This window comes from Kocuria sp. WN036 (genome assembly GCF_002287015.1).
Lineage (GTDB): Bacteria > Actinomycetota > Actinomycetes > Actinomycetales > Micrococcaceae > Kocuria > Kocuria rosea.
This window is the reverse complement of the sequence record NZ_NSKF01000004.1, coordinates 55,933-154,133: the sequence shown is the minus strand read 5'-3', so window position 1 is coordinate 154,133 and position 98,201 is coordinate 55,933. Positions and strand designations below refer to the sequence as shown.

Sequence of the window (98,201 nt, the reverse complement as noted above, 5' to 3'; positions counted from 1 at the left end):
GTCAGCTGCGGGGAGAGGATCGCCCCGATGGGCCCCGGGTAGGTGGAGCCGTAGGCGTGACCGCCGGCCTGCTCGTAGACCGGGCAGACGTTCAGGCACGCCGAGCAGCGGATGCAGTGCAGCGCCGAGCGCCCGGCGGGGTCGTCGAGCACCGCGGTGCGGCCGTTGTCCAGGAGCACCACGTGCACGTTCTGGGGGCCGTCCCCCGGTGTCACACCGGTCCACATCGAGGTGTAGGGGTTCATCCGCTCCCCGGTGGAGGAGCGCGGGAGCAGCTGCAGGAACACCTCGAGGTCCTGGAAGGTGGGCACGATCTTCTCGATGCCCATCACGGTGATCAGGGTCTCGGGCAGGGTCAGGCACATGCGGCCGTTGCCCTCGGACTCCACCACGGTCAGCGTCCCGGTGGAGGCCACGCCGAAGTTCGCCCCGGAGACCGCCACGGAGGTGGAGAGGAACTTCTCCCGCAGGTGGGTGCGGGCGGCCTCGGCGAGGTCCCGGGGCTCGGACGTGAGCGTCTCGTCGGTCTCGGCCATCTCGGCCAGGAAGATGTCGCGGATCTCGTGCCGGTTCTTGTGGATCGCCGGGACCAGGATGTGGGACGGCTTGTCGTGGCCCAGCTGGACGATCAGCTCGGCCAGGTCCGTCTCCGTGGCGGTGATCCCGTGGCCGGCCAGGTGCTCCTCGAGGCCGATCTCCTGGGTGGCCATGGACTTGATCTTGATGACGTCGGTGGACCCGGTGGCCTGCACGAGCTCGGTGACGATCCGGTTGGCCTCCTCGGCGTCGCGCGCCCAGTGCACGGTGCCGCCGCGGGCCGTGAGGTTGCGCTCGAACTCCTCGAGCAGGTGCGGCAGGTTCGCCATGACCTGCTCCTTGATCGCGGAGCCGGCGGAGCGCAGCTCCTCCCAGTCGGGCAGCTCGCCCGTCACCGCGGCGCGCTTGCCGCGGATCGTGTGGGTGGCGTGGCGGATGTTGGCGCGCATCTGCGTGTTGCCCATCTCGGCCTTCGCCGCGGCGGGGAACGCGGTCTGCGCGTGCAGGTTCCCCTGGCCGTGGACGGGGCGGACGGCGGGCATGCCCAGGGCCGTGCGGCTCATCGAGCTCCTCCGGTCGTGCGGGGGGCCGAGGACGACGCCGTGCGGCGCGCCCCCGGCCCCGGGATGGACAGCTCGACCGGCCCGGAGACCTCGAGCGGGTTCTCGCGGGTGGACGCGAGGATCTCGGCGAAGTGGACGGTGCCCGCACCCGTTCCCCGGCGGGCCATGGCCCCGCCCAGATGCATCAGGCAGGAGGCGTCCCCCCCGGTGCACAGCTCGGCCCCGGTCGAGACGATGTTGTCGATCTTCTCCTCGGCCATCGCGGCGGAGACGTCCGGGTTCTTGAACGAGAAGGTCCCGCCGAAGCCGCAGCACTCCTCGGCGTCGGGCAGCTCCACGAAGTCGATGTCCCCGACCGAGGCGACCAGGTCCTTCTGCCGGTCCCCCAGGCGCAGCAGCCGCATCCCGTGGCAGGACGGATGGTAGGTCACCCGGTGGGGGAACCAGGAGCCGAGCTGCGCGGCCGCGTCGCGGACGCCGAGCACGTCGGTCAGCAGCTGCGAGAGCTCGTAGGTGGTGGCGGCGACGGCCGCGGCCTCCTGGGCGAGGGCCTCGTCCCCGCCGGCGCGGGCGATCATCGGCTGCTGGTGGCCCAGGGAGGCGACGCAGGAGCCCGACGGCGCCACGGCGACGTCGTAGTCCGCGGCGGAGAAGGCCTGCACGTGGTTGCGGACCACGGGCAGGGCGTCGTCGAAGTAGCCGCTGTTGACGTGCATCTGGGAGCAGCAGCCCTGGCCGGGCGGGAACACCACCTCGTGGCCGAGCCGCTCGAGCACCCGCACGGTGGCCAGCGCGACCCGCGGATACATCGCGTCCACGATGCACGTGGCGAACAGGGCGATTCTCATGCGACCTCCGGAGTCGGGAGCGGGAAGACGGGACGACGACGCCGGGCCGCCTGTGGTCTGACCATGCTAGACCGGTGAACCCCGTCACACAATCGACCGGCGCAACGATCGCGCCACCTCGGGAGAGCGGTTGGCCGTGTGACGTGGCTCATGTACTCTTCGTGGTCAGACCATTGTGGTCCGACCATAGCCGTGACGCGCTCCCGGCCGGTCACGCACCGTTCCGTCCGTCCCCGTCCCTGGGAGTCCGAGTGACCACCTTTACCGCGATGACCGATGCCGTCGGCGGGAGCGTCGCGCTCTCCGCCCTCGTCGGCACCATCCCGCTGCTCACGTTCTTCGTCATGCTGCTGGGCGTCAAGGCCCGCGCCCACGTCTCGGGCGCCACCGCGCTGCTGGCGGCGATCGTCGTCGCCGTCCTGGCCTTCGGCATGCCGCTCTCCCTCACGCTGCTCTCCGCCACCCAGGGCGCGGTCTACGGCCTGTTCCCCATCGTGTGGATCGTGGTCATGGCGCTGTGGTTCTACCAGGTGACCGTCCTCAGCGGCCGCTTCGAGGACCTGCGGACCATCTTCGACACCATCGGCGGCGGGGACCTGCGCATCCAGGCCGTGCTCATCGCGTTCTGCTTCGGCGGCCTCCTCGAGGCCCTCGCCGGCTTCGGCGCGCCCGTCGCGATCACCGCGACCATGATCCTGGCGCTGGGGCTCAAGCCCCTGAAGACGGCCACCGTGGTGCTCATCGCCAACACCGCGCCCGTGGCGTTCGGCGCGATCGCCATCCCGATCACCACCGCCGGCGTGCTGACCGGCCTGGATCCCGCGCGGATCGGCGCGGTCGTCGGCCACCAGGCGCCGTTCTTCGCAGTCATGGTGCCGTTCATCCTGCTGTTCATCATCGACGGCGTGCGCGGGCTCAAGGAGGCGTGGCTGGCCGCGCTGGTCATCGGCGTCTCCTTCGCGGTCGCCCAGTGGTGGTGCGCCACGTACTTCTCCTACGAGCTCACCGACGTGGTTGCCTCCCTCACCGGCCTGGCCGCCGCAGTGATCCTCCTGCGCTTCTGGCGCCCCAAGGGCGCCGACGCCGTCCGCACCCGCCTCGGCGTGGAGAAGCCTCCCGCGCCCGAAGGGCTGACCCCGGCACGCGTGTGGATGGCCGTGCTGCCCTACGTCCTGGTGGTCGCGGTCTTCGGTCTGGCCAAGCTGTGGACCCTCGGCGTGAGCATCCCGGGGGCCCTGGCCGCCACCGACATCTCCATCCCCTGGCCGGGCCTGCACGGACACCTCCTCAACGCAGCCGGCGAGCCCGTCACGAGCACCATCTACAAGTTCCAGTGGCTCTCCAGCCCGGGCACGCTGCTGCTGATCACAGGCCTGCTCGTCGCCGTCATCTACTCGGTGTTCCACGGCAACGGCCGCTTCAGGCTCTCGGTGGGCAACGCCGTGGCGGAGATCGGGCGCTCGTTCTGGAAGATGCGCTTCTCCGCCCTGACCATCATGAGCGTGCTCTCCCTGGCCTACGTCATGAACACGTCCGGCCAGACCATCTCGATCGGCACCTGGGTGGCCGGTCTCGGCGCGGCCTTCGCGTTCCTCTCCCCCGTGCTCGGCTGGCTGGGCACCGCGGTCACCGGCTCCGACACCTCCGCCAACGCACTGTTCTCCAACCTCCAGAAGACCGCCGCCGAGGGCACCGGCCTCGATCCGCACCTCATGACGGCGGCGAACACCTCCGGCGGCGTGGTGGGCAAGATGATCTCGCCGCAGTCCCTGGCCATCGCCGCGACCGCGGTGGGCATGGAGGGCAAGGAGTCCGCCATCTTCCGCTCGGTCATCTGGTGGTCCCTCGGCCTGCTCCTGCTGCTGTGCACCCTGGTGTTCCTGCAGTCCAACGTGCTGGCCTGGATGCTCCCGACCTCCTGAGCACAACGCCCCGGGGCCCCGCTGGACCGATCGGTCCGGCGGGGCCCCGCCGCCTCCCTAGACTGGTCCGCGTCCCGCCCACCCTCTGAGGAGCCCCCCGTGCCCGCAGCCGCACGCATGTACACCGTCGTCCTCGACTGGCTCGAGGAGCGCCTGCGCACGGGCGAGATCTCGGTGGGCGACAAGCTGCCCGGGGAACGCCACCTGGCCGAGGAGTTCGGCATCTCCCGCGCCTCGGTGCGGGAGGCGATCCGGATCCTCGACGCCATGGGACTGGTCCGCTCGTCGACCGGGTCCGGGCCGAACGCGGGGGCGATCGTCATCGCGGAGCCCTCGGCCGCGCTCGGGTGGGCGCTGCGGATGCACGTGGCCAACCGGTCGCTGCCGGTGCGGGACCTCGTGCAGACCCGGCTGCTGCTCGAGACCCAGTCCGCCCGCGAGGCGGCCGCCGCGGCGGAGACCCCGTGGCGGGCGGCGGTGCTCGGGCGCGCCGCGGAGCTCGTGGCCGCCATGGAGGACCCGGACCTGCCGGACGAGCACTTCCACGCCCACGACGCGCAGTTCCACATCCTGCTCGCCTCCCTGGCCGGCAACGTGGTGGTCGAGACGATCATGACCTCACTGCGCCAGGCCACCATCGGGTACGTGCAGGAGACCGTCGCCGGTCTGGACGACTGGCCGCAGGTGCGCCGCACCCTGCAGGAGCAGCACCGAGAAATCCTGCGCGCCTTCCAGGAGCGCCGGGGCGAGGACGCCGCCGCCGCACTGCGGGAGCACATCACCTGGTTCTTCGGCCACAGCGTCGCCGCTCAGGAGGGGCAGGACCGGCGGGCGTGACCGGACGACCCTGAGGGCTCCGACCCCCGGGCCCGGCGGAACGACCCGGCAGAGGCCCCGGACGCACGAGAACGGCCCCACCGGTTCCGGTGGGGCCGTTCTCGTCTGCCAGGTATGCGGAGCAGATGTTGCACGGTAGGGGGCCATCGGCCGAGGGGGGGGTGCAAGGTGATCCAGGCCTTGCGCGGCCACATCCCGGGTCCAGGGGGGACTGTCCCGGGGCGGCCCCCTACCGTGAGCAGGTCGGTGGACCATCCGGTCCGGGGCTCGGCCTCATGGGGGGTTGGGCCGTGCGCCGTAGGGATGTCTCTCACTCATCCACCGACTTTTCTTCTCTGCTCGCACTGATCACTATGCCGGGTTTGCTAATGCAGATGAATGCACTTTCGTCTACAACTTTCCTGGACTTCCGTCCGGACCGGGACTGCAGACGGGGCCCCAGACTCAGAGATCGCGCAGCTGCGGATCGACGAGCCCGCTCTGGTACGCCTTGATCAGCGCCTGCACCCGGTCGCGGACGCCGAACTTCTCACAGACCCGCCCGAGGTAGGCCTTCACGCTGCCCTCGGAGACGTGCATCTGCTCGGCGATCTCCCGGTTGCTGAGACCCTGGGCCAGGAGCGTCACGGTCTCCATCTCCCGGTCGGTCAGCAGGGAGCGCAGGCCGCTGTCCGCCGACCGCGCCGGCTGCTGCTGGTCCGGCACGGAGATGACATTGTCCGCGAGCGCGCGGGCGATCGCCGGGGAGAGTGCAATCTCGTTGTTGCGCACCTGGTTCACGGCGTCGATGATCTCGTCGGGCCGGGCGTCCTTGACGAGATATCCGGCCGCGCCGGCCCGGAGGGCCGGCACCACGAACTCCAGCGTGGAGAACGTCGTGAGCGCCAGCACCTTGGAGCGGGGACTGCGCGAGGTGATCTCCCGGGTGGCCTCGATCCCGTCCATCACGGGCATCTTCATGTCCATCAGCACCACGTCCGGGTCGATCGCCAGACATCGGTCCACGGCCTCGCGTCCGTTGGCGGCGGTCCCGATCACCTCGAAACCGGGCTCGGCCGAGAAGAAGGACTTCAGGGCCTCCAGCATCAACGGCTGGTCGTCCACGACAAGCACTCTGCAATCAGTCACTTGCACAGTCTATTTTTTCCTGTCCCCCAAAGTGCAACACGTCATATTCGACAAAAGTCACAAATGGTCTGGACAAAGGTCGATAGGCTCGTCCAGTTAACGTTGGCAAAATGGGAGTTACCAGGGCAGCACACCCCCCTCGCGACTGGGAGATCTCTCCCCCCACCCCGGCCGCAACCCCCCGATCCGGTGCTGTCCTCGTGATCCAAGGAGCCTCCCGTGAAGAAGAAGATCACCAGCGCCCTCGCTGCAGCCCTCGTCGCGACCACCCTGGTGGCCGTCCCCCTCGCTCCGGCGAACGCCGCGCCGCGTTACGTCGTGTGCGGATGGTGGCCCGCCATCTGCTGATGCTGTATCACTGTCCTTGTGACTGATGTAGCTGCATTGATAGAGCGCGCACCGCGAACAGCCCGGAAGACATCGTTCTTCTACGCCGAGCCAGTCGCTTGGTGGCTGTCCGCGGTGCTCGTCGTCTATGCGATCGGCTCGCTGTTCGACGATATGGGCCACCTGAGGACGACCTTCACCGGCTCGGCCCCGAGCGAGATGATCTATGCGCTGGACGGCGTCCTGGCCTACGCCGTCATGGGCCTCGTGGCCTGGCGGGCCACCTGGGCCAGCGTCGCATCGATGAGCTGTCTGATCACGTCCGTCCTCATCGACAACTTCGGTGCGGTGATCATCACCGCGCTGGTGGTGACGGCCGCCGTGGTCGCCACGGCCACGGCACGGTTCATTGCGGCGCATTTCGTCGTCTACATTGTCTGGATCGTCATGGCCACGGCCCTCCGAGAAGACGGCGCCAGTGGCGCCGTATTCTGGAATCTGTTTATCCCCATCCTTGTTGCCGCGCTGGCCGGAGCTGGGATCCGCCATTTCCGGCTGCAGCGCCGCAAGAGCGAACAGCGTGTCCGGGACCTCGAGATCCTCAATGTGCGGCTCCGGGAGGACGAGCGACAGGCACTGGCCCGCGACCTGCACGACGTCGTCGCCCACGAGCTCACCCTCATCACGATGCAGACCATGAGCCGGCGCCGCTCCGGGGACGTCGGCGAGCTGCACCAGGTCCTCGAGACCGTGGAGGGCGCCGCGCGCTCGGCCCTGCACGAGCTGCGGGTCATGCTCCGTCTGCTGCGCAACGAGAACGAGGGCGAGCACCCGCGGGACGTCACGGGCGCCGGCCTGTCCATCGGCAGCCTGGAGCACGTGGTCACGTCCCTCGCGGCGAGCCTGCGGGACCTGCGCTTCGAGCCGGAGGTGGTCATCACGGGCGACCTCGAGGCCATGCCCACCACCGTGCGCGGTACGGCCGCCCGCATCCTGCAGGAGGCGGTCACCAACATCATCAAGTACGCCCCGGCCGGGTCCCGCTGCCGGATCGAGGTGACGGCGGACGAGCACGAGCTGTGCCTGCGCGTGGCGAACCCCATGCCGCGCAGCACCCAGCACACGGGCGACCACTCCTCGGAGATGTCCTCGGGACTCGGCCTGCGGGGCATCACGGAACGCGTCTCCCTGCTGGGCGGCCACGCCGAGAGCGGTGCCGCGGACGGCCAGTGGGTCCTCGACGTGTGCCTGCCGGTGGACCGCAGGGAAGCCCTGTGACCGAGCGCGCCGAGCCGGACCCCGGCCTGGCACGGCGCGTGGGGGACGTCGTGGCCGCCATCCCCCCGGGCCGGGTGCTGTCCTACCGGGACGTCGCGGAGCTCGCGGAGTGCCGCTCCGCACGCCTCGTGGGCACGCTCATGGCGCGCAACCCCACCGGCGCGGACCTCCCGTGGTGGCGGGTGGTCACCGTGCAGGGCACCCTCGCCGACCACCTGCAGGCCGAGGCCCGGGACCGGTACCGCGAGGAGGGCACTCCCCTGCGGGAGGACGACCGGCACCTCGTGCGCGTGGACATGGGCCGCGCCCTGTGGACGCCCGACTCCCCCGGCGCCTGACGCCGCCCGGCGCCGGCGTCAGTACTCGAGCGGACCGGCCACCTCGAAGAAGTTGCCGTCCGGGTCGAAGGTGCGGCCGGTGAGCCGCTCGAACGCCTCGACGTAGCGCGCGCGGGTCCGCTCCACCACCTGCTCCGGCAGCGGGGGCACGGGGCCGGTCCCGTTCCAGCCGGACTCGTCCGAGCGCAGCCAGTCCCGCACGTACTGCTTGTCGAACGAGGGCTGGGCCTTGCCGGGCTCGTAGGTCTCGGCGTCCCAGAAGCGGGAGGAGTCCGGGGTGAGGACCTCGTCCCCGAGGGTGATCGCCCCGCGGTAGGAGTCCAGGCCGAACTCCACCTTGGTGTCCGCCACGATGATCCCCCGCTCGCGGGCGATCCGCTCGGCGGCGGTGTAGATCTCCAGGGTCAGCTCGCGCAGCCGGTCCGCCACCGCGTGGCCCACGCCGTCGGCCATCTCCTGGAAGGTGATGGGGAGGTCGTGCTCGCCCACCTCCGCCTTGCCGGTCGGGGTGAAGATCGGCTCGGCGAGCCGGGAGCCGTCCACGAGCCCCGGGGGCAGCTCGATCCCGCAGACCTCGCCGGTCTCCCGGTAGTCCTTGAGGCCGGAACCGGTCAGGTAGCCGCGCGCGATGCACTCGACGGGGAACATCGACAGGTTCTTGCAGACGACGGCCCGCCCCCGGACGGACTCGTGCACGTCGGTCGACAGGACGTGGTTGGGCACGGCCGCGAGCTGCTCGAACCACCACAGGGACAGCTGCGTCAGGATCTTGCCCTTGTCCGGGATCTCCGTGGGGAGGATCTCGTCGAAGGCGCTGATCCGGTCGGTGGCCAGCACCAGGACCGAGCCGGCCCGGTACTCGGCGTCGTCGTAGATGGCCACGCCCGTGGCCCGCAGCCGCGACTCGTCGGGGACGTAGAGCTCCCGGACCTTGCCCGAGTAGATGTGCCTCCACCCGGGGATCTCGGGTGGGGTGGTGACGGTGCCCTGCTCGCTCATGCCTGCTCCTGACGGGGACGGGGGGCGGAGGCGCCGGGAACGGTGACCAGCCCCCGGGCGGCCTTCAGCGCGATGTCGGTGCGGTGCTGCGAGCCCTCGAGCGCCACGAGCGCCACGCCCCGGTAGGCGCGCTCGCGGGCGTCGTCGAGGTCCGCGCCGAGGGCGACGACGGCGAGCACCCGCCCGCCGGCGGAGACGATCCGGCCGGCGTGCTCGCCCTCCGGGGCCACCGCGGTGCCGGCGTGGACCACGTGCACGCCCTCGAGCGCCTCGGCGTCCTCCAGCCCGCCGATCGGGTCGCCCTTCCGGGGGCTGTCCGGGTAGTCCTGGGCGGCGACGACCACCGCGACGGCCGTCTCGGGCCGCCAGCGCAGCCGCTCGGCCTCGTCGAGGCGCCCGGCGGCGGCGTCGTGCAGCAGCCGCCCGAGCGGGGTGGTGAGCCGGGCCAGCACGGCCTGGGTCTCGGGGTCCCCGAACCGGGCGTTGAACTCGATGACCCGCAGACCGCGGGTCGTCACGGCCAGCCCGCAGTACAGCACGCCCACGAACGGGGTGCCGCGGCGGCGCATCTCGTCGACCGTGGGGCGGGCCACGCGCTCCACGACCTCCTCCACGAAGCCCTGCGGCAGCCACGGCAGCGGCGTGTAGGCGCCCATCCCGCCGGTGTTGGGGCCCTCGTCGTCGTCGTGGATCCGCTTGAAGTCCTGCGCGGGGCTCAGGGGGATCACGCGGGAGCCGTCGGTCAGCACGAACAGGGACACCTCGGGCCCGTCGAGGAACTCCTCGATCACCACGCTCCCGCCCGCGGCGAAGCAGGCGGCGGCGTGCTCGAGCGCCTCCGCGCGGTCGGCGGTGACGACCACGCCCTTGCCGGCGGCGAGCCCGTCGTCCTTGACCACGTAGGGGGCGCCGAAGGTGTCGAGGGCGTCGGCGGCCTCCTCCTCCGTGGTCGCGACCCGCGCCATCGCGGTGGGCACCCCCGCGGAGGCCATGACCTCCTTGGCGAACGCCTTGGAGCCCTCGAGCCGTGCCGCGGCCCGCGAGGGACCGAAGACGAGGAAGCCGGCCTCGCGCAGGGCGTCGGCCACCCCGGCCACCAGTGGGGCCTCGGGGCCGACGACGACGAGGTCCACCGCGAGCTCGCGCGCCAGCGCGGTGGCCGCGGCGGGGTCGTCGGCGTCCACGGCGTGCACCGGGACGAGCTGCGCGATCCCGGCGTTGCCCGGCGCGCAGTGCACCTGCTCGACCTCGGGATCTGCCAGCAGTGCGCGGATGATTGCGTGTTCGCGGCCTCCGGGGCCCAGTACCAGAACCTTCACGCCCTCAGGCTAGTTGGCGGCACCGGGAAGTGGCACATCGTTCCCGGCATGCGGGCACGGCCTCGGACCCGCCGGGAATTCCCGTCCCCGCTGACATACTGGGGCGATGCAGACCTTCACCTCGGACCGTGCCGTGGACCTCGCCGTGCTCGAGCGCAGCGGCTTCGTCGAGTCCCGCCACCGCGGCTCCGCCGTGGTCCTGGAACCGGACGGGGCCGTGGCCGTCGAACTGGGCGACATCGGCACCCCGATCTTCCCCCGCTCCACGCTCAAGCCGTTCCAGACCATCGCCGCCATGAAGGCCGGCGTCCCCCTGCGCGGGGCCCAGGTGGCCATCGCCTCCGCGTCCCACATCGGCTCCTTCGAGCAGCTCGACGCCGTGAGCTCGATCCTGACGGCCGCCGGCCTGACCGAGGACGCGCTCCAGTGCCCGCCCGACTGGCCCGAGGACGAGGAGGTCCGCACGGAGCTCGTGCGGGCCGGCCGCGGCAAGAGCCGGATCTGCATGAACTGCTCCGGCAAGCACGCCGCGTTCCTGTGGGCCTGCACCGAGAACGACTGGCCCACGGACAGCTACCTGGACCCCGAGCACCCCCTGCAGCGGACCGTGCTGGAGACCGTCGAGGAGTTCTCCGGCGAGCGCGTGGCCCACGTGGGCGTGGACGGGTGCGGCGCCCCCCTCGCGGCGATCTCCCTGACCGGCCTCGCCCGGGCGTACTCGACGCTGGGCCGGGCCGCGGGCAACCTCGACGCCGACGCCCGCGCCGCCACGGTCTCCCAGTGCATGCTCGACTACCCGGAGCTCGTGCACGGGCGGGGCAGGTACAACACCGTGGTCATGGAGGAGCTGGACGTCGTGGCGAAGCTCGGCGCGGAGGGCGTGCTCGCGCTCGGCACCCGCACCGGGTGGTCCGTGGCGCTCAAGGTCCTCGACGGCGGATCCCGCGCCAACGCCCTCATCGGCCTCGCCCTGCTCGCCCACGCCGGGGCCGTGCCCGCCGCGGCGGCCGCCGCGGTGATCGGGCAGGTGGTGCGCCCGGTCATGGGCGGGTCCCGCCCCGTGGGCCGGCTGCGCCTGGCGGACCCCCTCCTGGAGCTGCTCGGCCCGGAGCTGGTCCGGGCGCTCGGGCAGGACTAGGCCGTGGCCCGCCGCCGCGTCGACCCCGCGGACGGGACCCTGGCCCTGAGCGCCTGGCGCGCGGACCCGGACGGCACCCCGCGCCGGACCGTGGCCACCGCCGTGCGCTACACCCTCGAGGAGCTCGCCGAGCGGGTGCCCGGCAACAGCGTGGAGGTGCGCGTCCCGCCCTTCGGCGTGACCCAGTGCGTGGCCGGTCCCCGGCACACCCGCGGGACCCCGCCCAACGTCGTCGAGACCGACGCCCGCACGTGGCTCGGCCTGGTGACGGGGGCCGTGACCTGGCCGGAGGCCGTCGCCTCGGGCGCCGCTGTGGCCTCGGGCACAAGGACCGATCTCGCGGACACCCTCCCCCTGTTTCCCCGGTAGCCTTGAGGGCATGAGCTCCACTCCCTCCTCCCCCTCCGCGCGCCCGTCCCCGCGGAAGCTCCCGCGCCGGCGCCGCCGGGTGCGGACGGCCGTGCCGCTGGCCGCCTCCGGCAGCCAGCAGATGACCCTGCGCCGCGCCCCGAACATCTGGGCGTTCGTCCTGCTCGGCGGCGTGCTCGGCGCCGTGGTGGGCGTGCTCGTGGGGCTGTCCGGCGGAGGGAGCGCCGAGTTCACCCAGGGGGCCGTGACCCTGTTCATGGTCTCCGTCTGCACGGTCCTGGGCCTGGCGGCCGGCGCCGTCCTGGCCCTCGTGCTGGACCGGGTCTCCGTGGCCCGGGCGCGGGCCGTCACCACCGAGGTCGTGGACGGGGACGACGACGCCCCGTCCGGGGCGCCGGGCGACGCGCCCCGGCCCACCGACCCCCGAAGCTCGAGAGAAGGCTGATCGACGTGGTTCGCCCTGATGGACAACTCAGCCACGACCTGCTCCCCGGAGAGAAGGGCCCCCAGGACGCGTGCGGCGTGTTCGGCGTGTGGGCCCCCGGCGAGGAGGTCGCGAAACTGGCCTACTACGGCCTCTACGCCCTGCAGCACCGCGGCCAGGAGTCGGCCGGCATCGCCGCGAGCGACGGCAACCGCATCGCGGTGTACAAGGACATGGGCCTCGTCTCGCAGGTCTTCGACGAGGCAACCCTCACCACCCTGACCGGTCACCTGGCCGTGGGCCACTGCCGGTACTCCACCACGGGCGGGTCCCACTGGGCCAACGCCCAGCCCACGCTGGGCGCCACCCCGCACGGGACCGTGGCGCTCGCGCACAACGGCAACCTCACCAACTCGGCGGAGCTCTACGAGAAGCTGATCGACAAGTCCGGCTTCCCCTCCCAGGGGGAGATGGCGCAGGGCAACACCACGGACACCGCGCTGGTCACCGCGCTGCTGGCCGAGCACCCGCACGGCTCCCTGGAGGACGCGGCCATGCACCTGCTCCCCCAGCTCGTGGGCTCCTTCTGCCTGGCGTTCATGGACGAGAACGCCCTCTACGCCGCCCGGGACCCGCAGGGCATCCGGCCGCTGGTCCTCGGCCGGCTCGAGCGCGGCTGGGTGGTGGCCTCCGAGACCGCGGCGCTGGACATCGTGGGCGCGTCCCTGGTCCGGGAGATCGAGCCCGGCGAGTTCGTGGTGATCGACGAGCACGGCCTGCGCTCCCAGCGCTTCGCCGAGACCCGCCGCGCCGCGTGCGTGTTCGAATACGTCTACCTGGCCCGCCCGGACACCACCATCAACGGCCGCTCCGTGTACGAGTCCCGCGTGGAGATGGGCCGCCGGCTGGCCCGGGAGCACCGCATCGACGCGGACCTGGTCATGCCCACCCCGGAGTCCGGGACCCCCGCGGCCATCGGCTACGCCGAGGAGTCCGGCATCCCGTTCGGCAACGGCCTGGTCAAGAACGCCTATGTGGGACGAACGTTCATCCAGCCCTCGGACACCATCCGCCAGCTGGGCATCCGGCTCAAGCTCAACCCCCTGAAGTCCGTGGTGGCGGGCAAGCGGCTCGTGGTCATCGACGACTCGATCGTGCGCGGGAACACCCAGCGGGCCCTCATCCGGATGCTGCGGGAGGCCGGGGCCGCCGAGATCCACGTGCGGATCTCCTCCCCGCCCATCAAGTGGCCGTGCTTCTACGGCATCGACTTCGCCTCCCGCGCGGAGCTGATCGCCAACGGGCTCGGGGTCGAGGAGATCAGGGCGTCCCTGGGCGCGGACTCCCTCGGCTACATCTCCGAGGACGGGATGATCGCGGCCACCCTGCAGGAGCGCGGGGAGCTGTGCACCGCGTGCTTCTCCGGGACGTACCCCACCCGGCTGCCGGACGCCGACAAGCTGGGCAAGAACGTCTTCGAGGCCCGCACGCCCGTGGACTCCTCGCCCCGCCGCGCCCCGGGCGGATCCGCCGTGGCGCAGCGGCCGGAGCATGCCTCCGCCGTGTCCATCGACACCCGCCCCTCGGCCACGGACGGCCTCTCTCGCCGGCCCGCCGAGCGCACCAGCATCTCCGACGAGGACCCCGGCGTCCAGGAGACCTCCACCGGGTGCGACCCCGGGCCCGACGCCGACCTCGAGGACCTCATCCTGCCGGAGGACCGGGTCCCCGCCGCCCGCACGACCACGGGGCCCGCCGGGCCCGGATCCCAGCACGCCGCCCAGCCCGAGACCGCGAAGGACGCCTGACATGGCCCAGCCCCCCTCCTCCACGAACCGCACCGTCACCTACGCCAGCGCGGGCGTGGACGTCGAGGCGGGAGACCGCGCCGTCGAGCTCATGAAGAGCGCGGTCAAGGCCACGCACACCCCCAACGTGATCGGCGGGGTCGGCGGGTTCGCGGGACTGTTCGACGTCTCGGAGCTGCTCACCTACCGCAAGCCCTACCTCGCCACCTCGACCGACGGGGTGGGCACCAAGGTGGCGATCGCCCAGACCCTCGACGTGCACGACACGATCGGCTTCGACCTCGTGGGCATGGTCGTGGACGACATCGTGGTGGTGGGCGCCAAGCCCCTGTTCATGACCGACTACATCGCCACGGGCCGCGTGGTGCCCGAGCGGATCGCGGACATCGTGCGCGGCATCGCCGCGGCCTGCGAGCAGGCCGGCACCGCCCTGGTCGGCGGCGAGACCGCGGAGCACCCGGGCCTGCTGGCCCCGGACGAGTACGACGTGGCGGGGGCCGCCACCGGTGTGGTCGAGGCCGACGAGCTGCTGGGCCCGGACCGCGTGCGCGCCGGCGACGTGGTCATCGGCATGGCCTCCTCCGGCCTGCACTCCAACGGGTACTCCCTGGTCCGCAAGGTCATCAACGTGGCCGGGTGGTCGCTGGACCGGCAGGTCTCGGAGCTCGGCCGCACCCTGGGCGAGGAGCTTCTGGAGCCCACCCGCGTCTACGCCGCCGACGTCCTCGACCTCGCCGCCGCCTTCCCCGTGAACGGCGCGGACCGGACCACGGGCCGCGGTGTCCGCGGCTTCAGCCACGTGACCGGCGGCGGCCTCGCCGCGAACCTCGCCCGGGTGCTCCCCGCCGGGCTCGAGGCCACGGTGGACCGCAGCACCTGGGAGCTGCCCGCGATCTTCCAGCTGATCAGCCAGCTCGGCAACGTCCCCCTCCCCGACCTCGAGCGGACCCTCAACCTCGGCGTGGGCATGGTCGCGATCGTCGACCCGTCGGCGGCCGACGCCGCCGTGGCCCACCTCACGGCCCGGGGCCTGCCCTCGTGGGTCATGGGCACCGTGGACGGGATCGACCCGGACGCGGACCACGGCGGGCCCGACTGGGTGCAGGGCGCCAAGGGCGTGGACGGCGGCGCGGTGCGCATGGTCAACGCCTACACGGGCTGATCCGGCCCGCAGAGCCCCGGAGGAACAGCGAACGCCCCGCCGGCCGGCGGGGCGTTCGCTGTTCGCGGGGACGCGAAGAAGGTGCTCGTCCTGGACGGGCACCTTGTTGCGTCGTGCGGTGGAGACGAGCGGAGTTCCCGGTGGCTACCGGCGGAAGTCCTCGTCGTAGTCGTCGGCGTACTTGTCGACGTAGGCCGAGTAGTCGTCCTCGTCCTCCTCGACGGTCTCCTGGACCGGCTCCCGCAGCGGGGGCATCTGCTCGCTGCCGCGCAGTTCCCGCTGGAGTGCCGTGAGGTCGGTCTGCGGGCTGAAGTACTTCATCTCCCGCGCCTGCCGTGTCGCCTTCGCCTTTTGACGGCCGCGCCCCATGGCGTGACCCCCTCTGTCTCTTGGTCCGGACGGCGGCACTCTGGCACAGAGTACGGCCCCGGAAATGTCGTATGAATGGTTCGTGAGACCAGGGTACATGGTTTGTCAGCCCGTTGCGCCCGGCCCGGGACCGGCGCGGTGGACTGTCGGCAACCTCACGGGAGGCGGGTGGAACGCGGTCCGGGAGCCCCGGCGGCGGGCCGTCGCCGGGACTCCCCGACGGCGACCCGCCGGCCGGCGGCGCGCCCCGCAGCTCAGTCCGCGGCGTGCGCCCGCTCGGACACGGCGGTGACGGTGAGCCCGTCCGCCACGACGTCGGCGTCGACGTCCACCCGGACCGCGTCCCCGTCCACGACCGCCCCGGAGAGGATCGCCCTGGCGAGCTTGTCCCCGATCTCCCGCTGCACCAGCCGGCGCAGCGGCCGGGCACCGTAGGCCGGGTCGTAGCCGGTGAGGCCCAGCCACTCGGTGGCCGCGGGCGTGACCTCCAGGCGCAGGCGGCGCTGGCCCAGGCGCTCGGCGAGCTGGGCGACCTGGATGTCCACGATCTTCGACAGGTCGGACGTGGACAGCGGGTCGAACAGGATCACGTCGTCGAGCCGGTTCAGGAACTCGGGCTTGAACGAGGCGTTGACCACGTTCATCACCGCCTGCTTCTTCGCCTCCGGCTCGATGGTCTGGTCCACCAGGAACTGGCTGCCCAGGTTGGAGGTGAGGATCAGGATCACGTTGCGGAAGTCCACCGTGCGTCCCTGCCCGTCGGTGAGCCGGCCGTCGTCGAGCACCTGCAGCAGGATGTCGAAGACGTCCGGGTGGGCCTTCTCGATCTCGTCCAGCAGGACCACCGAGTACGGGCGGCGCCGCACGGACTCGGTGAGCTGGCCGCCCTCCTCGTAGCCGACGTAGCCCGGAGGGGCGCCGACCAGCCGGGAGACCGTGTGCTTCTCCCCGTACTCGGACATGTCGATCCGCACCAGCGCGCGCTCGTCGTCGAACTGGAACTCCGCGAGGGACTTCGCGAGCTCGGTCTTGCCCACGCCGGTGGGACCCAGGAACAGGAAGGAGCCGATCGGCCGGTTCGGGTCGGAGATGCCGGCGCGCGAGCGGCGCACGGCGTCGGCGACGGCCTGCACGGCCCGGTGCTGTCCGATGAGCCGCTTCCCGAGCACCTCCTCCATGTGCAGCAGCTTCTCGGTCTCGCCCTGGAGCATGCGCCCGGCGGGGATGCCGGTCCAGGCCGAGATCACCTCGGCGACGTCGTCGGCCGTGACCTCCTCGGAGACCATGGTGTCGTGCGGGGCGGAGGTGTCCTCCTGCTCCTGGGCGGCGTCGAGCTCCTTCTGCAGCGCCGGGATCTCGCCGTAGAGCAGCCGGGAGGCCTCCGCGAGGTCGCCCTGGCGCTGGGCCATCTCCGCCTGCGAGCGCAGGTTGTCGATCCGCTCCTTGAGGTCGCCGACGCGGTTCAGGCCGGCCTTCTCGGCCTCCCACCGGGCGTTGAGGGCGTCCAGGTCCGCCTTCTTGTCGGCCAGCTCCTGGCGCAGCGCGGCGAGGCGCTCGACGGACGCGGGGTCGGTCTCGCGCTCCAGCGCGAGCTCCTCCATGGTCAGGCGGTCGACGGCGCGGCGCAGCTGGTCGATCTCCTCCGGCGCGGAGTCGATCTCCATGCGCAGCCGCGAGGCGGCCTCGTCGACCAGGTCGATGGCCTTGTCCGGCAGCTGCCGGCCCGGGATGTACCGGTTGGACAGCGTGGCCGCCGCGACGAGCGCGGCGTCCGCGATCTGCACCTTGTGGTGGGCCTCGTAGCGCTCCTTGAGCCCGCGCAGGATCGCCACGGTGTCCTCCACGGAGGGCTCGCCGACGTAGACCTGCTGGAAGCGGCGCTCCAGGGCGGCGTCCTTCTCGATGTTCTCGCGGTACTCGTCCAGGGTGGTCGCGCCGATCAGGCGCAGCTCGCCGCGGGCCAGCATGGGCTTGAGCATGTTCCCGGCGTCCATCGAGCCCTCGGCGGCGCCGGCGCCGACCACGGTGTGGATCTCGTCGATGAAGGTGACGATCTGCCCCTCCGAGTCCTTGATCTCCTCGAGCACGGCCTTGAGCCGCTCCTCGAACTCGCCGCGGTACTTGGCGCCGGCCACCATGGACCCGAGGTCCAGGGAGATCAGCGTCTTGCCGCGCAGCGACTCGGGGACGTCCCCGGCGACCATGCGCTGGGCGAGGCCCTCGACGACGGCGGTCTTGCCGACGCCGGGCTCGCCGATCAGAACGGGGTTGTTCTTGGTGCGGCGGGACAGCACCTGCACCACGCGCCGGATCTCGGAGTCCCGCCCGATGACGGGGTCCAGCTTGCCCTCGCGGGCCATGGCGGTCAGGTCGGCGCCGAACTTCTCGAGCGCCTGGAAGGTGCCCTCGGGGTTGGGTGTGGTCACGCGGCGGTCTCCTCTCACGGACGGGACGGCGGTCCTCAGCTGGTCGGGTCCGGCGCCCGCGCCCCGCAGGATCTCCCCGACCTTCCCCTCCTGCTGGGCGAGGCCGTACAGGAGGTGCTCGGTGGAGATGTACTCGTCGCCGAGGGACTGGGCGAACTGCTCCGCGGCCTGGATGACCTGCAGCGCGCCCCGGTTGAACTGGGCCTGGGCCGTGGAGGAGCCGGACGCGGAGGGCAGGGCCTTGATGGCGGCGCTGGCCTGCGCGGAGACGGCGTCGACGTCGGCCCCGGTGGCCTTCAGGACGGCGACGGCCACGCCCTCCCGCTGGTCCATGAGGGCCTTGAGGAGGTGGGCGGGCTCGACCTGCGGATTGCCCGCGGTCGAGGCGTTGGTGGAGGCGGCGGAGAGCGCCTCCTGGGACTTGGTGGTGAACTTGGTCTCCACTGCGGCTCCTTGGCGAGGGACGTTCTGGAACGGATGGGGGACGAACCGGCCCGGCGCCGATCACCAGTAGATGCGGCCGGGCAGTTCAGCTAACTTGAGTCTAGCGCACTCAACTCCCGGGCAACAGGGGTCTGTGCCCGCTCGGTGCCGGCGACCCGCCGCGGTCCCGTGGAACAGCACGGACCCCCGCCGGGCGAGCCTCGCGAGGCGCTCGTCCAGCAGGGGTCCGTGCCGTGCTGTCCGCGGGGGACCATCGCCCGGCTAGCCGGTGCTCCGGCCCGTCAGCCGGTCCCGGAGCCGGTCGACCATGCCGACGCCGGGCCCGACGGTCTTGTGGAACAGCTCCGAGTGCGGCGCGGAGGGGTGCGGCCGGGTCGGCGCCACCTTCTTGGCGTTCTGCACCTTCCGGCCCAGTTCCACGAGGTCCTCGGCCGGGATGTGCGCCCGCAGCTTCGGGAACTGGTCGGACTCCTCGTCCTCGATGTGGTGGCGCAGCTGCGACTGCATCTCGCGGATCAGCTCCATGAACGCCGGCTCGGAGGCGTCGACGCCCTCCACCTGCTTCATGACCCGGACGAGATCGTCGTGCTCCTTCTTGTCGTGCTCGACCTCCTCGGCGCCGCCGGGCAGGTGCTTCTCCATCACCGGGTAGACGTGCATCTCCTCCGCGACGGCGTGGCGCATGACCTCCGCGATCACGGTGTCGGCCAGGTCCCTGCGCCGGGCGGCGTCCGGGGAGCCCTCGATCTGGCCGAGCAGTTCGAGCATCTCCCGGTGGTCGGTGGTGAGGATGTCGATGACATCGGTGTCCGGACCCGCAGCGTGGGTGTCGGTCATGGGACGCGCCTCCTTGAAGTCGTGGTTCCCGGTTCCGTGGGCGGCATGACGAGGCCCTGGAACCCGAGCGCGACACATATCACACGGATGCCCGATTTGTCCAAGATCACAGGCCCGAACCGTTGGATGCCCTCGACATCCTCCGTAGCATCGAGGTTTCCACCCGTTCGGCCCGACGACGCGCCTTCCACCCGCACCCCCATGCTCCGCACGGAAGGATCCGCCATGTCCGCACCTCGCACTGCCGTGCTCCAGGTGATCAACGCCCCGGACCGCACCGGCACCCGCTTCGCCCTCTTCGCCCTCGCCCTCGGCGGCTTCGGCGTGGGCACCACCGAGTTCGCCTCGATGGGCCTGCTCCCCTTCATCGCCGAGGACCTCGACGCCTCGATCCCCTCCCTCGGGCACGCCATCTCCCTCTACGCCCTGGGCGTGGTCGTCGGCGCACCCCTCATCACGTCCCTGACCGCCCGGGTGGAGCGCAAGAGGCTCCTGCTCGGGCTGATGGTCGCCTTCACCGCCGGCAACGTCCTGTCCGCGGCCGCGCCGTCCCTCGAGTGGCTGTACGTGGCGCGCTTCCTCTCCGGCCTGCCCCACGGCGCCTACTTCGGGGTCGCCGCGGTGGTGGCCTCCTCCCTGGTGCCGCGCGAGCGGCGCGGCACCGCCGTGGCCCGCGTGGCGCTCGGCCTGACGGTCGCCAACATCGTGGGCGTCCCCCTGGCCGCCGTGCTCGGCGGGAGCCTGGGCTGGCGGGCCGGGTACGGGCTCGTGGTGGTCATCGGCCTGCTCACCGTCGCGGCCCTCGCCCTCTGGATCCCCCGCACCCGCAAGGGCGGCGGCGTCTCCGTGGCCCAGGAGGTCCGTGCCCTGGGCCGGCCCCAGGTGGCCCTGACCCTGCTGGCCGGGGCGGTCGGCTTCGGCGGCATGTTCGCGGTCTACACGTTCGTCTCCCCGATCCTGACCGAGCTCAGCGGCCTCGACATCTCCATGGTGCCGTGGGTGCTGGCCGTGTACGGCGTGGGCATGACCGCGGGCTCCCTGCTGGCGGGCCCGCTGCTGGACCGGTCCATCGAGAAGACCGCCCTGGGCGCGGGGGCCGTCTCCGGCGTGGCCCTGGCCTTCTTCGGCCTGTTCGCCCACTCCGCGGTCGCGGCCGTGCTCGGCGTGCTGTGGATCGGCGCCATGGGCGCCCTCTTCAGCACCGCGCTGCAGATGCGCCTGCTGCGCGAGGCCAAGGACGCCCCGTCCCTGACCGCCGCCATGAACCACGCGGCGTTCAACCTGGCCAACGCCATGGGCGCGTTCCTCGGCGGCGCCGTCATCACCGCCGGCTGGGGCTACCGCTCCCCCGCCTGGGTGGGCGTCGGCCTGGCCGTGGCCGGCCTGCTCATCCTGGGCTACGCGACCCGCCTGCACCGCACGGGGGGCGTCCCCGCCTCCTCGCCCGTGCGCACCGGGCCCTCCTGGGCCTACCAGGCCGTCTCCGACCTGTCCGTGCTCCTGCCGGAGCCGGCGCAGCTGCGCCCGGCCGTGGCGAACAGCGCCCGGATGACCGACTGGGCCGATCTGGGCCGGTGACCGGTGGCCGCCGGCGCCTCCTGCCTCCCGGGCGGGCGGCGCCGGCGGAGCTGCGTGGTCCCCGTGACCGGGACGGCCACCACCGGCCGCTCTTGTCCGCCCGCGGGCCAGGGGTCACGATGGGAGCGTCCGGACAGGAGGCGGCTCATGCGGATCGCACTCGTCGGCGATGTCATGCTCGGCCGGCTGGTCGACGAGCGGCTGCGCCACGAGGGCCCGGCCCATCCGTGGGGGGACGTCCTCCCCCTGCTCGCGCAGGCGGACCTGCGGTTCGCGAACCTCGAGTGCGTGCTCGCCGACGACGGCCCGCCCCGGCCCGGCAAGAGGTTCCACTTCCGCTCGGACCGCAAGAACGTCGCGAGCCTGGAGGCCGCCGGTGTCGACGTCGTCTCGCTGGCGAACAACCACGTGCTCGACCACGGCGTGGAGGCCATGCGGGAGATGCTCCCCCTGCTGGACGAGCACGGCATCCTGCACACCGGGGCGGGCCCGGACGCGGAGGCGGCACGACGCCCCGCGGTCTGCACCCGGGCCGGGACCGCGGTGGGCTTCCTCGCCTTCACGGACAACGAGCCGGGCTGGGCTGCGGGCCCCGCGTCCCCCGGCGTCCACCACGTGCCCGTCGACCTCGCCGACGACCGCGCGCAGGACCTCCTGCAGCTCGTCCGGCGGACCCGGGAGCGCACCGGCCTCCTCGTCGTCTCCGCCCACTGGGGGCCCAACTGGGGCGCGCAGGTGCCGCCGGAGCACCGCGCGTTCGCCCACGCGCTGGTGGAGGCCGGGGCGGACGTGGTCTTCGGCCACTCCCCGCACGTCTTCCGCGGCGTCGAGGTGCACCGCGGCCGGCCGGTGGTCTACGGCGCCGGGGACTTCGTCGACGACTACGCCGTCCGTCCCGACGAGCGCAACGACCAGTCCTTCGTCTTCCTGCTCGACGTCCGGGACGGCCTGCCCCGCCGCCTGCGCCTGCACCCCACGGTGATCGAGGCCCTCCGGGCGAGGACGGCCACCGCCGAGGCCCGGGGCATCGCACGGCGGATGGAGCGGCTCAGCGCCGCGCTCGGCACGCGGTGCACGTGGCGCGACGACGAGCAGTGCCTCGACGTCCCGCTGGACTGAGGCCCTCCCGCTGTCCCGCCGCGAGCGCGCGGAAGACCCGCGCCGAGCCCCTTCCCGCCCGGCCGGTGACCGGTCACCGCCTCCTGCGGGCCCCCGCCGGGGCGGTCCGTTCCCCGTCCGCGCCGCCCGGCGGTCCGCCGCGACCCTGACCCGACGTTAGAGTTGTCCCAGACTTCTCGGGGCCGTCAGGTCCCGGACGCGGCCCCGGCTCGACGCGAGCCGCCCGCACGACCTTGCTCCACCCCACGTTGAACCCACGATGAAAGCGGAATCCTTTGACCATTTCCTCCCGCAAGCTCAAGTCCCCGCCCCCGCTGCCCTCCGGGGGCCTGCGGATCACCCCGCTGGGCGGTCTGGGCGAGATCGGACGCAACATGACCGTCTTCGAGCACGCCGGCAAGCTGCTCGTCGTCGACTGCGGGGTGCTGTTCCCCGAGGAGCACCAGCCGGGCATCGACGTGATCCTGCCCGACTTCACCTCCATCCGGCACCGGTTGGGCGACATCGTCGGCATCGTGCTCACCCACGGCCACGAGGACCACATCGGGGGCGTGCCGTACCTGCTCAAGGAGCGCCCGGACATCCCGGTCATCGGCTCCGAGCTGACCCTGGCGTTCATCACGTCCAAGCTCAAGGAGCACCGGATCACCCCGAAGGCGGTCCACGTCGAGGCCGGGGACACCCACAAGGCGGGCCCGTTCGAGTGCGAGTTCGTCGCGGTCAACCACTCGATCCCGGACAGCCTGGCCGTGGCGATCCGCACGGACGCCGGGCTGGTGCTGCACACCGGGGACTTCCGGATGGACCAGTTCCCGCTGGACGACCGGATCACCGACCTGCGCCACTTCGCCCGCCTGGGCGACGAGGGCGTGGACCTGTTCCTCACCGACTCCACCAACGCCGAGGTCCCCGGTTTCACCACCTCGGAGCAGGAGCTGACGCCGGCGATCAACCAGGTCTTCGCCACCGCCCCGAAGCGGATCATCGTCTCCAGCTTCGCCAGCCACGTCCACCGCATCCAGCAGGTCCTCGACGCCGCCCACGCCCACGGGCGCAAGGTGGCCTTCGTGGGCCGGTCCATGGTCAAGAACATGGGCATCGCCCGCGACCTGGGCTACCTGAAGATCCCCCGCGGGCTGGTGGTCGACTTCAAGAAGCTCCAGTCCATGCCGGACGCCAAGGTCACCCTGGTGTGCACCGGCTCCCAGGGCGAGCCCCTGGCCGCGCTCTCGCGCATGGCCAACGAGACGCACCAGATCCAGCTCAACGCCGGGGACACGGTGCTCATGGCGAGCTCGCTGATCCCGGGCAACGAGAACGCGATCTACGGCATCATCAACAAGCTCACCGACCTCGGCGTGAAGGTCGTGCACAAGGGCAACGCCAAGGTCCACGTCTCCGGCCACGCCTCGGCCGGGGAGCTGGTCTACTGCTACAACATCGTCAAGCCCACCCACGTGCTGCCCGTGCACGGGGAGTCCAAGCACCTGCACGCCAACGCCGAGCTGGCGGTCCGCACCGGTGTCGACCCGGAGAACGTGCTGATCGGCCGGGACGGCACCGTCATCGACCTCGTCGACGGCCGGGCGCGGATCTCCGGGCAGGTGGAGGCCGGTCTGGTCTACGTCGACGGCCACACCGTGGGCAAGGTCACCGAGGAGACCCTGGTGGAGCGCCGGCTGCTGCAGGAGGGCGGAGTGGTCACGGTCGTGGCCATCGTCGACGCCGACACCAACGCGCTCGCCGAGCCGCTGGAGTTCCTGGCGAAGGGCTTCGTCCACGACGAGCACGTCTTCGACGGGGCCGCCGACAAGGTGAAGAACGCCCTGGCGCGCCCGGCCACGTCCAAGGTCGCCGACCTGGAGAAGCTCGAGTCGATCATCGCCGAGACCGTCTCCCGCCACCTGGAGCGCGCCTACCGGCGGGCCCCGCTGGTGACGGTCGTCGTCGTCGACGCCTGAGCCGCACGACCGCCCGGCCCCGGCCCCGGGGCCGGGACCGGGACCGGGCGGTTGGTAGACTCGGGGTCCCCTGATTCCTGGAGGTCGTTCGATGCCGCAGCGCGTCCGCGGAGGCACCATGCAGATCGGCGAGCTCGCCGATCGGACCGAGCTGTCCCTGCGCACCATCCGCCACTACGACGAGGTGGGCCTGCTGCCGGCCTCGCGCACCGAGGGCGGGTTCCGCGTGTACACGGAGCGGGACGTGGAGCGGCTCACCCACATCAAGCGGATGAAGCCGCTCGGCTTCTCCCTGGAGGAGATGGCCGAGCTGCTCGAGCTGCTCGGCGCCGACGAGCCCGCAGAGGCCCGGCTCGCCGACTACCTCGAGCGGGCCCACCCCGAGCGGGACCGGCTGGCCAGGAAGCTGGCCCAGGCGGACGAGTTCATCGCGATGCTGGAGCAGCGGCTCCGGCGATGACCGAGCGCTCGACGAGCTGCGCCGCCGAGCCCGTGGTGGCCCTCCGCAGCCCGTCCCCGCGGACCGCTCACCGTCCGGATCTGCAGGGTCTGCGCGGGGTGGCTGTGCTGCTGGTGGTGGTCTTCCACGTGTGGACCGAGAAGGTCTCCGGCGGGGTGGACGTGTTCTTCGTGCTCTCCGCGTTCCTGCTCACCGGCTCCTTCGCCCGCCGGATCGAGCACGGCCGGCCCCTGGCACTGCCGGCCTACTGGGCCCGGACCTTCGCCCGGCTGCTGGGCCCGGTGGCGGTGCTGCTGCTGGCCGTGCTCGCCGCGGTGTTCCTCTGGTTCCCGCCCAGCCGGTGGGCCGAGCTGCTGGCCCAGGCCTGGGGGTCGCTGTTCTACGTCGTGAACTGGGTGCTGGCGGACCAGGCCGTGGACTACTACGCCGGCAACTCCGCGGCCACGACCCCGCTGCAGCACATGTGGTCGCTGTCGGTGCAGGGCCAGGTGTTCCTGGTGTGGCCGCTGCTGCTGTCCGGGGCCGCCGTGACGGCCCGGCGGGCCGGGATCGGGTTCCGCCCTGTGGCCTGGGTCGTGTTCGCCGCCGTGTTCGCCGGCTCGCTGGCCTGGTCGGTGGTGGCCACCGCGGCCGGGCCCGAGGCGGCCTACTTCAGCACCCTGACCCGGCTGTGGGAGTTCGCCCTGGGCTCGATGGCAGCCCTGGCCCTGGCCGGCTCCGGCGCCGCGGGGACGGCCTCCCGGCGCCGGAGCGCCCCGGCCCGGGTGACCGGGGTGGTCCTGGGCTGGGCCGGGCTGGCCGCGATCCTCGCCACCCCCTTCCTCATCGGCCCCGACACCCGCTTCCCCGGCACCGTGGCCCTGGCCCCCACCCTGGGGGCCGCGGCGATCCTGCTCGGCGGTGCGCTGGCACCCGACGCCCGGACCGGCGCTGCCCGGCTCCTGTCGGCGCGTCCGCTGCAGTGGTTCGGGGACCGGGCCTACGGGATCTACCTGTGGCACTGGCCTTTGCTGATCACCTACCTGCTGCTCACGGCCCGGGACACCGTGCCGGTGCCGGCCGGGCTCGGGATCCTGGCCGCCTCGGTGGTCCTCACCCGGGTCACCGCGCTGCTGCTGACCGGCTGGCGGGCCCTGCCCGGGATCCGGGCCCGCAGCGGGATCCGGCTGATCGCCACCGCCCTGCTCGTGGCGGTACCGCTCACCGGCGCTCACCAGTACACGGTGCTGCGCGACCCCACCGCCGGGGTGGAGCGCACCGCGCAGAACTACCCCGGCGCCGCGGTGCTGCGCGAGGACATCGGCGAGGTCCCGGACGTGCCGATCATCCCCACCGAGGACGAGCGCGACCAGGAGTGGGGCGACACCGGAGACCTCTGTCCCCCCGAGCGGACCCCGGCGGGCATCGCCGAGCTGGGCGAGTGCAGGATCATCACCCCCGACCCCGCCGGTGACACCGATCCCCGCGGCACCGACCCCGGGCTGACCCTGGTGGTCCTCGGGGACTCCCACGCCCGGCAGCTGCTCACACCGATCCACCGGGTCGCCGACGCCCAGGGCTGGACGGTGGTCTCCTATCTGCGCAACGCCTGCCGCTACACGAGCGAGTCGGAGAACTACCAGGCCGAGTGCAACGACTTCAACACCGCGGCCCGGGAGGCGGTCCTGGAGACGGAGCCCGACGCGGTGCTGACCATCGGCACCCTCAGTCTGCCCGAGGCCCCGCACGAGAAGCTCGTCGAGGGCTACGAGGCCGGCGTGCGGCCCTTCCTGGACGCCGGCATCCCGGTGCTGGCCTTCCGCGACAACCCGCGCTTCCCCTACGACATGTTCGAGTGCGTGGAGACCTACGGGCCCGACCGCGACCGCTGCAACGTCCCCCGCTCCGAGTCGCTGCTCCCCGTCAACCCGCTGGAGGAGCTGGCCGCCCGGCACGAGGACCTGCACAGCATCGACCTCACCGACCGGCTGTGCACCGGGACCACCTGCCCCGGGGTGGTCGGCAACATCATGGTCTACCGCGACCTCGACCACGTCACCTCCAGCTACGGCGAGACGCTGGTGCCCGACGTCGAGGAGCGCCTGCTGGCCGCCCTCGACCGGACGTGAGCCACCTCTCCCCCGCCCCGCGGCCGAGGACCCTACCCTCACGTTAGGATAGGGTGACGACGCGGTCCCCGCCGGAGCGCCTCCGCACCCGGACGCCGCACCGCCCGCGCAACGCCGTGTCCACCCGCATGCGCAGCACCCGGGACGACCCCAGCCCTTCCGCCCAGCCTTTCCCCGCCCTCCTCTCCTGCGAACGGAGCCTCCTTGGCCACCACGACAGCCGGTCCCGCGGCCGATCTCACGCCCGAGCAGCGCCAGTCGGTGCGCCTGACCCTCCGGTCCCCCCGTCACCTCAAGACCGAGGTCCTGGCCGGGCTCGTGGTGGCCCTGGCGCTCATCCCGGAGGCGATCGCCTTCTCGATCATCGCCGGGGTGGACCCCCGCCTGGGCCTGTTCGCGTCCTTCACCATGGCCGTGACCACCGCCGTGCTGGGCGGCCGGCCCGCGATGATCTCCGCTGCCACCGGCGCGGTGGCGCTGGTGATCGCCCCGCTGGTGGCCTCCCACGGCATCGACCACTTCATCGCCGCGGTGATCCTGGCCGGGGTCTTCCAGGTGGTCCTGGCCCTGATCGGCGCGGCGCGGCTGATGCGCTTCATCCCGCGCTCGGTCATGGTGGGCTTCGTCAACGCCCTGGCCATCCTGATCTTCAGCTCCCAGATCCCCGAGCTGATCGGGGTGCCCTGGGCCGTCTACCCACTGACGGCCCTGGGCCTGGCCATCGTGTTCCTGTTCCCCCGGCTGACCGGCGCGGTCCCCGCCCCGCTGGTGGCCATCGTGGTGATCACCGCGATCGTGGTGCCGATGGGCATGGACGTGCCGAGCGTCGGCGACAAGGGCGAGCTGCCCGAGTCCCTGCCGTCGCTGTTCTTCCCCGACGTCCCGCTGGACCTGGAGACCTTCCGGATCATCGCCCCGTTCGCCCTGACCATGGCGCTGGTGGGCCTGCTCGAGTCGCTGATGACGGCCAAGCTCGTCGACGACATCACCGACACGCGCTCGAACAAGACCCGAGAGTCCTGGGCGCAGGGCGCGGCCAACATCGTGACCGGCTTCTTCGGCGGGATGGGCGGGTGCGCGATGATCGGCCAGACGATGATCAACGTGCGCGCCTCGGGGGCCCGCACCCGCATCTCCACCTTCCTGGCCGGGATCTTCCTGCTGCTCCTCGTCGTGACCCTCGGCGAGGTCGTGGCGGTCATCCCGATGGCGGCCCTGGTGGCCATCATGATCTTCGTGTCGTGGGCGACGTTCGACTGGCACTCGGTCCGCCCCTCGACCCTGGCGCGGATGCCCCTCCCGGAGACCCTGGTGATGCTCTCCACCGTGGCCGTGACCGTGTGGACGCACAACCTCGCCCTCGGCGTGATCGTGGGGGTGCTCGTGGCGATGGTCGCCTTCGCCCGCCGGGTGGCCCACTTCGTCACCGTCGACCGTGCGCTCGAGCGGCGCGACGGCCGGGAGACGGCGGTCTACACCGTGCACGGGGAGCTGTTCTTCGCCTCCTCCAACGACCTGTACACGATGTTCGACTACGCCGGGGACCCGCAGCAGATCGTCATCGACTTCTCCGACTCCCATCTCTGGGACGCCTCCACCGTCGCCGCCCTGGACTCCGTGACGGACAAGTACGCCCACTACGGCAAGGACGTGGCGATCGTCGGGCTCAACCAGGCCAGCCGCCGGATGCGGGTGCGCCTGGGCGGAATGCTCAACTCCGAGCACTGACCCGGCACACCCGCCCGGCGCCGCGGCACGGCGCCCGAGCACACTCTGCCGGGCTGTGCATTTGCGATCACAACCCTTTGTGTCTGCATGTGAACTGGGTCACACTGAGGGGTCTTGCCGTACGCCGCGGGATCGAGCATTGTTGCTTCTCACCAGGGGATTCTGTGGTCCGCCAAGGATCATCCCCCGGCTCCCGCACCGTCGACCGACAGCGCGCCGCCTCCGGACTCCGGGGGGCGTCACCCGCATCGGGTCCGGGCGCGGGAGCAGTAGGGAGCGGGGCCGGCTGGGGGGCCGCCCCGCTCCCCTTCTGTGTGCCGGCCTCGTCCGCTTCTGTGTGCCGGCCTCGTCCGCCGGCACCCCCGCACCCCGCTCCGCCCGGCCCTGTCGGTGGTGCCGTCCGGCCCCGGGCGTCCGGAGGAAGCACCGACGGTCCGGAAAACGCACGCACCCGGGCTCCGTGTGGTGCCCCGAGGGCCCACCCGGAACCATGATGGGGGCGGCGGCGCCACCGCGCCGCCACGGACGGTCCCGGACCGCTGCGCAGCGTCGCGCCCGGTCCGGGACCGTCCTCGGAGCGACGCACCGCAGTGAGGGGGGACCGTGGACGACGACAGGATCGGAGCCGTGCAGGCACGCCTCGCCCGGCACGCCGTCGAGCGCGCCGGTCTCGACGCGGCCCGGGTCTGGTGGCACTGCTTCCAGCTCGGCGGCGAGGCCGGGATGCTGGAGGTCGACGCGTACCTGCACGGGTGCCTGAGGCTGCCGGCCGCCCACCGCGACCTGCTCGCCCGCGCGGTCAACGGACTCGTCCGGGACGCGCCCGTCGCCCGGGTCCCGTTCTCGTGGGAGATCGACGCGGGCTCCCGGGACGACGCCGGCCCGCAGGACCGCGGCATCGCGCCGGGCCTCTGGCCGCGCGCCTGAGCCGGCACCTCCACCGCGGCGGATCCTCCTCGGAGCCCCCCGAGCCGTGCCTCGCGCGCGGCGCCACCTCCACGGCCCCGGCGGCCGCGGTGGCAGAATGGTCCGGGGTGCCGGCCCCGACGACGGCCCGCACCCGGTCGGGCGCAGCAAGCCGGACGCAGCGCGCCCGTCGTCGTCCCCGTGCCCCCACCTCGACCCTAGGATGTCGGATGGCCCATCTCTCGCCCCGCCCCGTCCCAGCCCCCGCGCCGACCGGCTGGTCGACCCTGCACCGGCACCACATCGGGGTGGACGTCGGCGGCACCCTGATCAAGTACGCGGCCGTGGACATGGCCGACGGCGAGCTGACCACCCCGGTCCTCCAGCGCCCCACCCCCGTCCCCGCCACGCCGGATGCCCTGGCGGAGCAGCTCGTGCTCATCGTGCAGGAGCTCGCCGCGAGCCCCCAGGCCCCGCACCCGGAGGCCAGCGTGGGAGTGGCGCTCCCCGCGATCATCCGCCACGGCGTGGCCCGCTCCGCCGCGAACATCGACGACGCGTGGATCGGCCTGGACGTCCACCGGTTCCTCACGGAGCGGCTGGGACGCACCGTCCACGTCCTCAACGACGCCGACGCCGCGGGCCTGGCCGAGCTCCGCTACGGCGCCGGACGCGGGACCACCGGCACCGTCCTGGTCATCACCCTGGGCACCGGTATCGGCTCGGCGCTGTTCGTGGACGGGAAGCTCGTGCCCAACGTCGAACTGGGCCACCTGGAGCTCGGCGGGGTCGACGCCGAGGTGCGGGCCTCGGCGGTGGCCCGGGAACGGGAGGGACTGGACTGGCCGGACTACGCCGAGCGTCTCCAGCAGTACTTCGCGCACCTGGAGTTCCTCTTCTCACCGGACCTGATCGTGGTCGGCGGCGGGATCTCCGCCCGGCACGAGGACTTCCTGCCCCGTCTGCGCCTGGACACGCGCGTCGTCCCGGCCGAGCTGCGCAACGCGGCGGGCATCATCGGCGCCGCCCGGCACGCCTACCTCGCCGTGCCGCCGGCGTCGGCCTGACCTCGGAGGGCCTGGCGGAAGTACTGCACGCCCGCCAGGACGTGCAGGACGGCCGCCACCTGGACCATGACCCGGCCGACGTCCGTCACCTCGGGGGTGGACCAGGCGGGCCCCGCCAGGACGAGCACGGTCCCCACCATGAGCAGGGCGGTCTTCGCCTTGCCGACCGTCGTGACCCGCAGGGTGCCGAGGGACCGCCGGACCAGGGTGGCGATCCCCACCACGACGTCGACGACCGCGATGACGATCAGCACCCACCAGGGGAACAGCCCGACGATGCTCGCGGCCACGGCGATCGCCACGGTCCCCAGCCGGTCGGCGATGGGGTCCATGACCTCCCCGACCCGGCTGCGCTGCCGGAGCGCCCGGGCCAGGGCGCCGTCGACCCAGTCCGTCAGGGAGAAGAGGGCGACGAGGACCAGCGCGCGCACCGGCCGCTCGTCGATGTCGAGGACGGCCAGAACGGCCGGGACGATGAGCGCGAACCGCACCACCGAGACCACGTTGGGCACCGTGAGCACCCGGTCGTAGTACGGCGACTCCGCCGGCTCGACCGCGTCCTGGTGCTGCTGTGCCATGTGCCTCGTCCCGTCCTCCGGCGCTCCCGGGCGAACGGTCCGCGCCCGTCGGTGCTGCCCTCGAGACTATCTGGTCGGCGCCGGGCGGCCCGGGAAATGACGCCGCCCGGCGCGAGGGCCGGCACGGTCCCTGGCCGCACACGGGCCGCCCGGGCAGAATGGGGCGGGAGCCTCGTCGCCGGTCGCCGGTGCGCCCGCAGCGGCTCCGCCGGCGCACCCTGTGCACCCTCGCCCGGTGAGCTCCGACCCGGTGCGCGTCCTCGGCCCGACACCGGGCGCGCCGCCCCGTCCGTCCCGCTCACCGGGGCCGGGCCCGACCGAAGGACCGCTGTGGATCCTCGCGTGCACTTCCTCACCCTGTCCACCCCGGACCTCGACGCCGCCCGCGAGTTCTACGCGCGGGGCCTCGGCTGGGAGCCGCTGCTCGACGTCCCGGGCGAGATCCTCTTCTTCCAGATCGCCCCGGGGACGGTCCTGGGTCTCTTCGACGCCGGGAAGTTCGCCGAGGACCTGGGCCTCCCATCGGCCACCCCGGCGCAGGGCGTGACGCTCGCGCACAACGTGGACGGCGAGGCCGCGGTGCGCGCGAGCGTCGACGCGATGAGCGCCGCGGGCGGGACCGTGCTCACGAGCCCGCGGCCGGGCGCCTTCGGGGGCATCTTCCACGCGCACGTCGCCGATCCCAACGGCGTGGTGTGGGAGATCGCGTACAACCCGGGGTGGCGGATCGACGACGACGGGACCGTGCACCTCGGCTGAACGTGCCCGCCCGGCCCGTCCGCGCCGGGAGGTGCGGCCGGGGCCGGCTCAGCCGCGGACGTCGACGCGCAGGTGGTGCTCGACGTCGTGCAGGAAGTACGCCGCGAAGCTCGCCACGGTGAAGTCCTTGCCGTCCCCGCGCCTGCCGGTCCGGGCCCACTGCTCCCCGGTCACGGCGTCGAAGGCGTCCGCGGTGGCGCGGACCTCCTGCGCGAGCTCCCCGGAGACCTCGTAGGGGTCCTGCAGGTTGTACTGCCCCTCGACCGCCGCGGCGTCCTGGTCCCAGTCCGCGAAGACCGGGTCCTGCTCGTCGAGCATGAGCCGCAGCCGCTCGCGGAAGACCCGGCAGAGGTCCCGGACGTGGCAGGCGTACTCCAGCGGGGACCACGTCCCCGGGCGGGGCCGGTCCGTCATGCCCAGGCGGTCGAGGACCGCCGCCCAGCGCTCGACCGTGGCCCGCGCCCGCTCCCCCGTGCTCGTGACGTCGTAGTCCGGGTCGAACCCGCAGTCGGGACAGCCCCGGTCGAGCACCACGGTCCAGTCCTTGGTCTCCGGAGGGACCGGGGAGGTGTCGGGGGTTCCGGGGCGCTCGGTGGTCATGCGGCCAATGTACCCGGGCCCACCGGGTGCGGCGAGGTCCCGCGGCGGACGGGGCGGGCCGGGCGGGTCACAGCCCCTGCCGGTCCAGGATCTCGTCCTCGTTGAGCGGCTCCCCGCGCTGGACCCGGCGGGTCCGGCGCAGGTCGGTCGCGGCGAGCACCACGGCGGCGGTCGCCAGGACGAACGAGAGGATGCCGAGGGTGTTGGCGAACCCCGCGGACAGGCCCAGGTGGACGGGGTCGGCGGCCCGGGTCAGCACGGACGCGCCGGCGCCGTCCACGCGGTCCGGGAGGACGGCGCCGAAGCCGAGGAGCACGGCCCATGCGGCGAGCACCGTCAGCGAGGACCGCAGGGACGCCCCGGCAGGGACGTGGGCGCGGGCGTCCCGGCGCAGCAGCACCCCGGCCACCACGAGCAGCGCGGTCAGCGGCAGGGCCAGCGTCAGCGTGTAGAGCAGCACCAGGTCACCGGCGGCGCCGGCCAGGCCGCGGCCCACGGCCACCCACACCCCGAGCAGCAGGGCCGCGGGGACCCCGAGGACGGGCACGGCGCGCTGCAGGACGGCGGGACGGTGCGGCACGCGGTCGAGGGCTGTTTCCACGCTCGCCAGTCTATCGACGGGCCTCCCGCCGGAGACCCGCCCGCGGGCGCCCCGGTAGGCTGGAGCGCATGCCCTCCCCCGGATTCCCGCACGCCGTCCTCTTCGACCACGACGGGACCCTCGTCGACACCGAGCCGCTCTGGGACCGCGCCAAGCAGAACCTCGCCGCCGAGCACGGACGGCTCTGGACCCCCGAGGACTCGCTCGCGACCCTGGGCCGGCCGGTCGCCGCGACGATCGACCGGCTGCAGCGGGTCGGCGTGCCGCTCGGTCCGGACGAGCTGTTCCGGGCGGTCTTCGAGCACAGCGTCCGCGTCCTGGAGGACACCGAATTGACCTTCATCGACGGGATCGCGGAGCTCCTCGAGGAGCTCTCGGCCGCGGGGATCCCCGCGGCGATCGTCACCAACGCGAGCTCGGCGATGGGCCACCACACCGCGGCCACCGCCCCGGAGGACCTGTTCCAGGTCGTCATCGGCACGGACGAGTACGCGCAGGGGGTCCGCCCCAAGCCGGACCCGGACGCCTACCTCACGGCGGCGCGCCGCCTCGGGGTCGACCCCCACCGGTGCGTCGTGGTCGAGGACTCCCCCGCCGGGGCCGCCGCGGGCGTCGCGGCGGGCATCCCCACGGTGGTCGTCCCCGGCGAGCTGGAGGTCGAGCGCGGCCCCGGGCTGCTGCACCTGGGATCCCACCGGGAGCTGACCCTGGAGCTGCTGCGCTCGCTGGACCCGCAGTCCCCGTCGTCGCCCTTCCACCCCGTGCAGGAGACCCGGCCGTGAGCGCCCCCGACTTCCCCGCCGCCGTCCTGTTCGACCACGACGGCACCCTCGTGAACTCCGAACCGCAGTGGGCCGTGGCCAAGCGGGCGGTGGCCGGCCGGTACGGCGTCGGCTGGAGCACCGAGGACGACCTCGCCACGCTGGGCCGGACGGTGCCCGCGTCGGCGCGGCTGATGGTCGAGCGCGGCGCCGAGGGGACCGTCGAGGCCATCACGGCCGAGCTCGGGCGGGAGGTCGCGGCCTCGCTCACGGGCGAGGTCCCGTTCCTGCCCGGCATGCGCGACCTGCTGGCCGAGCTCGAGCGGGCCGGCATCCCCGGCGCCGTGGTGACGAACGCCCTGACCGTGGTCGCGGAGGGCACCGCGTCCGGGGCGCCCGAGGTGCTGCGGGTGGTCGTCTCGCAGGAGGACGTGGAGCACGCCAAGCCGCACCCGGAGCCCTACCTGCTCGCGGCGCGGCGGCTGGGCGTGGACCCGGCACGGTGCGTGGCGGTCGAGGACTCGCAGACGGGGGCGGCGAGCGCGGCGGCCGCCGGGATGCCCGTGGTGGTGGTGCCCGGGGAGCTGCCCGTGGAGCCCGCTCCCGGCCTGGTGCTCGTGGACGCCCACACGGACGTCACCCTGGAGTTCCTGCGCGGGCTGGGTCCGGCCGTCTGACGAGGTCCACCACGACGACGAGGGCCCGTTCCCTGCCGTCCGCGCTATGCGGGGCGGCAGGGAACGGGCCCTCGTGCGAGGTGCCTAGGCTCAGCGGGTCGCGGTGCCCTGGGGGGAGGACGCGCGGCGCGGGCTCCGGGTGCGGCGACGGGCCGCGGCCTGGGTGGAGCGGTCCGGCGCGGACTCGGTCGAGTACGCAGGCGCCGCGGAACGGCTGGGCGCGGCCGAGCGGGCCGGTGCCGCCGAGCGGGAGGCCGAGCCGTTGCCGGGGCGGGAGCCGCCGCGGCTGCCGGTCTCGCCGCGCTGGTCGCGGGAGGCGCTGCGCGGCTGCTCGGAACGGTTCTGTCCGCCGCGGCCGCGGTTGCCGCCGGAGCCGGCACGGCCACCGGAACGGCCGGCGCCGGAGCGCTGACCGCTCGCCGGGCGGCCCTGCGCCTGGACGGGCGGCGCCACGTAGGCGACCTTGTCGGCGAGCTCGCCCACGAGCGCCGTGACGGCCGGGGAGCCGACGGTCACGGTGTCGAAGTTCGCGGTGACGCCCGCGGCCTTCATGAGCTGCGTGACCTCGCGGCGCTCCTCCTTGGTGGCCACCGTGACCACGGAGCCGGAGGCGCCGGCGCGGGCGGTGCGCCCGGAGCGGTGCAGGTAGGACTTGTGCTCGGTGGGCGGGTCGATGTGCACGACCAGCTCGACCTCGTCCACGTGCACGCCGCGGGCGGCGACGTCGGTGGCGACGAGCACGCGCACGTCACCGGCGGAGAACTGGGCCAGGTTGCGGTCGCGGGCGTTCTGGGACAGGTTACCGTGCAGGTCCACGGCGGGGATGCCCATCTGGCTGAGCTTGCGGGCCATCTTCTTGGCGCGGTGCTTGGTGCGCGTGAACATCACGCGGCGGCCGGTGCCGGAGGCCAGGGCCTCGATGAGCTCCTGCTTCTCGTCCGCGTCCACGACGAGCACGTGGTGGTCCATGGTGGACACGGAGGCCTGCGGGGCGTCCACGGAGTGCTTGACCGGGTTGGACAGGAACTGCTTGACGAGCTTGTCCACGCCGCCGTCGAGCGTCGCGGAGAACAGCAGCCGCTGGCCGCCCTGGGGGGTGCGCTTGAGGATGCGGGTCACCACGGGCAGGAAGCCCATGTCGGCCATGTGGTCGGCCTCGTCGATGACCGTCACGCGGACGTCGTCGAGCGTGAGGACGTTCTGCTTCAGCAGGTCCTCGAGCCGGCCGGGGCAGGCGATGACGATGTCGGCGCCCTTGGCGAGCGCCTTCTCCTGGTTGCGCTGGGAGACTCCGCCGAAGATGACGGTGGTCGTCTGCCCGGCGGCCTCGGCCAGCGGGGCGATCGCGCGGTCGATCTGGGTGGCCAGCTCGCGGGTGGGGGCCAGGACCAGGCCGGTGGGCCGGTTGGCCCGCCGGGCGGCGCGGGCGCCGTTGCCGGTCAGTCCGGCGAGCCGGGACACGAGCGGCAGCGCGAACGCCACGGTCTTGCCCGAGCCGGTCTTGCCGCGGCCGAGCACGTCGCGGCCGGCCAGCGAGTCGGGGAGGGTCTTCTCCTGGATGGGGAACGCCTGCTCGATGCCCTGCTGGGCGAGGACGGCGGAAAGGGCCTTGGGCACGCCAAGGTCGGTGAAAGTAGCCAAAACTGGGATACGTCTTTCGATCGGATGTCCCGGCAAGGGGGTAGCGCGCCGGGTTGCGCCGAATGACTCCTGGAGCCCCTGCGAGCGGGCTGAGACCGTCTGGAACGGTGCCACGCTGGAAGAAGAACGGGGTGCTCGACGCCTGCCTGCTCACCCGGGAACGGGGAGCAGTGCCATATGCAATACGCCTCACCCTACAGCACCGGCGGCACGCCACCACCCGGATGTGGCGGAGGGCACGGCCGCGCCCTGACGGCGCCGGGCCCACCGCGCCGGTGCGGGACGCGGCGACGCGTGCACGCATCCGGCGCCGGTGCGGTGGGTCCGCGGTGCGGGGACTACAGCGCGGTGTAGCCGCCGTCGACCAGGTAGTACCCGCCCGTCATGAAGGAGGCCTTCTCCGAGAGGAGGAACGTGGTCAGGGCGGCGACCTCCTCGGCGCGGCCCAGCCGGCCGAGCGGGTGCTTGGCGGTGAGCCCCTCGAGGACGGACGCCGGCGCGGTCCTGAGCAGCGGGGTGTCGATGTAGCCGGGGCCGACGGCGTTGATCCGCACCCCGCGCCGGCCGTACTCCACGCCGGCCTGCTTGGTGAGCCCGACCACGCCGTGCTTGGCGGCGGTGTAGGCGCTGTTGCCCGCGGCCACGGCCACGGTGCCGTGCACGGAGGCCATGTTGACGATCGCCCCGCCGCCGGCCTGCTCGATGGCGGGCAGCTGGTAGCGCATGCCGAACATGACGGAGTGCAGGTCGATCTGCACGGTGCGCACCCACGCGTCGAGGTCCGACTCCCCCACAGCGTCCGCCGCGCCGGCGACCCCGGCGTTGTTCACCGCCAGGTGCAGGGCGCCGTAGGTCTGCTGGGCGAACTCGACCGCGGCCTCGCAGTCCTCGGGCTTCGCCACGTCCTGCCGGAAGCCGGCGGCGTCGCCGCCGGCGGCCATGATCGCCTGGACGACGTCGTCGATCCGCCGGGTGTCGATGTCCGTGACGACGACCTTGGCGCCCTGCGCCGCGAGGTCCTTCGCGCAGGCCTCGCCGATGCCGGAGGCGGCGCCGGTGACGAGCGCGACCTTGTCCTTGAGGTCAGCCATGTGGTTCTCCTGCCGTGTGTCCGCTGGGCCGGGCCGGACGGCCCGACGCTCCCAGTCTGTCCGGAAACGCCGGGGCCCGCGAGGGGTGGCACGGGCGCCGCCTGCCGTGCCGCCCCTCGCACCGGACGGAGGCTCAGCCCTCGGCGTCCTCGGACTTCTCGGCGTCGTGCGCCTGGCGCAGCGCGGCGGAGTCCGCCTCCTGGGCGGCCTTCTGCTCGCGCACCACCTCGGTCAGGAGCTTGGTCATCTCCTTGGCCACGCCGGCCGCGGACTGCGGGTTCTGCCCGGTGACGAGGCGGTCGTCCACGACGACGTTCTCGGTCCAGTTCGGCGCGGTCCGCACGTCCGCGCCCTGCTCGACGAGCTTGTCCTCGAGCAGGAACGGGACGACGTCCGACTTGCCGACCTCGTCCTCCTCGGCGTTGGTGAACGCGGCCACCCGGCGTCCCTCGACGATGCGCAGACCGTTGGCGAGCTCGACGTCCACGAGCCCGGCGGGTCCGTGGCAGACGGCGCCGACGACTCCCCCGGCGTCGTGCACGTCGGCCACCAGCGCCTGCAGGTCCGCGTTGCCCGCGAAGTCCCACATGGTGCCGTGCCCGCCGACGAGGTAGACCGCGTCGTACTGGGCCGGGTCGACCACGCTGATCCGCGGGGTGTTGTAGAGGGAGGCCCGCACGGTCTCGTCCTCGAGGTACTGCCGCTGCACCTCGTCCTCCTCGTCCTTGCCGTCCTGCGGGGGCTGCCCGCCGGCGATCGAGGCGAAGTCGACGAAGTAGCCGGCGTCCCGGAACACCTTCCACGGGTGGGCGGCCTCCCCCACGAAGTAGCCGGTGGGCTCCCCGGTGTCGCCGAGGGAGTCGTGGCTGGTGAGAACGAGCAGAACCTTCTTCATGGTCTCGATGTCCATGTCTGTCCTTCCGTCGGGTGGCGGGACGCGGAGGGCGTCCTGCGAGCGGGTGGCCAGCCTAGGCGGCGGGGGCCGCCCCCGGGGCCGGTGTTCGCTCCCGGCCCCTCCTGCACGGAGGGCGCGCTCCCTCCCCTGATAGGGTCGTTGACGACTCAATGACCCTGTTCGCCCTCCTGAAAGGACCGACCATGAGCCTCTCCAACGCGATCCTGCGCGGCGTCTCCGGCGCCTACCTGCTGCAGTCCGGCTACGGCAAGAAGGACCTCCCCACGGAGGCCGCCGCGGGTCTCCAGCAGTTCGCCGCCACCGGCGTCCCCCAGTTCGAGGAGTGGGACGCCGACACCTTCGGCAAGTTCGTGGCGTACTCGGAGATCGGCATCGGCGCCGCCCTGCTGACCCCGTTCGTCAACAAGCGCCTCGCGGGTCTGGCCCTCGGCGCGTTCTCCGCCGGGCTGCTCGCGATGTACTTCCGCAACCCCGAGATGACCCAGGAGGACGGCGTCCGCCCGTCCGAGGCCGGCACGGGCCTCTCGAAGGACGCCTTCCTGGCCGCGATCGCCGCGGCCCTGGTCGTCTCCAAGTAGGCACGGCCCCGCAGGACCCCACGGGTGCCGCCCGTCAGCACGGACGGGCGGCACCCGTTCTGCATTCCCGGTGGCCTTTCCGGAGTCCTACTCCGAAGTCCTAGGACGTCCGAGGTGCCCGGGAGAATGGGCCCATGACGACGACGGCGCACCGCCGGGCCCGTCCTGCTCCGGGTCCGCACCGAGCCGCTCCCGCCGGGGAGCGGGTGCTGGACGCCGGCGTCCGGGCCGAGGTGCGGGCGGTCGTCGGGGAGCTCGTGGACTCGGCGGCCGCACAGGCTCGGGAGGCGGGGCGCCAGCTGCGCTGCATCGTCCGGCTGTGGCTGCTGGCCTGGGAGGACCGCGAGATCGACTGGGTCTCCACGGCAGGGCTGATGCCCTACGAGGCCGATGAGCTCGTCTGCTCCCTCCTCGAGACCGAGGACCAGATGGTGCGTGATCTCGCCGACGAGATCGGCCCGGCGCTGCGCCTGCCCGCGGGCACGGCCCTCGGGCGCGTCCGCGAGGCCCTCGTGCTCGGGCTGCACCTGCCCGAGGTCCTCGAGGCGCTGGAGGCGGGCCTCTTCAGCGCCCGGCACGCCTCGGTGATCGCCGACCAGTGGCGCGAGCTGGTCGAGGACGTCCCGGCGGGCCAGGAGGCACCGTCCGCCGTCGTGCAGCGGCTCGCCGCCGAACTGGTGGAGCGGGCTCCGCACTGCACGGTGGCGCAGCTGCGCGCGTGGGCCCGGCGCCGGCGCGCGGCGCTGCTGGCCAGGACGCAGGAGGCGAGGCACTGGGCGGCCCGGGCCGGACGCCGCGTGTGGGTCGAGCACGGTGAGGACGGCATGGCGTGGCTGCACGCCCTGCTGGACGCACCCACGGCGCTCGCGGTTCAGGACCGGCTCGACACGCTCGCGTCGCTACTGGAGCCCGTGGAGGAGACCGCCCGCGCGGGGACGGGGCGAGAGCCGGACCGGTGCGGCACGGCGCAGTTCGGTCCAGTGCAGTTCGGTCCGGTGCAGTGCGGTCCAGTGCAGTTCGGTCCGGAGGAGGATGGCCCGGACGGGTTCGCGCCGGGTGCCAGGACTGCCCGGACGGACGCGCAGCTGCGGGCGGACGTCCTCACCGATCTCCTGCTGGAGGGGGAGCTCCCCGACGACCCCGGGTTCCCGCGCGGTGTGCGCGGCCGGGTCTGCGTGACGGTCCCCGTGCTCACGCTGCTGGGGTGCCGCCCCGGCGGCCCGGCCACCGGCGTGCCCGCGGACGCCCCGGTGCTCGAGGGTCACGGCCCGATCAGCGCGGACGTCGCCCGGGAGCTGGCCGCCGGTGCCTCCTCGTGGCATCGCGTGCTGACCCATCCCGTCACCGGAGCCGTCCTCGACCACGACCGCACCACCTACGCGGTGCCCGCTGATCTGCGCCGCCGGCTGCGGCTGCGCGACGGGACCTGTCGTTTTCCGGGGTGCCGGCGGCGGGCCGAGCGCTGCGACCTCGACCACACGGTGGCGTGGCAGGACGGCGGCCGGACGGCTGCGGACAACCTGGCCCACCTGTGCCGCCACCACCACCTCGTCAAGCACCGCCGCGGTGCCCTCGGCCGCTGGTCGGTGCGGCAGCCGGGGCCGGCGCCCGTCGGCGGAGTGCTCGAGTGGACCTCACCGGCCGGACGGACCTACCGGACCGTGCCGGACCCCTCGGCCGGTGCCACATCGGTCGGTGCCACGTCGGGCGGTGCCACATCGGGCGGACCGGTCCCGGATGTCGGGGAGCGGGGCAGCTCCGTGCCCGAGGACGCAGACCCTCCCCCCTTCTGACCGCCCGACCGAGCGCACGCACGGTGCGGGTGGCGCTGGGCGTGCGGCCTCCCGGTCGGTGCTGCCGCGGGACACGGGCGCGGACCGGCCCTCCGACAGCGCTGTGCCGAGCGCCGGACGGTCCCGAGGATCAGGCGGGTGGGCGGCCCGGGTCCTCCGCCGTGGTCTCCACCGACAGGCGGTAGCCCATGCTGTGGGTCTCCTCGGGCTCGAGGTGCACGGCGTCGGCGTGGGTGTTGGCGCCCTCCACGCACACGAAGTCCGTCCATCCGTCCGGCCCCACGTCGGGCATCGCCGCCGCCGTCTCCGCCCCGGGGTTCCACACCACGGTGGTGCCGGAGTTCTTCTTCCGGATCCGCAGCACCCGCCCCAGCACGGGGTCCACCACGGCGACGTCGCCGGTCGAGCGGTACACCCGGTCGGTCTCGCCGTCGAACCGGAGGTCCCCCTCCTGGACGCAGTCCTCCCGGTCCAGGACCTTGTCGCGGTAGGACGCGCCGTCCAGCCCCTCGACCCGGATCTTCCGCACGTCCCCCACCACCAGATAGGCGTGCAGGGCCTCCTCGAAGTCGAACGGGCGCTCACCGGTGTTGGTGACGCTCAGCTCGAGGGACAGCTCGGTGCCGAAGCGCACCACGCAGTAGGCCTCGAACTGGTACGGGAACTGCTCCTGGTGCGCGGGCTCGGTGACGTCCGCGTCCGAGAGCCGGTAGACGATCATCGCCTCGTGGTCCGAGGACTCGCGCGACTCGACGTGCCACGGGAGCGTGCGGGCGAAGCCGTGCTTGGGCTCGCGCCCGCCCTCCGCCCCGTCCGCGAACCAGGGGAAGCAGATCGGGACACCCCCGCGCACGGGCTTGCCCGTCTCGAGCGCGGTGCTCGGGGACAGCCACAGCACCGGGGCGTGGCCCGTGGGGATCCAGTCGATCACGTGCGCGCCCTGGTCGTGGACGGCGCCGGTGGCGTCCGCGCAGGAGAACAGGCGGGGCTCGGGGAGTTCGCTCATGCCCCTCAGGCTAGACCGAGGGCCCGGTCCCCGTCAGGAGGCCGGGCCCTCGTGCGCCGACAGCCGTCAGACGCCGGTGCGCTCGTACGAGTCGATCGCTCCGGGATGGCCCTCCATGAACGCGTCGACCTGGCGGCGGTCCGCCCGCAGCTTGGGGTCGTGGTCCAGGTAGTGCCTGGTCTCGCGGACGACCAGCCCGGAGAGGAGCAGCAGCCCGAGGAGGTTGGGCAGGGCCATGAGGCCGTTCATCACGTCGGCGAAGTTCCACACCACCGCCAGCGGCACGGTGCAGCCCACGAACACGACCAGGGAGAACACGACCCGGTAGGGCATCACGGCCGGCCGGCCGAAGAGCCGCTCCATGCACCGCTCGCCGTAGTAGGCCCACCCGAGGATCGTCGAGTAGGCGAACATCACGAGCCCGATGGTGACCACGTAGTGGCCCCACTGCCCGGGCAGGCCCTGGCTGAAGGCGTCGCCGGTCATGGTCGCGGCGAAGTCCGCCCCCTGCTCCCAGACCCCGGTGGTGATGAGCACGAGTCCCGTGCAGGTCACCACGATGATGGTGTCGATGAAGGTCTGGGTCATGGAGACCAGCCCCTGGCGGACCGGGTGGGTGGTCTGGGCCGCGGCCGCTGCGATCGCGGCCGATCCCATGCCGGACTCGTTGGAGAAGATGCCGCGGGCCACGCCCATCTGCACGGCCAGCATGATCGCCGATCCGGCGAACCCGCCGACGGCCGCCGTGCCGGAGAAGGCGTCGGTGAAGATCAGGACGACCGCCTGCGGGATGGCCGCGACGTTGACGACGAGGATGAACAGGGCGCCCAGGACGTAGAAGAGGATCATGACGGGGACGAAGCCCGCCGTGACCTTCCCGATGGACTTGATCCCGCCCACGAGCACGGCGAGCGTCAGCACGGCGAGCACCACACCGGTGATCCAGGTGGGGACGCTGAACGAGCTCTCCAGGTTGGAGGCGATGGAGTTGCCCTGGGTCATGTTGCCGATGCCGAACGCGGCCAGCGCGGCGGCGACGGCGAAGAAGATCGCCAGGAACTTGCCGAACCCGTTGCGGATGCCGCGCTCCAGGTAGTACTGCGGGCCGCCGGAGATCTCACCCTTGGCATCCGTGGTGCGGAACCGCACGGCCAGGAACGCCTCGGAGTACTTGGAGGCCATGCCGAGCAGGCCGGTGACCCACATCCAGAACAGGGCGCCGGGCCCGCCGATCGAGATCGCGGTGGCCACGCCCACGATGTTGCCGGTGCCCACGGTGGCCGCGAGCGCCGTGGTCAGCGCCTGGAACTGGGAGACGTCGCCGCCGCGGGCGTCCGCGTCCTTGCGGTCGAACAGGGCCAGTCGCAGCGCGGAGCCCAGCTTGTGGAACTGCAGCCCGCCCAGCCGGACGGTCAGGTACAGACCGGTGAGCAGCAGCAGGGGGATGAGGACGTAGGGCCCCCAGATGATGCCGCCCAGCTCGCCGAGGGCAGTCTCGATGGTTTGGAGCATGTGTTCTCCCGTGGGTGTCGGGTGGATCAGGAATCGGGCCGGAACGGGACTGTGACCTCGGTCTCGGCAGAAGGCATCTAATCACAGGTCCGCTGCTCCCCCGGTCAGGGACCGATGGATCGGCCACAGTGTGGCTCCTGCCCGTTTCCGCCCGGTTACGGGCCGGACGGGGCGGCGGGGCCCTCCGGCGCCCGCCGCGAGAGGCGGCGCGCGAGCAGCACGGCTCCCGCGGCGAGCAGCGAGCACACCGCCATGGACACGGCCATCGGGACGGCGGTGTGCTGACCGGCCAGGCCGGTCAGCGGGCTCACGAGCCCGCCCAGGAGGAACTGGACCAGTCCGAGCACCGCCGACCCGGCCCCGGCCCGGCCCGGGACCCGGCCCTGGGCGAGGGCCACGGCGTTGCCCATGACGAAGCCGATGCAGGTCTGGCTCACGAAGAGGTGCGCCAGGGTGGTCCACCCGGTGATCCCGGCCAGCACCAGGCCCAGGCCCACCACGTTGACGGCGGCCATGACCACGATCGCGGTGCGGAGGATCGTGCCGGGCTCGACCCGGTCGACGAGGCGGGTGTTGACGACCGCGCCCAGGATGGAGCCGCCCGCGTTGACGGCGAACACCACGGAGTAGCCGAGCGCCGAGTAGCCGAGCACGTTCTGCAGCACGAAGGAGGAGGCGGAGATGTAGGAGAACAGGGCGCCGAACGCGAGTCCGAAGGCGAGGGCGTAGGCCATGAAGGACGGGGTGCGCAGCACCCGCCAGGACCCGGTGACGACGGCGCCGACCCCGCCGCGGTGGCGCCGGTGCGGGGGCAGGGTCTCGGGGACCACGAGCACGGAGCACGCCAGCATCAGCAGCCCGAACGCCGCGAGCACCCAGAACACGGTCTGCCACGGGGCCACCGTGGCGATCACCCCGCCCAGGAGCGGGGCCACCACCGGGGCGAGGGAGGTGATGGTCGCGAGGACCGAGAACAGCTTCGCGGCCCCGCGGCCGGAGGCGATGTCCGAGACCACCGCGCGGGCGATCACGACGCCGGCCGCCCCGGCGAGTCCCTGCACCGCGCGCAGGACCAGCACCGTCCCGATGGTCGGGGCCAGGACCACGGCGACGGAGCTGAGCAGGAACAGCGCGTTGCCGGCCACCATGAGCCGGTGCCGGCCCAGCACGTCGGACACGGGCCCGAGCAGGAACTGCCCCACGGCCATGCCGACCATGTACGTGGTCAGCGTCAGCTGCACCGCGGAGGCCGACGCCCCGAAGTGCCCGGCCATGGCAGGCATCGAGGCCAGGTACATGTCCGTGGCCATCGGGCTCACCGCGCTGAGGATCCCCAGCGCCGCCACCAGCACCACCCGGTCCTTGCCGCCGGAGAGGCGCAGGCGGGAGCGCACGGGGTCGTCGGGCGGCGATGAGCTCACGGGAGGTCCTTCGGCACGGGTCGGCAGGGCGGGCGCGGGGCGCGCCTCATGCTATCGACGCCGCGACGTGGCGAAGGACGAGGGACAGACATGCGGGGCGAGGACGAGGATCGGGGATGAGGGACTGCGACTGCGACAGCGACAATGTCCTCATGAGACTCGCCGTGTACACCGGGGCATCCCTCGGCTCCGACCCCCTGTTCCCCGAGGCCGCCCGGGCCTTCGCCACCACCCTCGCCCGCCGCGGCGTGGGCGTCGTCTACGGCGGCGGCCACGTGGGGCTGATGGGCGTCGTCGCCGACGCCGCCCTGGCCGCCGGGGGCGAGGTGGTCGGGGTCATGCCGCAGTCGCTCGTCGACGACGAGACGGCCCACACGGGGCTGACCGAGCTGCGCATCGTCCGGACGATGCACGAGCGCAAGGCGGAGATGGCCGCCCTCGCCGACGGGTTCGTGGCCCTGCCGGGCGGCCTGGGCACCCTCGAGGAGATCTTCGAGGCGTGGACCTGGCTGCAGGTGGGGGTGCACGCCAAGCCGGTCGGCTTCCTGGACGTGGCCGGCTACTGGAGGCCCCTGCTGGACGCGGTGGCCTCGATGTCCGCGGCCGGTCTCGTGCGCCCCGAGTACCGGGACGCAGCCGTGGTCGCCCAGGACGCCGACGAGCTGCTCGCCCGGTTCGCGGCGTGGGAGGCGCCCCGCCGGCGCTGGTCCGAGCCGCCCGTTCCCGGCGCCGACGCGCCCGCCGTCCGCCCAGCCCCTAGGATGTAGGGCGATGAGCGAGCACACCCCTTCCCCCGCCGAGGGCCCCGCACAGGGCCCCGTCCCCGAGGCGTTCCACCGCCGGCCGTACTCCTTCGTGCGCCGCGGCGACCGCCTCACCGCCCGCCGCCAGAAGGCCTGGGACGACTGGGCGCCCACCCGGGTGCTCGACGTCCCGCGCGTGCGCACGGACACCTCCGTGCACCCCGACCACGAGTTCGACGCGGCCGCGGCCTTCGGGCGCGAGGCGCCGCTGGTCGTGGAGGTCGGCTCCGGGCTCGGCGAGGCGGTCGTGCACGCCGCCGCCCAGGACCCGGCGCGGAACTACCTCGCCGTCGAGGTGTACAAGCCCGGGATCGCGGACCTGCTGCTCAAGGCGGCCCAGGCCGGGGTGGACAACGTCCGCGTGGCGCAGGCCAACGCGCCCGAGGTCCTGGAGCACATGCTCGCCCCGGCCTCCGTCGACGAGCTGTGGGTGTTCTTCCCGGACCCCTGGCACAAGACCCGCCACCACAAGCGGCGCCTGGTCTCCCCCGCGTTCGCCGAGCTCGCCGCCCGGGTGCTCGTCCCGGGCGGGCTGTGGCGGCTCGCCACGGACTGGCAGGAGTACGCCCTGGTGATGCGCGAGGTCCTCGACGCGTCCCCGCAGTTCGAGAACGTCCACCCGGGCCCGCTCGCCGACGACGAGCACCCGGACACCGGATGGGCCCCGCGCTGGGAGGGACGGGTCCTCACGAGCTTCGAGCGCAAGGCGCAGGAGGCGGGCCGCGTCCCCCGCGACCTCGTCTACCGCCGGACGGCGTGAGCGCCGTCCCCGGCGCGGAGCGGGACGGCTTCGTCGTCGTGCCCCCGGGCGATCCCCGCACGCAGCCGCTGCTCGAGGGCCTGCACCACGAGTACGTGGAGCGCTACGGTCCCGAGATCGGGGCGGAGGAGATGGCCGAGCACCCCGTCGACGACTTCACCGCTCCCGCCGGAGCGCTCCTGCTCCTCCTCGAGGGCGGCACGACGGTGGGCGGCGGCGCGTTCCGCCGGCACGACGACGCCACGGCGGAGCTCAAACGGGTGTGGACCGCCCCGGCGCACCGCCGGCGGGGGATCTCGCGGCGGGTCCTGGCCGAGCTCGAGCGGCTCGCCGCCGCGGCGGGCTACCGGCGCATCCACCTCACCACGGGCAGCCGCCAGCCGGAGGCGGCCGCCCTGTACCGCAGCAGCGGGTACGTCCTGCTGCCCGGGACCGCCCGGGTCTATCCGGGCGGCGTGTACGACGTGGGCTTCGAGAAGCACCTGCGCTGACCGCCCGGCCCGGGCGCCGGTGCGGCTCAGCGCTCCTGCTGGCGCGGCGGCCGGTACAGCACCACGGCCTGCGAGATCTTGCGGGCCCGGGGGCGGGCGCCGCGGGCCATGCGCACCACGTCCCCGCCGACGCCGGCGGCGAAGATCCGCGAGGACTCCTCGGCCCGGTCCCGGGCGTCCTCGAGCTCCCGGGACAGCTCCGCCACCCGCGACCGCAGGGCCGCGACCTGGTTCTCCAGCTGGAGGATGCGCCGGATGCCCTCGAGGGACACGCCCTGCTGGGACAGCACCTGGATCTGCTGCAGCTTCTCGATGTCGCGCTGCGAGTAGCGGCGGGCGCGGCCGGGGGCCCGGGACGGCCTGACGAGGCCGAGCCGGTCGTACTGGCGCAGCGTCTGCGGGTGCATCTCCGCGATCTCCGCGGCCACGGAGATCACGAACAGCGGCTGGTCGGCGTCCAGTGCCATCTCACACCCGTGCCTTCTCGGCCAGGCGGGCCCGGGGGTCCTCGTCCGCGGTCGCCTCGGCGAACGCCCGGGCGGCGGCCTGCGCCTGCTCGTCCAGCTCGGCCGGCACGTGCACCTCGACCGTCACGATCAGGTTGCCCGTGCCCTTGGCCGTGCCGAACCCGCGCCCCTTGACGCGGAAGCGCCGGCCCGAGGATGTGCCCGCCGGGACCTTCACGCGCACGGTGCCGCCGTCCAGCACGGGCACCTCGATGGTGGCGCCCAGGGCCGCCTCGGGGAACGTGATCGGCACGGTGACCTCGACGTCGTCCGTGCCCTCGACGCGCCGGAAGAAGGGGTGCGGGGTCACGTGGACGGTGACGTAGAGGTCGCCGGCGCCGCCTGCACCCGAGTGGCCCTTGCCGGCGAGCTTGAGCTTCTGCCCGTCGCGCACGCCGCGCGGGATCCGCACCGTGGTCTCCTGGCCGTTGCCCCGGCGCAGCTTGACCGTGGTGCCGTGCACCGAGGAGCGGAACGGGATGGTCGTCTCCGTCCGGATGTCCTCCCCGCGCGCCGGCGGGGCCTGGTAGCCGCCGTAGCCGCCCGGCGCCCCGTACCCGGTCTGACCGCCGAACTGGGCGAACAGGTCCTCGAACCCGCCCGGGCCGCCGGGGCCGCCCGCGCCGCCGGTGGAGTAGGTCGTGCGGCGGCGGCGTCCTCCGCCGCCTCCGCCGAAGATGTCGCCGAAGAGGTCCTCGAAGTTGGCCGAGCCCCCGGCGCCGCCGGGGCCGCCGGCGGTGAAGCGCGCCCCGGAGCCCATTGCGCGGATCGCGTCGTACTGCTTGCGCTCCTCGGGGTCGGAGAGCACGGAGTTCGCCTCGGTGATGTCCTTGAACCGCTGCTCGGCCTCCGCGTCCCCCGGGTTCTGGTCCGGGTGGTACTGGCGGGCGAGCTTGCGGTAGGCCTTCTTGACGTCGGCGGCGGACGCGTCCTTGGAGACGCCGAGAATGCTGTAGAAGTCCTTGTCGATCCAGTCCTGGCTGGCCATGACGCCTCCTTTCTGTGGGGCCGGTCGGGGTCCTGCGGAGCAGGACCCGGTGGTGGTCCGGGGGTCGTCCCCGGCGCCGCGGCGCCGGGGACGGGTGGACGGGTCAGGGGAGGCCCGAGGGACGGGCCTCCCCTGACGTCGCCGGGATCAGGCCGGGTCCGGCCTCACTCGGCGACCGCGACGGCGACCTGGGCCGGCCGCACCACGCGCTCGCCGATCCGGAAGCCGGAGCGCAGCACCATCGAGACCTGGTCCGGCTCGACCTCGCTCGTGGGCTGCTGCAGCACCGCCTCGTGGACGTTGGGGTCGAACTTCTCCCCGACCTCCCCGAGGCGCACCAGCCCGTGCCGCACGAGGGTCTCCTCGAGCTTGTTCGCGATCGCCGCGAACGGGCCGTCGGTGAGGTCGCCCGCCTGCCGGGCCGCGTCGATGTCGTCGAACACCGGCAGCAGCGTCTGCAGGAGGTCGCCCGTCACGAAGGTCCGCAGCTGCTCCTTCTCGCGCGCCGTGCGGTGCTTGAAGTTCACGAACTCGGCCTGCAGCCGGCGCAGCTCCTCGAGCCGCTCCTCGGCGAGGGCCGCCGCCGGGGAGTCCTCCGCGGCGGCCGGCGCCGGTGCGGCGTCCCCGGACTCCGCCTCCGTCGACTGTGGCGTCGAGAGGATGTCGTCCACCGTCAGGCCCTCCGGCCCGGCCTCCTCGCGGGGGCCGGCGCCGGAGTCCTGCGCGGACTGCTCGCCGGGGTGCGCGGCGTGGTCGCCGGGAACGCTCCCGGCGCCGTGGTCGTCCGCGTTCTCGTCGGGTCCTGGCGTGGGGTCGGGCATGCTCACTTCTTCTCGTCCTCGTCGTCGACGACCTCGGCGTCGACGATGTCCTCGTCACCGGTGGCACCGGTGGCGCCCGCACCCGGGGCGCCCTCGGCGCCCTCGGTCTGCGACTGCGCGTAGAGGGCCTCGCCGAGCTTGGTCTGGGACTGCTGCAGCTTGTCGTAGGCCGACTTCACGGCGTCCTCGTCCTCGCCCTCGAGCGCCTTCTTCAGGGCGTCGACGTCCGCCTGCACCTCGGACTTGACGTCCGCGGGCAGCTTCTCGTCGTTGTCCTTCAGGAGCTTGTCGACGGAGTACGCCTGCTGCTCCGCGTTGTTGCGCAGGTCGGCCGCCTCGCGGCGCACCCGGTCCGCCTCGGCGTTGGCCTCGGCGTCCTTGACCATCCGGTCGATGTCCTCCTTGGAGAGGGAGGACCCGCCCGTGATGGTCATCGACTGCTCGGTGCCGGTGCCCTTGTCCTTCGCGGAGACGTGCACGATGCCGTTGGCGTCGATGTCGAAGGTGACCTCGATCTGCGGCATCCCGCGCGGGGCGGGGGCGATGCCGGTCAGCTCGAAGGTGCCCAGGTTCTTGTTGTCCCGGGTGAACTGGCGCTCGCCCTGGAAGACCTGGATGGACACGGACGGCTGGTTGTCCTCGGCGGTGGTGAAGGTCTCGGACCGCTTGGTGGGGATCGCCGTGTTGCGCTCGATGAGCTTGGTCATCACGCCGCCCTTGGTCTCGATGCCCAGCGACAGCGGGGTCACGTCGATCAGCAGCACGTCCTTGCGGTCGCCCTTGAGCACGCCCGCCTGGATCGCGGCGCCGACGGCGACGACCTCGTCCGGGTTCACGCCCTTGTTGGGCTCCTTGCCGGCCAGGCGCTGGACGGTCTCCGCGACGGCGGGCATGCGGGTCGAGCCGCCCACCAGCACCACGTGGTCGATGTCGGACACGGAGATGCCGGCCTCGGCGATGACGTCCTTGAACGGCTTCTCGGTGCGCTCGAGCAGGTCCCGGGTGAGCTCCTCGAACTTGGCGCGGGTGAGGCGCTCGTCCAGGTGCACCGGGCCCTCGGGGGTCACGGACAGGTACTGCAGGGAGATGCTGGTGCTGGTCGCGGAGGACAGTTCCTTCTTGGCCTGCTCCGCGGTCTCCTTCAGGCGCTGCAGGGCGATCTTGTCCTTGGACAGGTCCGCGCCGGTCTTCGACTTCACCTGCGCCAGCAGCCAGTCGACCACGCGCTGGTCCCAGTCGTCGCCGCCGAGGCGGTTGTCGCCGGCGGTCGAGCGGACCTGGATGGTGGAGAAGTCGTCCTCGTCCTTGCCGACCTCCAGCAGGGAGACGTCGAAGGTGCCTCCACCGAGGTCGAAGACCAGGATGAGCTCGTCCTCCTTGCCCTTCTCCAGGCCGTAGGCGAGCGCCGCGGCGGTGGGCTCGTTGACGATGCGCAGCACGTTCATGCCCGCGATCTCACCGGCCTCCTTGGTGGCCTGGCGCTCGGCGTCGTTGAAGTACGCCGGGACGGTGATCACGGCGTCGGTGACCTTGTCGCCGAGGTAGGACTCGGCGTCGGTCTTGAGCTTCATCAGGATGCGCGCCGAGATCTCCTGCGGCGTGTACTTCTTGCCGTCGATGTCGGTGGACCACCCGGTGCCCATGTGGCGCTTCACCGAGGCGATCGTGCGGTCCACGTTGGTGACGGCCTGGCGCTTGGCGATGTCGCCCACCAGGGTCTCGCCGTCCTTGGAGAAGGCGACGACGGACGGCGTGGTCCGGTTGCCCTCGGCGTTGGCGATGACGGTGGGCTCGCCGCCCTCCAGCACGGACACCACGGAGTTGGTGGTGCCGAGGTCGATTCCTACTGCACGAGACATGGACGTGTTCTCCTTCGGGTCGAGCTGAACCGGGCGGGCCGTACCGGCCCCGTTGGGGTCCCGGAGGTCTCAGTTCTTGAGTTTTCCTGGCTCAAGTCTGCCACGTGAGCCGCTGATGTCAACTTAAGTTGAGCCACATCGACTCAACCCGGGGTGCCGGGGATGTGAGACGCCGCGCACTCCCTCCCGGCGGGGCAGGACGTCGGATACCGTGGAGTGTTTGAGCCCGTTCCCGCGGGCCACCGCCACACCCCCGGGTCCGCCCCGCACGTCACCGCACGCACCGACACGACACCGCACGCACCCCGACACCTCAGGAGCCACCGTGAGCACCACGCCACCCCATTCGCCGCATCCGTCCAGTGAGGCCGACGGCTCCCGCCGGCCGAAGCCGCGGGAGGTGCTGCGCGAGATCAACTACCCGCACGGCATCCACCCCGCCCTCGTCCCCGGCATCGCCGTCGAGGACCAGAAGCTGCACTACGGCACGGACAAGGTGGTCTTCACCGTCACCGCCGCGCTGATCGTGGGGTTCATCGCCTGGGGCGTGCTCTCCACCGAGTCCCTGACCGCCGCCTCCACCGCGGCCCTGGGCTGGGTCACCGGCAACGCCGGGTGGTTCTTCACGGCCCTGTCCACGGCCGCCGTGCTGTTCATGCTCGTGGTCGGCTTCACGCGGACCGGGCGGATCCCCCTGGGCATGGACGACGAGAAGCCCGAGTACTCCTTCTTCTCGTGGCTCGCCATGCTCTTCGCCGCCGGCATGGGCATCGGCCTGATGTTCTACGGCGCCTCCGAGCCGCTGAGCCACTTCGGCGCGGGCGTCCCCGGCTTCGGGGCGGAACCCGGCTCCGAGGAGATGACCGTCTACGCCCTCGTCCAGACCGCCTTCCACTGGGGTCTCAACCCCTGGGCCATGTACGCCGTGGTCGGCGCGGCCGTCGCGTACGGCGCCTACCGGCGCGGACGCTCCCCGCTCATCAGCCGGATCTTCGTGCCGCTGATCGGCCAGCGGCGCGCCGAGGGCGGCCTGGGCCGGCTCATCGACGTGTTCGCCATCTTCGCGACCCTCTTCGGCACCGCCGCCTCGCTCGGGATCGGCGCGCTGCAGATCTCCCGGGGCCTCGAGATCGTCGCCGGCTGGGGACCGCTCGGCAACGGTGGGCTCATCGCGATCATCGCCGTCCTCACCGCCGCCTTCGTGGTCTCCGCGGTCTCCGGCGTGGCCCGCGGCATCCGCTACCTCTCCAACACGAACCTGCTGCTGGCCTTCCTGCTCGCCCTGTTCGTGTTCGTGGCCGGGCCCACCGTCCTGATCCTGGACCTGGTCCCCGCCGTGTTCAGCACCTACCTGCAGGAGTACCTCTGGATGACCGGGCAGACCGGCGGCTGGGGCGAGGACGCCACCGCCTTCGCCGGCGGCTGGACCGTCTTCTACTGGGCCTGGTGGCTGTCCTGGTCCCCGTTCGTCGGGATGTTCATCGCCAAGATCTCCCGCGGCCGCACGCTGCGCCAGTTCGTGACCGTGGTGCTCGTGGTCCCCTCCTCGATGTGCGTGCTCTGGTTCGTGGTCATCGGCGGCACGTCCATGTACCTGCAGCGCACCGGGACCGACCTGGCCGCCGCGGGCGGCCAGGAGGCCGCGCTGTTCGGCATGCTCGACGCCCTGCCCTTCGGCGCGATCACGTCGGTGCTCGCCATGGTCGTCATCGGCATCTTCTTCGTGACCAGCGCGGACTCCGCGTCCATCGTCATGGGCACGCTGTCCCAGCGGGGCCAGCCCGAGCCGAACCGGCCGATCGTCGTGTTCTGGGGCCTGTGCCTCGGCGGCATCGCAACGGTCATGATGCTCGTGGGCGGCGACGACGCCCTGACCGGGATGCAGAACCTCGTGACCGTCTCGGCCCTGCCGTTCGCGGTGATCGTCGCCTTCCTGATGGTCTCCTTCTACAAGGACCTGCGCAGCGACCCCGCCACGATCCGCCACGCGTTCGCCCTCACGGCGGTGCGCAAGGCCGTGATCCACGGCATCGAGGAGCACGGCGACGACTTCGCCCTCCAGGTGGAGCACGCCCCGGGCGCCCGTGCCGCCGGCGAGACCTTCGACTCCCACGACCCGGCCGTCACCGACTGGTACCGGCGGGTCGATGAGAACGGCGAGGAGATCGACCTCGCCGCGGAGACCGGTTCGAGCTCCGGCCAGCAGGCCGACCAGGAGCGGGAGCGCCCGGACGCCCGTCAGGAACGACTGGACCCGGACGAGCAGCGCCCGCTCGACCCGACCGTCCGCCGGCCCTGACCGGACCCGCGCCGCGCGGCCGTCGCCCCCTCGGGCGGCGGCCGCACTTCTCGTGCCGGGACCGGACGGCTTAGACTGCGCGCTATGTATTCGATCGTGGCCGTGTGCACCGGCAACATCTGCCGCTCGCCCATGGCGGAGTTCGCCCTGCGCCGCGCCTTCGAGGCCGCAGGACTGGCCGGGCGCGTGCGGATCGACTCGGCCGGCGTCAGCGACGAGGAGCTCGGCAACCCCGTGGACCCCCGCGCCGGCGACCTCCTGCGCCGCGCGGGGCTCGACGCCTCCGCGCACGCGGCCCAGGTCTTCGACCCCGTCCGCTTCGGCGACCGGGACCTCGTGCTCGCCCTGGACGTGGTGCACTGGCAGCGCCTGCGGGCGCTCGCACCGGACCGCTCCGCCGCCGCCAAGGTGCGGCTGCTGCGGGAGTTCGACCCCGCCGTGAAGGACCTCGAGCACGGCGACCTGGGGATCTACGACCCCTGGTACGGGGGCCCCGAGGACTTCGAGTCCACCTGGGGCATGATCGACGCCGCCGTTCCGGGCGTGGTCCGCGCCGTCGCCCGGGAGCTCGGCGCCGACCGGGGATCCGCGCAGGACGCCGGGCGCGCGTGATCGACATCGAGCTCGAGCTGGATCCGGCGCTCGCGGCGGCCCACCCCGCCGGCACCAACCTGGCGCGGCTGCTCCCCTCCCCCACCCGCCGCCCCTACCTCATCGGCATCGACGGGCGTTCGGGGGCCGGCAAGACCAGCCTCGCCGAGCAGCTCGCCGCGGTGCTGCGCCCGGTGCGGGACGTGACGCTCTTCCACCTCGAGGACCTCTACCCGGGCTGGGACGGGCTCGGCCCCGGCCGCCGCACCTACGTGGACGAGGTCCTCACGCCCCTCGACCAGGGCCGGGACGCCGAGTGGAGCGCCTGGGACTGGGTCACCGGCTCCCCGGGGACCCCGCGGCTGACCCGTGTGGCGGAGGTCGTGATCCTGGAGGGCGTCGGCGCGTGCAGCGCCGAGGCCCGGGAGCTGCTGGACGTCTCCGTGTGGGTCGAGCTGCCCACCGCCCTGCGCTACGACCGCGCGCTGAGCCGTGACGGCTCCTACTACGCCGAGCACTGGGACCGCTGGGCCGCCCAGGAGGACGCCTACCTGGCGGAGGACCACGTCTGGGAACAGGTGGACATCCTGCACCCCGGCCCGGTCTGCTGAGCCCCGCGGCCGCACCGACAGGAGGATCCGTGACCAGCACCGTCGTCGTCCTCGACGCCGCCCACCCGGAGGGCGTCCTCGCCGATCCGTCCGTCCCGCTCGTGCGGATCGACGACCAGGGGCTCACCCGCGGTGACGGTGTCTTCGAGACCATGCGCGCCGTCGACGGGCTCGTGCAGAAGTTCGAGGCCCACCACCAGCGGCTGTCGGCCTCCGCGCGGCTGGCGCAGCTGCCCGTGCCGTCGGCGCGGGACGTGCGCGGGGCGGTGGAGCTGGCGCTCGCCCACGCCGCCCCCGGCGGGGACGGCGGTCTGGGGGCCGAGCACGCCGTCAAGGTGGTGATCAGCCGCGGCACCCCGGCGGACGGCCCGTGGTCCTGGATCGTGGTGAGCCCCGTGCCGGAGACGACGTTCCGGCAGCGCCGGGACGGCGTGACCGCGGTGCTGCTGCCGCGCGGCCACGACCCCGCCCAGGACGCCGGGTACCCGTGGCTGCTCCCCGGGGCCAAGACGCTCTCCTACGCGATCAACATGGCCGCCCTGCGCCACGCCCGCTCCCTCGGCGCGGACGAGGCGGTCTTCACCACGGAGGGGCGCAGGATCCTGGAGGGCGCGACGTCCTCCGTGGTCTGCGCCCGGGTGCGCGCCGGCCGCCGCACCCTGCTGACGCCGGAGCCCTCGCACGGGATCCTGCCGGGCACCACGCAGGCCAAGATCTTCGCCGCCGCCCGCCGGGACGGCTGGGAGCTCGGCTACGGGCCCCTGTACCCGGCGGACCTCATGGAAGCCGACGCCGTGTGGCTGGTTTCCAGCGTCCGGCTCGCGGTGCCGGTGCGCCGGCTCGACCACCAGCCGCTGCCGGTGGACCCGGACCTGACGAGGCTCGTCACGAGCTGGGTCCAGCAGGCCTGATCCTTCGCTCAGGCCCAGATGAACCGGTGCGTCCCGAGCAGGACGGACACCGCCGGGCCCGCCGCGGCGGCCGCCGCACAGCCCGTGAGGACCGCCGCGTCCCGCCAGGAGTACCCCGGGACGCGGGCCCACGTGCGCGGACCCGCACCGAAGCCGCGGGCCTCCATGGTGACCGACAGCCGGGTGGCCCGTCGCAGGGACTGCACCAGCAGTGTGAAGGCCTGGCCGCCGAACTCCCGCAGCGCGCCCACCGGACCGTGCCCGGACCCCGTCCCGCGCGCCCGCCGCGCCATCGCCAGGGTGGCCCACTCGGAGACCATCACCCCCACCAGCCGCAGCGCGGCCAGGGACGCGAGCACGAAGCGGGCCGGCAGGCGCAGCGTCTGGGCGAGGCCGTCGGCGAGGTCCGTGGGATCCGTGGTGAGCACCAGCATCAGCCCGGGCAGCGCCAGTGCCAGCCCGCGCAGAGCGATCGCCGCCCCCGCGGCCACCGAGCCGGACGAGATCCCGGTGACCCCCAGGTCGAGCAGCACCGGCCCGGTGTCCTCGGCGAGCAGGGCCGTGCCCCACCCGCTCACGAGCGCCGCCACGACCACCGGCCACGCCCGGCGCAGCAGCGCGAGCGGGCGCTGACCGGCCAGCGCCAGCAGCAGCACCTCGCCCAGCAGCACGGTCCCCGACGTCACGGGGTCCGCGCTGAGCAGCAGCACCACGGTCAGCAGCAGCGCCCCGGCCAGCTTGACCACCGCATTCGTGCGCCCCAGCAGGGAGGTCCGGGCCGACGGCGCGATCGCTGCGGCGCTCACCGGACGGGCTCCCGCCGGGCGGGGACGACCCGCACCGCGCCGGCGCCCGGCGCCGCCGGAGCGGCCGTGGCACTCCCGGCCGCGGCCGCGGACCGCACGGCAGGAACGGCCGGCGCCCCTTCCGCCGCCGGTGCCGTGCGAGCGGCGCGGCCCCGCTCGCTCGGGGTGCCCAGCGCCAGCACCTCGGCGCCGAGCGCCCGCACGAAGTCCTCGTCGTGGGTCACGGCGAGGACCGACGTGCCGGCGTCGACGAGCTCCACGAGCAGGTCCACGAGCTCCGCCCACGTCAGGGCGTCCTGACCGAACGTCGGCTCGTCGAGCACCAGCAGGTCCGGGTCCGTGGCGAGCACCGTGGCCACGGACAGCCGCCGCTTCTCGCCCCCGGAGAGGGTGAACGGGTTGGCGTCGGCCAGGTGCGAGAGCCGCAGCCGGCGGAGCAGTTCGTCCGTGCGGCGCTCCCGCTCGGCCACCGGCGTGCCGGCCAGCCGGGGGCCGAGCTCGAGCTCGGCCCGCACGGTGGCCCGCAGGAACTGGTGCTCGGGCTCCTGGAAGACCGTCCCCACACGGGCCACGAGCTCCCGGCCGCTCCACTCGAGCGGGTCGGGGCCCGCGCCTCGGTCGAGGACCGGGTGGGCCCGCACGGTGCCGCGCACGGGGGCGAGCAGACCTGCCAGCGTCAGCGCGAGCGTGGACTTGCCGGCGCCGTTCGGCCAGGTCAGGGCGAGCGCGCGGCCGCGGCGCAGGGTCAGCTCCACGTCGGCCACCGCCGTGGGGAGGTCCCGGCCCGCGGCGGCGTCGTCCAGCGGGCGGCCGCGCCGCCGCGCCCGCCGCCGGGCGCGCAGCTGCCGCGCCGAGGGCTGGCTGCGCGAGACGCCCAGACCGGTGGCGCTCAACAGCGGTGCGCCGTCCGTCCCGGAGCCGGCGGCCCGGGTTCCGGCGGGACCCCCGGCGGAACCGGCACCGGGCCCCGCGGCGGGGCGAGCGGGCGCACGCGTGGCCGGCACCCGGCCGGGCACCCACACCCCCGCGCCGCTGAGCTCGTCGGCCGCGGCGCCGAGCACCCGGCCCGGGGCGCCGTCGTGGGTGATGCCCCCGTCCCGGCCGAGCACGACGACGCGGTCCACGACCTCGGCCCACACGGCGACACGGTGCTCCACGACCACGAGCGTGGCGCCGCTGCGGTCGAGGCAGGACACCACCGCGTCGCGGACCTGCCGCACGCCGGCGGGGTCCAGGTTGGCGGTCGGCTCGTCGAGCAGCAGCAGCCCGGGGCTCATGGCCACGGCGCCCGCGAGCGCCAGGCGCTGCTTCTGCCCGCCGGACAGGGCCGCGGTGGAGTGGTCGAGGGGGAGGTCCAGCCCCACGTCGTCGAGCGCCGCGCGCACCCGCGGCCAGATCTGCTCCCGGGGCACCGCGAGGTTCTCGAGGCCGAAGGCGGTGTCGTCCCCGATCCGGGACAGCACCACCTGGGACTCGGGGTCCTGCTGCACGAGCCCGGCCCGGCCGCGCGCCTGCTCCGGCGGCATGCCGTCGAGCAGCAGCTCGCCGGAGGCGGACTGCCCGTCGTCGTCGTGGAGGACTCCCGCCAGGGCGTGCAGGAGGGTGGACTTGCCCGCCCCGCTGGGTCCCAGCAGGAGCACGCGCTCCCCCGGCTCGACCACGAGGTCCAGGCCGCGCAGCGCCGCCGCGTCCCGCCCGGGGTGGTGCCAGCCGAAGCCGCGGGCCTCGACCCGGGCCCCGCGGCCGGCGGGCACCACGGGGTCCGGGGTCGTGGGAGCCGTCATCGCCGCACGGCCCGCCCCGACGCGAGGCCCTGCAGCACGCCGGTGGCCGCGAGGGCCCGCACCACGGCCTGCATCAGCAGGCCCGCGAGCACCGCCCCGGAGACGGCCGTCAGGACCACGTAGACCACCTGGTGGCTCAGCGCCCACTCGTAGTTGTAGACGATGTTCTCGTGGACGCCGAGGAAGATCCCGCTCACGGCGCCCGCCACGGCCGCCACGAGGGCGTCGAACCGGCGGTACCGGAAGGCGGCGAAGGCCAGTTCCGCGCCGATGCCCTGGACGAGACCGGAGAGCACGACCAGCAGACCGAAGTGGGTGCCCAGGAAGCTCTCGATCACGGCGGCGAGCAGCTCGCAGAACAGCGCGGCGCCGGGCTTGCGGATGATCAGCCCGCCGAGCACGCCGGCCACGAGCCAGCCGCCGGCGATCAGCCCTACGGCGGGCGGGTAGGCGACCGCGGCCGTGCCGACCACGGGGTAGAGCAGGTTCGACCACGCCCAGAAGACGACCGCGCACACGGCGGCGAGGACGGCGGCCACGACGATGTCGACGACGCGCCAGGACGACGCGCGGGACGTGCCGGGGCGGCGGGCGGGGCGGTGGGTGGTGGTGTTCACGGTGGATTCCTCCTGGGCTCAGCGAGCCGTCGGTGCCAGGAGGGGACGGGGTTCCGCGGGCCGCGCCGGTGGCGCGTTCCCGGGGAAGCACCCCTGAGATGCTCGACTCCCTTCGCCGGTGCTAACCGGAGCAGGTTCGAGGGTCTGCGGCGATCCGCACTCTCAGCGCCGCGCCGGTCTCACCGGCGGGGCGCTCCCCTGTCGTTCAGTGGCACCGAGTCTACCCCTCCCCCGCCCGCCCCGTGCACTGCCGGCGCACGGCCGGTGAACGACGCAGGGGCCCGTCCGGCCGGACACCGGTGCGGTGTCCGGCCGGACGGGCCCCTGAGCGAGGTGCTCGCCGGGCCTCAGACCTCGGCCTGGCTCGAGGCCTTGGGGTTCGTCCGCGGCCTGTTCTCCATCTTCGCGATCTGGCGGGAGATGCCGACCTTGATGACGGTGCCCACGAGACCGGTGACGAGCGACCAGATGATGATGCCCGTCCAGGCCTCGTCCGGGTCCGGGTTCTTGGCGGGGGGCGGGTCGCCGGTGATGCGCGTCCACGCCGCGCCGAGCACCTTGTGCGAGAGCGCCACGCCGCCGAGCGAGAGGCCGGTGCCCACGAGTTCGAGGACCTTGGTGTTCATGGAGTGCTGCTCCTTGTCGTCCGAGGGGGACGCGGGTGCGCCCTGTCGATCCTGCCCAGCCTAACGCGTCCCCGGCGATCCGTCAGTCTGCTGTCCGTCCGCCCGCCGGCCGTCCGGGCTCGGCACCGGCGGTCCCGCGGCGACGCCCTCCGCGGAGCCCTCCGCCCCGCCCTCCGCGGCGCGGTTGAGGACCTTCTGCAGGTCGTCCTGGGTCAGCGTGGTCCGGTTCAGGTGCTTGGTGCGGTACGTCGAGCGTCCCACCATGTGCGCCGAGACGGGCACGGTGAGCAGCTGGAAGATCCAGCCGAGGGCGATGAGCGGGATCATGACGGGTTCGCGGTTCTCGAGGGCGACTGCCGTGAGCATGAGGAGCAGCCCGAAGACCTGGGGCTTGGTGCCGGCGTGCATGCGCGTCAGGAGGTCCGGGAAGCGGACCAGGCCGATCCCTGCGGCGAGGGACATGAGCGCGCCGACCACGAGGCACACGGCCGCGGCGGCGTCCAGGACAGTGTCCAGCACGGCGCTCACCGCCCGTGCTCGGCGGTCTGGGTGGCGAAGCGCGCCACCGTCACGGAGCCGATGAACCCGACCAGCGAGACGATCACCATGAGGATCAGGTTGTTGAGGTGGCCGTGGTAGGCCATGTCCACGGCGAGGGCGGCCGCGACGATGGCCAGCAGCACGTCCGTGGCCACCACACGGTCCAGCAGGGAGGGGCCCTTGGCGAGGCGGTAGAGGGTGCCCGCGGCGGCCGCGCTGAGCAGCACGGCCGCGACGGCCACAGCGATCTGCATCACGGGTGGTCCTCCTCGTGGGTGTCGGTGGGGGTGGATCCCGGGGCGTCCGCCGGGGACCCGGTGGGCACCTCGTCCCGGCGGCGGCCCACGATCTGCAGGCTCGCGGTGATCGGCGAGCTGAGCGCGGCGCTGTCCGGCCGGTCCGTGCCGGAGGCCCGTCCGCCGCCCCGCTCGGCCCGCAGGGCGGCGAGCTCCTCCGGGGTGCCCATGATCCGGATCCAGGCCGCCTCCACCCGGAGGGCGGACCGGCGGAAGTCCTCGGCCTCATGAGCGCTGCGGACGTTGAGCGCGTGGAAGTACAGCGTGCCGGAGGCCCGGTCCACCTCCACCACGAGCGAGCCCGGGATCAGGGTCATGGTGTGGCCGGTGGCCGTCAGGAGCAGGTCGGAGCGCGTGCGCAGCTGGACGCCGACCACGGCGTTGCGCGCGCGCGGGCCCACGAGGATCGCAATGAGCATCACCTCGAAGCTCGCCTTGGCGACCTGCCACACGAACGTCACGGCGAAGAGGGCGAACTGGAACGGGTTGAACCGGCCGGACAGCTGGACGGGCGGCAGGTAGAGCACCCAGGTGACGAGCAGGGCCAGGACCAGTCCGACCAGCAGGTTGCCGGGGCCGAAGTCGCCCCAGAGGGCGCCCCACACCACCACGAGCCACACCAGCAGCGGCAGCTCGACGAGCAGGGAATTCTTGGGGCGGGTCACGGGGCCTCCTCCACGACGGGCCGCGGCGCGGACGCGGGGTCCAGCACGGCCTCGACGTAGCGCTCGGGGCGGACGAGGTTCTCCGCGGCGTTGTCCGCGAGCTGGAACAGCGGCCCGGCGAACACGGTCAGGGCCACCCCCGCGGCGACGAGGGCCGAGGCGCCGCCGAGCATCGAGGGGGACATCAGGCGCACGTCGCCCTTGCCCGCGAAGCGGCCCGCCTGGTCGTCGACGGCACCCGAGGTCAGCAGGAACCGGGAGCCGGCGGGCACCGGGGCCAGCAGGATGGGGTCCGGGTACTCCGCGTCCTCCGGGGCGCGCAGGAACACGCGGTTCCACACCCGGATCATGGCGAGCAGGGTCAGGAGGGACACCGCCACGGAGCCGGCGACGAGGGCGTAGGCCAGCCCGTCGCCCTGGTCCACGCCGGCCTGCAGCAGACCGGTCTTGCCCAGGAAGCCGGAGAACGGCGGGATCCCGCCGAGATTGAGCGCGGGCACGAGGTAGAGCAGCGCGAGCAGCGGCGAGATCTTGGCCATCCCGGCCAGCCGGTCCACGTTGGTGGACCCGCCGCGGCGCTCGATCAGCCCGGCCACGAGGAACAGGCTCGTCTGGATCACGATGTGGTGGGCCACGTAGTAGACCGTGGCGGAGAGCGCCTCCTGGGTGCCCACGGCCACCCCGAAGATCATGTACCCGATGTGGCTGATCAGGGTGAAGGACAGCATGCGCTTGATGTCGATCTGCGCGAGCGCGCCCAGGATGCCGACCACCATGGTGAGCAGCGCGACCCACATCAGGAGGTCGTCGAGCCGCTCCCCGGGGAAGAGCACGGTCTCGGTGCGGATGATCGAGTACACGCCCACCTTGGTCAGCAGGCCGGCGAACACGGCCGTCACGGGCGCGGAGGCGGTCGGGTAGGAGTCCGGGAGCCAGAAGGACAGCGGGAAGACCGCGGCCTTGATGCCGAACGCGATGAGCAGCATCAGGTGCAGCTGCATCTGCGTCCCCACCGGCAGGCCCTCGAGCTTGACCGAGAGATCGGCCATGTTGATGGTGCCCGTGGCCGCGTAGATCATCGCGATGGTGATCAGGAACAGCACGGAGGAGATCACCGAGACCACCACGTAGGTCACGCCGGTGCGGATCCGCTGCACGGTCCCGCCCATCGTCATGAGCACGTAGGACGCGGTCAGCAGGATCTCGAAGCCCACGTAGAGGTTGAACAGGTCCCCGGCGAGGAAGGCGTTGGAGACCCCCGCCACGAGGATCAGGAAGGAGGGGTGGAAGATCGAGATCGGCCCCTCCTCGTCGCCGTCGGCCACGCCCTGCCCGCTCGCGTAGACGAGCACGGCGAGGGAGACGACCGTGGAGACCACGAGCATCAGGGACGAGAGCTGGTCCACGACCATGACGATGCCCCAGGGCGCCTCCCAGCCGCCGAGGTGGACGGCCTGCGGGCCGAGGTTCCACGTGGTGCCGAGGATGAGCGCCTCGACCGCGAGGGTGAGCACGAGCGAGCCGATGGCCACGGTCCGCTGGAGGGCGTTGCGCCGCAGGAGCAGCAGGCTCAGGGCCGCGCCGAGGAACGGGATGATGACGGCCAGGGGGGCCAGCTGGGCGAAGTTGACGGTCACCGCCTCCCTCCCCACTCGTCGACGCCGCGCACGCCCGGGGTCTCCAGGGACTCACCGGGGTCCTGGGGCCGCGGGGCGTCGTCGAACTCCGTGGTGTCGGCGGGGACGTCGGCGTCGTCCTCCATGTCGTAGGAGGACTGCCGCGCCACGCGCCGGTCCTCGACGTCGTCCTGGATCTCGTCCCGGCGCCCGAGGACCCAGGACCGGTAGATCATGCCCAGCAGGAACGCGGTGACCGCGAGGGAGATCACGATGGCGGTGAGGATGAGGGCCTGGGGCAGCGGGTCGCTGTAGTCCTCCGCGGCGATCGACCCCTCGTACAGGGGCGCGGAGCCGGCGGCCCCGCCGGCGTGCAGGATCAGCAGGTTCGTGCCGTTGGTCAGCAGCATCAGCCCGAGCAGCACGCGGGTGAGCGAGCGCTCGAGCAGCAGGTACACGCCCACGGCGTAGAGCACGCCCATCACGACCAGCAGGGTCAGGTTCACGGTCATCGCTGCTCGTTCCCTCCGTCGGTGCGGATCCGGGCGATCGCGGTCGGCGAGGTCGCGGAGGCCGCCGCGGTCGCTCCCGCGGGGGCGCCGGCGGCCACCTTCCGCTGCCGTGTGACGCGGATGCGTGTGCCGCGCCCCGGGGTGCGCCGCCGCCGGCGGACCGCGTCCTCCTCGATCCGCTGGTCGATCCGGCCGCCGAGGGAGCGCAGGATGTCCAGGATGAGCCCCACCACGATGAGGTAGACCGCGATGTCGAAGATCAGGGCGGTCACGAACTTCTCCGCCCCGAAGAGCGGCAGCTCGGCCTCGAAGGTGTAGCTCTGCATCACCGACCCGCCGAAGAACACCGGGGTGACGGCGTAGAGCGCGGCGAGCGCCAGGCCCGTCCCGAGCATCGTGCCCGCGTTGATCGGCGTGGCCAGCTCCAGCTCGTAGCGCCCGCCCGCGAGGTAGCGCACGGTCAGGGCGAGGCCGGCCATGAGGCCGCCCGCGAACCCTCCGCCGGGGTCGTTGTGCCCGGCGATCAGCAGGTAGAGCGAGACCATCATGAACGTGTGGAACAGCAGCCGGGTGACGACCTCGAAGACGATCGAGCGCCGCTCGGGGGCCATCGTCCTCCCGGCGAGCAGGTAGGGGTCCTCGAGGTCGTCGTCGCGGCGCGCGAGGCCCACGTCCAGGGGTTCGCCGCCCGGTGAGACGGCCGCGGCGTTGCGCCGCCGGATCACCCGCAGCTGGTCGGTGGTGGGATCGTCCCCGGAGCGGACGATGCGGTCCCCGCGCCCCGTGACGAAGATCAGGGAGGCCACGCCGGTGGCGGCGAGCACGAGCACCGAGATCTCCCCGAACGTGTCCCACGCACGGATGTCCACGAGGATCACGTTGACGACGTTCTGGCCGTCACCGAGCTCGTAGGCCATCCGGGGCAGCTCCAGGGAGATCGGGTCGGCCGTGCGGGAGGAGATGCTGAACGCCGCGAGCGCCATCATGAACAGCCCGAAGGTCACCGCGATGGTGCCGCGCAGCAGCCGGCGCCCGGCCGGGTTGCGGTGCCACAGGGGGGCGGGCAGCGAGCGCAGCGCGAGCACGAACGCCACGAGCAGCACGGTCTCGACGAGCGTCTGCGTCAGGGCGAGGTCCGGCGCGCCCTGCAAGGCGAAGATGAGGGCCAGCCCGTAGCCGGTGACCGACACGAGCAGCACCGCGAGGAAGCGCTTGCGGGCCAGGGGCACCAGCAGGGCCGCGACGACCATGGCCGCGCCGGCGATCAGCTGGCCCGGGCCGTCGGAGACCCGCAGCGACCCCAGCGGCGGGGTCTCCTCCGCGATCAGCGCCACGAGCGGCACGACGATGGCCGTGATCAGGATGACGGAGAGGTAGAACATCAGCGAGCCGCGCTGGGTGCGGCCGGTGATCCACACGGCGGCGAGGTCCAGCACGTTGACGACCCGCCGGTAGACGAGCTCCCCCGGGGGCAGGGACGGCAGGGCCCGCTGGAGGTCCGCGACCTGGCGCCGGAACAGGTGGAGCACGATCCCGCCCGCGACGATGAGGGCGGAGAACCCGAGGGCCGGGGTGAACCCGTGCCACAGGGCCAGGTAGAAGTCGTGCTCCACGGCCGGGAACTGCTCGACGTAGGGCTGCAGCATCGCGTCGACCGGCTGGGGCCACAGGCCGAGGACCACGGTGAGCACGGAGAGCACGAGCGGCGCGGCGAGGAACGCGGGCTCGACCCGCTGCATGTCGCTGACCACGGCCCTGCCGCCGACCCCGGCGTCGAGCTCGGAGAACTCGGCGGACTTGTGGGCGAACCCGCCCCACACGAACCGGGCGCTGTAGGCGAAGGTCAGCACGGAGCCGACCACGAGCCCTGCGAGCACCACGATCCCCGCCGCGCCCTCGACGTCGTGGGCGAACGCGGTCAGCACGGACTCCTTGGCCACGAAGCCGGCCAGCGGGGGCAGCCCGGCCATGGACGCCGCGGCCACGAGCGAGACGGCGAACAGGACGGGCACGCGCCCGGCGAGCCCCGACAGGCGGCGGATGTCCCGGGTGCCCGCCCGGTGGTCGATGATCCCGACCACGAGGAACAGCGTCGCCTTGAACAGTCCGTGCGCGAGGAGCATGGCCATGCCGGCCTGCGCCGTGTCCGCGGAGCCGCGGCCCACGATGACCATGAGGAAGCCGAGCTGGCTGACGGTGCCGTAGGCGAGGATCAGTTTCAGGTCGTACTGCTTCAGGGCCGCCCAGCCGCCGAAGAGCATGGTGCCCAGCCCCAGCACCGCGATGGTCGGCTGCCACAGCGCCGTCTCGGCGAAGCCCGGGGCGAAGCGGGCCACCAGGTAGATGCCGGCCTTGACCATCGCGGCGGCGTGCAGGTACGCGGACACCGGGGTGGGCGCGGCCATCGCGGCCGGCAGCCAGAAGTGCAGCGGGATCAGCGCGGACTTCGTCACGGCGCCGACGAGGAGCAGGAGGACCGCCACGTCCACCACGGTCCCGCGCTGCGCCAGCTCGGGGGCCGCCGCGAGCACCTCGGAGATCCGGTAGGTGCCCGCGGCCTGGCCCAGCATGACGATGCCGACCAGCATGGCCAGGCCGCCGGCGGTGGTGAGCACGAGGGCCTGCAGCGCCGCGCGCCGGGCGGACAGGCGGGTCCGGCTGTAGCTGATGAGCAGGAACGACAGGACGGTGGTGATCTCCCAGAAGACGAACAGCACCAGCATGTCGTCGGCGGTCACCAGGCCGAACATGGCGCCCGCGAAGGCGAGCAGCTGCGCGCCGAAGCCGCCGATGCCGCTCGCACCGGACTTGAAGTAGCGGGCGCAGTAGAACAGCACCAGGGAGCCCACACCGAGCACGAGCAGGGACATCGTCCACGAGAGGGCGTCCATGCGCAGCACCAGGTCCAGGCGCAGGGACGGGATCCACTCGCCGCCCTCGGTCCAGCCGCCCTCCGGGCCGTAGACCCGCGGACCGGAGCCCAGCAGCCACAGGAAGCCGGCGAACGGGACCGCCGCCAGGAGGTAGAAGGCGCTGCGTCCCATCCGTGCGAACAGCAGGGGCGCGACCGCGGCCACCACTGCGTGGAGCAGGAGCACAGCGGTCATCAGGCGCCTCCGGAGGTCGGGGAAGAGATCGGCGGGCGGGCGTCGAGGGGCCCGGACGCGGGCACGGAGGACCTGTGCGAGCACGGGGTGGCCGGGGCGCACCCGGGTGTTCCACCCTATCAAAGGGGTGTTGCCGCCCCCGCTCGCATGTCCTGACAGCTCCTGTACGTTCCCGGACGGTTTCCTGGGCGGAACCCGGATTGCCGGGCGGTCCTCCGGCGAGGCCGCCCTCCGCGACGGGCACCGCGGGCCTAGCATGACTGCCATGGACGCCACGCCCCCCGGCCCTCCCGCCCCCGCCCCCTCCCTCCCGGCGACGGCGTTCGTGCCGCGCCGCTCGCACGTGTGGGCCTGGAGCCTGTGGGACGCCGGATCCGCCGCCTTCAACGCCGTGATGACCACGTTCGTGTTCACCGTCTATCTCACGAGCGAGCCCTTCGGCGGGGAGGACCACGCCTCGGAGGTGCTGGGCTACGGGATCGGGGCCGCCGGCGTGGTGGTGGCCCTGCTGGCCCCCGTGGTGGGCCAGCGCAGCGACGGCGCGGGGCGGCGCAAGCTGTGGCTCGGGATCAACACGATGCTCACGGCGCTGCTCACGGCCCTGTGCTTCCTGGTCCTCCCCGACCAGCCGTACCTCTACCTCGGGGTGGGCCTGCTGGCGCTGGCCAACGTCTTCGACGAGTTCGCGGTGGTCAACTACAACGCGATGCTGCCGGGGATCGCGGGCCGCGAGCACATCGGGCGGGTGAGCGGCCAGGGCTGGGCCATGGGCTACTTCGGCGGGATCGTCGCCCTGACGATCGTGCTGTTCGGGTTCATCACCCCGGGCCTGCTCGGCATCCCCGAGGAGGACGCCCTCAACGTGCGGGCCGTGGCCCTGTTCTCGGGGCTGTGGATCGCCCTGTTCTCGATCCCCGTCCTGCTGGTGGTGCCCGAGATCCGCCCCACCCGCCGGGGACCGCGCCCGTCCGTGGCCCGCTCCTACCGCCAGCTGTGGCAGACCCTGCGGGAGCTGTACCGGGACGCCCCGCAGACGCTGTGGTTCCTGCTCTCCTCCGCCGTGTTCCGGGACGGGCTCAACGCGGTGTTCACCTTCGGCGGCGTCATCGCGGCCGGCACGTTCGGCTTCACCCTGAGCGAGGTCATCGTCTTCGCGATCGTCGGCAACGTGGCGGCCGGGGCGGGCGCCCTCGTGGGCGGGCGGCTCGACGACCGGGTGGGGCCCAAGCGCGTCATCGTGGCGTCGCTCGTCGGCATCCTGCTGGCCGGGACCCCGTTGCTGTTCCTCGAGGGCACGGCGGCGTTCTGGGTCTGCGGGCTGCTGCTGTGCCTGTTCGTGGGCCCCGCGCAGTCCGCCTCCCGCACGTTCCTCGGCCGGCTCACGCGGACCGGCGAGGAGGGCGCCCTGTTCGGCCTCTACGCCACCACGGGCCGGGCCGTGAGCTTCCTGGCGCCCACCCTGTTCGCGGTGTTCGTCTCCGTGCTCGGTGCGCAGCGCTGGGGGATCCTCGGGATCCTCCTGGTGGTCGGCGCCGGCCTGCTCCTGCTGCTGCGCGCGCGCGACCCGAAGACCGCGGCGGCCCCCCACCACGGCGTCGCCGCTTCGTGAGCCCACCGGTTCGTGGGCCCGCCGGTTCGTGGGCCCGCCGGTTCACGGGCCGCGGGGCGCCGGCACACCGCCGGCCACGGCCGGGCCGTGCGGGCTCAGATGCGGGTGCGGGAGAACCCGAGGTGGCTGCGCGAGGCCGTGGGTCCGCGCTGCCCCTGGTACCGGTTGCCGTAGGCGCCCGACCCGTACGGGTGCTCCGTGGGCGAGGACAGCCGGAAGAAGCACAGCTGGCCCACCTTGGAGCCCGGCCACAGCTTGATCGGCAGCGTGGCCATGTTGGACAGCTCGAGCGTGACGTGCCCCGAGAAGCCCGGGTCGATGAACCCCGCCGTGGAGTGGGTCAGCAGGCCCAGGCGCCCCAGCGAGGACTTCCCCTCGAGACGGGCGGCGATGTCGTCCGGGAGGGTCACCTTCTCGTAGGTGGAGCCGAGCACGAACTCCCCCGGGTGGAGCACGAAGGCCTCCTCGGGGTCGACCTCCACGAGCCGGGTGAGCTCCGGCTGCTCCACGGACGGGTCGATGTGCGCGTACTTGTGGTTGTCGAAGAGCCGGAACCAGCGGTCCAGCCGCACGTCGATGCTGGCGGGCTGGATCAGGGCGGGATCGTAGGGCTCGAGGACGACCCGGCCGCCGTCGAGCTCCCGGCGGATGTCGCGGTCAGAGATCAGCACGGTCCCCAAGGTATCGCACGGCCGGGCGCCGGACCGCGCTGCGCCGCCGCCCCGTGCCCACCCCCGTCCCGGCGGGTGGTGTAGAGTGTGTGCTGTCCTCGTCCGGTGCTCGCGCCGGACGGACCACGGATGCGCGGCTGTAGCTCAATGGTAGAGCGCACGCTTCCCAAGCCTGATACGCGGGTTCGATTCCCGTCAGCCGCTCTCGCACCGAACGCCCCGAGCCCATCCGGCCGGGGCGTTCGTCGTCTCCCGGGACCGCGCGATAGGATGTCCCCGCGCCCCGTTCCCCGCATCCGCACCGGGGCGACCGCCCGGGCCCTGCGCCCGTCACCCGCACCCCGCTCACGAGGAGCACATCTCCCGTCATGCTGCGCACCATGTTCAAGGCCAAGATCCACCGTGCCGTCGTGACCCAGGCCGACCTCCACTACGTCGGCTCGGTCACCGTCGACCAGGACCTCCTCGACGCCGCCGACATCCTCCCCGGCGAGCTCGTCTCCATCGTGGACGTCACCAACGGCGCGCGGCTGGAGACCTACACGATCGCCGGCGAGCGCGGCTCCGGCGTCGTCGGGATCAACGGGGCGGCCGCCCACCTCGTGCACCCCGGGGACCTCGTCATCCTCATCAGCTACGCGCAGATGGACGACGCCGAGGCCCGCGCCCACGTGCCGTCCGTGGTCCACGTGGACGCGGACAACCGGATCGTCGACCTCGGGTCGGACCCCGCCGAGGCACTGCTCGACGGCGTCGCCCGCCCGCCCCACTCCCGGACGCTGAGCGCCGCCCGCGCCGACCTGCCCGCCGCGTGACCCGCACCGGCCCGACCGCGGACGGGCCGGTGATGGGATAGAACTGTAGGGGCCCGCGGACGCGGACCCGCAGCAGCGCGAGGGAGGGTCCCGTGACCGGAGTGTTCTCGGGGTTCTTCATCGTCTGGGCCGTCATCCTGACCGGCTACGCCGTGGGCCGGCGGGGCGTGCTGGGCCCCCAGGGGCAGCTCGTGCTGAGCAAGTTCGCCTTCTACGTGGCCAGCCCGCCGCTGCTGTTCCTCACCATCTCCGAGGCGGACATCGCCCAGATCCTCTCCGCGCCGCTGCTGGTGGCCGCCGTGTCCGCCGTGGCCACGACCCTCGTCTACGCCGGGATCGCCCGGTGGGTGCTGCGCCGGGACGCGGCCACCACGCTGATGGGCGCCCAGGCCGCCTCCCAGGTGAACTCGGCCAACCTCGGCATCCCGATCGCCGTCTTCGTGCTCGGGGACGCGTCCCAGGTGGTCCCCGTCATCCTGTTCCAGCTGGCGCTCAACACCCCCGTCTACCTGACCGTCATGGACACCCTCACCGACGGCCGCCGTCCCAGCCTCGGCAGCGTCCTGGGCAACGTGGTCACCAACCCGATGATCGTGGGCTCCGGGCTGGGGATCCTCTTCGCCGTCACCGGGTGGCGGCTGCCGGAGGTGGTGCACGAGCCCGTGGAGCTGGTGGCGGGGGCCTCCATCCCGGCAATGCTGATGGCCTTCGGCATCTCCCTGGTGGGCGCCTCCCCGCTGCGGCGGGGTGCCGGGCCGCGCCGGGACGTGGTGCTGGCCAGCACGCTCAAGCTGCTGCTCCACCCGGCGCTGGCGTTCCTGTTCGCCCGGTTCGTGCTGGGCCTGGACGGCCCCCTCCTCTACGCCGTGGTGGTGATGGCGGCGCTGCCGACCGCCCAGAACATCTACGTGGCGGCCGTGCGCTACGGCCGGGCGGAGCAGCTGTGCCGGGACACCGTGCTCGTCACCACGGTGGTCGCCATGCTGACCATGGCGGTCGTGGCCCTGCTGCTCTCCTGAGCCGCCCCGCCGCGCCCCAGAACCTCCCGGCGCGGGGCCGCACCCGGCGCCGTTCAAGGCGGGAACAGCCGGGCGCACCGGGACACGCCCGGACCCACGGCGGCACACCGATGCAAACCGTCAGATTACTGGTCTGTGAGGTAGCGCACTCATAGACTGAAGGCTCCGTGCAGGGGTGGTCGACCGGCAGCACCCGCCGCCGACCGTCCCGCCGACCGGGTCCCACAGGATCCGCTCGACGCCCCTCGCGGACCGCCACATCGCCGAAGGGGAGGAACGACCGTTGACCACCACCTCACACCCCCACAGAGCACCGGGCAGGCGGCGGCTCAGCGCCGCCGCGGCCCTCGGTGCCGTGGGTGCCCTACTCATGACGGGGTGCGGTGACGCCGACGCCGGCGCCACCCCCACCCTGACCTGGTACATCAACCCCGACGCCGGCGGTCAGGCGGAGCTCGCGCAGCAGTGCTCCGAGGAGTCCGGAGGCCGGTACAACATCGAGACCTCGCTGCTCCCGCGCGACGCCGCGTCGCAGCGCGAGCAGCTCGCCCGGCGCCTGGCCGCCGGGGACAGCTCGATGGACATCATGAGCCTGGACCCGCCCTTCATCCCCGAACTGGCCGAGCCGGGCTTCCTGTCCCCCGTGCCGGGGGACGTGGAAGAGGCCACGACCCAGGACGTCCTGGCGGGGCCCCTCGAGGGCGCGAAGTGGAAGGACGAGCTGGTCTCGGTGCCGTTCTGGGCCAACACCCAGCTGCTGTGGTACCGGGAGTCCGTGGCGGAGGCCGCCGGTCTGAACATGGACGAGCCGGTGACCTGGGACCAGATCATGGACGCCGCGCGGGAGCAGGACAAGTACCTCGGGGTGCAGGGCACGTCGGCCGAGTCGATGACCGTGTGGGTGAACGCCCTCGTGGCGTCCGCGGGAGGCTCGATCGTGGAGAACCCGGAGGCCCCCTCCGACGAGATCTCGATCGGCCTGGACTCCGACGCCGGCCGGAAGGCGGCCGAGATCGTCGGGACCATCGGCCAGGACGGGCTCGGCGGCCCCGGCCTGCCGACCGCCGACGAGAACGCCTCGATGATCCAGTTCCAGTCCGACGACGGCTCCTTCATGGTCAACTGGCCCTTCATCTACGCGGCGACCGCCGCCGCCGTGGAGGGCGGGACGGTCGACCGGTCCGTGTACGAGGACATCGGCTGGGCCCTGTGGCCGCGGGTGGACCCGGACGAGCCCTCCGCTCCTCCGCTGGGCGGGATCAACATCGGCGTGGGCGCCACGTCCGAGCACCAGGAGCTGGCATGGGAGGCGGTCGAGTGCATCGTCCAGCCCGAGAACCAGGCCTACTACTTCGTGAGCAACGGCAACCCGGCGGCGTCCGAGGCCGCCTACGAGGACCCGGAGGTCCGGGAGGCCTACCCGATGTACGCCACGATCCGCGAGTCCCTGGACAACGCGGCCCCGCGCCCGCAGACGCCGTTCTACAACGAGGTCTCCACCGCCATCCAGCAGGAGTGGACCCCGCCGGCGTCGGTCACCGAGGACACGCCCCGGCTCACCGCCGAGTTCATCGAGTCCGTCCTGAGAGGAGAGCGGCTGCTATGAGCACCGTCGTCAACCCCAACGCCCCCGGCACCGGGCCCCGGGAGGTCTCCCCGGCCCCCGTGACCGGCCGCCGCAGCGCGAAGCCGCTGATGTCCGACCGGGCCCGGTCGGAGCGCAAGCTCGGCTGGATGCTCGCCGGTCCGGCGTTCATCGTGATGCTGCTGGTCACGATGTACCCGATCCTGCAGGCGCTGTGGGACTCCTTCTTCTCGTTCCGGCTCACCGCCCCCGGGGAGAAGGAGTTCGTCTTCCTCGGCAACTACGCCACGGTCCTCACCGACGGGGTGTTCTGGCGGGACCTGTGGATCACGGTGCTCATCACGATCGTCACCGTGGTCGTGGAGCTCGTCCTCGGCTTCGCCCTGGCGCTCGTGATGAACAACGCGATCCGCAGCACCAAGGGGCTGCTGCGCACCGCGATCCTGGTCCCCTACGGCATCATCACCGTGGTCTCCGCGTTCGCCTGGTTCTACGCGTTCGACATCACGACCGGCTACATCAACAACTGGTTCTCCTGGGTCCCGGGCATCGGCCCGGACTTCAACTGGTTCGCGTCCCAGTGGCCGGCCCTGTTCGTGATCATGGCCTCCGAGATCTGGAAGACCACGCCGTTCATCTCGCTCCTGCTGCTCGCCGGCCTGGCCCAGGTGCCGAGCGAGTACACCGAGGCGGCGCGGGTCGACGGCGCCACGTGGTGGCAGCGGATGTCCCGGGTGGTCCTGCCCAACATGAAGGCCGCGATCATGGTGGCCGTGGTGTTCCGCGCCCTGGACGCGTTCCGCATCTTCGACAACATCTTCATCATGACCCAGGGGCAGTACGGCACGGAGACCCTGTCCCTGCTCGCCTACCGCACCTCCATCGGCCGACTGGAGATCGGGCTCGGCTCCGCGATCTCCGTGATCCTGTTCGTCTGCGTGCTGCTGATCGCCTTCGTCGCCATCAAGGTGTTCAAGGTCGACCTCGCCGGCGCCGGGAAGGGAAGGTAACCCATGACCACCAAGCAGAAGGTCGGATGGGGCGTCGTCACGGTCCTGGTCCTCGTCTACGCCCTGTTCCCCGTCGCCTCGATCCTCATGACGTCCTTCAAGACGCCCGCGGACCTGACCTCCGGGAAGTTCCTGCCCACGCAGTGGGTCGGGGAGAACTACTCCTCGATCTTCGTGGGGCAGGCCCGCGAACTGTTCGTGCCCTCCCTGATCAACTCGATCGGCATCTGCCTGATCGCCACGGCCGTGGCCGTGGTGCTCGCCACGCTCTGCGCCTACGCCATCGCCCGGCTGGACTTCCCGGGCAAGAAGATGATCCTGACGGTCGCCCTGGCGGTGTCCATGTTCCCCGTGGTCTCGATCGTGACCCCGCTGTTCAACCTGTGGCGCCAGATCGGGCTGTACGACACCTGGCCCGGCCTGATCATCCCCTACCTCTCGCTCACCCTGCCGATCTCCATCTGGACGCTGACCGCGTTCTTCCAGCAGATCCCGTGGGACCTCGAGCGGGCGGCCCAGGTGGACGGCGCCACCACGTGGCAGGCGTTCCGCAAGGTCATCGTGCCGCTGGCCCTGCCCGGCGTCTTCACCACGGCGATCATCGCGTTCTTCATCGCGTGGAACGACTTCGTCTACGGCATCGGCCTCACCTCCACCGAGGCGGCCCGGCCCGTCCCGGCGGCGCTCGCGTTCTTCACCGGCGCCTCACAGTTCGAGGACCCGGCGGGCGCGATCTCCGCGGCGGCCATCGTCGTCACCATCCCGGTGGTGCTGCTGGTGCTGCTGTTCCAGCGCCAGATCGTCTCCGGCCTCACCCAGGGCGCGGTCAAGGGCTGAGCCCGCGCCACCTCCCGCATCTTCCGAACCGAACGAAGGACTGAGTCCCAGATGGCATCCATCACCCTCAACCACCTCGTCAAGAAGTACGGCGACGGCTTCCCGGCCGTCAACGACGTGTCGATCGACATCGCCGACGGCGAGTTCCTCATCCTCGTGGGGCCCTCCGGCTGCGGCAAGTCCACGCTGCTGCGGATGATCGTGGGCCTCGAGGACATCACCTCCGGGGACCTCCTGATCAACGGCCAGCGGGTCAACGAGAAGGAGCCCCGCGAGCGCAACCTGTCCATGGTGTTCCAGAACTACGCGCTCTACCCGCACCTGACCGTGTACGAGAACATCGCGTTCCCGCTGCGGCTGTCCAAGGGCAAGTTCTCCGACGAGGAGATCGACCGCAAGGTGCGCACGGCGTCCTCGACCCTGGACCTCGACGACCACCTCGAGCGCAAGCCGGCCAACCTCTCCGGCGGTCAGCGCCAGCGCGTGGCGATGGGCCGGGCGATCGTGCGGGACGCCGACGCGTTCCTGTTCGACGAGCCCCTGTCCAACCTGGACGCGAAGCTGCGCGGCCAGATGCGCACCGAGATCGCCCAGCTCCAGCGCCGGATGGGCATCACCTCGGTCTACGTGACCCACGACCAGACGGAGGCCATGACCCTCGGCGACCGCGTGGCGGTGCTCAAGAAGGGCATCCTGCAGCAGATCGCCTCGCCCCGTGAGCTCTACGAGCAGCCGGCGAACCTGTTCGTGGCGGGGTTCATCGGCTCCCCGTCGATGAACTTCCTCCCGGCGCACGTGAAGGGCAGCGTGTTCGACACCCCGCTGGGCGAGATCCCGGTCCCCGAGAAGGCCGCCGGGAAGCTGCCCGCGGACGGGTCGATCGTGCTGCTCGGCCTGCGCCCCGAGCACTTCAACGACGCCAAGTTCGTGGACGAGGCGATCGCCTCCCGGGGCACCGTCTTCGACACCGAGTTCACCCACACGGAGTGGATGGGCAACGAGCAGTACGGCTACATCAACTACCGCCAGGACGACTCGGTCAAGGCGAAGCTCGACGAGCTGGCGCAGGAGCTGGACGGGGACGAGATGCACCCGCAGATCGTCGTCTCCCTCGACGCCACCTCCCGCATCCGCGGGGGGACGAAGGGCAGGATCTGGGTCGACACCCGCCGGATGCACGTCTTCGACCCCGAGACCGGGGCGAACCTGACCCGGGACGAGGAGGCCGGCGCCGAGCTGACCCGCGAGGCCGTCGAGGAGCGCAAGGCCGAGATCGAGCGGGCCCGCCAGGAGCTGGCCGCCGCCGGCTGAGCACAGGGCGCTCCGCCCGGTGCCCGAGGAGCCCGCCGCCCGCTGCCGGGGCGGCGGGCTCCCGCGCGTCCGGGGCGCGCCAGGTGCACGGGAGCCCAGGGGCGCGGCAGGTGCCGGCGAGCCCGGGAACTCAGCCGGTGCCCGGCAGGCCGAGCGAGAACCACCCCACGAGGGCGAGGACGGCGAGCAGACCCGCGGAGGACGCGGCCGAGCGCAGCCGCGGGTGCCGGAGCCCCCAGGGCACGAGCCGGGGCCAGCGGGCCGCGGCCTCCCGTGCCGTCGCGCGCTCGAGATGGGTGCGGGGCGCCCCCAGCGCCACGGCGACGTCCTCGAGGGCGCGGGCGTCCCACACCGCGCCGTCGAGGCCCAGGACCCGGCGGCCCGAGCGGCCCGCCGCCCACAGGTGGGGACGGGCGGCCGAGCGCTGGGCGCCGGCCGCCCGGTGCAGGGCCCCGATCGTGACGACGTGCTCCACCTCCGTGAGCGGCGTCGCGGCGAAGCCCACGGTGCGGGAGCGCAGGACGTGGCTGTCCGTGCGGACGACCAGCACGGGACGCAGCCGGAGCCAGCACGCGGCGGCGGCGGCGAGCACGAGCACGAGCACCACCACCGCCACGCCGGGGGCCGGCCGCCGCGCCCAGAGGAACAGCACGAGCACCACGACCACCAGCAGCGGGCCCAGGCAGGAGAGCAGGCGGCGGCCGTAGGAGCCCAGCCGGGGACGCAGCACGGCGCGGACGGGTCCGTACTTCTCGGGGACCTGGCGGACGGAGTCGGCCATGGGGAGTCAGCTCCAGACGGGGGACGATCGGGCGGGGGAAGGGGTGCGGCACGTAGCGTACCCGTCCTGGGGCGGACCGCGCCCCGGACGGGCCCCGCCCGGCCCGGTGCACGCGCAGGCCGGGGGGCGATCGGCTAGCGTGATCGGATGGAGTCCAACGTCCGCGTGCTGAAAGCCCTCGGGGCCTGGCTGTTCCTCGTGCTGCTCGGGGTGGCGGCCGCCGCCGTCACCATCGCCCTGGTGAACAAGTACATGTACGGTCCGGAGACGGACGTGCGGGCCTACCTCGAGGACCTGCGGGACGGCGACGGCGGCGAGGCCCTGGGGCTGCTCAACGCCCGCGTCCCTGAGGCCAACGCGGCGATGCTGGACGGCGACCCGCTCGAGGCCGCGGCCGAGGACCTCGAGGACCTGGAGGTCTCCACCGTCTCGGAGGACGGCGAGCGGGCCGTGGTCCGCGCGGACTACACCCTCGACGGCCAGCCGCACAGCTCCGAGTTCGCCCTCCACCCCGTGGACACCCAGTGGGGCTTCTTCACGGTGTGGGCGTTCGACGAGACCCCCCTGCCCACGGTGACGGTCAGTCTGCCGGGGGCCACCTCGGTCGACGTGAACGGCATGTCCGTGGCCCTGCCGGAGTCCTCCGCGGAGTTCTCCGCCTTCTTCCCGGGCGTCTACACGGCCTCCTACACGTCCGAGCTCGTGGCGGCCGACCCGGTGCGCACCGTGCTGACCGACCCGGGCCAGCAGGCGGAGATCGTCCTGGAGGCCCGGCCGACCGAGGCCCTCGAGCAGGAGGTGGACCGGCAGCTGAAGGAGCACCTGGACGGCTGCGCCGGGCAGGGCAGCCTCTTCCCGTCCGGCTGCCCGTTCTCCTTCGAGTTCGACGGCCGGGTCTCGGGGGACGTGGAGTGGACGATCGAGTCCTATCCGGACCCGGAGATCGTCGTGGGGGCCGAGGGCGGCCGGGGCTGGGCCCTGGAGCCCGCGCAGGGCACCGCGCGGATCGCCTTCGACTCCCTCGACCTGTTCACCGGGGACGTCGAACGGCTCGAGCGCACCGTGCCGTTCGAGGTCGCCGCCGACCTCGACATCGACGGCTCGACGGTGCGGGTCGACCCGCGCGGCTGAGCCCGCTCAGTTGACGCCGCGCAGGTCCAGGACCAGCTCGCTCTCCCCGTCGGCGTCCAGCACGAAGGGGATGCCCCAGTCCTGCTGGTAGAGGTGGCAGGCCGCGTGGTCGGGGATCTCCCCGCCCGGCTCGCCGTCGCACGCCGCGGCGCGCGCGGTGATGTGCAGCACGCCCTCGGTGACGCCGTCCGCCAGCACGAGCTGCCGGCGCAGGCCCTGGGCCGTGCCGGCGCCCTCGGCCAGCGCCTCCTCGGGGGAGGACGAGATCCTCAGCTGCGTCGGGTCCCCCCACCGGTCGTCGAGCTTCTGCCCGGTCGGCGCCGCGAAGCGCACCTCGACCGCGAGCGCGCCCGGGGCGAGCCTGGTGCGGGCCCGCTGGGTCCGCGACGCCCCCTCGTCGACGCGCTGGGCGGCGGCGGGGATCGGCACGCGCACCAGGCGGTGGGCGTTGGCCTCGACGACGACGAGCAGCGGCTCCTCCCCCGAGACGTCCAGCAGCACGTCGGAGGGCTCGGCCAGGCCGCGGGCCAGCGTGGCCACCTGCCGGGTCCGGGGGTCGTAGTGGCGCACGGCGCCGTTGTAGGTGTCCGCCACGGCCACCGAGCCGTCGGGCAGCTGGGCCACGCCGAGGCAGTGCTGCAGGCGGGCCCCGCCGGCGTCGCCGTCGCGGAAGCCGAAGTCGAACAGCCCCTCGCCCACGGCGGTCTCGACCGCGACGGCCCCGTCGTCGTCGAACCGGAGCACGCGCAGGGCGGAGGTCTCCGAGTCGGCGATCCACACGTTGCCCTCGTGGTCCTCCGCGAGCCCCGAGGACTGCGCGAACCACGCCTCGGCGCCGGACCCGTCCTTGAGCCCCTCGTCCCCCGTGCCCGCGAGCACGGCGAGCCGGCCGGTCCGGGGGTCGAACGAGAACAGCTGGTGGGTGCCCGCCATGGCCACCACGAGCCGGTCGGCCCGCGCGGACCACACGACGTCCCACGGGGAGGACAGCGCGACCTCCAGCGGGTCGGCCTCGGGGTCGATGTGGTTCGGCTCCGCCCCCCGCGCGCGCTCCTCGTCGAGCAGCCGCTGCACCCCGCTGCCGGCCACCGTGCGCACCTGCCCCGTGGCGAGGTCCACGCCCCGGAGCCGGTGGTTGACGGAGTCCGCCACGACCACGTCGTAGCCGGCGGCCGCGCGCACCTCCTCGGGCAGCAGCGTGAGCCCCTGGGGCTCGGTGAAGCGCGCGGTCCCCGGGTCGCCGTCCGCGTGACCCTTGCCCGCGCCGATCACCCGCCGGACGGTCTCGAGGTCGTTGTCGAGCTGGACCAGGCGGTGGTGGCCCGTGTCGGAGACCAGGAACGAGCCGTCCGGCAGCGGCAGCACCTTGCCCGGGAAGCGGAGGTCCCCCTCGGGCGCCGGCCGGGGCACGTACGGCCCGTCGCCGCGGTGCAGGGTGCCCCGGGCCTCGTGCTCGGCCACGAGCTCCTCCACGAGGGTGACGAGGCCCTGCACGTGGCCCTCCCCCGAGAGGTGCGCCACGATGTAGCCCTCCGGGTCCACCACCACGAGCGTGGGCCACGCGCGGGCCGTGTAGGCGTCCCAGGTGGTCAGCTCGGGGTCGTCGAGCACGGGGTGGTGGACCTCGTAGCGGTCCACGGCGGCCGCGAGCGCGTCCGGGTCGGCCTCGTGCTCGAACTTCGGGGAGTGCACGCCCACCGTGACGAGGACGTCGGAGAAGCGCTCCTCGAGGGGGCGCAGCTCGTCGAGCACGTGCAGGCAGTTGATGCAGCAGAAGGACCAGAAGTCCAGGACCACGACCTTGCCGCGCAGCGCGGCGAGGTCGAGGTCCCTGCCGCCGGTGTTGAGCCAGGCACGGCCCTGCAGCTCGGAGGCGCGGACGCGGGAGGTGAGGCGCATGGAGGGGGATCCTTTCGGGGCGGAGCAGGACGGGGTGGACCAGGGCGGGACGGGCGGCGGGACGGGCGGGACGGTGCTCAGGGCCGGGCGGCGCGGTCGTCGCGCTCGGCGAGCCCGGCCATCATCTCGTTGTAGGCCTTGAGCTCGGCGTCGTCCGTGCGGTCGGCCTTGCGGTCCGCACGGCGGTTCTCCTTGGTGCCCTCGATCGCCCACATGATCGCGACGACGACGGCGACGACGACGGTGGGGAACTCGCCGATCCCCCACATGAGGGCCCCGCCGAGCTGCTGGTCCTCGATCGCGGTGCGGCCCCAGTCCCGGCCGGTGTTGCCGAACCAGGAGGCCTGCAGCAGGGTGTCGGAGCCCATGAGGGCGACCCCCACGAAGGCGTGGTAGACCATCGTGGCCAGCAGCAGGACCAGGCGCATCATGTGGCCGGGGCGGTACGGGATGGGGTCCGTGCCGATCAGCACCAGCATGAACAGGTACCCGGTGATCAGGAAGTGCACGACCATGAACACGTGGCCCACGTGGTAGTGCAGGGTGAAGTGGAACAGCGGGGTGAAGTAGAAGACCACGATGGAGCCGGCGAAGTTCACGGCCGCGAAGATCGGGTGCGTCACGACCCTGCCGAACCCCGAGTGCACGAGCCGCAGGATCCACTCGCGGGGCCCGCGGGTGCCGTCCGGGCGGGACTCCAGGGCCTTGAGCAGCAGGGTGACCGGCGCGCCCAGGACCAGGAAGATCGGCACGACCATGGTCAGTGCCATGTGCTCGACCATGTGCGCCGAGAACAGGACCCGGCCGTAGACGGCGAACCCGCCCGATGTGATGAAGAACAGCACCCCGACCCCGGTGAGCCACGAGAGGGTGCGCAGCACGGACCAGGAGTCCCGGCGCCGGCGCACGCGCACGAACGCCCACAGGTAGACGGCCGCGAGGAACACGCAGACCGCGAGCCACAGCCAGTCGACGCGCCACGTGGTGAACCACGAGGCCGCGGTGGGCTCGGGCGGCAGCTCGTACCAGGTGAGGATCAGCGCCGGGGAGGCGTCCGGGGCGATCTCCTCGGGCACCGGCGGGGCGGTCCGGGACAGGGCCACGGCGACGCCCATGACGGCGCTCATCACGAGCAGCTCCCCGAGCACGAGCTGCCACACGGCGCGGCGGGCCGTGAGCCGGCCGGCCTCGAGCGCGGGCACCAGCCACCGGCGGTGCGTGAGGCCCGCCAGGCCCAGGCCCAGCGTGAGGACGAACTTGACCAGCACGAGCCACCCGTAGCCGCTGAAGAGCTGCTCCCAGGAGCCGATGCGCACGGCCGCGTTGACCGTCCCGGAGAGCAGGACGAGGAGGAAGGCGCCGAGGGCGACCGCGGAGAAGCGGCGCAGGACCACGGCCGCGATCGGCACCCGCCGCCGCGGGCCGGCGGACGGACGGCCCCGGGCGGCGCCCTCGGGGAGCGTGCCGGTGCCGGCGTCCGGGGCGCTCAGCTGCGGGGAGAGCCAGGCGAGCACCACGAGCCCTCCCGTCCACAGCCCCGCGCCCAGCAGGTGCAGGCCCAGGGAGTTGACGGCGCCCATGTGGTCGTTGCCGCCGGCGGAGTGCCCGTTGAGGGCCATGGCGACGAGGGCCGCGCAGGACAGGGCCAGGGTGAGCAGCAGCCCGAGCAGCGCCCGGATGCCGAAGACCAGGGTGGTCACGACGGCGGCCACCACGACGATCGCCGCCTGGGCCTGTCCGGTGGGGATGTCCGTGGTGTAGTGCAGCAGCTGCTGGGTGTAGGTCCCGTCCCCGCCCACGGGCACGCCCGCGACGTCGGAGTAGGACAGGACGAGCACGGCCACGGCGGCCACGGTCCAGACCACGGCCGCGGCCTCGGCGAGGCGCAGGGTGCGGCGGAACAGCGGGTGCTCGGGGGCCGCGGCGCGGTCCCGGGTGCCCCGGCGGCGCCCGTCGACGGTGGTCGGCACGACGCCCACCGCGAACAGCAGGGCCCCCATGACCACCACCAGCGCGCCGTTGTGCACGAGCTCCGCGGCGGGCAGCCCCCAGCGGACCAGCGCCCCGGGGTCGGCGGCGAGCCGGGCCGCGCCGGAGCCGGTCCACAGCATCGCCGCGATGAGCGCCGCGAGGGCCACGAGGGGCACGGCCGCGAGCCACCAGGGGTCGATCCCCCGGTCGCCCGGCCGGGCGGCGGTGCCGTGGTCGGCGCGCTCGGCCGTCCTCGAACTCATGGTCAGTCTCCTTCATCCGCCCCACGACGACGGGGCGGCCCGTCTCCATTGTCCCTCCCCGAGCGCACCGGCCCGTGCGCGTGTGCCGGATCCCACACGGGCGGTCCTCAGTCCTCGAAGAGCACGTCCCCCACGAACCCTCCCTCCGCGCAGCCCGGGGGCACGGCGAAGACCGCGGACCCGACCGGGGTGGTCCAGGCGTTGAGCATGTCGAGCTCGTCGAGCCGGCGCTGGATCGGGACGAACTGGCGGTCGACGTCCGCGCAGTACGCCGCGAAGACCATCCCCGCGTCGCTGACCCCTCCGGTGGTCGCGCCCCGGCCCCGGGTGCCCGAGGCACCCGCCACGGGCAGGTCGTAGTTGTAGACCCGCCGGTGGATCCGCTCGAGGGGGTCCTCCGAGCGGGAGCGGCGCACGTGGGCGTAGTCCGCAATGACGGGAAAGCCCAGCGGCCCCCGCGCGGCGAGGTCCGGCTCGTCGTGCTCGGCACCGCCCGTCAGCGGGGCGCCGTCGCGCAGGCGCCGCCCGACGGCGTCCTCCCGCGCCGGCGTGTCCGCCTCGTCCCAGGTGTCCAGGTTCATGGCGATCCGGCGGAGAACCAGGGCCGTGCCGTCCGGGACCCACGGCGCGAAGCCGTCCCGGCCGTGGACCACCCGCTCGTACTCCTCGCTGCCGCCCCGGGGGTTGACGGTGCCGTCCACCTGGCCGAAGAGGTTGCGCATGCTCTGCCCGTCCGGGACGGAGCCCACGGTGTGCCGGAAGCCGTCCTGCACCCAGCGCACGGCGGCGAAGGAGCGGGCGGCCTTGAGCAGCACCCGCTGGGCGTGCGAGACCGCGAGGCGGTCGTCGGCGCAGATCTGCAGCAGCAGGTCGCCGTCGCTCCACCGCTCCTCGAGCCGGTCGATCGAGAACGGGGGCAGAGGCCGCAGCCAGGCCGGCACCCGGTCCGGGGCGACCAGTCCGAGCAGCCGCCGCCCGAAGCCGAGGGTGACCGTGAGCCGCGCGGGGTGCTCGGCGAGCCACGGCTCCTGGTCGGCGACCGGCGCCCGCCCCTGGGTCAGGGCGGCGGCGTCCTCGGAGAGCACCCGCAGCAGGCGCCGCACCGCGTCCCGGGTGGTGTCCCGGTTCAGGTCCAGCGCCACGAAGGCGGCGAACGCCTGCGGCGCGGTCGCCACCCCGGCCTGCCGGGGGCCGTGGAAGGGCTCGACGGCCTGCCCGTGCCCCTGCGGTGCCACCCGGGCGGTGTCCTGCGGGGCCGCGGCGGGGGCCCCGGCGCGGCGGGCCGACTCCAGGCCCAGGGCGGAGGCGGCGCCGACGCCGGCGGCGCCGCCCGCCACGAGCAGGCGCCGCCGGTCCAGGCCGCGGGCCTCACCCACGGCAGCCCGGCAGGTCCGCCGCCGGCGTGGCCCCGGAGGGCGACCCCGTCCCGCTCGCGTGGCCCCCGGCGTGCCCCTCGCCGTCGTCCGCGTGGTCGTCCTCGCCGGCGTCCTCGCCGGCGTCCTCGTCCTCGCCGTGGCCCGGGGCGTACTCCTCCTGGGCGCCCGCGTAGTCGCGGACGGCCGCCGTGACCGTCTGCTGGGTCCCGTCCTCGAAGCGCAGGACGAGCTCGAGGTCGTCCCCGGCACGGAGCCCGCAGCGCAGGTCCAGGAGCATGAGGTGGTCCGCCCCGGGCTCGAGGGCGTAGGACTCCCCCGGCGCGATGCCGACCGGGTCCTGCATCCGCTGCATGACCGTGCTGCCGGTCTCGGGGTCGAGCACGGTCTCGTGCAGCTCGACCGCCCCGGCGACGCCCTCGGCGGACGCGCCGGTGAGCACGACCGGGACGTCGCCCTCGTTGACGAGGGTGCCGAACACCCCGGTCATCCCCCCGGCGGGGCCCGCCTTCGCCCAGGGCTGCTCCACGGTGAGCGGTTCGTGCGCGGCGGCGCCCCCGGCGTCGTGCGGGGAGGGGGCGCCGGAGGCGGAGGTGGACGCGGCGGACGGTGCCGGCTCCTGGGCGGAGGACGCGCAGCCCGTGAGCGCGAGGGCGCCGAGGGCGAGGACGGTGCCGGTGCGCAGCAGCGCGGCGGGCAGTGAGGTGGGCAGGGAGGTGGGCAGGGAGGTGGGCAGGGAAGTGGGCATGGGTGCTCCTGGGAGTCGATGACGAGGATGCGCGGGGCGGGCACGCGCGGGAGGGTGCACGGCGGCAGCCCCCGGGGGCGCGGCGGCGCCCGGCGGGCACCGGCCGGGAGGTGCGGACGGTGCGGAAGCGGGGCGGACCCCGGGAGCTCAGCCCTTGCGGCGCCGGCTCGAGACGAGGCTCACCACGCCGAGCACGGCGAGGGCCACGGCCCCGCCCGCGACCGCGACGAGCCAGAGCGGGACGTCCCCGGACGAGGCGCGGTCCGCGGCGTCCTGGGCGCTCGCGGCGGCGTCCTCGACCGCGGCGCTCGGGTCCGCCGAGGGCTCGCCGCCGGAGCCGACGTCGTAGCTGAACGTCCCCTCGATGGGGTGCCCGTCGCCGGAGACCACGCGCCAGACCACGCGGTAGGTCTCGTCCTCCGCGCCGGCCGCGGCCAGGGGCTGGACGACCGTGTTCCCCACCGGCTCGAGCGGGCCCTCCGTCACGGAGCGTCCCTCGGAGTCGGTGACCAGGATCTGGTGGCCGATGTCCATGATCTCGCCGGAGAAGGTGAGCTCGAGCTCCTCCGGCGCGGTGGTCAGGACGGAGTCGGGCTCCGGCGTGACGGCGGTCAGCTCGTCGTGCGCGGCCGCGGGCAGCAGGGGCAGGAGGGTGAGGGCTCCCGCTGCCAGCAGGGCGGCGGTGCGGCGGGTGGTGGACGTGGGCATGGGGTCTCCTCGGAGGGCCGGGCGGCGGTGGGCGGGGCCGCCGGGCCGGGAGGGCCGGCGGCGGGCACGGGCCGTCGGACGTCCTGCCGAGGTCGGTGGCCCGGGCGGCGCCCCGCGGCCGTCCGGCTCAGCCGGCGGGCAGCGTGGCGGGTCCCGGGAGGAGGACCGGCAGCAGGGGTCGACGGCGGGCGCGCGGCGGCCCGCGGTGGGAGCGCACGGGACGCAGGAGCGTCTGGTCGGTCAGCACGTGCGGGCGCCCGGCCCGCACGGCGCGCGGGCGGCCGACGACCACGGGGGCCGGCAGCACCTGCCGCCGGCGGCGCACGCGCAGCCGCAGCGCCTCCAGGAGGACCACGGCCGCGACCTCGCCGTGGCGCATGAGCACGTAGGAGGCCAGTGCGGCGAGCGCGTGGGCGACGAGCATGGCGGTTCCGCCGTGCTCGGCGTGGGACTGGACCTCCAGCACCAGGGCGGGGCCGGGCGCACCCCCCGTGGCGCCGTGCTGCGCGGCGTGGTCCAGGGAGGGGTGGGCGGCGTGGGCGACCGTGCCGGCACCGCCGGAGGCCGCGAACAGGGCGTGCAGCACGGACTGGCTGAGCAGCACGCCCAGCAGCAGGGACGACCGCGAGAGCACCCGGCCGGCCAGGGCCATGCACAGCGGCCCGGACAGGGCCAGCGAGAGGAGCACGAGCACGACGGGCGGGGCCTGCCCGCCGGCGGCCGCGTGGGAGATCGCGGCGGCGGAGGTGGCGATGGCCGCTCCGGCCCAGCCGCGGGCGAGGCGCCGTGCACGTGGGCTCACGCCGCACCTCCCGTCTGGATCGCCGGCCGCTCGGCCCGGTGGTCCCATTATGCGCGCCGCACCCGGCGCCGGACCAATTGCGGTGCCGGGGGCCGCGCTGCCGGTCGTGTCCGCGGCGCGGGGCCCGGGCACGCCGAAGGGGCGGCCCCGGTGCGGGGCCGCCCCTTCGGACGAAGCCATGGGACGGGGTCCGGAACGGACCCGCGGGTGTCCTTACTTCTTGGACACGGCCGCCTTGAGCTTGGAACCAGCGGTCAGCTTGACGCCGTGGCCGGCCGGGATCTCGATGGTCTCGCCGGTCTGCGGGTTGCGACCGGTGCGGGCGGCACGGTCGGTGCGCTCGACGGCCAGCCAGCCCGGGATGGTGATCTTCTCACCGGCGGAGACGGACTCCTCGAAGACCTGGAACATCGCGTCCAGGACGCCGTTCACGGCGGCGTTGGTGGTGCCGGCCTTCTCGGCGACCTCTGCGACGAGTTCACTGCGGTTCTTAGCCATGTTCATGTCCTCCTGGACTTGGGGTCGTGGGGAAGCGCGGCACGGGGGACCGATCGCGCTCCTGCGTCAGAAATTACCAGCTGGACTTGGTGATGCCGGGCAGTTCGCCGCGGTGAGCCATGTCGCGGAACCGGACGCGGGAGATGCCGAACTTCTGGAGGGTGCCGCGGGGGCGGCCGTCGATCTGGTCCCGGTTGCGCAGCCGGACCGGGGAGGCGTCCCGGGGCAGCTTCTGCAGGCCCAGGCGGGCCTCCTCGCGGGCCTCGTCGGTGGCGTTCTCGTCGACGAGGGTCTTCTTGAGCTCGGCACGCTTCGCGGCGTAGCGCTCGACGACGACCTTGCGCTGCTCGTTCTTGGCGATCTTGGACTTCTTGGCCATGGATTCAGCGCTCCTCGCGGAAATCGACGTGCTTGCGGACGACCGGGTCGTACTTCTTGAGCACCATGCGGTCCGGGTCGTTGCGGCGGTTCTTGCGGGTCACGTAGGTGAAACCGGTGCCGGCGGTGGACTTCAGCTTGATGATGGGACGAACGTCCTTGTCCTTGGCCATGCTAGATCTTCTCCCCACGTGCGAGAATGTCGGTCACGACGGAATCGATGCCACGGGCGTCGATGACCTTGATGCCCTTGGCGCTGACGTTGAGCGTCACGCTGCGGCGCAGCGACGGCACCCAGTACCGCTTCTTCTGGATGTTCGGGTCGAACCGGCGCTTGGTACGGCGGTGCGAGTGCGAAATGCTGTGCCCAAAGCCCGGCTGAGCTCCGGTCACCTGGCAGTGCGCTGCCATAGTGTTCTCCTCCAATGTTGACGAAATGACGGCACGCAGTGGGTGCCGCAGTTGATCACTCAGCTGCGGCAACGAGCGTCCCGCCACCTTCAGAATTGCCACCGTTCGCCAACCGGGCCCTCTCGTAAGGCCCGCGGCCGGAACCGGCGAAGGCCTCGCCACGATGAAGACGGTGAAGATCAAGGTGCCGGAAGGTGGACTCCACCACACGACAGCCTTGAAGTCTAGGCCCGGACGGACTTCCCCGCAACCTGACGTCAGGTGTGACCAGCTTCGGGTCAGTCTACCGGCTCCCCGGACCCCCGCAAACCGGGGGACTCCCTGCTCAGCCGCACCGGGCGGGGGCCGACGGCTCCGCGGGGGCCGCGGGACCGGCGGGGAGCACCGGGCGCGGGAGCAGCGTCGTGTACCCGGGGTGGCGGGCGGCGACCGCGTCCCCGGAGGAGGTCCCGCGCAGCCGCCGCCCGACCCAGGGCAGCAGGTACTCGCGGGCCCAGAGGAGGTCCTCCTTCAGCACCCCCGGGCTCGCCGTGACCGGCAGCCGGTCGGTGGGCGGCAGCTCCAGGGCGTGCTCCACGCCCAGCAGCTCGAGCACCCGGGCGGCCACGCGGGTGTGCCCCGCGGTCGACATGTGCAGCCGGTCCACCGCCCAGTAGCGCCAGTCCTGCAGGGTGCGCATCCGCCAGTAGTCGAGGACCAGGCACCCGTGCCGGTCGGCGATCTCCCGGACGTGCTCGTTGTAGAGCGCCTGCCGGGGGCGGGTCCAGGACGTGGGGGCGTCCCGGCCGGGGTCGAAGGCCGTGAACAGCACCACCTGGGCGCCGGAGCCCCGCAGCCGGGCGACCGCCTGCTCGTAGACCCCCATGAGGGCGTCCACGTCCGCGCGGGGGCGCAACAGGTCGTTGCCCCCGGCGTAGAGGCTCACCAGGGTCGGCTCCAGGGCCAGGCACGCCTCGAGCTGCTCCTCGACGATCCCGCGGAGCAGCCGCCCCCGGACCGCGAGGTTCGCGTAGCGGGTGTCCGGGTGGGCCGCGGTCAGCTGCTCGGCCACGAGGTCGGCCCAGCCGCGCACCCCGTTGGGGCGGGCGGGGTCGGGGTCGCCCACGCCCTCGGTCATGGAGTCGCCGAGGGCGACGTAGCGGATGGGCGGTGCGAGCGGCACGGCGGCCGGGCGGGGCGTCGTCGGCTCCGTCATGCGGTGCTTCCTCCGTTCGGGGCAGGGGGGTGCTGCGGGCGGGGCCGCGGGGGCGCGGTCAGGGCGCCGTGCGGTCGGTGTGCTCGGGCTGCCCCGGCTCCCCCACGGACCGGAGGCGGGAGCGGTTGCCGAGCGCCTCGTTGACGGCGCGCACCAGGGAGTTCGCCCGCGCGTTGTCCGGCAGCTGCTCGATCAGCACCGGGTTGCCCGCGGAGTCGGCCAGGGGCACGCGCCAGTTCGGGTACTCGTCCCCCGTGCCCGGCTGGTTCTGCATCCGGCGCTCGCCGACGGCGTCCACGAGGGAGACGTTGAACAGCAGCGCCGGGGATTGGGCGAGGTAGCGGTGCAGCGCCTCGACCAGGCCCTGCTCGTCCGTGGCGTCCCCGTCGGGGAGCAGCCCGTCCGCGGCGACGGCCGCGAAGAACGTGTCGAGCTGCCGGCGGGCCTCGGCCCGCTCCTCCTCCACGGGCCGGGCCAGCAGGCCCAGCTCCTGGCGCACGTCCACCTGCACGCCCTCCAGGAAGCCCGCCGTGGGCGGGAAGTCGTGGGTGCTGACCGAGGCCATGCTCAGCTCCCGGTACTGCGCCGGGGGGAGCGGCTCGTCGCCGTCCACCTCGAACCACAGGATCGAGGTGCCCAGCACGCCGCGCTCCGCGAGGTACTCCCGCACCCACGGCTCGAGGGTGCCCAGGTCCTCCCCGACCACCACCGCCCCGGCGAGCTCCGCCTCGAGCGCGAGGATGCCGACCATCGCCTCGTGGTCGTAGTAGACGTAGGCGCCCTCCGAGGCCTCCTGGCCGTCCGGGATCCACCACAGCCGGAACAGGCCCAGGACGTGGTCCACCCGGATGCCGCCGGCGTGCCGGAAGATCGTGCGCAGCATGTCCCGCCAGGGCAGGTAGCCGGCCTCGGCCAGGCGCTCCGGGTGCCACGGGGGCTGGGACCAGTTCTGGCCCTTCTGGTTGTACATGTCCGCGGGCGCGCCCACGCTGACGCCCAGGGCCAACACGTCCTGGAGCGTCCACGCGTCGGCGCCCTGCTTGTGCACGCCCACGGCGAGGTCGTGGATCACGCCGATGTCCATCCCGGCCAGGTGCGCCGCGCGCTGGGCGGCCTCGAGCTGCTCGTCCAGCAGCCACTGCATCCACACGTGGAAGTCGATCCGGTCGGACAGCCGGGTCCGCGCCTCCACCGCGTACGGGGCGTCGGGGCGCGCCGCGGCGTCGTCCCACTCGGGGGCGTCCTCGCCAAGCTCCTCCCGCAGCGCGCACCACAGGCCGAAGTCCTGCAGGCCCTGCCCGCCCTCGGCCACGAACCGGCGCAGCTGCTGCTGGCGGTGCGGGGAGCGGCGGACGGTGAACAGCAGCTCGAGGCTCTTCAGCTTGGCCGCGTACGCCTTGTCCCGGTCGATGGTGCTGGTGTCGAGGTTGTCCTTGCGCTGGATGGCGGCCAGCGTGTTGACCACCTCGAGGTCGCCCGGGCGCAGGTAGGCGTACTCGGGGACCTCGGCGATGCGCAGGTAGAGGGGGTTGAAGAAGCGGCGGCTGGTCGGCAGGTACGGCGAGGGCTCCACCGGCGGTGCGGGCTCGGCGGCGTGCAGCGGGTTGACCAGCAGGTAGTCCGCCCCCTGCTCGCCCGAGATCGCGGCGAGGCTCGCGAGGTCCGAGGCGTCGCCCACGCCCCACGAGCGCCCGGAGGTCACCGAGTAGATCTGCGCCATGTAGCCCCAGCGGTGCCGGCCGTGCAGCCGGTCGGTGCTGGCGAGGTGCCGCGGGGTCACGGCCAGCGGCGCCGTGACCGCGCGTCCGCCGTCGACCTCGGGGCACTCGGCGCGGACCTCGTACCAGCCCACGGCGAGGCCCTCGGGCACCTCGAAGGTGGCCTGGCCGGTGAGGACGCCGTCCACGTCCCGCGGGGAGCGCCAGTTGTCGACCTGGGAGGCGGTGGTCCGGGCGCCGCCCTCCGCCGCGAGGGTCACACGGACGGTGGAGCCGTGCGGGACGTGCACGGCGAAGCGGGTGCGCTCCCCCGCGACGGCGACGACCACGGGCGGCAGGACCCGCCGCCAGGGCGCCAGCTCCCGCTGGGCGAGGCACGCCTCGATCGCGGCGTCGTCCCCGGCGTCCGCGCCCAGCGCGTCGAGCACGGCGCGCAGCGTCGGCTCCGGGACCTCCCGCTCCTGTCCGTCGAACCCGGAGTAGGTCGTGGAGACCCGGTAGGCCTCGGCGAGCCGGCGCAGCGCGCCGTCGGTGGTGGTGGTGTGGGCCATGGACCCCACTCTAACCACCGGCGCGGCCGGAGCCGCAGGCTGCTGATGATCCGGGCGGCTACGCCAGGGTGCGGGCGACGTCGACGACGAAGCGGTACCGCACGTCCGAGGCGACCACCCGGTCGTAGGCGGCGTCGACGTCGTCGGCGCCGATCAGCTCGATCTCGGCCTCCACGCCGTGCTCGGCGCAGAAGTCCAGCATCTCCTGCGTCTGCGGGATCCCGCCGACCATCGACCCGGTGAGCACGCGCTGGGGGCCGATCAGGGCGCCCGGGCGGACGCTGTACGGCTCGGTGGGCAGCCCCACGGAGCACAGCACGCCGTCGACCCGCAGCAGGGACAGGTACTGCTCGACCGGCAGGTCCGCGGAGACGGTGTTGAGGATCAGGTCGAAGCGGCCCTTGTTGCGCTCGAAGGTCTCGGGGTCCTTCGTGGCCCAGTAGTCGGTCGCGCCGAAGGCCAGGCCGTCCTCCTGCTTGGACAGGCTCTGGCTCAGGACGGTGACCTCGGCGCCCATGGCGGCGGCGATCTTCACGGCGACGTGGCCGAGCCCGCCCATGCCCAGGACGGCCACCCGCCGGCCCGGTCCGGCGCCCCAGCGCCTGAACGGGGCGTACGTGGTGATCCCGGCGCACAGCAGCGGGGCGGCCCGGGCGGGGTCGAGCGCCTCGGGGACGCGCAGGACGAACCGCTCGTCGACCACGATCCCGCCGCTGTAGCCGCCCCGGGTGGGGGTGCCGTCGGCCTGGGGCGTGTTGTAGGTGGCGGTCACGCCCTCCGTGCAGAACTGCTCCTGGCCGCCGGTGCAGTGCTCGCAGCGGCCGCAGGAGTCGACGAAGCAGCCGACGCCCACCGTGTCGCCGGGGGCGAAGCCGGTCACGGACTCCCCGACCGCGCGGACGCGGCCGACGATCTCGTGCCCCGGGGTGACGGGGTAGTGCGTGCCGCCCCACTCGTCGCGCGCGACGTGGATGTCGGAGTGGCAGATGCCGGCGAAGTGGATGTCGATCTCGACGTCGCCCGGGCCGACCGGGCGACGCTCGATCGTGGTGCGGCGGAAGCCCGAGTCGGCGGAGACGGCCTCGAGGGCGGGGACGGTGGTCATGGGGTGCTCCTGTCGTGGTGCGGATGACGCCCGGCGGGGGTCGCCGGGCGGTGGTCGTGGGGTCCGGGGGCGTGCGGCCGGCGGGACGGCCGGCGCCGGGACGGTGCGCTCACCAGGCGTGGGCGACGAGCTCGTAGGACCGGGCGCGCACCTCGGGGTCGTGGGCGTAGCTGTTGAGCATCAGCTCGTCGGCCCGGGTGAGCTCGACGATCTGCTCGAGATCGGCGACCACCCGCTCGGGCGTGCCGACCGCCGAGACGGCGAGGTGCTCCTGCACCATGCCCGCCTCCGCCGCGGTGAGCTCCACGCGCTCGACGGGCGGCTGGAGCGGCCGGCGGTCGTTGCGGGCGATCCCGCGCACCAGCAGCTGGTGGGTGCTGAACTGGCGCCGCGCCTCCTCGTCGGTGTCGGCGGCGAGGATGTTCGCCGCGACCATCACGTGCGGGCGCTCGACCGTGGCGGTCGGGGCCTGCGCGTCGAAGCGCTGCCGGTACAGGGCGATGGCGTCCATGATCCTGGCCGGGGCGAAGTGGGAGGCGAACGCGTAGGGCAGGCCGAGCCGGGCGGCGACCTCCGCGCCGCCCGTCGACGAGCCGAGGATCCACAGGGGAACGTCCGTGTCCCGGGCCACGGGCGCCCGGACGACCTCCTGCTCCTGCCCGCCGAACAGCCGCACCAGACGGCGCACGTCGGCCTCGAAGGTGTCGTGGCCGGCGTGGCCCCGCCGCAGCTCCAGGGCGGTGCGCATGTCGGTGCCGGGCGCCCGGCCCAGGCCCAGCTCCACGCGGCCGGGGTAGAGGTTGGCGAGCGTGCCGAAGGCCTCGGCCACGGTCAGCGGCACGTGGTTGGGCAGCATGATCCCGCCGGAGCCCACGCTGAGGCGTTCCGTGGCGGCGAGCGCCTGCCCGACGAGCACCGCCGTGGCGGAGGACGCGAACGCCTCCGTGTTGTGGTGCTCGGCGTACCACAGGCGCCGGTAGCCGGAGGCGTCGAGCCGGCGGGCGAGGTCCAGCGCCTCGCGGAGGGCGTCCGCGGTGGAGCGGCCCTCCGAGAGGGGCACGAGGTCGAGGGCGGACAGCGGGACGCGGGGCGTGGCGGGCAAGGGCGGGGCTTCTTCCGTCGGGGATGGCACGAAGGGGTTCGGTGGCGGCAACACCCCCGGCCGGGGTGCTTATTCCGGGCGTCCTCCCGGGCGTTGTCCTGCTCACACCCCCGCCCCGGACGGCGCCCGGTGGGGCACCATGGGAGCATGACGTCCTTCCCCGCCCCCACGCCGTCGCCGCCCACGTCCTCCCCCGAGCTGCCGGCGCCCGCCCCCGGGTGGGCCCCGGCGTGCGTGGTCTTCGACTGCGACGGCATCCTCATGGACACGGAGGCGAACTGGGCCCGGGTCCAGCGCGCCGTCTCGGAGCGCTACGGGCTCGAGTTCACCGAGGCGATGGAGCGCCGGATGATGGGCTGGTCCGCGGCGGACGTCGCCACGGCGATCGCCGAGGCCGCCCGGGCCGACCGCGCCGCGGTCCACGCAGACGTGCTGCGCACCGAGGAGGAGACGCTGACCGGGCACATCGTGCCCCTGCCGGGCGCGCTCGAGACGGTGCGCGCGTTCGCCGAGCGGCTGCCCGTGGCCGTGGCCAGCAACTCCACGAGCACGATCCTCGGCGTGAAGCTGGAGGAGGCCGGCTTCGCCCCCCACCTCAGCACCTGGGTCTCCTCCGAGGACGTGCCGCGCGGCAAGCCGGCCCCGGACATCTACACCGAGGCGGTGCGGCGGCTGGGCTTCGCGCCGGGTGAGGCCCTGGCCGTGGAGGACTCCGTGGTGGGCGCGACCTCGGCCGTGGCGGCGGGACTGGTGGTCGTGGCCGTGCCGTCCGTCCCGGACGGGGACCCCGTGCCCGCCCACCACCGGGCCGCGACGCTGACGGACCCCGTGTTCCGGGAGCTCATGACCCGCTGGCTGGGCTGAGCCGGGCGCCCGGAGCGCTCAGCGGTTCCAGAGACCGTAGGTCTGCGCCAGCTCGGAGACCTTGCGGGCCCGGGCCAGGCGGGGCAGATAGCTGCCGTCGCCCACCACGTGCCCGGAGTCGTGCTGCGTGATGAGCTCGCGGGCCCAGGTGATCTCCTGCTCGCTCGGAGCGAGGTGGCGGTTGATCCCGTCGGTCTGCTGCGGGTCCAGGCACAGCTTGCCCGTCATGCCCATGGACTGCGTCACGGCGCACGCCTCGGCGAGGCCCTCCTCGGAGGCGCCCAGGGTCGGCCCGTCGATGGGACCGGGCAGCTCCCCCACCCGGGAGGCCACCACGAGGCTCGAGCGCGCGAACGCGAGCGCCAGGGGGTCCGCGCTGACGCCGGTGTCCCGGCGGAAGTCGCCGACCCCGAAGGCGAGCCGGAACACGCCCGGGGCGCGGGCGATGTCGTTGGCGTTCATGATCCCCACCGCCGACTCGATGAGCGCCACCACGGGGGTGCCGGCCGGGGCCATCATGGCCGTCTTGGTGATGTGGTCGGGGTGCTCCGTCTTGGCCAGCATGATCCCGCGCAGGTGGCCGACCCGGCTGAGCGCGGCGAGGTCCTGCTCCCAGTACGGCGTGGTGATGTCGTTGATCCGCACCCACGCGCTCGCCCCGGCCTCAAAGGCCTCGACGACGTTCTGCCGGGCCTGGTCCTTGCCCTCGGCGGGAATGGCGTCCTCGATGTCGAAGACCACGGAGTCCGCCTCGGAGGCGAGGGCGGCGGGGAAGACGGACGGGTCGGCGGCCGAGGTGAGCAGCCAGGAGCGGGACAGGCGGGCGGGCAGCGCGGCGGCGCGCTGGTTGCGGTAGGGGGCCACGTGAGGGTCCTTTCCGGGAGGAGGTCAGCGGGGACGGGAGGCCCCCTGGGCACCCGTCCCCGTGAACGGGCCCGGGCCGTAGGAGCTGTCCAGTCTAGGCCGCGCGCCGATCCGGCGGAACGCTCAGACGGTCAGGGGCGTGTGACGTCCGTCAACCCGCTCCTCCGGCCGGACGGGGCCCGGCGCGGTCCCCGCCCCGAAGGGCGAGCCGCCGAGGGCCTCCCGGCCGTGCGCGGACACCCAGTTGGCCAGGTCCGGGCCCACGGGCACGATCTGGTTCGGGTTGATGTCCTCGTGGACCACGAAGTAGTGCTGCTTGATCTGCTCGAAGTCCACGGTGTCGCCGAAGCCCGGCGTCTGGAAGAGGTCCCGGGCGTAGCCCCACAGGTGGGGCATCTCGGTGAGCTTGTTGCGCGAGCACTTGAAGTGCGAGTGGTAGACCGGGTCGAAGCGCACCAGGGTGGTGAACAGCCGCACGTCCGCCTCGGTGATGTGCTCCCCCATGAGGTAGCGGCGGGTCGAGAGGCGGTCCTCGAGCCAGTCCATGGCGACCCACAGCCGCTCGTAGGCCTTCTCGTGGGCGCGCTGGGAGCCGGCGAAGCCGCACCGGTAGACCCCGTTGTTGACCTCGGTGTAGACCCGCTGCATGACCTCGCGCATCTCGTCCTCGAGATCGGCCGGCCAGAGGTCGGGGGCGCCCTCGCGGTGGAAGGCGCCCCACTCCTTGGCGAGGTCCTCCGTGATCTGCGGGAAGTCGTTGGTCACCACCTGGCCGCTCGCGATCTCCACGACCGCCGGCACGGTGATGCCCCGCGGGTAGTCGGGGTAGCGGGCGAAGTACGCCTCCTGGAGCCGCTCGATGCCCAGCACCGGGTCCCTGCCGTCCGCGTCGAGGTCGAAGGTCCACGACCGGACGTCGTGGACGGGACCGGGCAGCCCCACGGAGAGGGCGTCCTCGAGCCCCAGGAGCCGTCGCACGATGAGGGTGCGGTTGGCCCAGGGGCAGGCCCGCGCGGCGACGAGCCGGTAGCGGCCGGCCTCGACGGGCCAGGCCCGCGCCCCCTCGGGCACGTCGGCGCGCGCCGGGTCGCGGACGATACGGTCCTCGATGTAGGCGGTGTCCCGGGTGAACTCCTCGCCGGGATGCACGTAGGCGCCGGCGGTGCTGTGCTCGGACCGCTGGGTGCTGCGCTGTGACATGGTGGCTCCTCGCGGTGCGGCGGGACGGGGCGCCACCGGCCGGGACGACGGTCGGCGGCGGGACGGCCGCACCTCCCGCCCCTCGGTTTTGATGATATGTCAATCACAGAGAGGGCGCCAGCGGGAGCTCGCGTCGGAGGCGAGGTCTACAGTGGAGGCGTCCGGCACCCTCACACCACGGAAACAGCCCGCCCATGAGCACCCACGGCAACGAGCCCGAGTACGGCCAGCGCCTCCCCCCGCAGCACGTCCCGCCCCGGACCGCGCCCCGGGCGGCCCGCGGGCCTGCGGCCTCGCCCCGGGCCGCCCGGCGGATGGCGCGCGGGCTCTCCTTCACCCTCGTCCTGCTGGGCCTCCTGCTCGGCGGCGGACTCGCCGCCCTGGGCCACGCGTGGGGGTGGGCGGTCGGAGCGCTGCTCGGGCTGCCCGGGCTCGCGGGCTTCGTCGTCGTCCAGGCCCAGCTGCACCCGGCCCTCCGGGACGCCTCGGTGCCCCCGCTGCGGAGCCGCTCGAAGCTGTGGCTCGTCCCCGCCGCCCTGCTGCTGCTGGGCCTCCTGCCCCTCGCCGGGGTGTTCGCTGTCCAGCCGCTGCTGGCGGGCACCACGGGTGCGCACCTGGCCGACGAGTACGTCAGCGTCCTGGTCGTCTCGGGGATGACGCTGGTCGTCGCGGCCGGCCTGGGCTTCGGACTCGTCGCCATGGCCTCGTTCACCCCGGTCGACCACGACGACTCTCCGCTGCGCCCCACCGGCTACGCCGAGCGGCTCCGGCGGCCCGCGCGCGGGCCCGGCGACCTCTACGACTCGGAGTGGATCCACCGCCGCCCGGCACGGTACGGCCGCGACGCCGGCGACCGCCCGGACCCGCCGGAGGACCCTGTCGGCGGTTGACATTTGTTGACACGTCAATTTATAGTGGGGGTTTTCCGCGCCACGAGAGGACCGCCGCATGAGCCACCCGGAGACCGACGAGGTCAACTGGCTGTCCGACGAGGAGCAGCGCGTCTGGCGCGGCTTCCTGGCCCTGAGCCGCGGCATGCAGACCGCGGTGGACCGCCAGCTGTCCCGGGACAGCGCGCTGTCCGGCTCGGAGTACGAGGTCCTCGTCCAGCTGTCCGAGAGCAGCACCGGCGTGATCCGCTCCCGCGACCTGCTCCACGAGCTCGGCTGGGAGCGCAGCCGCCTCTCCCACCTGCTCTCCCGCATGGCCCGGCGCGGGCTGCTCGAACGGCTGCCGTGCGACAGCGACGCCCGCGGCCTCGACGTGCGGATCACCCCGGAGGGGCGGCGTGCCATCGAGGCCTCCGCCCCCGGCCACCTGGAGCTCGTACGGGCGGCGCTGATCGACCACCTGACCCGGGAGGAGATGGACGCGCTGCTCTCCGTCTCCGGCAAGGTGCTCCCCCGGCTCGAGGAGCTGGGGCTGTGCTGACGCCGGGCGCCTGAGCCGCCCACCGGCCGAGGCCGTCCGCGGCCCGGAACCGCCCCGCGCAGGGGACAGGCCCTGCCGCATGGGGGGATCGGCAGGGCCTGTCAGGCATCCCGATCGGGGGAATGGGACACCAGTCGCCGGCAGGAACCATCCGGAGGCAGATGGGGGGATCACCTCCGGGCCATCGCCGACGACAGATTTACCTTAGACCCAGTGATCTGCATGAGCAAGCCGCCTGTGCGTTTTGTGTCCTCGACGGCCGCGGCGGCCCGGGAGGCGACTTCGGGCGCGCTCGGCGCCGTGGCCGGACGGCCCGGCCGGGACGCAGGAGCACCCCCGCGGGCCGAGGCCTGCGGGGGTGCTCCTGTGCGCCGCGGGCGGTGCGCCCGCGGCCGGCGTCCTACTTGGTCTGGCCCTCCTTGGCGAGGACGTAGTCGTAGACGACCTCTTCGCCCGCGCCGCCGTCGGTGCGCGGCTTCGGGTCCAGCATCAGCTCGGGCTTGACCGCCGAGGCGATGTCGTCCGCGTTGTGCGGGTCGCCGGGGAAGTACAGCTGCTGGGTGACCAGCTGGTGGCCCGGGGCCGAGACCTTGATGTGGATGTGCGCCGGGCGCCAGGCGTGCCAGCCGGCCGCACCGATGAGCTGCCCGCAGGCCCCGTCGGTGGGGATCTGGTACGGGGCCGGGCGCTTGGTGTTGATCTCGAAGTACCCGTTCTCGTCGGCCTTCACCGTGCCGCGGAAGAGCCACTCGGGCAGCTCCGGGGCGTACTGGGAGTAGAAGCCGTTGGCGTCGGCGTGCCAGATCTCCACCTGGGCGCCCTGCAGCGGGTTGCCGTCGGTGTCGGTGAACCGGCCCTTGAACAGCAGCGGGGTGCCGGGCTCGTCCTCGCGCATCTGCAGGGTCGCGGGAGTGGGCAGCACCGGGGAGTCCGGCACGTAGTAGGGGCCCTCGATGGTGCCGACGGCGCCGGGGCGCTCCTGGGAGTTGACGTCCTCGATGGTGTGCTCCAGCCACACGTCCAGGAACAGCGGCCACTCCCCGTCGGTGCCGACCTTGATCAGCCACGCCTTCAGCGCGTTGTACTCCTCGTAGGTGACCTGGTGCTCGACCGCGATGTCGTTGATCGCCTTGATCGCCGCACCGGCCAGCAGGGACACCCGCTCCTTCGGCACGTCCAGCTTCGCCAGCTTGCCCGAGGCGGTGAACCGCTCGGTCGCCTTGGACCCGGCCTCGACCGCGGTGCCCTCGTTCTCCTTGCGCGTTGCCGCGTGGGTCTCCGTCATGGTGTGCTCCACATTCCTCGTTGAACGGTGATCAGGGACGCCCCTCGTGCCCGCCGCTCCCGACGCGGCTCGCGGCCGCCGGCTCGGGCCCTCCGGCTGTGACACCGGACACGTCGACGTCTCCACCAGCCTAGGGGCGCGATCAGGACGCGACAAATATCAATTAGGCGTCTTTTCTGCACCCAATACGGCATAAACACCCCCTGGGTTAGTCCTAGGGGTTTGCCTGATGTGAGCGGAGTCACGGCGCACCAGACTGGCTCCGTACCGTCCGGCAGGAGCCGGTCGCAGACTTCGGCCCGCACGTCCCGAGCAGACGTCCCGCCCAGACATCCCGAGCAGGCAGCCCGACCAGGCAGCCCGACCAGAAGGAGCACGTCATGACCGAGAACCTGACCCACGTCCGCGAGGTCCTCTCCGACGCCGTGGTGGACGACCGCGAGAACGGGCTCATCCGGGCCAAGCGGGAGATCTTCACCGACCAGGAGATCTTCGAGCTGGAGATGAAGTACATCTTCGAGGGCAATTGGGTGTACCTGGCCCACGAGTCGCAGATCCCCAACGTGGGCGACTACTTCACCACCTACATCGGCCGCACCCCGGTGGTCATCACCCGTGACAAGGAGGAGAAGCTGAACTGCATCGTCAACGCGTGCTCCCACCGCGGTGCGATGCTCTGCCGGCGCAAGACGGACAACCGCACCACCTTCACCTGCCCCTTCCACGGGTGGACGTTCAAGAACTCCGGCGAGCTGCTCAAGGTCAAGGACGGCCGCAACGGCGGCTACCCGGAGAACTTCAACAAGGAGGGCTCGCACGACCTGACCAAGGTCGCCCGCTTCGACTCCTACCGCGGCTTCCTGTTCGGCTCCCTCAACCCGGACGTGCTGCCCCTCGGGGAGCACCTCGGCGACGCCACCACGGTGATCGACTCGATCGTGGACCAGTCCCCCGAGGGACTCGAGGTGCTGCGCGGCGCCTCGACCTACACCTACGACGGCAACTGGAAGGTCCAGGCGGAGAACGGCGCCGACGGCTACCACGTGACCTCGGTGCACTGGAACTACGCCGCGACCACGGCCCGCCGCACCGCCGGCGACTCCGCCAACAAGACCAAGGCCATGGACGCCGGCAAGTGGGGCAAGGTCAAGGGCGGGTTCTACTCCTACGAGCACGGCCACCTGCTGCTGTGGCAGGAGTGGACCAACCCGCAGGACCGCCCGCTGTGGGACCGCCGCGAGGAGCTCGTCGACAAGTACGGCGAGGAGATGGCGAACTTCATGATCAACATCTCGCGCAACCTGTGCCTGTACCCGAACGTGTACATCATGGACCAGTTCTCCTCGCAGATCCGCCACTTCCGGCCGATCTCCGCGGACCAGACCGAGGTCACCATCTACTGCATCGCCCCCAGGGGCGAGTCCCAGGAGAACCGCTCCAAGCGCATCCGCCAGTACGAGGACTTCTTCAACGCGACGGGCATGGCGACCCCGGACGACCTCGAGGAGTTCCGCTCCTGCAACAAGACCTACTGGGCCACCTCCGCCCCGTGGAACGACATGTCCCGCGGCGCCGCGCACGAGATCCAGGGCCCGGACGAGCAGGCCCAGGCCCTCGGCATGACCAAGGTCATCGCCTCCGGTGTGCGCACCGAGGACGAGGGCCTGTACCCCGTCCAGCACGGCTTCTGGAAGGACGTCATGGACAAGGGTCTGGCCGCGGAGGAGCGCGCCGCCGCGCAGTCCGCCCCCGTGACCGCCTGACCCGGACTCCCCCGAACCACAGAAAGAGTGCAGAACACCATGACCAACCTGCTGAACCCCCTGGCGGCGCTGAAGACCGCCGAGGAGATCGCGACCCTCGAGACCGTGCGCGCGTTCCTCTACAAGGAGGCACGCCTGCTGGACGACCGGCAGTTCGACG

At 73.0% G+C, this 98,201-nt stretch carries 93 protein-coding genes, 1 tRNA gene and 1 riboswitch (1 of these 95 running past the window's edge); of the genes, 44 read left to right on the top strand and 50 right to left on the bottom strand.

From position 1 onward, the window contains the following. Nucleotides 1-1,100: lactate utilization protein B (locus CK505_RS04810; RefSeq protein WP_095650399.1), on the bottom strand; the 1,100-nt coding region annotated here is incomplete at its 3' end. Beyond that, nucleotides 1,097-1,948 (bottom strand): (Fe-S)-binding protein, encoded by an 852-nt coding sequence (locus tag CK505_RS04805; protein WP_095650398.1) that lies wholly within the window; start codon nucleotides 1,946-1,948, stop codon nucleotides 1,097-1,099. The genes CK505_RS04810 and CK505_RS04805, both read right to left, overlap by 4 nt. A gap of 251 nt (nucleotides 1,949-2,199) precedes the next feature. On the opposite strand from CK505_RS04805, the gene CK505_RS04800 reads away from it, so the two are divergent. After that, nucleotides 2,200-3,870, top strand: a complete 1,671-nt coding sequence (locus CK505_RS04800; RefSeq protein ID WP_031282543.1) for an L-lactate permease — start codon at nucleotides 2,200-2,202, stop codon at nucleotides 3,868-3,870. A gap of 117 nt (nucleotides 3,871-3,987) precedes the next feature. Beyond that, on the top strand, nucleotides 3,988-4,707 hold the full coding sequence (locus tag CK505_RS04795; protein ID WP_095650397.1) for a FadR/GntR family transcriptional regulator: 720 nt from the start codon (nucleotides 3,988-3,990) through the stop codon (nucleotides 4,705-4,707). Between the two features lie 444 nt (nucleotides 4,708-5,151). Here the strand turns inward: CK505_RS04795 and CK505_RS04790 are convergent, their stop codons facing one another. Continuing rightward, a complete protein-coding gene (locus CK505_RS04790; protein ID WP_095650396.1) occupies nucleotides 5,152-5,835 on the bottom strand; it encodes a response regulator transcription factor in 684 nt (227 codons plus the stop codon). 219 nt (nucleotides 5,836-6,054) lie between these two features. Here CK505_RS04790 and CK505_RS18810 point away from each other — a divergent pair, with 219 nt between their 5' ends. The 3 genes from CK505_RS18810 (at nucleotide 6,055) to CK505_RS04780 (ending at nucleotide 7,778) form a co-directional block, all read left to right on the top strand. After that, a complete protein-coding gene (locus CK505_RS18810; RefSeq protein WP_255250889.1) occupies nucleotides 6,055-6,183 on the top strand; it encodes a hypothetical protein in 129 nt (42 codons plus the stop codon). A gap of 114 nt (nucleotides 6,184-6,297) precedes the next feature. Beyond that, nucleotides 6,298-7,440 (top strand): sensor histidine kinase, encoded by a 1,143-nt coding sequence (locus CK505_RS04785; protein ID WP_095650395.1) that lies wholly within the window; start codon nucleotides 6,298-6,300, stop codon nucleotides 7,438-7,440. Next, the gene (locus tag CK505_RS04780) at nucleotides 7,437-7,778 is read left to right on the top strand and encodes an MGMT family protein (RefSeq protein ID WP_095650394.1); all 342 of its coding nucleotides are present in this window, start codon (nucleotides 7,437-7,439) and stop codon (nucleotides 7,776-7,778) included. Before CK505_RS04785 ends, CK505_RS04780 begins: the two co-directional genes overlap by 4 nt. Nucleotides 7,779-7,796: 18 nt before the next feature. On the opposite strand, the gene CK505_RS04775 is transcribed toward CK505_RS04780, so the two are convergent. Together CK505_RS04775 and purD are read right to left on the bottom strand one after the other, a co-directional pair. Beyond that, nucleotides 7,797-8,777 (bottom strand): phosphoribosylaminoimidazolesuccinocarboxamide synthase, encoded by a 981-nt coding sequence (locus CK505_RS04775; RefSeq protein WP_095650393.1) that lies wholly within the window; start codon nucleotides 8,775-8,777, stop codon nucleotides 7,797-7,799. Further along, nucleotides 8,774-10,096, bottom strand: coding sequence for a phosphoribosylamine--glycine ligase (gene purD, locus CK505_RS04770; RefSeq protein ID WP_095650392.1), 1,323 nt, complete (start codon nucleotides 10,094-10,096; stop codon nucleotides 8,774-8,776). Before purD ends, CK505_RS04775 begins: the two co-directional genes overlap by 4 nt. A 106-nt stretch (nucleotides 10,097-10,202) precedes the next feature. On the opposite strand from purD, the gene CK505_RS04765 reads away from it, so the two are divergent. Genes CK505_RS04765 through purM form a run of 5 tightly spaced genes read left to right on the top strand, consistent with a single transcriptional unit; the run spans nucleotide 10,203 to nucleotide 14,997 of the window. Further along, on the top strand, nucleotides 10,203-11,234 hold the full coding sequence (locus tag CK505_RS04765; protein WP_095650391.1) for an asparaginase: 1,032 nt from the start codon (nucleotides 10,203-10,205) through the stop codon (nucleotides 11,232-11,234). Nucleotides 11,235-11,237: 3 nt separating this feature from the next. After that, nucleotides 11,238-11,603, top strand: a complete 366-nt coding sequence (locus tag CK505_RS04760) for a sterol carrier family protein (RefSeq protein WP_095650390.1) — start codon at nucleotides 11,238-11,240, stop codon at nucleotides 11,601-11,603. Between the two features lie 10 nt (nucleotides 11,604-11,613). Continuing rightward, nucleotides 11,614-12,048, top strand: coding sequence for a hypothetical protein (locus CK505_RS04755; protein WP_017832572.1), 435 nt, complete (start codon nucleotides 11,614-11,616; stop codon nucleotides 12,046-12,048). A gap of 5 nt (nucleotides 12,049-12,053) precedes the next feature. Next, nucleotides 12,054-13,835: an amidophosphoribosyltransferase gene (purF, locus tag CK505_RS04750; RefSeq protein WP_095650389.1), complete on the top strand. Its 1,782-nt coding sequence runs from the start codon at nucleotides 12,054-12,056 to the stop codon at nucleotides 13,833-13,835. Between the two features lies 1 nt (nucleotide 13,836). Next, complete coding sequence (purM, locus tag CK505_RS04745; RefSeq protein WP_095650388.1) at nucleotides 13,837-14,997, top strand: phosphoribosylformylglycinamidine cyclo-ligase; 1,161 nt, start codon at nucleotides 13,837-13,839, stop codon at nucleotides 14,995-14,997. A gap of 144 nt (nucleotides 14,998-15,141) precedes the next feature. Here the strand turns inward: purM and CK505_RS04740 are convergent, their stop codons facing one another. From CK505_RS04740 to CK505_RS04730, 3 genes are all read right to left on the bottom strand, one after another. After that, a complete protein-coding gene (locus tag CK505_RS04740) occupies nucleotides 15,142-15,366 on the bottom strand; it encodes a DUF3073 domain-containing protein (protein ID WP_031282554.1) in 225 nt (74 codons plus the stop codon). A gap of 254 nt (nucleotides 15,367-15,620) precedes the next feature. Continuing rightward, nucleotides 15,621-18,236, bottom strand: coding sequence for an ATP-dependent chaperone ClpB (gene clpB / locus CK505_RS04735; RefSeq protein WP_017832576.1), 2,616 nt, complete (start codon nucleotides 18,234-18,236; stop codon nucleotides 15,621-15,623). Nucleotides 18,237-18,497: 261 nt separating this feature from the next. Continuing rightward, complete coding sequence (locus tag CK505_RS04730; protein ID WP_095650387.1) at nucleotides 18,498-19,073, bottom strand: hemerythrin domain-containing protein; 576 nt, start codon at nucleotides 19,071-19,073, stop codon at nucleotides 18,498-18,500. Between the two features lie 225 nt (nucleotides 19,074-19,298). Here CK505_RS04730 and CK505_RS04725 point away from each other — a divergent pair, with 225 nt between their 5' ends. The 8 genes from CK505_RS04725 (at nucleotide 19,299) to ppgK (ending at nucleotide 30,000) form a co-directional block, all read left to right on the top strand. Continuing rightward, entirely contained in the window at nucleotides 19,299-20,651 is a 1,353-nt protein-coding gene (locus CK505_RS04725) for an MFS transporter (RefSeq protein ID WP_229587381.1), read from the top strand. 147 nt (nucleotides 20,652-20,798) lie between these two features. Next, complete coding sequence (locus CK505_RS04720; protein ID WP_095650385.1) at nucleotides 20,799-21,770, top strand: CapA family protein; 972 nt, start codon at nucleotides 20,799-20,801, stop codon at nucleotides 21,768-21,770. A gap of 275 nt (nucleotides 21,771-22,045) precedes the next feature. Continuing rightward, nucleotides 22,046-23,731 (top strand): ribonuclease J, encoded by a 1,686-nt coding sequence (locus CK505_RS04715; protein WP_095650384.1) that lies wholly within the window; start codon nucleotides 22,046-22,048, stop codon nucleotides 23,729-23,731. Nucleotides 23,732-23,822: 91 nt separating this feature from the next. Next, on the top strand, nucleotides 23,823-24,191 hold the full coding sequence (locus tag CK505_RS04710) for a MerR family transcriptional regulator (RefSeq protein ID WP_017832581.1): 369 nt from the start codon (nucleotides 23,823-23,825) through the stop codon (nucleotides 24,189-24,191). Beyond that, on the top strand, nucleotides 24,188-26,299 hold the full coding sequence (locus CK505_RS04705; protein ID WP_095650383.1) for an acyltransferase family protein: 2,112 nt from the start codon (nucleotides 24,188-24,190) through the stop codon (nucleotides 26,297-26,299). The genes CK505_RS04710 and CK505_RS04705 overlap by 4 nt, the downstream gene beginning before the upstream one ends. Nucleotides 26,300-26,503: 204 nt before the next feature. After that, the gene (locus tag CK505_RS04700) at nucleotides 26,504-28,027 is read left to right on the top strand and encodes a SulP family inorganic anion transporter (protein ID WP_095650382.1); all 1,524 of its coding nucleotides are present in this window, start codon (nucleotides 26,504-26,506) and stop codon (nucleotides 28,025-28,027) included. A 603-nt stretch (nucleotides 28,028-28,630) separates the two neighbouring features. Continuing rightward, nucleotides 28,631-28,954, top strand: a complete 324-nt coding sequence (locus CK505_RS04695) for a hypothetical protein (protein WP_095650381.1) — start codon at nucleotides 28,631-28,633, stop codon at nucleotides 28,952-28,954. 209 nt (nucleotides 28,955-29,163) lie between these two features. Further along, nucleotides 29,164-30,000 (top strand): polyphosphate--glucose phosphotransferase, encoded by an 837-nt coding sequence (ppgK, locus tag CK505_RS04690; RefSeq protein ID WP_241482888.1) that lies wholly within the window; start codon nucleotides 29,164-29,166, stop codon nucleotides 29,998-30,000. Here ppgK and CK505_RS04685 read toward each other — a convergent pair. Beyond that, nucleotides 29,970-30,578, bottom strand: a complete 609-nt coding sequence (locus tag CK505_RS04685) for a CDP-alcohol phosphatidyltransferase family protein (protein ID WP_052133014.1) — start codon at nucleotides 30,576-30,578, stop codon at nucleotides 29,970-29,972. The genes ppgK and CK505_RS04685 overlap by 31 nt on opposite strands. Nucleotides 30,579-30,920: 342 nt before the next feature. On the opposite strand from CK505_RS04685, the gene CK505_RS04680 reads away from it, so the two are divergent. Continuing rightward, nucleotides 30,921-31,337, top strand: coding sequence for a VOC family protein (locus CK505_RS04680; RefSeq protein WP_241482887.1), 417 nt, complete (start codon nucleotides 30,921-30,923; stop codon nucleotides 31,335-31,337). Nucleotides 31,338-31,385: 48 nt separating this feature from the next. Here CK505_RS04680 and CK505_RS04675 read toward each other — a convergent pair whose 3' ends face one another. Next, nucleotides 31,386-31,937, bottom strand: coding sequence for a DinB family protein (locus tag CK505_RS04675; protein ID WP_017832588.1), 552 nt, complete (start codon nucleotides 31,935-31,937; stop codon nucleotides 31,386-31,388). Nucleotides 31,938-32,004: 67 nt separating this feature from the next. Continuing rightward, the gene (locus CK505_RS04670; protein WP_052133013.1) at nucleotides 32,005-32,538 is read right to left on the bottom strand and encodes a hypothetical protein; all 534 of its coding nucleotides are present in this window, start codon (nucleotides 32,536-32,538) and stop codon (nucleotides 32,005-32,007) included. Between the two features lie 68 nt (nucleotides 32,539-32,606). Here CK505_RS04670 and CK505_RS04665 point away from each other — a divergent pair, with 68 nt between their 5' ends. Together CK505_RS04665 and CK505_RS04660 are read left to right on the top strand one after the other, a co-directional pair. Next, entirely contained in the window at nucleotides 32,607-33,320 is a 714-nt protein-coding gene (locus CK505_RS04665; protein ID WP_095650380.1) for an HAD family phosphatase, read from the top strand. After that, complete coding sequence (locus tag CK505_RS04660; RefSeq protein WP_017832591.1) at nucleotides 33,317-33,976, top strand: HAD family phosphatase; 660 nt, start codon at nucleotides 33,317-33,319, stop codon at nucleotides 33,974-33,976. The genes CK505_RS04665 and CK505_RS04660 overlap by 4 nt, the downstream gene beginning before the upstream one ends. Nucleotides 33,977-34,066: 90 nt before the next feature. Here CK505_RS04660 and CK505_RS04655 read toward each other — a convergent pair whose 3' ends face one another. The 3 genes from CK505_RS04655 to CK505_RS04645 form a co-directional block, all read right to left on the bottom strand. Then, a complete protein-coding gene (locus CK505_RS04655; protein WP_095650379.1) occupies nucleotides 34,067-35,593 on the bottom strand; it encodes a DEAD/DEAH box helicase in 1,527 nt (508 codons plus the stop codon). Between the two features lie 362 nt (nucleotides 35,594-35,955). Continuing rightward, nucleotides 35,956-36,708 carry an SDR family NAD(P)-dependent oxidoreductase gene (locus CK505_RS04650; protein ID WP_017832593.1) on the bottom strand — a complete coding sequence of 251 codons (753 nt, stop codon included), beginning with the start codon at nucleotides 36,706-36,708 and terminating at the stop codon, nucleotides 35,956-35,958. Nucleotides 36,709-36,841: 133 nt separating this feature from the next. Beyond that, entirely contained in the window at nucleotides 36,842-37,618 is a 777-nt protein-coding gene (locus tag CK505_RS04645; RefSeq protein ID WP_095650378.1) for a type 1 glutamine amidotransferase domain-containing protein, read from the bottom strand. A 188-nt stretch (nucleotides 37,619-37,806) separates the two neighbouring features. On the opposite strand from CK505_RS04645, the gene CK505_RS04640 reads away from it, so the two are divergent. Both CK505_RS04640 and CK505_RS04635 read left to right on the top strand, forming a co-directional pair. Beyond that, nucleotides 37,807-38,202 (top strand): hypothetical protein, encoded by a 396-nt coding sequence (locus tag CK505_RS04640; protein WP_017832595.1) that lies wholly within the window; start codon nucleotides 37,807-37,809, stop codon nucleotides 38,200-38,202. Between the two features lie 134 nt (nucleotides 38,203-38,336). Beyond that, nucleotides 38,337-39,995 (top strand): HNH endonuclease signature motif containing protein, encoded by a 1,659-nt coding sequence (locus CK505_RS04635; protein WP_095650377.1) that lies wholly within the window; start codon nucleotides 38,337-38,339, stop codon nucleotides 39,993-39,995. 130 nt (nucleotides 39,996-40,125) lie between these two features. Here the strand turns inward: CK505_RS04635 and CK505_RS04630 are convergent, their stop codons facing one another. The 3 genes from CK505_RS04630 to CK505_RS04620 form a co-directional block, all read right to left on the bottom strand. After that, nucleotides 40,126-41,001, bottom strand: coding sequence for a D-hexose-6-phosphate mutarotase (locus CK505_RS04630; RefSeq protein WP_035928282.1), 876 nt, complete (start codon nucleotides 40,999-41,001; stop codon nucleotides 40,126-40,128). Between the two features lie 66 nt (nucleotides 41,002-41,067). After that, entirely contained in the window at nucleotides 41,068-42,513 is a 1,446-nt protein-coding gene (locus CK505_RS04625; RefSeq protein WP_017832598.1) for a sodium:alanine symporter family protein, read from the bottom strand. Between the two features lie 155 nt (nucleotides 42,514-42,668). Then, nucleotides 42,669-43,934 (bottom strand): multidrug effflux MFS transporter, encoded by a 1,266-nt coding sequence (locus tag CK505_RS04620; RefSeq protein ID WP_229587879.1) that lies wholly within the window; start codon nucleotides 43,932-43,934, stop codon nucleotides 42,669-42,671. A gap of 152 nt (nucleotides 43,935-44,086) precedes the next feature. On the opposite strand from CK505_RS04620, the gene CK505_RS04615 reads away from it, so the two are divergent. Genes CK505_RS04615 through CK505_RS04605 form a run of 3 tightly spaced genes read left to right on the top strand, consistent with a single transcriptional unit; the run spans nucleotide 44,087 to nucleotide 45,988 of the window. After that, nucleotides 44,087-44,701, top strand: coding sequence for a TIGR00730 family Rossman fold protein (locus CK505_RS04615; protein ID WP_052133009.1), 615 nt, complete (start codon nucleotides 44,087-44,089; stop codon nucleotides 44,699-44,701). 4 nt (nucleotides 44,702-44,705) lie between these two features. After that, entirely contained in the window at nucleotides 44,706-45,497 is a 792-nt protein-coding gene (gene trmB / locus CK505_RS04610; protein WP_035928279.1) for a tRNA (guanosine(46)-N7)-methyltransferase TrmB, read from the top strand. Continuing rightward, nucleotides 45,494-45,988 carry a GNAT family N-acetyltransferase gene (locus tag CK505_RS04605; protein WP_232035257.1) on the top strand — a complete coding sequence of 165 codons (495 nt, stop codon included), beginning with the start codon at nucleotides 45,494-45,496 and terminating at the stop codon, nucleotides 45,986-45,988. The genes trmB and CK505_RS04605 overlap by 4 nt, the downstream gene beginning before the upstream one ends. A 26-nt stretch (nucleotides 45,989-46,014) precedes the next feature. Here CK505_RS04605 and CK505_RS04600 read toward each other — a convergent pair whose 3' ends face one another. The 4 genes from CK505_RS04600 to dnaK form a co-directional block, all read right to left on the bottom strand. Beyond that, nucleotides 46,015-46,455, bottom strand: coding sequence for a heat shock protein transcriptional repressor HspR (locus tag CK505_RS04600; protein ID WP_017832603.1), 441 nt, complete (start codon nucleotides 46,453-46,455; stop codon nucleotides 46,015-46,017). Between the two features lies 1 nt (nucleotide 46,456). Beyond that, entirely contained in the window at nucleotides 46,457-47,482 is a 1,026-nt protein-coding gene (locus CK505_RS04595; protein ID WP_095650375.1) for a DnaJ C-terminal domain-containing protein, read from the bottom strand. A gap of 164 nt (nucleotides 47,483-47,646) precedes the next feature. Beyond that, nucleotides 47,647-48,309 (bottom strand): nucleotide exchange factor GrpE, encoded by a 663-nt coding sequence (locus tag CK505_RS04590; RefSeq protein WP_035928271.1) that lies wholly within the window; start codon nucleotides 48,307-48,309, stop codon nucleotides 47,647-47,649. Beyond that, nucleotides 48,306-50,162 (bottom strand): molecular chaperone DnaK, encoded by a 1,857-nt coding sequence (gene dnaK / locus CK505_RS04585; RefSeq protein WP_031282565.1) that lies wholly within the window; start codon nucleotides 50,160-50,162, stop codon nucleotides 48,306-48,308. The genes CK505_RS04590 and dnaK overlap by 4 nt, the downstream gene beginning before the upstream one ends. A gap of 325 nt (nucleotides 50,163-50,487) precedes the next feature. On the opposite strand from dnaK, the gene CK505_RS04580 reads away from it, so the two are divergent. The 4 genes from CK505_RS04580 to CK505_RS04565 all read left to right on the top strand — a co-directional run bounded on the left by CK505_RS04580 (nucleotide 50,488) and on the right by CK505_RS04565 (nucleotide 54,574). After that, nucleotides 50,488-52,461 carry a BCCT family transporter gene (locus tag CK505_RS04580; protein WP_255250888.1) on the top strand — a complete coding sequence of 658 codons (1,974 nt, stop codon included), beginning with the start codon at nucleotides 50,488-50,490 and terminating at the stop codon, nucleotides 52,459-52,461. A gap of 84 nt (nucleotides 52,462-52,545) precedes the next feature. Further along, nucleotides 52,546-53,073 carry a low molecular weight protein-tyrosine-phosphatase gene (locus CK505_RS04575; RefSeq protein ID WP_095650373.1) on the top strand — a complete coding sequence of 176 codons (528 nt, stop codon included), beginning with the start codon at nucleotides 52,546-52,548 and terminating at the stop codon, nucleotides 53,071-53,073. Further along, complete coding sequence (locus CK505_RS04570) at nucleotides 53,070-53,663, top strand: uridine kinase (RefSeq protein WP_017832609.1); 594 nt, start codon at nucleotides 53,070-53,072, stop codon at nucleotides 53,661-53,663. The genes CK505_RS04575 and CK505_RS04570 overlap by 4 nt, the downstream gene beginning before the upstream one ends. A gap of 29 nt (nucleotides 53,664-53,692) precedes the next feature. Beyond that, nucleotides 53,693-54,574, top strand: coding sequence for an aminotransferase class IV (locus CK505_RS04565; protein WP_095650372.1), 882 nt, complete (start codon nucleotides 53,693-53,695; stop codon nucleotides 54,572-54,574). Between the two features lie 8 nt (nucleotides 54,575-54,582). On the opposite strand, the gene CK505_RS04560 is transcribed toward CK505_RS04565, so the two are convergent. The 10 genes from CK505_RS04560 to CK505_RS04515 form a co-directional block, all read right to left on the bottom strand. Further along, a complete protein-coding gene (locus CK505_RS04560) occupies nucleotides 54,583-55,380 on the bottom strand; it encodes an energy-coupling factor transporter transmembrane protein EcfT (protein ID WP_109244097.1) in 798 nt (265 codons plus the stop codon). Continuing rightward, nucleotides 55,377-57,164: an ABC transporter ATP-binding protein gene (locus CK505_RS04555; RefSeq protein WP_255250887.1), complete on the bottom strand. Its 1,788-nt coding sequence runs from the start codon at nucleotides 57,162-57,164 to the stop codon at nucleotides 55,377-55,379. Before CK505_RS04555 ends, CK505_RS04560 begins: the two co-directional genes overlap by 4 nt. After that, complete coding sequence (locus CK505_RS04550) at nucleotides 57,161-57,781, bottom strand: ECF transporter S component (RefSeq protein WP_017832613.1); 621 nt, start codon at nucleotides 57,779-57,781, stop codon at nucleotides 57,161-57,163. The genes CK505_RS04555 and CK505_RS04550 overlap by 4 nt, the downstream gene beginning before the upstream one ends. A 90-nt stretch (nucleotides 57,782-57,871) precedes the next feature. Next, nucleotides 57,872-57,991: riboswitch (TPP riboswitch) on the bottom strand. Nucleotides 57,992-58,128: 137 nt separating this feature from the next. Then, nucleotides 58,129-58,407 (bottom strand): DUF4235 domain-containing protein, encoded by a 279-nt coding sequence (locus tag CK505_RS04545; RefSeq protein ID WP_017832614.1) that lies wholly within the window; start codon nucleotides 58,405-58,407, stop codon nucleotides 58,129-58,131. A 60-nt stretch (nucleotides 58,408-58,467) separates the two neighbouring features. Further along, complete coding sequence (gene mnhG / locus CK505_RS04540) at nucleotides 58,468-58,926, bottom strand: monovalent cation/H(+) antiporter subunit G (RefSeq protein ID WP_109221894.1); 459 nt, start codon at nucleotides 58,924-58,926, stop codon at nucleotides 58,468-58,470. 5 nt (nucleotides 58,927-58,931) lie between these two features. Further along, nucleotides 58,932-59,204 carry a monovalent cation/H+ antiporter complex subunit F gene (locus tag CK505_RS04535; RefSeq protein ID WP_017832616.1) on the bottom strand — a complete coding sequence of 91 codons (273 nt, stop codon included), beginning with the start codon at nucleotides 59,202-59,204 and terminating at the stop codon, nucleotides 58,932-58,934. Next, a complete protein-coding gene (locus CK505_RS04530; protein ID WP_095650370.1) occupies nucleotides 59,201-59,908 on the bottom strand; it encodes a Na+/H+ antiporter subunit E in 708 nt (235 codons plus the stop codon). The genes CK505_RS04535 and CK505_RS04530 overlap by 4 nt, the downstream gene beginning before the upstream one ends. After that, on the bottom strand, nucleotides 59,905-61,545 hold the full coding sequence (locus CK505_RS04525) for a Na+/H+ antiporter subunit D (RefSeq protein ID WP_095650369.1): 1,641 nt from the start codon (nucleotides 61,543-61,545) through the stop codon (nucleotides 59,905-59,907). Before CK505_RS04525 ends, CK505_RS04530 begins: the two co-directional genes overlap by 4 nt. Beyond that, complete coding sequence (locus CK505_RS04520) at nucleotides 61,542-62,036, bottom strand: Na(+)/H(+) antiporter subunit C (RefSeq protein ID WP_017832622.1); 495 nt, start codon at nucleotides 62,034-62,036, stop codon at nucleotides 61,542-61,544. The genes CK505_RS04525 and CK505_RS04520 overlap by 4 nt, the downstream gene beginning before the upstream one ends. After that, the gene (locus tag CK505_RS04515; protein WP_095650368.1) at nucleotides 62,033-65,143 is read right to left on the bottom strand and encodes a Na+/H+ antiporter subunit A; all 3,111 of its coding nucleotides are present in this window, start codon (nucleotides 65,141-65,143) and stop codon (nucleotides 62,033-62,035) included. Before CK505_RS04515 ends, CK505_RS04520 begins: the two co-directional genes overlap by 4 nt. A 265-nt stretch (nucleotides 65,144-65,408) precedes the next feature. Here CK505_RS04515 and CK505_RS04510 point away from each other — a divergent pair, with 265 nt between their 5' ends. Beyond that, complete coding sequence (locus CK505_RS04510) at nucleotides 65,409-66,752, top strand: MFS transporter (protein WP_095650367.1); 1,344 nt, start codon at nucleotides 65,409-65,411, stop codon at nucleotides 66,750-66,752. 95 nt (nucleotides 66,753-66,847) lie between these two features. Here the strand turns inward: CK505_RS04510 and dcd are convergent, their stop codons facing one another. After that, nucleotides 66,848-67,423, bottom strand: coding sequence for a dCTP deaminase (gene dcd, locus CK505_RS04505; protein ID WP_017832625.1), 576 nt, complete (start codon nucleotides 67,421-67,423; stop codon nucleotides 66,848-66,850). 133 nt (nucleotides 67,424-67,556) lie between these two features. Here dcd and CK505_RS04500 point away from each other — a divergent pair. The 7 genes from CK505_RS04500 (at nucleotide 67,557) to CK505_RS04470 (ending at nucleotide 74,000) form a co-directional block, all read left to right on the top strand. Next, nucleotides 67,557-67,627 (top strand) — tRNA-Gly (locus CK505_RS04500). 164 nt (nucleotides 67,628-67,791) lie between these two features. Continuing rightward, nucleotides 67,792-68,238, top strand: a complete 447-nt coding sequence (gene panD, locus CK505_RS04495) for an aspartate 1-decarboxylase (RefSeq protein ID WP_017832626.1) — start codon at nucleotides 67,792-67,794, stop codon at nucleotides 68,236-68,238. Between the two features lie 92 nt (nucleotides 68,239-68,330). After that, a complete protein-coding gene (locus CK505_RS04490; protein ID WP_095650366.1) occupies nucleotides 68,331-69,257 on the top strand; it encodes an AEC family transporter in 927 nt (308 codons plus the stop codon). A gap of 283 nt (nucleotides 69,258-69,540) precedes the next feature. After that, complete coding sequence (locus CK505_RS04485; protein WP_017832628.1) at nucleotides 69,541-70,863, top strand: extracellular solute-binding protein; 1,323 nt, start codon at nucleotides 69,541-69,543, stop codon at nucleotides 70,861-70,863. An 89-nt stretch (nucleotides 70,864-70,952) separates the two neighbouring features. Beyond that, on the top strand, nucleotides 70,953-71,852 hold the full coding sequence (locus CK505_RS04480) for a carbohydrate ABC transporter permease (protein ID WP_170122812.1): 900 nt from the start codon (nucleotides 70,953-70,955) through the stop codon (nucleotides 71,850-71,852). A gap of 3 nt (nucleotides 71,853-71,855) precedes the next feature. After that, the gene (locus tag CK505_RS04475; protein ID WP_095650364.1) at nucleotides 71,856-72,689 is read left to right on the top strand and encodes a carbohydrate ABC transporter permease; all 834 of its coding nucleotides are present in this window, start codon (nucleotides 71,856-71,858) and stop codon (nucleotides 72,687-72,689) included. A 51-nt stretch (nucleotides 72,690-72,740) separates the two neighbouring features. After that, complete coding sequence (locus CK505_RS04470) at nucleotides 72,741-74,000, top strand: ABC transporter ATP-binding protein (RefSeq protein WP_017832631.1); 1,260 nt, start codon at nucleotides 72,741-72,743, stop codon at nucleotides 73,998-74,000. 130 nt (nucleotides 74,001-74,130) lie between these two features. Here the strand turns inward: CK505_RS04470 and CK505_RS04465 are convergent, their stop codons facing one another. Next, the gene (locus tag CK505_RS04465; RefSeq protein ID WP_017832632.1) at nucleotides 74,131-74,781 is read right to left on the bottom strand and encodes a hypothetical protein; all 651 of its coding nucleotides are present in this window, start codon (nucleotides 74,779-74,781) and stop codon (nucleotides 74,131-74,133) included. A 147-nt stretch (nucleotides 74,782-74,928) separates the two neighbouring features. Here CK505_RS04465 and CK505_RS04460 point away from each other — a divergent pair, with 147 nt between their 5' ends. Then, complete coding sequence (locus CK505_RS04460) at nucleotides 74,929-75,912, top strand: hypothetical protein (protein WP_095650363.1); 984 nt, start codon at nucleotides 74,929-74,931, stop codon at nucleotides 75,910-75,912. 6 nt (nucleotides 75,913-75,918) lie between these two features. Here the strand turns inward: CK505_RS04460 and CK505_RS04455 are convergent, their stop codons facing one another. From CK505_RS04455 to CK505_RS04390, 14 genes are all read right to left on the bottom strand, one after another. Further along, complete coding sequence (locus tag CK505_RS04455) at nucleotides 75,919-77,811, bottom strand: NHL domain-containing thioredoxin family protein (RefSeq protein ID WP_095650362.1); 1,893 nt, start codon at nucleotides 77,809-77,811, stop codon at nucleotides 75,919-75,921. Between the two features lie 77 nt (nucleotides 77,812-77,888). Then, nucleotides 77,889-80,045 (bottom strand): cytochrome c oxidase assembly protein, encoded by a 2,157-nt coding sequence (locus CK505_RS04450; protein WP_095650361.1) that lies wholly within the window; start codon nucleotides 80,043-80,045, stop codon nucleotides 77,889-77,891. A 107-nt stretch (nucleotides 80,046-80,152) separates the two neighbouring features. Continuing rightward, nucleotides 80,153-81,421, bottom strand: a complete 1,269-nt coding sequence (locus CK505_RS04445) for a Dyp-type peroxidase (protein ID WP_095650360.1) — start codon at nucleotides 81,419-81,421, stop codon at nucleotides 80,153-80,155. Continuing rightward, entirely contained in the window at nucleotides 81,414-82,166 is a 753-nt protein-coding gene (locus CK505_RS04440) for a copper chaperone PCu(A)C (protein WP_095650359.1), read from the bottom strand. Before CK505_RS04440 ends, CK505_RS04445 begins: the two co-directional genes overlap by 8 nt. Nucleotides 82,167-82,313: 147 nt before the next feature. Further along, nucleotides 82,314-82,874 (bottom strand): copper resistance CopC family protein, encoded by a 561-nt coding sequence (locus tag CK505_RS04435; RefSeq protein ID WP_095650358.1) that lies wholly within the window; start codon nucleotides 82,872-82,874, stop codon nucleotides 82,314-82,316. A gap of 127 nt (nucleotides 82,875-83,001) precedes the next feature. Beyond that, the gene (locus tag CK505_RS04430) at nucleotides 83,002-83,676 is read right to left on the bottom strand and encodes a hypothetical protein (protein ID WP_141246777.1); all 675 of its coding nucleotides are present in this window, start codon (nucleotides 83,674-83,676) and stop codon (nucleotides 83,002-83,004) included. Between the two features lie 213 nt (nucleotides 83,677-83,889). Beyond that, nucleotides 83,890-84,174 carry an HU family DNA-binding protein gene (locus CK505_RS04425; RefSeq protein ID WP_031282576.1) on the bottom strand — a complete coding sequence of 95 codons (285 nt, stop codon included), beginning with the start codon at nucleotides 84,172-84,174 and terminating at the stop codon, nucleotides 83,890-83,892. A 73-nt stretch (nucleotides 84,175-84,247) separates the two neighbouring features. Then, nucleotides 84,248-84,553, bottom strand: coding sequence for a 30S ribosomal protein S14 (rpsN, locus tag CK505_RS04420; protein WP_017832641.1), 306 nt, complete (start codon nucleotides 84,551-84,553; stop codon nucleotides 84,248-84,250). Between the two features lie 4 nt (nucleotides 84,554-84,557). Continuing rightward, nucleotides 84,558-84,725, bottom strand: a complete 168-nt coding sequence (rpmG, locus tag CK505_RS04415) for a 50S ribosomal protein L33 (protein WP_017832642.1) — start codon at nucleotides 84,723-84,725, stop codon at nucleotides 84,558-84,560. 1 nt (nucleotide 84,726) lies between these two features. Beyond that, nucleotides 84,727-84,963 carry a 50S ribosomal protein L28 gene (rpmB, locus tag CK505_RS04410; protein WP_017832643.1) on the bottom strand — a complete coding sequence of 79 codons (237 nt, stop codon included), beginning with the start codon at nucleotides 84,961-84,963 and terminating at the stop codon, nucleotides 84,727-84,729. A gap of 325 nt (nucleotides 84,964-85,288) precedes the next feature. Next, a complete protein-coding gene (locus tag CK505_RS04405) occupies nucleotides 85,289-86,158 on the bottom strand; it encodes an SGNH/GDSL hydrolase family protein (protein ID WP_052133007.1) in 870 nt (289 codons plus the stop codon). Nucleotides 86,159-86,216: 58 nt separating this feature from the next. Continuing rightward, nucleotides 86,217-88,427 carry a 4-alpha-glucanotransferase gene (gene malQ, locus CK505_RS04400; protein WP_095650357.1) on the bottom strand — a complete coding sequence of 737 codons (2,211 nt, stop codon included), beginning with the start codon at nucleotides 88,425-88,427 and terminating at the stop codon, nucleotides 86,217-86,219. 58 nt (nucleotides 88,428-88,485) lie between these two features. Next, a complete protein-coding gene (locus CK505_RS04395; protein ID WP_095650356.1) occupies nucleotides 88,486-89,532 on the bottom strand; it encodes an NAD(P)-dependent alcohol dehydrogenase in 1,047 nt (348 codons plus the stop codon). A gap of 109 nt (nucleotides 89,533-89,641) precedes the next feature. Further along, a complete protein-coding gene (locus tag CK505_RS04390) occupies nucleotides 89,642-90,634 on the bottom strand; it encodes an LLM class flavin-dependent oxidoreductase (RefSeq protein WP_095650355.1) in 993 nt (330 codons plus the stop codon). A 147-nt stretch (nucleotides 90,635-90,781) separates the two neighbouring features. Between CK505_RS04390 and CK505_RS04385 the strand changes: the two genes are divergently transcribed. Then, on the top strand, nucleotides 90,782-91,498 hold the full coding sequence (locus tag CK505_RS04385) for an HAD family phosphatase (protein WP_017832648.1): 717 nt from the start codon (nucleotides 90,782-90,784) through the stop codon (nucleotides 91,496-91,498). An 18-nt stretch (nucleotides 91,499-91,516) separates the two neighbouring features. On the opposite strand, the gene CK505_RS04380 is transcribed toward CK505_RS04385, so the two are convergent. Further along, complete coding sequence (locus CK505_RS04380; protein WP_017832649.1) at nucleotides 91,517-92,362, bottom strand: CoA ester lyase; 846 nt, start codon at nucleotides 92,360-92,362, stop codon at nucleotides 91,517-91,519. A 123-nt stretch (nucleotides 92,363-92,485) separates the two neighbouring features. After that, complete coding sequence (locus CK505_RS04375) at nucleotides 92,486-93,562, bottom strand: glutathione S-transferase family protein (RefSeq protein WP_017832650.1); 1,077 nt, start codon at nucleotides 93,560-93,562, stop codon at nucleotides 92,486-92,488. A gap of 194 nt (nucleotides 93,563-93,756) precedes the next feature. Here CK505_RS04375 and CK505_RS04370 point away from each other — a divergent pair, with 194 nt between their 5' ends. Together CK505_RS04370 and CK505_RS04365 are read left to right on the top strand one after the other, a co-directional pair. After that, nucleotides 93,757-94,452, top strand: coding sequence for a hypothetical protein (locus CK505_RS04370; protein WP_095650354.1), 696 nt, complete (start codon nucleotides 93,757-93,759; stop codon nucleotides 94,450-94,452). A 58-nt stretch (nucleotides 94,453-94,510) separates the two neighbouring features. Further along, nucleotides 94,511-94,993: a MarR family winged helix-turn-helix transcriptional regulator gene (locus CK505_RS04365; protein WP_017832652.1), complete on the top strand. Its 483-nt coding sequence runs from the start codon at nucleotides 94,511-94,513 to the stop codon at nucleotides 94,991-94,993. A 400-nt stretch (nucleotides 94,994-95,393) separates the two neighbouring features. On the opposite strand, the gene catA is transcribed toward CK505_RS04365, so the two are convergent. Next, the gene (gene catA / locus CK505_RS04360) at nucleotides 95,394-96,278 is read right to left on the bottom strand and encodes a catechol 1,2-dioxygenase (protein ID WP_035928370.1); all 885 of its coding nucleotides are present in this window, start codon (nucleotides 96,276-96,278) and stop codon (nucleotides 95,394-95,396) included. Between the two features lie 380 nt (nucleotides 96,279-96,658). Here catA and benA point away from each other — a divergent pair, with 380 nt between their 5' ends. Further along, nucleotides 96,659-98,041 carry a benzoate 1,2-dioxygenase large subunit gene (gene benA / locus CK505_RS04355; protein ID WP_095650353.1) on the top strand — a complete coding sequence of 461 codons (1,383 nt, stop codon included), beginning with the start codon at nucleotides 96,659-96,661 and terminating at the stop codon, nucleotides 98,039-98,041. Between the two features lie 39 nt (nucleotides 98,042-98,080). Continuing rightward, on the top strand, nucleotides 98,081-98,201 hold the beginning of the coding sequence (benB, locus tag CK505_RS04350; RefSeq protein WP_017832655.1) for a benzoate 1,2-dioxygenase small subunit. Its footprint extends 416 nt past the window's final position; only the first 121 of its 537 coding nucleotides appear in the window; the start codon lies at nucleotides 98,081-98,083; the stop codon falls past the right edge of the window.

Coding starts and splice junctions, on each gene's coding strand:
- CK505_RS04805 (WP_095650398.1), bottom strand. CDS start 1,948: ATGAGAATCGCCCTGTTCGCCACGTGCATCGTGGACGCGATGTATCCG.
- CK505_RS04795 (WP_095650397.1), top strand. CDS start 3,988: ATGTACACCGTCGTCCTCGACTGGCTCGAGGAGCGCCTGCGCACGGGC.
- CK505_RS04775 (WP_095650393.1), bottom strand. CDS start 8,777: ATGAGCGAGCAGGGCACCGTCACCACCCCACCCGAGATCCCCGGGTGG.
- CK505_RS04765 (WP_095650391.1), top strand. CDS start 10,203: ATGCAGACCTTCACCTCGGACCGTGCCGTGGACCTCGCCGTGCTCGAG.
- CK505_RS04755 (WP_017832572.1), top strand. CDS start 11,614: ATGAGCTCCACTCCCTCCTCCCCCTCCGCGCGCCCGTCCCCGCGGAAG.
- purM (WP_095650388.1), top strand. CDS start 13,837: ATGGCCCAGCCCCCCTCCTCCACGAACCGCACCGTCACCTACGCCAGC.
- CK505_RS04740 (WP_031282554.1), bottom strand. CDS start 15,366: ATGGGGCGCGGCCGTCAAAAGGCGAAGGCGACACGGCAGGCGCGGGAG.
- CK505_RS04730 (WP_095650387.1), bottom strand. CDS start 19,073: ATGACCGACACCCACGCTGCGGGTCCGGACACCGATGTCATCGACATC.
- CK505_RS04725 (WP_229587381.1), top strand. CDS start 19,299: ATGTCCGCACCTCGCACTGCCGTGCTCCAGGTGATCAACGCCCCGGAC.
- CK505_RS04720 (WP_095650385.1), top strand. CDS start 20,799: ATGCGGATCGCACTCGTCGGCGATGTCATGCTCGGCCGGCTGGTCGAC.
- CK505_RS04710 (WP_017832581.1), top strand. CDS start 23,823: ATGCCGCAGCGCGTCCGCGGAGGCACCATGCAGATCGGCGAGCTCGCC.
- CK505_RS04705 (WP_095650383.1), top strand. CDS start 24,188: ATGACCGAGCGCTCGACGAGCTGCGCCGCCGAGCCCGTGGTGGCCCTC.
- ppgK (WP_241482888.1), top strand. CDS start 29,164: ATGGCCCATCTCTCGCCCCGCCCCGTCCCAGCCCCCGCGCCGACCGGC.
- CK505_RS04685 (WP_052133014.1), bottom strand. CDS start 30,578: ATGGCACAGCAGCACCAGGACGCGGTCGAGCCGGCGGAGTCGCCGTAC.
- CK505_RS04675 (WP_017832588.1), bottom strand. CDS start 31,937: ATGACCACCGAGCGCCCCGGAACCCCCGACACCTCCCCGGTCCCTCCG.
- CK505_RS04665 (WP_095650380.1), top strand. CDS start 32,607: ATGCCCTCCCCCGGATTCCCGCACGCCGTCCTCTTCGACCACGACGGG.
- CK505_RS04650 (WP_017832593.1), bottom strand. CDS start 36,708: ATGGCTGACCTCAAGGACAAGGTCGCGCTCGTCACCGGCGCCGCCTCC.
- CK505_RS04645 (WP_095650378.1), bottom strand. CDS start 37,618: ATGGACATCGAGACCATGAAGAAGGTTCTGCTCGTTCTCACCAGCCAC.
- CK505_RS04640 (WP_017832595.1), top strand. CDS start 37,807: ATGAGCCTCTCCAACGCGATCCTGCGCGGCGTCTCCGGCGCCTACCTG.
- CK505_RS04635 (WP_095650377.1), top strand. CDS start 38,337: ATGACGACGACGGCGCACCGCCGGGCCCGTCCTGCTCCGGGTCCGCAC.
- CK505_RS04630 (WP_035928282.1), bottom strand. CDS start 41,001: ATGAGCGAACTCCCCGAGCCCCGCCTGTTCTCCTGCGCGGACGCCACC.
- CK505_RS04625 (WP_017832598.1), bottom strand. CDS start 42,513: ATGCTCCAAACCATCGAGACTGCCCTCGGCGAGCTGGGCGGCATCATC.
- CK505_RS04615 (WP_052133009.1), top strand. CDS start 44,087: ATGAGACTCGCCGTGTACACCGGGGCATCCCTCGGCTCCGACCCCCTG.
- trmB (WP_035928279.1), top strand. CDS start 44,706: ATGAGCGAGCACACCCCTTCCCCCGCCGAGGGCCCCGCACAGGGCCCC.
- CK505_RS04600 (WP_017832603.1), bottom strand. CDS start 46,455: ATGGCACTGGACGCCGACCAGCCGCTGTTCGTGATCTCCGTGGCCGCG.
- CK505_RS04595 (WP_095650375.1), bottom strand. CDS start 47,482: ATGGCCAGCCAGGACTGGATCGACAAGGACTTCTACAGCATTCTCGGC.
- dnaK (WP_031282565.1), bottom strand. CDS start 50,162: ATGTCTCGTGCAGTAGGAATCGACCTCGGCACCACCAACTCCGTGGTG.
- CK505_RS04575 (WP_095650373.1), top strand. CDS start 52,546: ATGTATTCGATCGTGGCCGTGTGCACCGGCAACATCTGCCGCTCGCCC.
- CK505_RS04555 (WP_255250887.1), bottom strand. CDS start 57,164: ATGACGGCTCCCACGACCCCGGACCCCGTGGTGCCCGCCGGCCGCGGG.
- CK505_RS04545 (WP_017832614.1), bottom strand. CDS start 58,407: ATGAACACCAAGGTCCTCGAACTCGTGGGCACCGGCCTCTCGCTCGGC.
- CK505_RS04520 (WP_017832622.1), bottom strand. CDS start 62,036: ATGACCGTGAACCTGACCCTGCTGGTCGTGATGGGCGTGCTCTACGCC.
- CK505_RS04515 (WP_095650368.1), bottom strand. CDS start 65,143: ATGACCGCTGTGCTCCTGCTCCACGCAGTGGTGGCCGCGGTCGCGCCC.
- CK505_RS04510 (WP_095650367.1), top strand. CDS start 65,409: ATGGACGCCACGCCCCCCGGCCCTCCCGCCCCCGCCCCCTCCCTCCCG.
- panD (WP_017832626.1), top strand. CDS start 67,792: ATGCTGCGCACCATGTTCAAGGCCAAGATCCACCGTGCCGTCGTGACC.
- CK505_RS04480 (WP_170122812.1), top strand. CDS start 70,953: ATGTCCGACCGGGCCCGGTCGGAGCGCAAGCTCGGCTGGATGCTCGCC.
- CK505_RS04475 (WP_095650364.1), top strand. CDS start 71,856: ATGACCACCAAGCAGAAGGTCGGATGGGGCGTCGTCACGGTCCTGGTC.
- CK505_RS04470 (WP_017832631.1), top strand. CDS start 72,741: ATGGCATCCATCACCCTCAACCACCTCGTCAAGAAGTACGGCGACGGC.
- CK505_RS04465 (WP_017832632.1), bottom strand. CDS start 74,781: ATGGCCGACTCCGTCCGCCAGGTCCCCGAGAAGTACGGACCCGTCCGC.
- CK505_RS04460 (WP_095650363.1), top strand. CDS start 74,929: ATGGAGTCCAACGTCCGCGTGCTGAAAGCCCTCGGGGCCTGGCTGTTC.
- CK505_RS04455 (WP_095650362.1), bottom strand. CDS start 77,811: ATGCGCCTCACCTCCCGCGTCCGCGCCTCCGAGCTGCAGGGCCGTGCC.
- CK505_RS04450 (WP_095650361.1), bottom strand. CDS start 80,045: ATGAGTTCGAGGACGGCCGAGCGCGCCGACCACGGCACCGCCGCCCGG.
- CK505_RS04440 (WP_095650359.1), bottom strand. CDS start 82,166: ATGCCCACTTCCCTGCCCACCTCCCTGCCCACCTCCCTGCCCACCTCA.
- CK505_RS04435 (WP_095650358.1), bottom strand. CDS start 82,874: ATGCCCACGTCCACCACCCGCCGCACCGCCGCCCTGCTGGCAGCGGGA.
- CK505_RS04425 (WP_031282576.1), bottom strand. CDS start 84,174: ATGGCTAAGAACCGCAGTGAACTCGTCGCAGAGGTCGCCGAGAAGGCC.
- rpsN (WP_017832641.1), bottom strand. CDS start 84,553: ATGGCCAAGAAGTCCAAGATCGCCAAGAACGAGCAGCGCAAGGTCGTC.
- rpmG (WP_017832642.1), bottom strand. CDS start 84,725: ATGGCCAAGGACAAGGACGTTCGTCCCATCATCAAGCTGAAGTCCACC.
- rpmB (WP_017832643.1), bottom strand. CDS start 84,963: ATGGCAGCGCACTGCCAGGTGACCGGAGCTCAGCCGGGCTTTGGGCAC.
- CK505_RS04405 (WP_052133007.1), bottom strand. CDS start 86,158: ATGACGGAGCCGACGACGCCCCGCCCGGCCGCCGTGCCGCTCGCACCG.
- malQ (WP_095650357.1), bottom strand. CDS start 88,427: ATGGCCCACACCACCACCACCGACGGCGCGCTGCGCCGGCTCGCCGAG.
- CK505_RS04395 (WP_095650356.1), bottom strand. CDS start 89,532: ATGACCACCGTCCCCGCCCTCGAGGCCGTCTCCGCCGACTCGGGCTTC.
- CK505_RS04385 (WP_017832648.1), top strand. CDS start 90,782: ATGACGTCCTTCCCCGCCCCCACGCCGTCGCCGCCCACGTCCTCCCCC.
- CK505_RS04375 (WP_017832650.1), bottom strand. CDS start 93,562: ATGTCACAGCGCAGCACCCAGCGGTCCGAGCACAGCACCGCCGGCGCC.
- CK505_RS04370 (WP_095650354.1), top strand. CDS start 93,757: ATGAGCACCCACGGCAACGAGCCCGAGTACGGCCAGCGCCTCCCCCCG.
- CK505_RS04365 (WP_017832652.1), top strand. CDS start 94,511: ATGAGCCACCCGGAGACCGACGAGGTCAACTGGCTGTCCGACGAGGAG.
- catA (WP_035928370.1), bottom strand. CDS start 96,278: ATGACGGAGACCCACGCGGCAACGCGCAAGGAGAACGAGGGCACCGCG.
- benA (WP_095650353.1), top strand. CDS start 96,659: ATGACCGAGAACCTGACCCACGTCCGCGAGGTCCTCTCCGACGCCGTG.